This is a genomic window from Corynebacterium sp. ED61, assembly GCF_015233855.1.
Classification (GTDB): Bacteria; Actinomycetota; Actinomycetes; order Mycobacteriales; family Mycobacteriaceae; genus Corynebacterium; species Corynebacterium dentalis.
In genome coordinates this window covers 1-115343 of the sequence record NZ_JADGIT010000004.1, presented here as the reverse complement: position 1 = coordinate 115343, position 115343 = coordinate 1, and the positions used below count along the sequence as shown (strand labels likewise).

Genomic DNA, 115343 nt, shown 5'->3' with positions numbered 1-115343 from the left:
ATCATGAGGTGAGTGTATTCCCCGCATGAAGCATCGTCCTAACTTACCGGTGCGGGGGCAAGCGATCCGGTAGCTAGAACAGGCCGGTGGGGTTCTCGTCGTAGGACCACAGCAGGTTCTTGGTCTGCTGGTAGTGATCCAGCATCATCAGGTGAGTCTCGCGACCCAGACCGGACTTCTTGTAACCTCCGAAGGCCGCGTGAGCTGGGTAGGAGTGGTAGTTGTTCACCCACACGCGACCGGACTGGATAGCGCGTCCGGCCTTGTACGCGGTGGTGCCGTTGCGGGACCATACTCCGGCGCCGAGGCCGTACTCGGTGTCATTGGCAATGCGGATGGCATCGTCGAAGTCCTTGAAGGTGGTCACTGCCAGCACTGGGCCGAAGATCTCCTCCTGGAAGCAGCGCATGTCATTGTTGCCCTTGAGGATGGTGGGCTTGACGTAGAAGCCGTCCTCGCGGCCGGTGATGGTGTTGACATCTCCACCCAGCAGCACCTCGGCGCCCTCTTCGGGGCCGGATTGCAGGTAGCCGGTGATCTTGTCCATCTGCTCTTGGCTCGCCTGGGCGCCCATCTGGGTGTCGGTATCCAGCGGGTTGCCGATGGTGATGTTCTTGACGCGCTCCACGGCCAGCGCCAGGAACTCGTCGGCGATGTCTTCTTGCACCAGCGCGCGGGACGGGCACGTGCACACCTCGCCCTGGTTCAGCGCGAACATGGCCAGGCCCTCCACACACTTTTCGCGGAAAGAGTCATCCTTATCCATCACATCGCTGAAGAACACGGATGGAGACTTGCCGCCCAGCTCCAGGGTCACGGGGATGAGCTTGTCCGCCACGGCCTTGTTGATGGTCTTGCCCACCTCGGTGGAACCGGTGAAAGCGATCTTATCGATGCGATCAGAGCTGGTCAGAGCCACTCCGGCTTCTTCGCCTAAGCCGTTGACGATGTTGAGCACGCCAGCGGGGAGTACGTCTTCGATGAGCTCGGCGACCATGAGGATGGAAGCGGGAGTTTGCTCTGCGGGCTTGAGCACCACGGCGTTACCGGCCGCTAGCGCCGGTGCCAGCTTCCATGCGGCCATGAGGATCGGGAAGTTCCACGGGATGATCTGCCCCACCACGCCCAGCGGCTCGTTGAAGTGGTACGCGATCAGATCTTCGCTGATCTGCGAGGTGCGATCCTCCTGCGCGCGCAGTGCACCCGCGTAGTAGCGGAAGTGATCCACGGCCAACGGCAGGTCGGCAGCGAGCGTCTCGCGCACGGCCTTGCCGTTATCCCACGTCTCCGCCACCGCGAGCGCCTCGAGGTTTTCTTCCAGCCGATCCGCGATCTTCAGCAGCGCGTTGGAGCGATCCTGCACGGAGGTCTTGCCCCATGCATCCTTTGCCTTGTGCGCGGCCTCGATGGCCTTGTCCACGTCTACCTGCTTGGAACGCGGCACCTCGCAGAACTTCTTTCCGCTGACTGGAGAGACATTGTCCAAGTACTCGCCATCCTCCGGCGACACCCATTGACCGCCTATGAAGTTTTCATAGCGGTCCTTGAAGGACACGATGGAGCCTTGCGTTCCGGGATCTGAATAGACAGTCATGGGGTACCTCCTGCGGGGTAAGGGAAGGTGCTTTTGCACACCAAAGTGGTAGCACCACCGTACTGTCTGCAGCGGTGTTGTTTTCTTCCTTTTCGACGCCAACCTCCTGGCGATAAAAATATGTGTTTAGCTGTACATATATCTGCCCTCGCGAAAATAAAAGAAACCGCTGGTACGGGCTTTTCTCCGGCCGCGAAGGGTTCCTGTGAGCGGGGGTGCACGGAGCTCGAATGCTTCGCGACCGGTGGGGGTTAGACTCGGGCATGGCGTCGGAAAGAAAGAACGGCGCATGCTCTCAAGGACGGTGTACTCGTGGCCAGGAAGATCCACAAAACTAACGCCATGCGGCAGCTAGACCGCGCCACAGTGTCATACTCGATGTCTCGCTACGAGACCGGCGGCGGGATCGATGCGCTGCACGTCGCGGAATCGTTGGGAGTGGCACCGGAGGTTATCTTCAAGACGTTGGTGGTGGAGAGCTCGGAGAAACAGCACTTCGTGGCGGTAATCGGGGCGGATCAACAGCTGGATCTCAAGAAAGTGGCTGCACACTTTGCTGTGAAGAATGTGAAGATGTTCGATTGGAAGCAGCTCAAGCAGCTGACGGGATATGTGCGCGGCGGATGCTCGCCGGTGGGAATGAAGCGGGCGTTGCCCACCGTTATCGATTCTTCCGCAATGGAATTGCCGGAAATCTATGTGTCCGCTGGGGAAATCGGCACGCAGATCATCATTGCGCCGAGCGATCTCGCTGCGGTCACAGGCGCGAAATATGCGGACGTGCACCATGTTGTTTGCTGAGTTGCCGCGGGATGACTCGCAGGTCGCCGAGGGCGTGGTCCACTTGCCGAACTGGCTAGCTGTGGAACAACAACGGGCTGTCGTGGACGAGTTTCGGGAGACTGCCCGGCAGGTAGCTGGGACCCCACTGGCGATGCGTAAGCCACAGCTGCGCTCCGGGCAGATGTCTGTTCACATGCTGCACCTGGGCAGGTTTTGGCAGACCAACCCATACCGCTACGTGGATTCCGTGGACGGCCACCCGGTGCCACCGCTGCCGCCGCACTTGAAGAACATGGCCGTACGCGCGCTCCGCGATGCCGCCGCACTGGATCCAGCCCTGACGCCGTGGGTGGAAACATATCGGCCGGATATGGCGCTGATCAACTACTACCCGCCCGGCGCGAGCATGGGCATGCACCAGGACGCCAACGAAGATTCCCCCGCGCCGATCGTGTCCATCTCCATCGGCGACGAAGCAACCTTCCGGATTGGCGGGGTGGACAACAAAAATAAGCCGTGGAATGACGTGGCGCTTCTCTCTGGAGACATCATCGTCTTCGGAGGGCCTAAGCGCCTCGCATTCCACGGAGTTCCCACGGTGCGTGACAACACGCTGCCCGCGGGATGCGGGCTGACGGAGGGTCGGATTAACGTGACCTTCCGCCAACTTCACTAGCTACTCTTCCTCGGAACCACCGAGGGAGTAGATGTCCAGCTCGTCGAGGGACGCATCGCCCTCTGCCTCGCCGGTGCCTGGTGTGTAATCCACCCGCACCTTGTCGCCATCGCGGATCTCTCCTGCGAGCAACAGCTTGGCCAGCTTGTCGCCGATGGCCTTTTGGATCAGACGGCGCAGCGGACGAGCACCGTAGGCAGGATCGTAGCCGTGCTCGGCGAGCCACTTCTTGGCCTCCTCGGAAACCTCCAGCTCCAAGCGGCGGGCAGCCAAGCGTTCGGCCAAGCCGCGCACCTGGATGCTGACGATGTCCTCCAGCTGCTCCTTAGACAACGGCTCGAAGATGAGCACGTCATCCAGACGGTTGATGAACTCCGGCTTGAACGCGGCCTTCACTGCGTTCATGACCTGCTCATCGGTTCCACCTGCGCCCAAGTTGGACGTGAGGATCAGGATGGTGTTGCGGAAGTCCACGGTTCGTCCCTGGCCGTCGGTCAGGCGACCTTCGTCGAGGACCTGCAGCAGCACGTCGAACACATCTGGGTGGGCCTTTTCCACCTCGTCGAACAGCACGACGGTGTACGGACGACGACGCACAGCCTCGGTCAACTGACCGCCAGCGTCGTAACCAACGTATCCCGGAGGTGCTCCCACCAGGCGAGCAACGGAGTGCTTCTCGCCATACTCGGACATATCGATGCGCACCATGGCGGTTTCATCGTCGAACAGGAAGTCTGCCAGCGCCTTGGCCAGCTCGGTCTTGCCCACGCCCGTGGGGCCCAGGAACAGGAACGAGCCAGTAGGCCGGTTCGGATCTGCCACACCTGCGCGAGCACGGCGAACCGCATCCGAGACAGCCGTGATCGGCTTGGACTGTCCCACCACGCGGCCGGACAGCACCAGTTCCATGTTGAGCAGCTTCTCGGTCTCGCCCTGCAGCATTTTGCCTGCAGGAACGCCGGTCCACGCGCTGACCACATCAGCGATGGTGTCTGGCGTGACCTCCTCGGTCAGCATCATCTCGCCCTGATTCTTGGCCACGGCTTCTTCGGCTTCGCCGAGTTTCTTTTCGACGTCAGGAATCCGTCCGTAACGCAGTTCTGCAACCTTGGCGAAGTTGCCTTCCCGCTCCGCGATTTCCGACTCGCGGCGCAGTTCATCCAACTCCTCCTTGTACGCGCGGAGGCTATCGATGCTGCCCTTTTCGTTTTCCCAGCGGGCGGTGAGCGCGGAGAGCTTCTCCTTCTCATCGGCCAACTCGGAGCGCAAGCGCACCAGGCGATCCTTCGAGGCAGCGTCCAGCTCTTGGGACAGTGCCATCTCTTCGATCTCCATGCGGCGCACGATGCGCTCCACGCTGTCGATCTCCTCTGGGCGAGAGTCGATCTCCATGCGCAGACGGGAGGCGGCCTCGTCGACGAGGTCGATGGCCTTATCCGGCAGGAAGCGGCTGGTGATGTAGCGATCCGACAAGGTGGAGGCGGCGACCAGCGCGGAGTCCTGAATGCGGACGCCGTGGTGCACCTCGTAGCGCTCCTTGAGTCCGCGCAGGATGCCCACCGTGTCCTCCACGGTTGGCTCGCCCACGTAGACCTGCTGGAAGCGACGCTCCAGTGCGGCATCCTTTTCGATGTACTTGCGGTACTCGTCCAAGGTGGTGGCACCGACCAAGCGCAGCTCACCTCGGGCCAGCAGCGGCTTGATCATGTTGCCTGCGTCCATGGCGGAATCGCCACCGGCGCCTGCGCCCACAATGGTATGCAGCTCATCGATGAAGGTGATGACCTGCCCTTCGGCCTCCTTGATCTCGTCGAGGACAGCCTTGAGGCGCTGCTCAAACTCGCCTCGATACTTCGCGCCGGCCAGCATGGAACCCAAATCCAGAGAAATGAGCTTCTTGCCACGCAAGGACTCAGGCACGTCGCCAGCCACGATGCGGCGGGCAAGCCCCTCCACGATGGCCGTCTTTCCGACGCCAGGCTCGCCGATAAGAACTGGGTTGTTCTTGGTACGGCGGGACAGTACCTGCACCACGCGACGGATTTCCTGATCACGGCCGATGACCGGATCAATCTTTCCCTCACGTGCGCGGGCGGTTAGATCCTGCGAGTACTTCTCGAGAGCCTGGAACTGGCCCTCGGGCTCTTCCGTGGTGACCTTGCGATTACCACGTACGGACTCGAAAGCTCCGCGCACGGCCTCATACGTTGCACCGGCCTGGTGCATCAGCTTGGCGGCATCAGAATCGCCCTTGGCAATGCCCGCGAGCAGAACCTCGGTGGACACGTACGTATCGCCGAGCTCGCTGGCCAGCTCCTGGCTCGCGGTCAGCGCGTTGAGCGCATCCCGGTTGAACTGCGGGTTAGCCATATCCGAACCGGTGGCTTGTGGGTAACTAGCAGTAAGATCTCGCGCCTTGCTCAGCAGCTGCGGGACGTTAACCCCGGCGGCTTCCAAGACAGGCTGAGAAATAGAATCCTCTTGCTCCAGCAGGGCTACCAGCAGGTGTGCTGGCCGGATGTCCGGGTTGCCCTTGGCGGAAGCATCTTGCAGTGCGGCCTGGAGGGCAGCCTGCGTATTAGTGGTTGGAGTGAAGCTGTTCATGGTGTGTTCTCCCTCCTGACAGCTCGTGTGTTTTGTGGTGTTGTTCGGTCTTGATTGTGTCTACCCAAACAATACTTGAGTACATCTCACTCAACCACAATATTGTTGAGTCTATTCCGCTCAACTTGAGTATTTATTATGATCTAGGTCACATCTGCGGAAAGGTGGTCGCGTACCGTGGAATACATGTTGTCTCGTCGTCTCTACCGCACACTTTCCCTAGCAATCCCCGCCGTCGCGCTGCTCACCGTGACCGCATGTGGCAGCTCAGAGACTGTCCCCACCAGCACTGAGACTTCCGTAGCCACCTCGACAGCGACCGAGACCGCCACCAGCACCGCAACGAACACTCCGACCAGCGACACCACCTCGGCATCCCCAACCTCAGAGGCCCCAGAATCAGAGTCGCCAGAATCAGAATCACCACTAGGCACCCCGAAACTCGCCACCGCCCGCAGCATGCCGGTGTCCTCCCCCGACGACCCGGCATCACTGACAGTCACCAACATTCGTGTGGCCGAACATTCTGGCTTCGATCGCCTCGTCTTTGACCTCGAGGGCACAGGCAAGCCCGGCTGGCTCGTACGCTACGTTGGCCAGCCCCTCCAACAAGCCTCCGGCCATCGCGTCAACGTGGACGGCCAGTCCTACCTGGAGGTCAATGTGGAAGGGGTTACCTACAACCTTTCAAACACAGGTCCGCAAGATCTACCTGCGGGCGTGCAGAATTCCACCATGCGCCGAGCAGCGGGCATCAATCAGGTCTATTACGCAGGCGCTTTCGAAGCCCGTGGCCAGTATTTTGCCGGTCTCAACCATCCCGCAACTGCCTTTTCAGTGACCTACCTGGAAGCTCCCAAGAGATTGGTCATAGACATCACGCACAACCAATAAAGCATGTGCCACAATACGTATTATGTCTCTGTCTGCCGCCTTTGATGCTGCTCGCGCCCACCGCGCTGAGATCATTTTCGGCACCCTGACTGCCCTGATGAGCAGCAGGATCACCCCGTCACCCGTCGATCTGCCCCGCCGCGCAGGCTCCCCCGACCCAGCGCAAGCCACGCACTTCGGGCAGACCATTCCCCAAGACACCGGCTTTTTCATCCGCCTACTCAGCTTCCTCGAAGAGGGCGTGGATGCGCGTGCGGAGTTCAATCACGCCGCCGCCACGTTGTTGTTTACCTTGGGTTCTTCTTTCCGACGCCACGGCTTCCGCTCCGAGCACTACGAACCACTCTCCACTGCCATCGGCGAGACGATCGACCGTTACGTTCGCCCCGGCGATACTGACAACAAAGTCAGCCCAGCCGGGGTGAAGACACTCAAGGATGTGGCGTATCTGGGGTGCAGCATCATGGCCCAGGGGTGCGCAGAAGCCGAAGAACGGGAAGCTTCGGCAGGGCCCTCTGACCTCATCAATCCCGTCACCGCCCAAGGCAAGATCGTGGACATCGAGCATCGCAATTCCTCCGTGTCGGTCGTGCGCATGCACCTTAGCACTCCCCTTGCCTATGCCGCGGGCGAGCCGCTTCTGGTCCGCACTCCCTGCACCCCGCTGCTATGGCGCCCCCTATATTCCGCGATGCCTAGCAACCCAGACGGCATGCTGGAACTACACGTGGTTAAAGACGCTGAAGGCACCGACGCGGGCACACGGGGATTCCTGGAGGCTGCGGCGAGCATGGCGTCGGTCGGAGACGAATGGGTGATCTCCGCACAACCGACCGATGCCCACGGCGCGCCACTGGGACTCCACAATGACGATCCCACCTGGCACGAGCACGCAGACAAGGACCTAATCATCATCGCGGAAGACGGCGGGCTCGCACCCGCCCGGGCGATGGTGCTGCAACAAGTTTTCGGCAATGGCCTGGGATTTGTGCCTGGCAAGGATTCCACGGCCCCCACGCCCGGCGCGAAACCACGCCGCACCCACCTGGTATGGGGCGCGCACAACCCGGGCCAGCTCTACGAACTCCAAGGTCTACTGGGGCTGGCGCGCGCCTTCGACTGGCTGCGTTTCACTCCCGTGGTGCAGCAATTCGAAGTGCCTGCGGGGACCAACCCCTCTGAGGCCACCGGGCTTCCCCGCGAGGAACGGCAGCACTACACACGCAATTCCCTGCTCACGGAGGGCACGGCACTCGAGGTCACGCTAGAAAGCTCCAAGTACTTGCCCGATCATCAATTCATCGTGGCGGGATCGCAGCAAATGGTGCGCCACGCGATCGAGCAACTAAACACAAAGGCCGGGGTGCCAGAAGAACAGATCCTCGGCATCCCGACCGATTGGGACTACTTGAGCTAGCTAGCGCTCGTCGCCCACGGCCACCACGATGTCCTCGAGCTGGCGCTCGCGCAGGTGACCAGCCAAAACAGGCAAGCTCTTGCGCACCTTGTCTACGTAGTTCGGATCGATATCCACCGTCAACACCTGCGCGGCATAGCCGGTCTCCGCCAGCTTGGCTCCATCTGGGCCGATCACTACGGAGTGACCAATGCCGGTAGGGCCATCTGCGCGGCCGTAGCGATCCGGGGTTCCTGGGCGCGCCTGACTAGCGGCCACGAGGTAGCTGGTGGAATCCAGCGCGCGGGCAGCGGTGAGAGTGCGCCACTGATCAAGCTTGCCAGGACCGTCCGCCCAGCTGGTTGGAACCACGATGACCTTGGCATCCGCGTTGGCCAAGTCAATGAAGTGGTTAGGGAAGCGAATATCGTAGCAGGTCGCAAGACCCACGGTCACGCCTGCGACTTCACAGGTGATGCGGCGAGTGCCGGGCTTGACGGTGTCCGATTCTGAGTATCCGAAGGCATCGTAGGTGTGGATCTTGTCATAGGAGGTCACCAGGTCTGGCCCCGCAACCAAGAGCGTGTTATACACACGGCGGATCTTGTTTGCTTGGCCTGCGCCCTCCGGCAGCTCTTCGACAATGTCCCCCGAAGGATGGCGGTACACCGTATCGGCAGGGGTGAACATGCCCACAACAGCAGTGATGTTGTGCTTGCGCGCGGTATCCACCACGGCGGTAGCGAAAGGCCCATCGAGAGGCTGCGCGATCTGATCCAAGCGGCCGTTATCGAAGGGGAACATCGCCGCCTCCGGGAAAACCACCAGGTCAGCACGGTTCGCCGCAGCCGCCGCAATGTATTTGCGGATCAGCGCGAGGTTAGTTTCAACGTCCGGCTGGGCGATCATCTGAATCACTGCAATTCGCATGAGCACCAGCCTAGCGCCGATTTCAAGGGGATGTTCGACTACCTGTGAATAACTGGGTTCTTCCACAGGTGCGTGATGGAAGCGTGGCCGAGTTGTCCCGGGCTGTCTTTAGTCTGATCCCGGATCGGTATTAGAGATGGTGTTTGAGATTGGTGGCGGAACATTCGCCATCAGGGGGTCAGGGTTATGGCATGGGAAAGTGCCCTCGCGGGCTTGGGACAGATGTGGCTGCTGCCCACGGCAGTGGAGCAGCGGGCCGGGGAGATTAAGGAGGCTGCTTCTGTGGCACGGCAGGCAGCCGAGGAAATTGGGAAAGCTCCTCGATGGACCTTGCCGGGCGAGATGATGATGACGGCGGTCAACCAAGCCTGCGAGGCTTTTACACGCGCCGGTTCCGCCCATGCCACGATGACGAACGCAACGGCAGAACAAATCGGAAAGTACGTCAGCAGCGTGCGGGCGCAGGAAACGTCTGCCTCTCAGTCCATGGCCATGGGGCTGTGCCGATGAATGTCACCGTGTACTCCATCGAGGGCGCCCAAACTAGAGATGCAGCGCATACCGCCGACGTTGCCGCCCGCTCCGGGAAGGTGCTCAGCCAACAGGCTGGGGATGCCAGAGAGCAAGCCGAGTGGTCAGCGAACGAACAGTGGATAGGACCAGCGGCCGATGCCGCCACCCATCGGCTGGATGCCTCGCTGAACCAACTGGACGTCTTGGGAGTCTCTGCGCAGTCCGTCAGCATCGTGGCCGGTGCATATATCCAGATACTTCAGCTGGCACAAGGCGTCGTCAGCGCGGCGCTATCCACAGCCCGTGCGGTATTCATGCCGGTCACGCCTGCGGGACACGTCAGCGCGCACGCCCTCGCGTGGATCCCGGGACTGGGTATGAGTGCCCAGGCCATGGCAGAAACTTTGACCAGAATTCTCACCAGCGCCGTGGCACTGGTTCGCGCGCTGGACTCCGGTTCGGGTGGTGCGGTGAGCGCCTTGGCGTCGGTAACAAACACCATGCCAGTGACGCGCAAGCTTCCTCCGGTACCCGCGGGAACCACCGCGGCGATGTCTAGGGAAGCAGCTGACTCGCCACAGGTCACACGGCTGGAAACCGCCACGGGGCCGGTATTTGTGGTGGGCGATGTGGACGCGGCGGAATCCATCACCACGTTTGTCTCCGGCGTGGGGTCCAGTAGCGAGGGCGCGATGCACAATACCTCACAATGGGCGATACAGGAGGTAGAGCGAGCTCGCGCCGAGGGGAAAAACATTGCAGTGGTGGCATGGCACGGGTATCGCGCTCCGGAGAACCTCGTGGGGGCAATCGGCAGCTCGGCGGCCCACAAGGCTGCACCGGACTTACGAGCGTTTCAGCGAGGGTTGCGGGAGAGAAACCCGGAAGCGAAGTTGAATGTGGTGGGCTACAGCTACGGCTCGGTGGTCGTGGGCACGGCTGCCACGCAGGACGGGCCAGGTTTAGAGGCAGATGACGTAACGTTCGTGGGCAGCCCTGGCGTGGGGGCGCATTCTGCCGACGATCTGCGCCTGAACTCTGAGGAGCCGAATTCTGCAGGACCAGCGCACGTGGAGAGCCACCACGTTCCGGGAGACCTGATCCAGCTGGCCACCGGTCCAGAATTTGGGGCCCACGGCCCGGATCCTTCGTCGCCGGGCTTTGGCACAGAAGGAGCACCGGGGTGGTCCGAGTACCAGTGGAAGCGGCTCATGGATCTCTACATTCTGGGGCGCGGGGATACGGACACGCACAGTTCTTATTTGTGGGATCCCGCGCTGGATCTGACCAGCGGCAGGCAGTGATTAGTCGGCAAGACGACGTGTTGTGGCGCGATGATTCAACAAATCGGATTCCATTGACTATGGTTCTTTTGGTGAAGACTTCAAATAATGGGTCTAACCCAACTAATGGCGTTGCAGTTCCCGCATCCAGTAAGCCCTCGCCAGGTACCGCCGAAACCTTGGTCGTCGACGATCCTCGCACCGTGCGCATGGGCACCCTGGTGAGCCTCATCGTGGGCTCCTGCGTGGGCGCGGGCATCTTCGCGCTCCCCCAAAACGTCGCGTCCGTGGCCTCGCCCGGCGCGGCGATGATCGGCTGGGCCATCACCGGCGTGGGCATGCTGTGCATCGCGTTTGTATTCCAAGCACTCGCCACCCGCAAGCCCCACTTGGATTCCGGCGTGTACGCCTATGTACGCGCTGGGCTGGGAGATTTCATTGGCTTCGCCTCCGCCTGGGGCTACTGGCTGGGCACTATCATCGCGCAGGTGGGCTACGCCACGCTGTTCTTCAGCTCGTTGGGATTCTTTCTTCCCATCTTTGACGGCTCTCGCCCGCTCGTGCAGGCCTTTGCCGCCTCACTGCTGACCTGGGTGATTTTCACTGTGCTCTCCCGCGGCGTGCGCCAGGCCGCGATCCTCAACGTGGTAGCCACGGTCGCCAAGATCTTGCCGATCATCGCCTTCTTGGTCTTGGTGGCTTTCGTGGGCTTCAACCCCGAGGTATTCACCGCAGATTTCTGGGGTCATGCTGCCACCTTCGGCGAGAACCAAGACCAGTCCGCAACGCTGATGGACCAGGTCAAGGGCATGATGCTGTTCACCGTGTGGGCCTTCATCGGCGTGGAGGGAGCCTCCACGTACTCCAAGCGCGCTCGTCACCGTAAGGACATCTCCATCGCCACTTTCATCGGCTTTGTGGTGGTCTTTGTCCTGCTGATGGCGGTCAGCTTCTTGAGCTTCGGTGTGGTTTCCCGCGAGGAGCTCGCAGCCATGGGAGACAACTCCATGGGATCCGTTCTTCAGGCTGCCGTGGGCGATTGGGGCGCCGGACTGATCAGCATCGGCCTGTGCATCTCCGTGCTGGGTGCCTACGTGTCCTGGCAGATGCTTTGTGCCGAGCCCATCACCTTGATGGCTCAGGACGGACTGCTGCCCAAGATCATCGGAAAGACCAATGCCTTGGGCGCCCCCGTAGTCTCTCAGCTGTGCTCCGCCGTGGTGATCCAGGCGTTCATCGTGGTGTTCTACCTCAACGAGTCCACGTACACCACGATGGTGCAGTTGGCCACCTCGCTCTACCTGCTCCCCTACGTATTCTCGGCGCTCTACCTGCTATTCCTCTCCACGCGCGGAGAAGGCATCGCACACCCGGACGCGGGTCGAAAGTTCGATCTCTCCGGCCCGAAGGTCAGCTCGTCCACCAACACCATCCACTTGGTGCTGGGACTGGTCGCATTCCTGTACTCACTGTGGCTGCTGTACGCCGCAGAGCTGAAGTTCGTCCTGCTGGGCACACTCTTGGTGCTGCCAGGCTTGATCATCTACGTGATCACCCGCATGCGCGCGGGCGGACGCATCTTCAACCTCTTCGAGTGGATCATCGCCGCGCTGATCACCGCCTGCGCGTTCTACACGCTCTACGGCATCCTGACGGGCTCCGTTTCGCTATAGGCAGGCCGCAGCCAGCGGGAACTCTAATCCCGCTTGCGCCGCCGCGGCTCCCACATCACCACGGCCGTGGAGCGTGGCACGTGGACGATTTCTCCCCGGTTTCTTCCCGACGCCGAGCTCTCCGCCCGCATCTGCTGCTGCGCCTTTGCCAGCTTCTTGCGTAGCTGCGCGGCCTCGTGCTCCAACTCGGAAATGCGATTTTGCTGCTCGATTATGGTGCGGATACCCGCGAGGTTGACACCTTCCTCGTGCGAAAGCCGTTGGATCTCCTGCAAGTCCTCGATGTCCTTACGAGAGTAACGGCGCCCGCCGCCTTGGGTGCGCTGCGGAGAGACCAGCCCCATCCGGTCATACGTGCGCAAGGTTTGTGCGTGCATACCCGTGATCTCCGCCGCAACGGAGATCACGAAGACCTCGTGCGTGCCTTTGCGGGCTGCATTCTCGCCTTGTTTATCGGAATTCTGGGAATTGCTGTTCATGATGGATCACCTGTCACTTACCTTCCCAGTTTTCCCGCGGATCAAAGCCGCTGCGCTTTTCCTCTTCTGAGTACTTGCGCAGTGCGCTCATCGCGCCTTCGTCGAGGTCCGTGGGCACCTCCACCTTGACGGTCACCAGCAAATCGCCGCTGGCGCCGTTGCGCTTATTCACGCCGCGTCCCCGGACCCGCAGGGTGGTGCCATCAGCGGTGCCTTGCGGGATGCGCACGCGAACTCGGGAGTCCAGCGTCGGCACCGTCACGGCTCCACCGAGGACCAGCTCGGAGAAACTGACCGGCACGGTCAACTTGAGGTCGTCGCCGCTGCGAGTGAAGACCTTGTCCTTCTTCACGTGCACCGTGACCAGCAGATCGCCCGCTGGCTTTCCGCGCTGACCAGCGGCACCTTGCCCGGCCAGCCGCACCTTTTGACCGTCCACAACGCCCGCGGGCACGCGGACGGTGATGGTGCGCGGACGGGTCTGACGGCCTTCGCCGCGGCAGTCTGGGCACGGTTCCTTGATGATGGTTCCTTGCCCGGCGCAGGCCTCGCAGGGGCGCGAGAATCCGAAGGATCCGCGGTTCTCGCTGACCATTCCGCTGCCGTGGCACTGCCCACACGTTTGTGGCGAGGTGCCTTCCTTGGCGCCCGAGCCGTGGCAGGTGGCGCACGGGGCGGGGCTGGTCAGGCGGATGGGGATGGTCACGCCCTTGGTGGCCTCGCGGAACTCCAAGATGATCTCGGTTTCCACATCCGAGCCGCGATCCCGCACGGTGCTGTGCGTGGCGCCGCGTCCTGCAGACGCGCCCGCTCCAGCGCCTGCGCCGCCGAACATGCCACCGAAGACATCGCCGAGGCCGCCGCCTCCGAAAATGTCGGACATGTCGTACTCGGCACCACCAAACGAGCTGCCGAATCCGGCGCCGGAGCCGCCGAAACCGCCCATGTCGCCCATTCCGGAGCTCCTGCGTGTGCCGGCTCCGCTCATGCCGAAGCCGCCAGAGGCTATGAGCCGCTTGAACTCGTCGTATTCCTTGCGCTTTTCTTTGTCTCCTACCACGGAATACGCTTCCGAGGCGGTCTTAAACCGTGCTTCTGCTGCTGCGTCGCCTGGCTTCTTATCTGGATGATCCTCCCGTGCAATCTTGCGATACGCCTTCTTGATTTCTTCGGCGCTCGCACTGGAGGACACACCCAGGTCGCGGTAGTAGTCCTTATCTACCCACTCCTGTTGTGACATCCTCATTCTCCTTCATAGAATTTGCTGCGGTTTGCGTGCGTTTAGTGGCTGTTCTGCCCAAGTGTTTGCCGTAAAGGCCTTACACGCACTCACTCAATATTCTTGAGTCTACCCCGCTTAACTTTTTTGATCTACTCAACCTAACGCGGCGCTCTACTTATTCATTCCCCAATTCTCCACCTCCTTTTCCCACAGCCTCTCTCATGGCTTTCCCAGCATGTCTTTAGGGCGGTGAGGGCAATGCCTGTCCTGCGGTTCGTTAGGGTGGAGGTATGAGTGCCCGCAGGAACAACTGGTTCAAACGTCTCTTTGGCGATTCCGCCTCAGATTCCTCCAGCGCACGGCCGCAGGGAAGTTCGGATGATTCTTTTTCGACGCCAACCCCGTCCCCTTCCAGCTCTTCCCCCGAGTCTCCGGAGGAGCCAACCCCCACTGAGGCGGAGGTTGAGCCAGTTCCAGCTCGCGCCAGCACGCCTGTGAACGTCAATTCCAGCCCGTACCTGACGGTGTTTGACCCCTCGACGCTGGAAGATGCGGATTTCTACCGTCGCATGCGTGTGACTTTGCAGCCGCTGGAGATCGCCGAAGCATCTGGCGGAACCGCAGACTTCGGGCCCCACGCGCCGGTGCGTCCGTTTAGCGCCGATACGCTGATCCGCCTCACGTTGGACATGCCGCGCGACGGTGCAGAACCCACACCGCCCCAGCCACGGCAGGCAGCAACGGGGCGCGACCGCAAGGTGAGCATGCACGCCACGTTCCCGCTGAACGAACAGACCATGGCGGATCGCGGCCCCGTCGAGGATCTGTACCGTATGGGCTACCGGAACCTGTGGCAGGAGCTCATCGATTCTGACCTGCATTTCAACGAGATCTCGCCGGGCCCTAAGGAAAAGGTATGGGCTTTTGAGGGCACCTCGCCATATATCGGCAGCGCCCCTATCTTCTTGGAGGAGCTGATTGAGAAGTTCCTCCCGCAGATCGATATGGATTCCGGCGTGCTGTTTACCATGCCTTCGACCGGCCAAATGCTGGTGCGTGACGTCACCGCAGGTATGGAACTATTCCACACCATCGGTCTGCTGGCCACGGCGTCCGCGGACGAATACTTCAAGTCCCCGGACAAGATCAGCCCTCGCCTGCACCTGTGGCACGAGGGTCAGATTGAGACAATTTCCGATATCAAGATGCCGGAGCCCGGCGAGCAGCAAACGGAAATTCAGATCAAGCCCACGGCGTATCTGATGACGCAGATGAATGAGGGGCCTGACGCGCCGGAGGATTGGATGAAGGGCTTTGGCAGCCCCTCGGACGATCCTGATGATCCGGATGATCCGGACGACAATGGCCCAGACGGCCCCACTCCCCCGCCGGTGGCGTAAACGCGCTCCATTCCTACACAACAAAGGGCTCCTGCCAGCACATTGCCGGCAGGAGCCCTTCCTGATCTAAACAGCTATTTACTGCTGATCGGTGATGATCACCAGCGCGGTGCGTAGCACCCGGTCACCCAGGCGGTAGCCCTTGCGCAAGACGGTGCCCAGCACCTTGACCTCGCCGGAAGACGTGTCCTGCACGGCCTCGTGGAGATCAGGGTTGAACTCGTCACCTTCATCGCCGAAGGCCTCGACCTTCAGACCACCAAGCACAGCCTGAAGCTTGTCGTAGGTGGACTTCAGCGGGCCGGTCAGATCTCCGTGAGATTCTGCCAACTGAAGATCGTCCATCAGAGGCAGCAGCTTGTCTGCCACATCTGCGCGGGCGTTATCCGCTACTGCCACGCGATCGCGCTCTACGCGGCGGCGGTAGTTGGCATACTCAGCAGTCACGCGCTTGAGGTCATCAGTGGTTTCCTCCACCTGCTTGCGCAGGCGGTCTTCCTCATCCATTTCCTCAGCGAGTTCCTGCTCGTCAGCAACGGCATCCGCAAAAGCGTCTTCTTCAGCGCCTTCCTCTCCAGAGAGAATGTCCTGAACCTCTTGGTCCACGGCATCAACGTCGGCAGGTTCCGGGTTTACGTCGTTGGCTTCCATCGCATCCAAGGTTTCCTCATCCGTGGCGGATGGGTCGCCTGGATTGTCAGTCCAGTCAGTCTCAGCCATTACTTCTTGTCATCCTCCTCATCGACAACCTCTGCGTCGACTACGTTAGGGTCCTCGTTTGCCGCACCCTCAGTGTCGCCTGCAGCGGCACCTTCAGCATCTGCTGCAGCTTCCTGCTCGTAGAGGGCCTTGCCGATCTCCTGAGACTCAGCGGAGAGCTTCTCCACTGCATCCTTAATGGCCTCGATGTCATCGCCCTTCAGGGCTTCGTCAACAGCCTTGGCAGCATCCTCGACCTTGTTCTTCTGCTCCTCGGAGATCTTGTCCTCGTTGTCAGTGACGAACTTGCGGGTCTGGTAAGCCATGGTCTCTGCAGAGTTGCGGACTTCTTGCTCCTCGCGGCGCTTCTTGTCCTCGTCTGCATGAGCCTCGGCATCCTTAACCATGCGGTCGATCTCTTCCTGAGACAGTCCGGAGCCATCCTGAATGCGGATGGTGTTCTCCTTGCCCGTTCCCTTGTCCTTGGCGGACACGGAGACGATGCCGTTGGCGTCGATATCGAAGGTGACCTCGATCTGTGGAACTCCGCGTGGGGCTGGAGCGATGTCGCCCAGCTCGAAGGATCCCAGCAGCTTGTTGTGAGCAGCCATCTCGCGCTCACCTTGGAAGACCTGGATCTGCACGGAAGGCTGGTTGTCCTCAGCCGTGGTGAAGGTCTCCGAACGCTTGGTTGGGATGGTGGTGTTGCGTTCGATGAGCTTGGTCATCACGCCGCCCTTGGTCTCAATGCCCAGGGACAGAGGGGTGACGTCCAGCAGCAGCACGTCTTTGACCTCGCCACGCAGCACGCCGGCCTGCAGAGCGGCACCCACGGCAACAACTTCGTCTGGGTTAACGCCCTTGTTTGGCTCCTTGCCGCCGGTCAGGTCCTTGACCATCTCGGAAACTGCAGCCATACGGGTAGAACCGCCCACCAGCACAACGTGGTCGATGTCCTTGACATCTACCTCGGCATCCTTGAGAACCTTCTCGAAAGGAACCTTGGTGCGCTCCAGCAGATCCTCTGTGATGCGCTGGAACTCGGTGCGGGTCAGGGTCTCGTCCAAGAACAGTGGGTTCTTGTCTGCGTCCACCGTGATGTACGGCAGGTTGATGCTTGCCTGCTGGGAGGAAGACAGCTCGATCTTTGCCTTCTCAGCAGCCTCGCGCAGACGCTGCAGAGCCATCTTGTCCTTGGTCAGGTCGATGCCATTGGCGCTCTTGAACTTCTCTACGAGCCAGTCGACGATGCGCTGATCCCAGTCATCGCCACCCAGCTTGTTATCACCAGCGGTAGCGCGAACCTCTACCACGCCGTCGCCGATCTCCAGCAGGGAGACGTCAAAGGTACCGCCACCGAGGTCGAAGACCAGGATGGTCTGCTCCTTATCGCCCTTTTCCAGGCCGTAAGCCAGTGCAGCCGCAGTGGGCTCGTTGACGATGCGCAGCACGTTCAGTCCTGCGATCTGTCCAGCTTCCTTGGTTGCCTGACGCTCAGCGTCGTTGAAGTATGCAGGAACGGTAATCACCGCATCGGTGACGTCCTCGCCCAAGTAAGACTCAGCGTCACGCTTGAGCTTCATCAGCGTGCGAGCGGAGATTTCCTGTGGGGTGTAATCCTTATCGTCGACGTTCTGCGTCCAGTCAGTGCCCATGTGGCGCTTGACGGAGCGGATGGTGCGATCGACGTTGGTGACCGCCTGGTTCTTGGCGGACTGTCCGACGAGAACTTCACCATTCTTAGCGAATGCGACCACGGAAGGGGTGGTGCGTGCTCCCTCGGAGTTGGCGATAACGGTTGCCTCGCCACCTTCCAATACGGAAACCACAGAGTTGGTGGTTCCCAAGTCAATGCCTACTGCGCGTCCCATTTCTTTGTCCTCCTATGTAAGTGAACGGTGTATTTTATTTGAGCCTTTAGTGCCTCAGACTCAAGTACTGACATCCAGTATCCGCAAAATTTTCTTTGCGTCAAACTAACTTGAGTCCGTCCAGCTCAACTAGCTGACATCCTATACAACTCACGGCCACCCAAAGTTGTTCCCGATTCACTCAACTTTTTCCAAAAATTTTTCCCAACCCCTTCCCACCTGCAGCGATATCCTCCAAGAGTTTTCAATTAACCTAGGACCATGAGCTTTTTGGATCGGTTCGCCTCTCTGTTCTCCACAGATTCCTCCGAACCACAGACCACCCTCCCCGCCGAGCCACCCCACGCGCTCCGGCAGCACTTCGCCGTGTCTTCCCGCGAAGTCAACGGCTTCGAGGTCTATTCAGTGGCCCCCATGAAATTCGCGGAAACCAGCGCCACGGACATCACCCACTACGATCCACACGCTGATTCCCTCGGCGAACTCCCCGCCGCGGATGCTGCCACCCAAGCCGTGCTGTACTTAATCCCCGGCGGCTTTGCCCAGCCAATCAAGGCACGGAACTGGGATTTCATCGCCCAGATGGCCGAGGCCGGGCTTCGCGTAGAGATCCCCTTGTACGGCCTCATCCCGGATTACAACTGCACTCACGGCTTAGATCTCATCTTTGCCGTCTACGCCCAATTGGTCGAAGATCACGGTCCAGAAAATATCTCCCTCATCGCTGATTCCGCCGGTGGCAGCCTCGCCCTCGGCACGTTTATTGCAGATTCCAGCCTTCCCGCGCCCCGGCAATTCATACTCAACGCACCGTGGGTGGACTTGGATTTGAGCAACCCTGGCGTCGAAAAATATAAGGACGCTGACCCCATCCTCGATCCCACCCAACTACGACCTCAAGGCAACTTGTGGGCCCAGGGCCTCGTGCACGCGGGCATCACGGACCCAGGTCACGCCACCGCGCATCCCACCGTCTCCCCGCTCAACCTCCCGGTGGAAAGGTGGCAGGAAGTCCTGGCCGGCGCAACGGTGGACGTGTGGTGCGGGGACAGGGATCTTTCTTTTCCCGACGCCACCGCGCTCACCGACCGCCTCAACGAAGCCGGAATCTCTGCCACCTTGCATCCCCAAGCGGGTGGAGTGCACATGTTCCACCTCACAAAATCACGCGAGGCCAAAGCAGCGCGCAAGGAGATGATTGCGCTTGTGACCAGCCAAAAATAGATAGTTTCGCAGTCTGAAACTCCGCACCTTTGGACAGGACGGCCGTCCCCAAACTCAGATTCCACGCCTCCCGTGGACTACCATGAGTTGAATTGGGTAATGCCGATTCTGGCCTGCAGGCCAGAGCATTGCCGCTTAGGAAGCTCGCCGTCGAATATGCGTAAGGGAGACCCGCAGATGTCCGCTGGTAACCCCCAATCTCAACCCGGCGAGGAGAAAAAGACCCTGCCGGAAGAAACAAGGAAGCCTGAAGCCACCGTGAGTACCTCCGGTTCAGAAACCGCCACTGAAGAGCAAGAATCTTCCCGTTTTGACCGGTTTATGGACAAAGCCCAAAGCATCATGCCTATCTGGGCATGGGTGGTCTGCGTGGGCATCATCATGGCGATTCTGCTGTCCATCCTGGCCTTCTTCATGATGAAGACCCTGGACGTGGGCCGGGACTCCTTCACCGGAGGAGACACCACGCTGTCTCCTCCGCACCCGGCCGCGACAACGACCGGCAAATGGGACGATGCCCCAGAGATTGGCGGCGGTGACGGCACTGCCGGTTCGGTCTACACGGAGTACTACGTGCCCCCGGCGCCGGCTGAGCCGTCCACCGAGGAGCCCCAAACTTCCGAGCCGAAGCCTTCCAGCTCCAAGCCAAAACCGTCGGATTCCCCCAAGCCTGAGCCCTCTGCCCCGAACGCACCTACTACCTCGGCACCTCCTGCCCCATCCGCTAATCCCAGCCCCTCACCGGAGCCCACGCCCACCTCTGGCGGCGACGCAGGAACCGGAAACGGTGGCGGCAACGACACAGGTAATGCCGGTGGCAACGGTTAGTTGTTCCGTCTCATAATTCGGAAAATCCCTCCCAAGGGTTAGATTCCGCCTCGACCAACTGGCACAATGGGAAGAATGAGTAAACCCCTTCGACCCAGCGAACTGCGCACGCTTGATCAATCGACCAAGCTGCAAAACGTTCTGTACGAAATCCGCGGACCGGTTAATTCCGAGGCGGAACGTATGGAGGCGGATGGCCACCGCATCCTCAAGCTCAACACTGGCAACCCTGCCGTGTTCGGTTTTGAGGCGCCGGATGTGATCATGCGCGACATGATTGCGGCGCTGCCTACAGCGCAGGGTTACTCCACATCGAAGGGCATCATCAGCGCACGTCGCGCGGTATTTTCGCGCTATGAGGTCATCCCAGATTTCCCCACGTTTGACGTGGAAGATGTCTACTTGGGCAACGGCGTATCCGAGCTGATCACGATGACCACCCAGGCGCTGCTCAATGACGGCGACGAAGTGCTCATCCCCTCCCCCGACTACCCACTGTGGACCGCTGCGACATCCCTGGCTGGCGGCAAGCCCGTGCACTACTTGTGCGACGAGGAAGATGATTGGAACCCGTCCATCGAGGACATCCGGGCGAAGGTCACCGAGCGCACCAAGGCAATCGTGGTCATCAACCCGAATAATCCCACGGGCGCGGTCTACTCCCGCGAAGTGTTGCAGAAGATTGTGGACGTGGCTCGGGAGCATTCTTTGTTGATCCTGGCCGACGAGATTTACGACAAGATTTTGTATGACGACGCCAAGCACATCAACATCGCCAGCCTCTGCCCAGATCTTCTGTGCATCACCTATAACGGCTTGTCCAAGGCGTATCGCGTAGCAGGCTACCGTGCTGGATGGATGGTTATCACCGGCCCGAAGCACCACGCGGAGGGTCTGATCGAGGGCATTACCTTGCTGGCCAGCACCCGACTGTGCCCGAATGTTCCGGCACAGCATGCCATCCAGGTGGCGATCTCCGGCCGGCAATCGATTGATGACCTGGTGCTGCCGGGCGGTCGCCTGCTGGAGCAGCGCAACGCCGCGTGGGAGAAGCTCAACGAGATCGACGGTGTGAGCTGCGTGAAGCCTATGGGCGCGCTGTATGCATTCCCGAAGCTGGACCCGAACGTGCATGAGATTCACGACGATGAGAAGTTCATGTTCGATCTCTTGCGTGCAGAAAAAATTCAGATGGTGCAGGGTACCGGATTCAACTGGCCGACCCCGGATCACTTCCGTGTGGTGACCCTACCGTGGGCTCGTGATCTGGAGCGCGCTATCGAGCGTTTGGGCAACTTTTTGTCCAGCTACAAGCAGTAATGCTCGGTCACGAAACATGCCTTTACTAAGGGCAGGTTTCGCAAAACGCACCCGCTCGAGGGTAGACCTCGGGCGGGTTTTGTGTTATTCACCACTATTTGCAGATTGTCGCATAATTTGTGCATTCTTCGCCGAGCTGCAGACGCAGCAGCGAGCACGTTCCCCGGTGATTTCCAGCTGCCACAGCGCTGGAATGACGAAGGCGTTCCCGTCACACACCCGGTGACCACGTTTCGCCGACAGACCACCGAGACCAGCGCAAAGGTCAAGGGAGAAGGCGAGCTGGCGAAGTACCTAACCCAGCAGTACGGGTTCTCCTACGTCTACGAGGTGTACTGGAAGCTCAACCAGGTGGACGGCCACTATGAGTTGCCTGCGCACTAGCAGGGCAAGTTGGCGTGGGGATTCACCATGCTGGATAGCAACAACCAGAATGTTAAGTGCAGCGAGGATCACTCATGGCAGCCAGAGGGCCGGCCGTACACCTCCTCCGTCCCGGAGGCGAAGTACTCCGAGCTGCGCATGAACGATGCACCTGCGTGGTAGGTCACTGAAGTACTAAGCAACGAAGCAGTCCAGCGAGTTTCTCGCTGGACTGCTTCGTTTTTCGTATGCCCTAGCGACACCGTTGGGCTAATTCAATTAACCGCGACCCAGAGCGCGGAACTCCCAACCTGCGGACTTCCATGCCTCGGTATTCAGGCAGTTGCGTCCGTCGATCACGATGGGCTTTCCGTGCACTGGCTCGCCCGCCACGAGGGTACGAGCCCATTCCGGATCCAGCTCCTGGAATTCCTTCCATTCGGTGGCAACCAGTACGATCTCCGCGCCGCGCAGCGCTTCCTCGATGGATTCTGCGTAGTTCAGCGTGGGGAACAAGCGCTGTGCGTTGGTCATAGCTTCTGGGTCGAAGACCGTCACCGCGGCACCACTGAGAGACAGGGATCCGGCCACATTCAGGGCAGGTGAATCGCGGACGTCGTCGCTATTGGGCTTGAAGGCTGCGCCCAGCACGGTGACGTTTCGACCCAACAGGGAGCCGCCCAGTTCCTGGCGTGCTAGTTCGACCATCTTCTCGCGACGCCGCATGTTGATGGCATCTACTTCGCGCAGGAAGGACATTGCTTGGTCTGCGCCCAGCTCGCCGGCGCGCGCCATGAAAGCGCGGATGTCCTTGGGCAAGCAACCTCCGCCGAAGCCCAGGCCAGCGCCGAGGAACTTGCGACCGATGCGTTCATCTAGGCCAATGGCATCTGCCAGCGCCGTGACGTCCGCACCCACGGTCTCGCAGACTTCGCTGACCGCGTTGATGAAACTGATCTTGGTGGCCAGGAAGGCATTCGCGGAGACCTTGACCAGCTCCGCCGTGGGAAGGTCGACGACAAGGAAAGGGGTGTCCTGCTGCAGAGCGTCCGCGTATACCTCGCGGGCTAGTGCTTCCGCGTTGCCGCCTTCATGAAGTCCCAGGACGATACGGTCTGGGCGCAGAGTGTCTTTGACTGCGTGACCTTCACGCAGAAACTCTGGGTTCCAGGCCACCTCGATAGAAGCGCCATCGTTGGTATTTTCGTCTGCCAAGGACTGCAGCTGTGCTGCGGTTCCTACGGGAACGGTGGACTTTCCCAACACGAGGTGCTCGCCCTCGATCAGCGGCGCCAAGGATTCCACCACAGCGCGGACGTACGTGGTATCCGCGGCATAAGAGCCCTTCTTCTGGGGAGTGCCCACGCCGATGAAGTGCACGTTGGCGAACTGCGCGGCTTCCTCGTAATCCGTGGTGAACCCCAATCGCCCGCTATCTAGGTTTCGCTGCAGCAGCTCTGGAAGGCCGGGTTCGAAGAACGGAACTTTGCCTTCCGTGAGGGACTTGATCTTTGCCTCATCCACGTCCACACCTAGCACGTCGTGCCCCAATTCCGCCATGCAGGCGGCGTGGGTAGCGCCCAGGTATCCCGTGCCAAACACAGTCATACGCATAGGTGTTGATGCTACCGAGCGCAAGTGAATTAACGGTGAAACGAAGGTAAATGATTAGTCATTACTTTGCCTAGCCCACAGGGCCGCTAAGCAAAACCTATTCTCGGCCTAGTTTTCGGCGCTCACTTCATTGTTTTTCAACCAATCCCGTGCGATACGCAAAGAGTTCGCCTTCTCTGGGCCGGAATTGCGCAAGTTCATCTGCTTGAGCTCTTCCGTGGTGAGCTTGTCCTGCACCTTCTGTAAGGTCTCACGCATCTGCTCCGTCATGCTGTCCTCGCGGGACAGCGGCACCACATTCTGCGGGAGAATCAACAGCTTCGGATCCTGCAGCTCCACCAGTTCCACCTCCCGGCCGTTTGGCCCGAGCACCGGCGTGGTGGTGTAAATATCGGCGGTATCCACGGACTTCTCCAACAAAGCCTGGACGGTCAGCGGGCCTCCGCCATCGCTGATAGGCACCAACTGCATGCTCTCCGCTGGAACCCCATACACGGAGGCCAGTCCCGGTGGACCATAGCTGCGGGTCTCGATTTCGGGCGATCCACCGATTTTCAGTGATCCACCATTGCCCGCCACCAGTTTGCGGAGATCTCCCAAGGTTTGTAGGCCATATTGCTCCGCAACTTCTGGCAGCACGCGATAGCTGTCCTTACTCTCGCCGGGTGCCACTGGACCGCTGCTCAGGCCTGCGGGAAGCACCTCGTTCAAAGCGGAGACGGCCTGTTCAGTGTCTGTGCCTGGACCCAGATCCACCTGCGGCGCTCCCGGGGATTCTGCGTAGTACTGCGCCACGTTGCCCACGTATTCCGGAACGATATCGATCTCACCGTTTTCCAAAGCTGCCAGGTAGGCATCGCGCGCACCAATCCCAGGAACCAGTTCTGCGTGGATCCCCTGCTTTTCCAACGCTTGCACGTAGATCTGAGCGATAATTTCGCTTTCCGGGAAATTTGCTGCGCCCACGCGCACTGTGTCCCCGCTGCGCGCTCCACCAAAGACGGTTCCCCCGGCCACAATGGCCACCACCAGGACTGCGCTCAGCACGGCCACCAACAACGGGAGTCCGCGCCGGTCTCCCTGAGCTTCCCCGACACGCGTCGACGACTGCTCCGGCGGATGCGGTGGCAGCATGCGCATCGCCTCCAAAATGATGACCAGCACGATGACCCACACCACGCCCACCAGCATCATGTGGGTATCGCGCTGAGCCAGTCCATCGATCAAATACCTGCCCAAGCCACCCGCACCGATATAGGCGCATAGCGTGGCAGTGGCCACAACCTGGGCTGCTGCGCTGCGAATACCATCGAGAATTTGTGGGAGAGCCAGCGGAATCTCCACCGAGCGGAGAGTCTGCATTTCCGAATGTCCGGTGGCTCGCGCGCCATCAATGACGCTTGGCTTGATCTGCTGCACGCCTGCATAGGAGCCAGCCAGGATCGGAGGAATGGCCAAGATCAGCAGCACGATCATAGATGGCAGCCACGCCCGATCCACCGCCCCGCCCGGCAAGAACAACGCTAGGACAGTCAGCAGACCCAGCGAAGGGATTGCGCGCAATCCGCCGGACATGGCCACGGCAACTGCACGGCCTCGCCCGGTATGCCCGATGAACAGCCCCAACGGCACCGCGATGAGGATCGCCGGAACGAGGCCCAGAAGTGAGAGCCACACGTGCTCCCATATTCGTTGGCCCACGGTGGCATTAAAGAAATCGCTAAGCATGACCGGCCTCCCGCAGAACTCGTTGCCACGGCATCAAAATGTGCCCTAAAACAACCAGAATCGCGTCCATGAGCAGCGCCACCACCACGATCGCCAGCGTTCCCACTATGATTTGCTCCGGGTAACTGCGTAGGAACCCCTGAGTGATCAGATCGCCGAGGCTACTGACACCCACCAGCGCTCCAACGCTGACCATGCTGATGGTGGACGCACTGACCACTCGCATGCCCGCCAGAATGCCTGGCCCTGCCAGCGGCAGCTCGACGTTCCAAATCCGTTGTCCCTCTGAGTAGCCAAGCGCACTCGATGCGCCTACGGCCGCCGATTGTGTTGCCGACGCCGCCGTGAACGATTCCGCGACCACGCGAGTCTGCAGCGCCATCCCGTAGAGAAACAGCGCGCTGATGACGTTGAATGGGCTGAGAATCGGAGAGTCAAAGATCATCGGCAGCAGCAGAAACAGCGCCAAGGAAGGAATGGCGTAGAGGATGCTGGTCAAGCCGATGATGATCGCGCCGCCGTCGAGAAATTTCCGCGACGTATTCTGCGCCGAGAGGCGATAGGCGGCCCAGCCCAACGGCAAGGAAACAAAGAAGGTCAACACGATTGGTGGCAAGGCAAGCCACAGGTGGCTCACCCCCAAATCCAGCACCGTATCCCAATTGGTGGTCAGCCAATTCATGAGCGTTCCAATGGCCCAATAACCGCACCAAACTGATCAACCACCACGTCTTGGCCGTTGACGGTCATGACTCGGTAGGTGGAATCGTCGATGCCAATGAAGCTGCGGACGAAGTCATTGGCTGGCTTGGTGGCGATATCTTCCGGAGGTCCCTGCTGCGCGATGTGCGCGCCTTCCTGTAGCAGCACCACATTGTCTCCCAGGGTGAAGGCCTCGCGGACGTCGTGGGTAACCAGGATGACCGTCTTGTGCAGGCGTTCCTGCAACTCAAGCATCAACTCTTGAAGTTCGCGGCGAACAATCGGGTCCACGGCACCGAAGGGCTCATCCATCAGCAGGATGTTGGGATCGCTTGCCAGCGCTCGAGCCACGCCTGCTCTCTGCTGCTGGCCACCCGACAACTCGTGCGGATAGCGGGCCAGCTGCTCCTCGGTGAGTCCCACCTGGGCTGCAGTGTCCCGTGCGCGCTTTTCTGCTTCCGCCTTGGATACGCCGTTGAGGCGCAGCACCGTGCCGATATTGAATCCCACGGTGCGATGTGGCAGCAGACCCGCATCCTGCAATACGTAGCCGATTGAGCGGCGCAGCTGGATCGGTGGTCGATCCGAGACATCTTCATCATCGATGAGCACCATGCCGCTGGTCGGTTGCACCATCCGGTTCACGCAGCGAATGAGTGTGGTCTTGCCACAGCCCGAACTACCGAGGAAGACGGTGGTCTGACCGGTGGGCACTTCAAGACTGAACTGATCCACCGCGCGGCCACTGGCGCCGGGGAATTGAACGCTGACGTTCTGAAAGGTGATCACAATGAGCCCTCAAGGGGTGAGATGGATGGTCCGTGCGCCAAAAGATTGACTGTTCAAGCCTACCCCGAATGGCTCAAAACGTGCCTAGTTCTGAAAATTTAAGTACGCCTTGGATGCGGTGGGACCGCGCTGCCCTTGGTACTTGGATCCCAATGGGCCGGAGCCATAAGGATTAATTGCCGGACTGGTCGTCTTGAAGATCGCCAGCTGCCCCACCTTCATGCCGGGGTACAGGGCGATCGGCAAGTTTGCCGCGTTAGACAACTCCAGCGTGATGTGGCCGGTAAAGCCCGGATCGATGAAGCCTGCCGTCGAATGAGTGACCAAACCGAGCCGACCCAGCGAGGACTTCCCCTCCAAACGTCCCGCGAGATCATCCGGGATGGAGAAGTGCTCCAGCGTGGAACCCAGAACAAACTCGCCGGGATGAAGAATGAAAGGCTCGTCACCCTCAACTTCCACCAGGGTGGTCAGCTCTTCCTGCGGAAGCTTGGGATCGATGTGCGTGTACCTGGAGTTATTGAACACGCGAAAAAAGCCGTCCAGGCGCACGTCGATGCTTGAAGGCTGGATCATTGATGCATCGAAGGGATCCAATACGAGGCGCTTAGCCTCGATGGCTGCTGTGAGGTCTCGATCAGATAAAAGCACAACCCTAGGATACCGTGCGCACTATTCTGGCTTCCGGACTATGGGGAATTGGTGCGATCCGATGAGCCATGGGCCCACTTTTGCGCAGCGTTGTAAAAATGCTGCACATTTGGGGGGGTAAGGATTCTGTTTTTTAGCGAACTCCCCTCGTGATTTGAATCACCACCGAAGGCCTGCCAGATTTTTACAGTCTCAAGAAGGGCTTTAAGGTTCTGCATTCTGTTAAACAATGCAAGGTTCTTTTTTCGGGTTTAAACCTAAGAATTTGTTAAAACTGCAGCCTTCGATAGATTAAGATTACCTCGGCGAGAATCGGCGTTTTCCCTGCATCTCACACAAAACCTCATCTCACATGTGCTGAATTAAGATTCAGGAAGTGTTAATGAAGTTATTAAGAACTGCGGTATAAATGGAGGTGAACTTTAAGTAACAGCATTCTTGCTTCCTTGTTAGCAGAAACTCAGAGAGCATCTCTGGCCCATCAATGCACAACAATCAATTTTTCTTTTTTGGTGCGATATCTGAAATTTAGCTGTATTGTTCCTGTTGTCAGGATGCGAAGAACCTCCCGGAAAGACTGGTTCTAAATAAGTTTCGCATTCTTCGGCTTTCATTCATCTCACCTGAAAGGTTTACCAAGATGCGTAAGCTCCGTAACTCCGCTCTGGCCATCGCCACCGCCACCACCGTCGCACTTGGCGGAATGACCGTCGCTGGTGCTCAGGACGGCGGCGCCCTGCCAAACGAAGAGTCCAACGTCAACCTCTCCGAGACCGGCTCCTCCGCTGGCTCCCTGGGCGATGCCCTGGAATTCGGCGAAGAAGCTGATCCTCGTGCCATCTTCGGCTCCGACAAGTCCGGATTCGGCGACCAGCCGCTCTGGGCTCAGCTGATGTACGGCGTAGGTGTTGCAGGCGTGGCCGCCTCCATCTTCGGCTTGGTCATTGCTCCAGCAGCCAACTTCATCTACGCCAACTTCCTCGCTAAGTAATAGCTTCAGCGGACCACTTTCCACCACGAATAAGAGAAGGAATATTTTCATGAACAACTTCCGCAAGGCTGCACTGGCTCTGGCCACCGCTTCCGCAATCACCCTGTCCGGCACCGCAGTTGCAGGCGCACAGGAGAACACCGAGACCCCTGACTCCTCCGCTGCGCTGTCCTCCTCCGAGAACACCACCGAGGGCTCCACCAACGAGGATTCCGCTACTGGTTCCTCCAACCTCCTGTGGAAGATCGGTAACATCCTGGGCGCTGACCAGGGCGTGTCCGGCGAGGACATCTTCGGCTCCACCCAGACCGAGAACCAGCCAGCATGGGCTCCCATCTTCAAGTGGGGCACCATCGCTGCTGTCACCGGCACCGTCGTTGGCATCGGCATCGGCATCGCCAACGAGCTGAAGAACCGCGGCATCATCGTTTAAGTTCTTACGCTGACTCACCCGCGGCGCTCGCCGCCCGTGAATCAAAAATCCGCCTCCGATCAACACTGATCGGAGGCAGATTTTCTATGGCACCAGCCGCCAGCACATGCGCGGAAACTACACCCGCGCTACCCGCAGGTCACAATCGGCTGCGGGTCATACACGGTGGTCTGCGTCTCTCGGGACAACTCCTGACCATTCAGATCCCTGATCACGCGCGTATCTGTCGTCGTAAAACCAGGGGCGCCAGAGGACGGCGAACAGTGATCGTCCTTATCCACGGTGCGCTTCTCCGGCTGCGTCGGATTGGTGCGACCACCAGGGATGGATTCCACTTCCACCTGCTTCTTGCCCTTGATCTTCACGGTGACAGAATCGCCACTGACAAAGCTCTCAATCTGCACCGGAACGTCAAAGGGGTTCTTAAACTGCAGGTCGATGGCACCTTCGTACACAGTCGCCTCGCGCCCAGCCGGGTAGCGGCTGATGTAGTAGGAGTGCGGGGTGTGTGCCACGTCGTCCATACCCGCGAAGTAGCTGGCGTTATACAGCGTGGTCGCAAACTGGCTGATGCCACCACCGACGGCCTCGGAAGCGTGACCATCAATGATAATTCCAGACTCCACAAAGCCTTGCGCCGTACCACGCGGGCCGGTGTAACCGTTGAGGCTGAAGGTCTCGCCGGGCAACACGTAGGCGGCGTTGACCATTTCCGCGGTACGGGCAATGTTCACTCCGGAAGGACCGGAGAAGTCACCCGTGGTGAACTCGCCCATCACTTCGTCGAAGGAAGCCTTTTCCGCTTCGTCAGTGGTGAACGTTGCCGCCTTGTCCTCGTAAACCACCTGCCAATTGCGCTTGTCAGTGTTGAGCGCCTTATCGGAAATATCGCCCAGGGTCTCTTCCCACTTGATCTGCACGCCGTCCTGGTGAGGAATCACGCTCAACGATCCGCCGGACTGGCTGAAGCTCGCATTGCGGAATTCCTTTTCTGTGGAACCGAGCTGCTCCTGCAAAACCTGCTGGGCTGCCTCGTTATTCCAGCTCGGCTTGAGGCTTTCGGCCAATTCCGGCTTCTTGTTCTCCGGAACGTCCGGAACAAAAGTCAGGATGCGTCCCATATCGGTGGGCTTGATTTCACCCTTGACTTCGTCGCGACCGAAGAAGGTGATGGGCGCCGAGGTGGCGGGGTTGATCACGTCCCGGATCAGTTCGTCCGTATCTTCTGTGGTGAGCTTGGCCTCTGTGACTTCGGCTTCACCGGTAACAGTGTGGTTGGTGCTCAACCACTCGCTCAAGACCTTTTCCCGCAGCTCCTCTGCTTCGATGGTCTGTCCAGGCTCATCGTCGGTCACGTCTGGTTTGCCCAGATCATTGACGGCCAGTGCCGCGTTCTTCGGATCTCGAGTCAGATCACGGGAGAGACGATCCATCGCACGATTGAAGGGACCATCGGCCACTGCGGAAATGATGCCCACTTCACGCTCTTCGAACAGGCTGCGCACGCGCTCGATAGGATTCAGCGGCTGCCTGCCCGCCTGATCCACGGTCGCACCCCAGTCCACCTGCAGCCCAGACTGCGAAGGCTGGATGGTGCTGGACATATTGCCGGCATTAACGATGACGGGCTCGCGCACCTCATCGCCCAAGTCGATGCGAAGCCGCTGCTCAGCTTGCTCTTCGGTCATGCCGCCAATGGCTACGCCGCCCACGGTGGTTCCGCGGGGCACGCGACCTTCGGACATGATCAGGTCCACGCCATAGGAGACTCCCGCGATGCCCACGATGGCAACCAGGATCCACGCCCAGATTGGCACCCGGCGGCGTTTTGCGCGCCCGTGCTGTGGTCGCTTCCCGACTTTCACGAAAGCCTCCTGCTTCGCAATCAATTCACATTCAATACGTGTCTTTGCGGTCGATAAACCTGCATTTCTCGTGGATAGTTTAACGCTTGTCCACGTGTGCTGGGAATTTGCGTGGCAAAAAACTTGCGTGTGCCCGGCGAATTTTCACCTGTGAATTAACTCAGATGAGCGCGAATAGTTGCCTCGTGCACGTGCTCGGCGCTGATCTTTCCGTCGACGATCGCTTGCCGAACAGCCGCGACGGTATCGTCCACGCTGATCGCCCCCGCCGCGGTGAGCGCCTGATCTGCCCCGGCTTGCAGCGCCACTACCGCAGCCTCGGGTCCTGGATGCGAATCAGTCACGGCCTTCATGCCGGTGAGGTCATCAGTGAAAATTGGCCCATTAAATGCAGCAGCGGCACCTCCGCGCGCACTAGGGGAATATCCTCCCGCACGAAGCAGCTGGTAAACGGCTGGATTGAGAGACGCCGGAGTCTGAGCGCCTTCGGTCCCCTCGCCGTCGATCCCCGGGGTCTGCATGTGCCCCACCATCGCGGCCATGCCCGGCAGTCGCGACAGTTCTGCAAACGGCACCATGTCCGCCGCTTCCATTTCCTCGCGCGGCGGCGCGGTCACGGTCCCCATGTGAGAATCGCCGGTCGCGTGCCCGTGACCTGGGAAGTGCTTCATTACGGGCGTGATGCCTGCGTCCATCAGCCCCTGCGAGTAAGCCGTCGCATAGTCAGCCACCACGGTCGGGTCTGCACTAAATGCGCGGGAACCAATGGCGTTATCCTCAATGTTTTCCCCACCTGCCAGGTCCAGTACCGGCGCAAAGTCCATCGTAAAACCGAGGTCACGGAGCTTCTTGCCGTGTTCAAACATGATGCCGCGCACCTGTTCCGGCGTGTGTTCCTGGGCCATCTTTTGTGCCGACGCCAACTCGCCCGTCACATCACTGAGTCGCTGCACCAAGCCGCCTTCTTCATCCACGGAAATGACGAGCTCTCCCCCGGCCCGCTCTTGCAGGGATGCCAGGGAACGGGCTGGATCGCCGTGTCCGTTGAGCATGGAGAAGTCCGTGCCCGTGCCCAAGAAGAGGTGACGCACGCCCAGATCCACGGCGCGTTCGGCTTGGTCATAGTCGGTCACGCCCACCGCCAGCAGGGAACCGGCCAAGTCCTCTGCGGGTATGGCGCGGATGCAGTCCTCCGCAGTGGCGCGCGCTTGTTCCTTACTATCTGCCATCAATCCGCGGCATTCCGCGAGGGTGGGATTGTCCGAAAAGGGTTTATTTTCTTGGCTCTGCGAGGCTGATGATTCAGAGCTGGATACGGTGACACTGCTCTGCGTGGCCTGGGGCTGCTCGGCGGTGGAGGAACATCCGGCCAATGCCAAGACGGAAAGTACAACTAATTTTCGGCGCATACTACTAACCTAGACATTGTTAACAGACAAGGAGAATCATGACCGAGCACACAGAGTCCTCTCAGTATTCCGAGTCGAATGCCTCCGCAGCGCCAGCTTCTGCCGGTGCACAGGCAACAGGAGGCGAGGTGTGTTTGATCGCGTATGACGGTTCTCAGCAGTCTCGCTCCGCGATTGAATACGCCGCCAAGTTCCTCTCCATGGATCGCGCGTACATCCTCACGGTATGGGAACCGATCCATCGACAGGCAGCCCGAGCTGCGGGAATGAGCGGAATGATGCAGCACGATTGGTCACAGGATGGCAGCCATGAGTCCACCGAGGACGACCCTGCTTATGCGGAGGCGGTGAAGATCTGTAAGGAGGGCGTAGAATTAGCTCGCCAAAATGACTTTGATACTGAACCTTTCTTGGTAGAATCATCCACAGCTATCTGGAGCGCTATTGTCGATGCTGCTGAAGAATTGCAGGTTGACCTTATTGTTTCCGGAACTAGGGCACTTTCTGGCTGGAAATCAATACTTCAGTCAAGTGTCTCGGATAGCATCATCAAACATGCGGGCTGTCCAGTATTGATTGTTCCGCCCGGAGTTGGCGAGGATAGTCAGGAATAATTCAGCCCTCGCTTCACCCGCTTAACGCATCACTTAGGAATAGGAATTCGGACATGGCATTTGAGAACGAGCCACAACAACGCCGCTCAGTTGGCCCAGCGATCGCAGCTGCTGTCGTCGGCGTGATCCTCGGTGGCCTTGCCGCCTTCGGTGCGGGTGCCGCTGCCGATGACACCGAGCTCCCCTCTGCTGAAGAAATCGCAGTGAACAGGGATAACGCTTTCTTGGGCTCCGTCCAATACGGCGGCCGAATTGAAGGCTAGGCGAGTAAAGTTACTCGTTTCACCTCTCAGTCTTGGCTAGTTGCGCTGCTGGCGTGGCTAGCTCTCGCTTTTCTCCAAGCCCCCGGTCTCACCGTTGCTGATACCAAGCACGATCTCACAGCAGACCCGTGGGGCTTTTTAGGGCAAGCACTTTCCCCGTGGACGGATGTTTTCCCCCTCGGGCAGTTACAGAATCAGGCGTATGGGTATTTGTTCCCCCATGGCCTGCTTTTTGCGTTACTTTCTTGGGTTCCCGGGTGGATTGTTCAGCGCCTCTGGTGGGGCCTGTTGCTGTTCATCGCCTTCGCCGGAATCATCAAGCTTCTGGAGTGCGCGGGCATCGGTTCCCGCAGCTCGCGAATCATCGCCGCGATCCTCTACGCGCTATCCCCGCGCATCCTCGCCACGCTAGGAGCCATTAGCTCCGAGGCGTGGGTCATGGCCGTGGCCCCCTGGGTTTTAGTACCCGTGGTCTGCGCGATGCGTTCCACTAACCGGGGATACATCCGCCTCATGGCTCTGGCATCCGCCCTGGCCATCTTGGCCTTGGGAGCCGTCAATGCAGTGGCAACAGCCGTTGTGGTGATCCCCGCTGCTCTGTGGTGGCTCGCTTCCTTTGCCAATCCTGCCGAGCGGAAGACTGCCGCCTACTTCGGCGCGTGGTGGGTTCCCGCGGGCATCGCGGCGAGCTTCTGGTGGGTGGGACCTCTGCTGGTACTGGGCAGCTACTCCCCACCGTTTACGGATTTCATTGAATCCGCAGGACTGACCACCCGCTGGCTGAACCTGCTGGAGGTCCTGCGCGGAACCACCAGTTGGACACCCTTTTTGTCGCCTGAGCGTGAGGGCGGATTCGCTCAGTCCACCGAGTCCGTGTTTATCGTCGGCACCCTGGTGGTGGCGCTCATCGGCCTGTGGGGCTTGAAGCAACGCAGTCTCCCTTACGCCCGCCGCTGGCTGGTGATCTTCTTCCTCGGCGTGCTGGCGATGACGCTTGCCGTGGATCCTTTCTCGCCTCTCAGTAGCGCTTATCGCAACTTCCTGGACGGCGCCGGCGCCCCGCTGCGCAACCTCCATAAATTCGATCCACTAGTGCGCCTCGCCTTGGTGGCAGGCATCGCTCATAGCCTGCGTTCGCTGACCTGGCCAGGGCTGTCCAAGCAACGATGGGCGCAGTGGCGCAATCCAGAGGCAAATCCCACGGTGGTGCGCTGCATAGCCACCAGCTTGCTCATCGCCATCGTGACTGCCACCGCCTGGTCTGGGCGCATCCCGCCCGCCGATGGCTTCAAAGCCGTACCGGAGTACTGGCAGCAGACGGCCTCCTGGCTCAACGAGAACGCCACCGGAGTGGGCGATACCCAGCATCAGATCTCCCGCACCATGATCCTGCCCGAGGCTCGCTTTGCCCGCCAGACCTGGGGAAATACCCGCGATGAGCCGGCCCAGCCCCTGCTGGAAGTCCCCTGGGTAGTGCGCGATTCCGTGCCCCTGGTTCAGCCAGAGGCCATCCGCGCGTTGGACGGTGTACAGCGCGAGCTCGAATCAGGCGCAGAAATCCCCACGCTCGCGGCCACTTTGTGGAACCAAGGCGTGGGGCAGGTGGTCATCCGTACAGACCTCACCAACTCCGCGAACACTCCTGGCGCCACAGCTATCCTGCGCACGTTGCACAACTCCCCCGGCTTCGAGGAAGTCGCAACGTTTGGAGAGGGCGAAGGCGGCGATGGCTCCATGCCCGCCATCCAAATCTTCCGCATCACCCCACCACAGATGGACAGTAACGCCGAGGCAACCTCAGCGACCGCGGGGGACCTGCGAGTCATAGACCGTGACAACGCTGAGGTAGTCGCCGCTGGACCAGAGACCATGCCGCGCCTCGCGGAGGCCGATAGTGCCTTGGGAAGGACGGAAGCACCGAGAACGCGGGTTTTGGCGTCGGACAACACGGAGACCAACGACATTCAAACCGTCACGGACACGCCGGCGCTGCGGGACCACAACTACGGCAACGTCGTGGACGCGGACTCGGAGATCCTGGCCACGGACGATAAATCCAGCCTGCTCAATCCCGTGCGCGACTACCCGGTGGGCGATCTCTACCCCTCCGCCAGCAACGATGGCATCACCCATGTTGAGACCACCGGCGCCATCACGGCGAGCAGCTCAGCGGCTGATCCCACCAACTTCTCCGGCGCGGATACCGCCAGCGGATTGAATGCGGCGGTGGATTCGGACACCTCCACGGCGTGGCGTCCGGCCAACGGCGTGTCCTCGGGACAGTGGATGGAGGTACAGCTTCCCGCGTGGAAGAACCGCCTGCAGGTGGAATTCCAGACCCAAGGTGCCCCGGCGCGCATCCAGGTCACCTCGCTGTATCGCGAGGGTGAGTCCGATCCCCATTCGGAGGCGGATACCGAGGATGCCGTGCGCACCTCCACCACAGTCACCACCACGCCGGATGAGCCGACCGCGGTGAAGATTCCCGTGGGCCAGGCCAATGCGGTGCGCCTGACGATCCTCAGCGCGTTCGGTGACCTAGGAATTTCTGAGGTGACGTTGCGCGACGGGCGTTCCGGCGAGGACATCACACCGCAGCGTCGCATCACCGTCCCGCAGCCGGCCGATGCCAACCCCACGGCCGTCAACCGTTGGGTGTTCGGGCAGGAGATTCCCGAAGGCACGATGCATCGCACCTTCACCGTCCCCGAGCGCGATGCGGGGCTCGGGGTGGGTCAAGACGGCGAGACGCACGTGGTGATTGGCACTCCGAACTGCACGGATGATTCTCGCCCCGTGCCCGCGAAGGTGATCGTCGACGGCGATGAGCACTCGTGTGGGGATACCGTGAGCCTGACCGCTGGCGAGCACTCCGTGAGCACCACGGCCCGGTGGGTTTCTCTCACCGCCGCCGAGCCGCTGCTGGCCGAGGCCGTGCGCAATGCTCCTACGGCCACGCCACTGCCCGTCAGCGGAGGTTCGGGTGCGGGCCCCTCGGGCGGCGACGCGCAAGTCAATGGCGATGAGTACGAGATCGCCGCTGCCCCGCAGGAGCGAATCATCTTCGCCCCGAGCGATGCCAACCCCGGCCGCATCGGCACTCTGGAATCCGCTGATGGCTCCACCGAGCTGCAGCCGATCACCGTTAACGGGTGGCAGCAGGGGTGGATCGTCCCGGCGGGCGCGTCCGGCACATTCTCCATGTCCTTCGCCGCCACCGGCCTCTACCAGGGTTGGTTGGCCGCGGGGCTAGCCCTAGCCGTGCTGTTGGTGGGCGTTGCGGTCTTTTCTTTCCGACGCCACCGCGGGTTGATTCCGCTCATGCGCACCGAACGTGATGCGTTCTACGCAGCGCAACGCGATGAATCCTCCGGCCCGGGCTCTTTCGGCACGATAGTGCGGTGGACACTGCTGGGGAGCTTCGGTCTGGGCACAGTGATCGCCGCGCGCCACCCGTGGGGCACAAGCAGCTACGCCGGTGACTACTGGCTGGTCACAGTAGCTTTTGCGGTGTCCTTGCTGGCGGTCGTTGTGTCCCACTTTCGCCGCTGATCGCGCCACCACGCGTTGATCCACTGGCGCGCGGGCTCCTCCACCACTGCATAGCTCAGCGCGGCCACGGGCACGGTGAGCACAAAAGTGGCCACGAGTACCAGCGCGGTATAGCCCTGGAACAGACCGATGCCCAGCAGTGGAAAGACCAGCGAGAGCATGGACATGTGCCACAAGAAGATGCTGTAGCTCCAACGGCCCAGCGCTTGCATCCAGGAGCTCTCCAGCCAGCGCGATCGCCCTGACAGGGCATACGGCATGATCAGCGCGGCTGCGAAGAGCGTGCCGTACAGCGTTCGGCGTGCAAACTCTGCGGGTTCCGCGTGCGTGAGCCCCTCCGGACCGTCACTAGCCGCCACCGCCAACATTGCTACGGCAAAGGCCCAAAACAGTGGGCGGCACCGGGCGATGAGCGTCTGCGCCCGCGGGGTGATCCGCCCCTCCAGCTCTGCGGACAAGAAGCCCACGGCAAACCACGCAGCAAAGGCCGGCGGCATGATGTGCGGATTCAGAGCTCCCGGGCCAGGTGCCGAAGCGAAAGCCGGGATGAACGCCCACCCATAGGAAATCAGTGCCAGGCCGATGATGCACAGCACGCGGATCCCCCAGGAGCGTCGGCCGAACAGCACCGCGATCAGCGGCAACACCAGATAAAACGCCATTTCCACGGAGAGCGACCACAGGTGAGTCAAGCCGCCCAGCAGACCGCCCTCCACATAGATCTGCACCAAAAAGACATTGGACAGCATCTGCCACCACTCTGGATTTCCCGCCACCGGGAATAGCAGCAAGACCACGCCCACCGTCACCAGATACGCGGGCATGATGCGGCCCACGCGCTTGACGTAGTAACCGAGCACGGTCCGGCGATTGCTGGCGTCGAAGAGATTCCACGAAAAATCAGCACGGTGCCGCCGCCACAACAAAAACCCAGACAGGGCAAAAAACACGGGGACAAAGAAATCCGTGCGCGCCAACATGCGGTTGATCAGGGAACCGGTGTCCGCTCCGGTTTGGAAAGCCACGTGCGTGACAATGATGCCGCAGCAGGCGATGGCGCGAAGACCCTCGAGGGCGGGCAAGAAAGGGGTGGGTTTGGTGTCCATAGTGATCGGGGCAATCCTAACCGAGGTCACACCAGTAACACGCCGATGGAGAAAAAAATTTCTATTATTCCAACTAATTTCATTTCTTTGGCTAAAGTAAGGACAATCGTGAGCTGCCAATCCGCAGCACGAGACCCGAACGTTTAGCAAGGTCAGGAAATTGTATGAAGAAAATTCTCTCCTATGTGTTGATCGTACTGGGTGCTGCAGCGCTAGTACTGGCCATCGCATTGCCCACCTACGTAGTTCCAAAGGGTAGGGTTCTCCCGCTGAACCTGGTGTCCACCACCGGTACCAATGAGGTGGAATCCAACCTGCTGGACTCGGCAGCGCTCGGCCAGAACAAGCCACTGCCTGAGCACGCCAACAAGCCAGAATGCCGCGGCAAGACCCCTCAGTTCAGCTGCTTCATCGGCACGAGCACTCCACTGAAGTCCCAGCGCTTCACCGTGGGTCAGGAGCCTTCCAACAAGGAGGAGGTGACTCTCGAGGTCGGTACTACACTGTTCCGCACGGACCGCGACGAGCCTCGCAACCTGCTGAACGCAACTATCGAGCGCATCACCCTGGATCGCGAAACTCAGATGCCGGTGGACGAACCCGTCTCCACCATCGATATCCAGCCATCCAACGCTGCTCCGGAGCAGGCGGCTGAGCCAAGCGAGGACTTCACCAGCGCCAACGAGCCATTCGTACGCTCCGGCATCCAGTACCAGTTCCCCATGGGCACGGACCGCAAGTCCTACCCATACTTCGACTACCAGGTGCTGCAGGCCAAGGACATCGACTTCGTGGAAGAAGTTGAGCAGGACGGCGAAAAGGTCTACCACTTCCAGCAGACCGTGGAGCCAACCGAGCTGTACCCTAACGTTCGTCAGATGCTGGAAGCAGACGGCGAGCTCTCCGAAGTTGACAAGAACTCTCTGTCCTCCCTCCGCTTGAAGTTCCCTGCTGAGCAGTGGGGTCTGGAGCGCGACGAGATCCACGAAGGTGCTGCCTCCAAGAAGGAAAGCGAGGACGATGAAGATGCTCTGCCAGACGTGGAGATGTCTCGCTTCTACACCGTGAACCGCGACATCTGGGTCCAGCCGGACACCGGCGTGATCGTCAAGGGTAGCGAGGAAATCTGGCAGTTCTACGCGCAGGATCAGGAAGAAGCAGACGAGATCGCTCAACCAGAAAACCGCGAAGAAGAGATCGCTAACCCTGAACGCACCGCTACCTACTTCCCTGGCAAGTGGGATCAGGCATCCATGGATGCACAGATGGCCAAGGCTAAGGACGGCCTGGATCGCATGCAGACCATGGGCACCGTAGTGCCTTGGATCCTGGCGATCGTCGGCATCATCTTCCTGGTGCTCGGCTTCATCCTGCACCGTCGTTCCTAGTAGTTACTGAGCTTCACCGCTTTACTCCGCGAGACCCCGCTCCCACGCACTCTCGAGCTCAAGACCGCCGTGGTCCTGACCTCCATGACAGCTTTCGCTCGTCAGCCAACGTGGTAGCGGGGTCTCGTATTTGTCTGCCCTGCCATTAGGATGAATCCGTGCCTTTGACCTCGCTGCGTTCAGCCCGCGCCACCAAAGCGGTTCTTCCCCTCTGGGTGCTGTTGGTCTCCGCGGCGACACTGTGGCCGTTCTGGCTGGCCTTCGCCACCCCTAGCTCCGGCTACGCATTCATGGTGCGGGACATGATGATCCCGGCGCGCATGCCCCTGAATGACCTCAACGAGGGCCTCTCCTCCAGCGCTCCCCGCGCCATCCCGCAGGACACCCTCCTGTCCGTATTCCTGCCGCCGCTGTCCACGGTGTGGATTGTGGCCGCCATGGTGTTGTTCTGCGCCATGGCGGGCATGGTCTACACCGCATGGTGGGTCCGCCGCACGGTGGGCGCGAGCCTGCCGGTGCAGATGGTCGCCTCCCTATTGCTAGTGTGGAATCCCTTCACGATCGAGCGCATGCTCCAAGGCCAGTGGAGCATCGTGGTGGCCATGTGGCTACTGCCCGCCATTGCCTACACCAGCACGTTTAAGCAGCGCGGCCCCATGCTGTTCTTCTTAGGCATCGCGGCGTTTACCCCCACCGGATGGATGTTGGGCGGGGTCATCGCGCTGGCGTGCGCCCGCAGCTGGTTGGTCGCGGGCGCGCAGTTGTTCCTCGCTGCGCCCTGGTTGTTAGTCACTGTGTTTAATGGGTCCGACGTCAGTGCCGATTCCTCCTCCGCTGCAGCCTTTGCCGCGCGTGCGGAATCCGGAGTGGGCACGTTGGGTGCGCTGATGGGGTTGGGGGGGATATGGAACTCGGAGGCGGTCCCGGATTCCCGGACTGGCTGGTCCGCGGCCATTGGGGTGTTGCTGTGTGCGCTTATGGTGATGGGCGCATGGGGCGCGCGGGAGATTATTCGGAGGCATAGTGGAGTGCTGGTGGTGGCGGCGTTGGCGATTGTTGTGCCGTTTCTCCTGTCCACGTCCGCCGGGGTCTCAGTGATGGGACTGCTGATGGACAGCGTGCCGGGAGCTGGACTGTTGCGGGATTCCCAGAAGTTCGTGGCATTGGCCGTCCCGGGGATGACGCTACTGCTGGCACGCGCGGTGCAAGTGATCGCCGGGTGGCTGAATTCAGGGCGCTGGCTGGTTTCCTCCGCCACGGGCATACTCATTGTGCTCACCGTGCCTGCCTTGCCTGCGGAGATGTCCCCGCTGAAAGCTCAGCGCCTGGCCCCGGAGTGGACACAGATCGTCAACGCAGTATCCCAACCCACGCACTCCTCCACCCTTTTACTGCCGCCGGGCAACTACCGCGTGCAGGATGGACGACCCGTCGTGGACCCCGCCCTCAAGCTGCTCCCAGGCAACCCCATCGATCCAGGTTTCCTTATCGTCGACGACAAACTCGTGGACGGCGACCCTACAGCCATCGCCCTGCTGCAGGACACGATGAACGGCGAGGATCACCTCGCGGAAAACAGCGTGGGTTGGGTCCTCGTGGACCGCGATTCCATCGCAAACGGCACGGACACCAGCGCAATGGATCAGCTGTTGGCTCAGCACCAGGTGGTGGTGAAGTCAGACCGCTACGAGCTCTACCACATCGCGGATGCCACGCCCCACGCCCACGAAAACTCTTCCCTGCCGATCTTCCTCGGCGTGGGACTTTACTGGTTTATTTTTGGCCTCGGCCTGTGCTTGAGCGTGTGGCAGATTGTGCTGTGGCGTCGAAAAGAATTCGCTCCCACGCCTGACCAGTAGCCTCCCAGCTAAACTGCGCGGCTCGTTCCTGCGCTGCTCGGCCCATCTCCACGCGCTGTTCCGGATGATCCATCATCCACTCCACCGCGTTGATGAAACCGCCCTCGCTGCCGGCCAGCAATCCAGTGGTTCCATCCACTACGGAATCCCGCAGGCCAGCTGACGAGCGATATCCCACTGTCGGCACCGCATGCTGCGCGGCCTCCACCACAGCCAGGCCCCAGCCTTCCTTGCGGGAGGGCATCACGTGCAGGTCAGCGTGCTCCAAGATCCGGTGCTTCATCTCCTCGGACACGTGTCCATGGAAGCGAACCAAGCCCTCCATGCCCAGCTCGCGGGCGTATTCGCGCAGATTCTTTGCCCACCAGCCATCGCCGATAATGTCCAAGCGGATGTTCGGGTGACGGTTGCGCAAACCCGCCACAGCGTTCATGGCGTGCTCCAGCTGCTTGTGTGGCACCAGGCGGGACAGGGTCACGAGGTGGACGGTGTCCTTGTTGGCGTCGGGCAAAAAAGGAACATGGGGAACGGGATCCACTCCGTTGCGCACAATATCCAACTGGCCAGCAGGAACGCCCAGTTCAACGAGTTCGTCGGCGGACGGCGCGCTCACCGTGACCCAGCGGGACGCGCGGTGTACCCACGGGGAGATTCGCGACTCGATGAACCAGCCCAAGCGGGACAGGAATGGCCCAGCCACAGACCACTGCTCGCGGTGGCAATGATGGGTCAGCACCACCGTGGGCGCGGCCGCGAAGATCGAGGCGAAAAACGGCACCCCGTTCTGCGTGTCCACCACCACATCTGCATCGCGGAAATCCTTCAGCGGGCCGATGCCGAAACGCGCGCCGAGCAGTGCCAGCCAGGCGCGAGGGTACACCGTCAGGTTGCCGCCACCGCGGGAAAACAGCACGGTGGGGCCATTGGGCTGGCCCTTCATCTCCCACCGCTGCGCCCCCGGGTACATCGCGGTACGAAAGACCACTTCATGGCCCTGATCAGCCAGGTACTGCGCCACGCGCTCGAGGTACGTCTCGCTGCCTCCACCCTCGGGATGATCGGTGTCTCGCCAGCAAAGAAGTACTACTTTCATGATGTGTAGTACCTTACCGCTAAACCGACGTTGCGCTGGAGGATTGCCCACAATGAGAAAAAACTTGCCGGAATGGTTGACCCCCACGGCACTGCGCACCTGGAGAAAGCGCGCCACCCTCACGCGCGCGCTGGGCTTGCTGGGCGCCTTCCGCTTCGAGCAGACAGCCCCGGGCAAGTTCTACGGACTGCTGGCGCGCGACACAGTCGAGCTGATCTCCGCACTGTGGCAAGGTGCCGATCCCGCTGGTCATGCCACCCTGCGGGGAACCAGGATCCTCGACGTGGGCGGTGGACCGGGGTACTTCGGGGTGGCATTTTCCGACGCCGGGGCGGAATACATCACCTGCGAACCCGACGTGGGAGAAATGTCTGCCGCGGGTATCCAACTGCAATCCTCCGTCCGGGGGTCCGGCCTGGATCTGCCTTTTCGATCCAACTCCTTCGACGTCACCTATAGCTCCAATGTGTCCGAGCATGTGCCGGACCCGTGGCGCATGGCGGACGAGATGCTGCGGGTGACCAAGCCCGGCGGCGTAATGATTTACAGCTACACCGTGTGGCTGGGCCCATTCGGCGGCCACGAGACTGGGTTGTGGCAGCACTACGTGGGCGGTGAATTTGCGGCTCGGCGCTATAAGAAGAAGCACGGAAAGGAGCCGAAGAACCGGTGGGGCGAGAGCCTGTTCGACGTGGGCTGCGGCGAGGGGCTGCGCTACGCGGAGGACGTCACGGCCGGGAAGCGGGCTGCGGCCGACGATGTGGAACTACTGGCCGCGTTCCCGCGCTATCACCCGTGGTGGGCGTGGTGGATGGTTCACGTTCCGGGGTTGCGGGAGTTTGCTGTTTCTAACTTGGTTCTAGTGTTCCGCAAGAACTAGTGCGCGTTACCGTGGGCACCCGACGCCCGAAGGTGACACGTGGGGGTACGTAATCTGATTAAGATACAACTATTTTCAGCATTGTTCGGTACAGTGATCCATGACACAAGGATGCCCGTGCAAGGGTGTGAGACACGCTGAGATGCCCGAAGTGGCGTCAATAAGAAACGTCAATACACAAAGACGGACCTCAACCACCCAAACACAGGCTCCCAACCTCCGACGATTGGAACCTAAGGAACGTCATGACCAGTAACACTGGCGCCCCAGAGGCCTTCATCTACGACGCAGTGCGCACCCCACGTGGCAAGGGCAAGCCAGGCGGCTCCCTCCACACGGTAAAGCCAGTCGACCTGCTCAGTGGACTGATCGAAGCGCTCATCGAGCGCAACCCAGGCATTGATCCCACCCGCATCAGCGATATCATCGCTGGCTGTGTAACCCCCGTCGGCGACCAGGGCATGGATATCGCCCGCACCGCCGCCCTCAACGCTGGCCTTCCGTACTCGGCCACCGGCCTGCAGATCAACCGCTACTGTGCATCCGGTCTGACCGCCGTGAACCTAGCGGCGCAGAAAATCCGCTCCGGTTGGGATGACATGGTCTTCGCCGGCGGCGTGGAGTCCATGTCCCGCGTGCCAATGGGATCTGACGGTGGCGCACTGGCACTCGACCCAGCTTCCAACTTCTACAACGATTTCATCCCGCAGGGCATCTCCGCAGACATCATCGCCACGCTGGATGGCAAGACCCGCGATGACCTGGACGCCTACGCCGCACGTTCCCACGAGCGCGCCGCTCAGGCATGGCAGGAAGGTCGCTTCGACCGCACCGTGGTTCCCGTAAAGGACATCAACGGTGTGACCCTGCTGGACCGCGACGAGACCGTCCGCCCTGGCACCACAGTCGAATCCCTGTCCGGCCTACGCCCCGCCTTCGCCGCCATCGGCGAGCAGGGTGGCTTCGACGCAGTCGGCCAGACCAAGTACCCACAGATCGAGCAGATCAACCACCTGCACCACGCTGGTAACTCCTCCGGCATCGTCGACGGCGCAGCCCTGCTGGCCATCGGCTCCGAAAAGGCTGGCCAGGACTTCGGCCTCGAGCCTCGCGCTCGCGTGGTCTCCGTTGCCACCTACGGCGTGGAACCCACCATTATGCTCACCGCTCCAGCCCCAGCCTCTCGCGCCGCACTGGCCAAGGCCGGACTGAAGCCAGAAGACATCGATGTCTGGGAGATCAACGAGGCATTCTCCTCCGTGGTTCTGCGCGCACAGCGCGAGCTGAACATCCCCGACGAGAAGCTGAACATCTCCGGCGGCGCCATCGCCATGGGCCACCCACTGGGCGCTACCGGCGCGATCATCACCGGCACCGCCGTGGATGAGCTGCACCGCACCGGCGGCCGCTACGCCCTGATCACCCTCTGCGTCGCAGCCGGCATGGGCGTGGCTACCATCATCGAGCGCGTCTAAGCGCACACTCCCCTTTTCTTTCGAGACAAGCACGAAACATCACAGGAGAAACAATGAGCGAGAACATGTTCAAGTGGGAGATTGACGGAGACGGCATCCTCACCCTGACCATGGATGACCCCAACCAGCCGGTCAACACGATGAACCAGACGTTCTTCCAGGACTTCCCGGAAATCGTGGACAAGGCCAAGGCTGGAGTGGAGTCCGGAGAGATCAAGGGCATCATCCTGACCTCTGCCAAGTCCACCTTCTTTGCTGGCGGCGACATCAAGAACATGATCAAGTCCACCCCAGCGGACGCCGAAGAGCTCACCAAGCAGCTCAATGAAAGCAAGGCCACCATGCGCGCGCTGGAGACCATCGGCGTGCCTGTCGTGGCAGCGATCAACGGCGCTGCCCTGGGCGGCGGCCTGGAGATCGCCCTGGCGACCCACCACCGCATCGCCTCCGATGCCAGGGGCATCAAGATCGGCCTGCCAGAGGTCACCCTCGGCCTGCTACCAGGTGGCGGCGGCGTGACCCGCGTGGTTCGCATGCTCGGCCTGCAGGAAGCCCTGATGAAGGTCCTTACCACCGGCCGCCAGTTCGGTGCTGCCGATGCGCAGAAGACCGGTCTTATCGACGACGTGGTCTCCGCAGACGGGCTGCTGGATGCAGCCAAGAAGTGGATCCAGGAAAACCCAGAAGCTGCACAGCCATGGGACGTCAAGGGATACAAGATCCCCGGCGGTACCCCTACCACTCCAGCGCTGGCAGCCATTCTGCCCAGCTTCCCAGCCACCATCACCAAGCAGATCAAGGGCGCTCCCATGCCAGCGCCAAAGGCCATCCTCAAGGCTGCTGTGGAAGGTGCCCAGCTGAAGAACATCGAGGAAGCCACCGCGGTGGAGACTCGTTACTTCGTGGACCTGGTCACCGGCTCCACCTCCAAGAACATGATGCAGGCATTCTTCTTTGACCTGCAGTACTGCAACGGTGGAGGCTCCCGTCCGAAGGACGTGGAAAAGAAGCAGTTCAAGAAGCTGGGCATGGTGGGCGCCGGCATGATGGGCGCTGCCATTGCTTATGTGGCGGCAAAGTCCGGCATGGAGGTTGTCCTCAAGGACATCAAGCAGGAAGCTGCTGACAAGGGCAAGGATTACTCCGTCAAGCTGGAGGAAAAGGCCTTGTCCCGTGGCAAGACCACCGAAGAGAAGTCCAAGGCTCTGCTGGATCGCATCAAGCCTTCCACCGACTACTCTGACCTGTCCGATTGCGACATCGTCATCGAGGCTGTCTTCGAGAACACCGAGCTCAAGCACAAGGTCTGGGCGGAGATCGAGGCTGCTGTTCCTAGCGATTGCGTGCTGGGCTCCAACACCTCCACCCTGCCGATCACCGAGCTGGCCGAGGGCGTTTCCCGCCCGAAGGAGTTCATCGGTATCCACTTCTTCTCCCCTGTGGACAAGATGCCTCTGGTGGAGATCATCCGCGGCGAGCAGACCAACGATGAGACCCTGGCAGCTGCTTTGGACTTCACTAAGCAGATCCGCAAGACCCCGATTGTGGTCAACGATTCCCGCGGTTTCTACACCTCCCGCGTGATTGGCTTCTTCCTCAACGAGGCTATGCGCATGCTGGCCGAGGGTGTGGATCCTGCCGTGATCGAGGCTGCTGGCCGCCAGGCTGGCTACCCTGCTCCTCCACTGCAGCTGCAGGACGAGCTGAACCTGAAGCTGGCCCGCAAGATCGGTGCGGAGACCAAGGCTGCTCAGGAAGCTGCTGGCGAGACCGTCGACGATGGTGGAGTGACCGCGATCGTGGACAAGATGCTGGACGAGTACGACCGCCCAGGCAAGCTCGAGGGCAAGGGCTTCTACGAGTACAACGAGGACGGCCGCCGTGCGGGTCTGTGGCGCGGCCTGTGGGACAAGTTGGGTGCGGGTTCCGTTTCCGTTCCCGACGCCGAGACTGCCGTATCCGGCACCGGCCTAGAGACCGCACACGGCGACGGCCCAGCGCTGATCGACCTGATCGAGCGCATGCTGTTCTCCGAGGCTCTGGAAACCCAGAAGGTTGTCGACGAAGGCGTTCTGATGTCCGATGCGGATGCCAACATCGGCTCCATCATGGGCATTGGTTTCCCAGCGTGGACCGGCGGTACCCGCCAGTACATCAAGAACTACGACCGCCCTGCCGAGGCTGCGCTGCCTGAGGGCAAGGTTGCAGTGGCCGATGGTGGCGATTACCCAACCACCGGCATCGAGGGCTTCGTGGCTCGCGCCGAGGAGCTGGCAGCCAAGTACGGCGAGCGCTTCAACCCTCCTGCTTCCCTGAAGAACTAGGTCCCGCACACTCTCTTCTCCTCTTAACCAGAGGATACGGGGGTGGCAGGCCACTCTCAGGAACCAGAATTCCCCACCAGCACGTCTGAATATTTTCAGATTGTTGCCGGTGGGGTTTTCTCAGCTTTCAGGGGTGAATTCTCAGTAACGCTCGGAGAGAAATGCGCCCTGAACAGTACTTATGACCCATCTATGATCACACCACGCAAGCCTCACAAGGGCATGTCCCGCATGGCATCCGCCATGATCTTGGCAACCTCACTCGGCCTCAGCACCTTCGGAACCGCTGCCGCGCAGACGGACACTCCGGCCGACAACCCAACCCAGGCAGATTCTTCAGCTTCGTCCGGATCCCTGTCCGGCTCCGCAGCAGACGGCTCGGCCGAAGGATCCATCGGATCGCTGGATGGCACGAGGGCGGCGTCGAAGGTCATGAACGATCCCACCTGCCACCCCGCACCAGAACACCCACGTCCCGTGGTGTTCCTCCACGGCACCATCGAAAACATCGGAGCTTTAGTGGCTCTAGCTAAGCAGCTCAAGGCGGAAGGCTATTGCACCTGGGGCGAGACCTGCGGCAAGGGCGGAGGCAGTGCCCAGGGCATGGTGCCGTTCCTTGGTGAAGTGACGGACATCAACGCTAGCGCCGAGGGCGAATCGGAGTTCAGCCAGCAGGTGCTGGACACCACCGGCGCTGACCAAGTGGGAGCTGGAGCGCCCATCTGGCGAGACCACCCCATCCCCCGGCACTGTCTGCCACTAACCGCACAACTTCCGCACAGATCCCCCGCTCGGACCCTCTGGTTACTTTTCGAAAAGCATGTTGCCCTAATATGGGGGCTACTGCCGTGAACGCGAATTAAGTAGACAGAGGGTTTTAAGTTTGTTCGACAATATCGTCAACTGGGTTGTAAATCTGATGGAGTTGCTCGGAGCCCCGGGAGTGGGCCTAGCCATCCTCCTGGAGACGGTGTTTCCTCCCATCCCCTCTGAGCTAGTCCTACCGCTGGCCGGCTTCACCTCAACCCAAGGTGATCTCAATGCCATTGCAGCCTTTATTTGGGCCACCGTTGGTTCGGTTGTCGGCGCTTTGATCCTCTACTGGCTGGGCGCGGCCGTGGGTGCCCGCAGGTTTCGAGCCATCGCGGAAAAAATGCCCCTCACCGAGGGCGAGGATGTGGACAAGGCGATCCGCTGGTTCGACAAATTCGGTTCTTTTTCCGTATTCACCGGACGTCTGATCCCCGGCGTACGCAGTTTAATTTCCATTCCCGCGGGTGTGGATCGGATGCCGATGGGCAAGTTCCTACTGTGGACCACAGCGGGTTCCGCGCTATGGAACGCACTGCTGATTTGGTTGGGCGTGAGCCTGGGCGCCAACTGGCACCAGGTCACGGATTTCATGGATCAGTATTCCACTGTGATTTATGTGGTTCTGATTCTTATCATCGTGGTCGCCGTGTTCTTCTTGGTTCGCCGTTCTTATAAACGACGTCACGAGTCCCCCGAACAGCGCGCAGAGCGCGAGCAACGCGCCCGCGAAACCTACGAGGCGTACGCCAAGATGGAACGTAAGCACCAGAAGAACCAGACTGAAGAAGGCTAGGGCCTTAAACCACTAGCCCTTCTTCACCGAGATAGTCCAGCCAGCATCCCCCGTGGCCTCGAAGTTCGTGACTTCATGACCATCTACAGCGGCCCATCGAGGGATGGCATCTGTGGCCTGGGTGCAATCGAAATCAATGACCAGCTCCTCGCCGGAGTCCAAATGCTTCATCGCATCCTTGGCCTCGATCAGCGGAAATGGGCACACCGCGCCGAGCGTATCGAGGGCGTAGCGACCCGGTTCGATAACACGTAGACCGGAGGCGAGTGTGGCGTCGGACGAAGAAGAATCAACAGTAACCACAGGACGCTGCGCGGTAAGAACACCGGAACCACCGTCGAGGATGCCCTGCGGAGCGCGGGAGAAATCAACCGTGACCTTGCTGCTTCCATGTGGATCGGCATCATCAAGCTCAGGCTCAGAGCCCGCCACCGCAAACTCTGCTGGCTTGAGCCACAACTTGGCACCCAGCCACACACCAACAGCAATGAATGCGAGCGCGACCCAGCCCTGGTAGCCAAACAGCGAAGTTTGCACCATTCCGTTGCCCACGGTGCAGCCACCGGCCAGGGAAGCGCCCACACCCATCATCAAACCGCCGAAGACGGAGCGCACGGACTGAGTGGCATCCGGCACGCGCACGCGGAACTCGCCGGAAACCCTTGCTGCCACGAAGGAGCCCGCCAGCAGGCCGAGCACCAACAACGTGCCCCAATTCAAGCGCTCGCTGTCACCGGAGACGAGGAAGCGCAATGTATCCGAGGTAGGAGTGGTGATGCCCAAGCCACTGTCACGACCAGTGGCGGCGGACAACGGCCAGGCGATAACGCCCAGCAGGCCCACGATCAGCGCGGTGGAGTAGAAGTGCCACGGCTTTTCGGCCAACAGGTGTGCAAGACCCTGCTTCTTCGGCGCGAGCTGGGCCATTTGTGGACGAGCCTTTTCCTGCTTGAGGAAGTACGCGGTCAAGCCTGCGACCAGCGCCGCAAATGGGATGGCGAGCCACCACACCGAAATGCCCAGGCTTGCTTGCACCGAGGTCGCCTCAAAACTCCAAGACTTCATTGCGTCGGAGAATCCGGTGAGCACTCCGGACTTCATAGCTGCTGCGGACACGCCGTACATGAACAGGGCGATCCAGCTACCCACCAAGCCTTCACCGGAGCGGTACCACGTACCCGATGCGCAACCGCCCGCCAGGATGATGCCCATGCCAAAAATCACACCGCCGATCACCACGGCCAGCGGCGCAAACGTATCTGCTTGCGCATCGATGACACCGGCACTACTCAGAACCGCCAAGCCCACCGCATGCACGGCGATGACGATGAGCAGGGCATTGAAGCCACGCCAAGTTTTTTGGGTAAAGATGTCTCGGATCATGCCGGTGACGCAGAAGCGTCCACGCTGCATGACGAAGCCTAGGACTGCGCCGAGCGCAAGGCCGGTGAGAAGCATGGGGAGTCCTTCGTGGATGTTTCGGGGGTCTCTTTCCTGCAGACTCTTATCAACGTCGCAGGAGTGCCACCCTATTCCAGACATACCGATCTGTCTAGTTCCTGCCCGCAGGTACCCACCGCCACGCCAACTGCCCACACACAGCACAAAGCCGGTGCGGATCACCCGAAGGCGATCCACACCGACTTGAGAAAGAAAACCAGCTGTTACTGAGTTACTTCCGCAATGCGCTTCTTCAGAGCCTCGAACTCATCCCACACCTCGGATGGAACCTTTGGACCCATGAACTTCAGCCACTCTTCGTTATCCGCGAGGTCACGCTCCCACTCTTCTGGGTTCACGGACAGAGCCTCGCGAATGTCCTCTTCGGTCTCAGTGAGGCCGTCGGTGTCCAGATCCTCGAAGCGGGCGGTGTTGCCCACCACGGTCTCGTTGGCATCCACCTTGCCCTCGATGCGGTCGATGACCCACTTGAGCACGCGAGAGTTCTCGCCGAATCCTGGCCACAGGAAGCGGCCGTCTTCGCCACGGCGGAACCAGTTGACCAAGAAGACCTCCGGCATTTTGTCGCCGCCCTTTTTGCCCATGTTGATCCAGTGCTGCAGGTAATCGCCCACGTTGTAACCGATGAACGGCAGCATGGCCATTGGATCGTGGCGCAGGGAGCCCACAGCAGCTTCAGCAGCTGCAGCGGTCTGACCGGAAGCCAGGGTGGCACCGATGAAGGTGGCGTGGTTCCAGTCGCGAGCCTGGGTCACCAGTGGCACGGTGTCCGGACGGCGTCCGCCGAACAGGATCGCATCCACAGGAACACCCTTGGGATCGTTGAACTCTTCCGCTGCGGTTGGGCACTGCGCGATAGGCACGCAGTAGCGGGAGTTCGGGTGCGCAGCATTCTCGCCGGAATCCGGGGTCCACTCGTTGCCCAACCAGTCGATGAGGTGATCTGGGCGGTTCTCCAGGCCTTCCCACCACACGCTGCCTTCGTCGGTCTCGCCGACGTTGGTGTACAGGGTGTTTCCTGGCTCCACGGTCTTCATTGCAACCGGGTTGGAGGAGTAGTTGGTGCCTGGAGCCACGCCGAAGAAACCGTTTTCTGGATTCACGGCGTACAGGCGGCCGTCCTCGCCGAAGCGCAGCCACGCGATGTCATCGCCCACAACCTCGGCGGTCCAACCCTCAATGGTGGGCTGGATCATCGCGAGGTTGGTCTTGCCACACGCAGAGGGGAAAGCAGCACAGATGTAGTAGGCCTTGCCCTCTGGGGAGACCAGCTTCAGAATGAGCATGTGCTCAGCCATCCATCCCTCGTCACGAGCCATGGCGGAAGCGATACGCAGGGCGTAGCACTTCTTCGCCAGGATGGCGTTACCGCCGTAGCCGGAGCCGTAAGACCAAATCTCGCGATCCTCAGGGAAGTGAGTGATGTACTTGGTCTCGTTGCATGGCCAAGGAACGTCCTGCTCGCCCTCGTCCAGAGGTGCGCCCACGGAGTGCCAGCCCTTGACGTAGCCGCCGTTTTCGCCGATCTTGTCCAGGGCTTCCTTGCCCATGCGGGTCATGATGCGCATGGACATCACCACGTATGGGGAATCGGTGATCTCCACGCCCAGCTTGGGATCCTCATCGGTGATGGGTCCCATGCAGAAAGGCACGACGTACATGGTGCGGCCACGCATAGAACCGGCGAAGTGCTCACGCATTTCTTCACGCATCTTCTCTGGCTCTACCCAGTTGTTGGTAGGGCCAGCATCTTCTTCATTCTTGGAGCAGATGAAGGTGCGGGATTCCACGCGCGCCACGTCGGCTGGGTTCGAACGACCGAGGTAAGAGTTTGGCTGCTTTTCTTCGTTCAGCTTCACCAAGGTGCCGCCTTCGACTAGCTCCTCCGCGAGCCGGTTCCACTCTTCGTCAGAACCGTCACAGAAACGCACAGCGTCCGGTTGGAAAAGCTCAACGCTCTTCTCGATCCACTCCAGCATTTCCTTGTGGTTGGTTGGCGCTTCGCCCACGAGCCCACGGATGGTCATTGAATCTCTCCCTCGGGTTGGATGCTGCTTCTCACACCCAGATTATCTATATAAGGCGCACAAGAAATAACTTTGCGAGCCTATACACTGTGGCATTCCCTAACAGCCTAGCCCCATTCCCCCCGTTCAACACATATCCACCTCTCCTCGTGCCATGTTTCGGCACGAGTCGTGGCATTTTCGGGGGGATTTGCTAGCGCGTGTTGGGCGGGATCGTTCCACCGCCATGCGGACCACTGCCCGTCAAAAGTCACATGTGAGACGTAGTCAATGCGCCCGTCACCGTCGGTATCCGCGAGAATGCTCATGCCCTCTTCATCGGTAAAGGTGGCGGATTCCTCGTCTTCCATCGCGGGCACGCGGTAGTCCGTGCCGTGCACGTCCATGACGAGCCCGTGCTCACCCCCGGGCTGTCCGGAGTGCGGTTCGAGGGGAAGTTGCGGGGCCAAGGGGTTGGCGTCGAAATCAAAGAACATCACCGACCACCCACTGCATCGGCCACGCGAGGAATCTGCACGCGAGCGAGCACGTCCGAAGTCAGGGCATTCCACGCCTCCTTGAGCGCGACCGCTCGCTGCGCCGCCCGCGCCTTGCGCTCCGCAGCCTGCACCATCCACACGCGAGCCACCGCGCCGAACAGCGCCAGAACCACGCCAGCCAACACACCCCACAGCGGTTGCCCCAGCGCACGCCCGATGGCAAAGCCCAACGCCAGTCCACCAATCAGGCCCGCTACCAGCGCAATGATCTGCTGCACGCGCGCCTCCCGGCCTGCATCCAACTCGCGCGATTCCGGCTCCGTGAACGTGGGGCACGCAACTCCCTGCCGCAGCAGCGCCACCCGCAGATGTTGCGTGTAGGTGCGGTGAGCAGCGGCGGAATCGGTGAGCTGTGGGTCTTGAATGATTTCTGACGCCACCCTGTTCATCTCCAACTTCACCGCCACGCGCACCCGCTCTGACCTCTCCAGGTCCGCCCGGCGCGCATCGGCCTGCCAGCGCTGAGAATTCAAGACGATGGTGTCCACGGCTTCCTGCACGTCCGCGACGGTGGCGCAGTGGTACACGCCTGGCTGCTCCTGCCAGGCCCGTCCCTCCGGCTCCGCGGAGCGAGAGCGCGGCGGCCGGTAGAGCATCACCGCGCCCATGGCCTGGGACACGGCATCCACCACCTTTTGGTCCTCCGGGGTCCACGCCCCCACCACGGCAACTACCCCGTTTAAATCGTCCTGCGGACCAGCCCCGACCACGGCTCGGCACCGCGTCAGTTGGCTGGCCACGGCATGCACCGTGCGTTGATCCGGCCCAATGACCGCAATCTTCTTCATGTGATCCCCTAATAGTCCCCGTAATCTGCAACAATGTACGGGATGAATGAACCCGAAAACTCCCCAGAAGTACACGCATCGGATATGCAGTCTGCCGATAGCGCGGGCGCACTCCCCCATGGTCGCCCTCCGCAGACTGAGTTTAACGATGGTCGCGACTATCCGCGACTGGGCAGCTTCAGCTTCCGCCGGGGCACGCTAACGGATAACCAAGAGGCCATGTGGGAAGAGAACTGGCCACAGCGTGGCAAAGTGCTCTCCGATGAGGTCATTGACCTGGACGAATGGTTCGGACGGCAGGCCCCTGGCGGCACCATCGTGGAGGTCGGATCTGGTACGGGCACGTCCACTGCGGCGATGGCGCCGCTAGAAACGGACACCAATATCGTGGCCGTGGAGATCTATCGTCCGGGCCTGGCCAAGCTGCTGGGCGCGGCCGTGCGCGAAGGCATTGACAACATTCGCCTGGTTCGCGGCGATGGCGTGGAAGTGCTGCATCGCATGTTCGAGCCGAACTCGCTGGCGGGAGTGCGGGTGTTCTTCCCGGATCCGTGGCCTAAGGCTCGTCACCACAAGCGGCGCATCATCCAGACGGGCACGCTGCACCTGATCGCGGAGCGTTTGCGCCCGGGTGGCATCTTGCACGTGGCCACGGATCACGCGGACTACGCGGAGTGGATCGACGAGCTCGTCGAGGTTGAGCCACAGCTGGAGTATCTGGGATGGCCGGAGGATCAATCCGATATTCCCGTACTCACGGATCGCCAGATCATCACCAAGTTTGAGGGCAAGGGCTTGGAGAAGGATCACGTCATCAAGGAGTACCTGTGGCGGAAGCGATGAATGACCACGATTCCGAGTTTTCCCACCGTCTCGGCTCCTCCACGCAGCAGGATCCGTGCCTGCTGCTGGTGTGGGACGCGCCCAACATGGACATGGGTTTGGGTTCGATTCTAGGCAATCGCCCCACCTCCTCTTTCCGCCCGCGTTTCGATGCGGTGGGGCGTTGGCTGATCGATCTGGCCCAAGACATGGAGGAGGAGTTCGGCAGCCCGGTCATCCCTGAGGCCACGGTGTTCACCAACGTGGTTCCGGGTAATGCCGATGTGATCCGTCCATGGGTGGATGCCCTGCGCAACGTGGGTTTTGCGGTGTTTGCCAAACCCAAGGTGGAGGAAGAAACGGACGTTGATGAGGATATGGTGGCCCATATTCGTCGACGCCAAGCCGAAGGCGTTCTGGACGGTGTGATCGTTGCCAGCGCGGACGGCCGAAACTTCAAGGAACTGCTGGACCAACTGGCAGACGACATACCGGTGACGGTAATTGGTTTCCAAGAACACACCACTTGGGCTGTAGATTCTTCAGTCATAGACTTTGTGGATCTGGAGGAGATCGAGGGAGTCTTCCGAGAACCTCTACCTCGCGTGAACCTTGAGTCGCTGCCAGAAGCCGGTGCGTGGTTGCAACCATTCCGTTCGTTGCTGACCCTGCTGGACTAAAAAATTGCCTGGCTGCGTGCCCTCGTGACCGCGCACCCGCAAATATGACGTGATTGACCTCTATTCATAAGGAGACCCAACGGATGTTCAGCACTTGGGGCGATATCGCATACCGATTCCGCCGAGTCATCCCGCTGGTGATCATCGCAGCCATCGTGGCGCTCTTCGCTATCTTCGGCACCCAGTTGGGCGATCGGATGAGCCAAGAGGGTTGGGACGATCCTCACTCCCAGTCCACGCGGGCTGCGGCGGTGGAGGAAGAGGTCTTTGGCCGCGATGATTCCGGCGACGTCATTCTGTTGGTGCGCAGCGAGCAGCCTGGCGGAGCGGTCACGGACGAGGTTAAGCGCTCCGTCACGGAGCAGCTGGACGCAGTGCAACAAAAGCATGCAGAGAATCTGGGTCCCATCACCAGCTTCTTCGATAACGGTCCGCGGCAGCTAGCTAACGAAGATGGCACGGCGGCGTTTGCGTCGATCGCGATGGCAGGAACGGGAGAGGACGTCCTCACCAACTTTCGGGCGGTAGAGGATGACCTGCGCAACATTTCTGTCGACGGTGTGAGCGTTGAAGTGGCGGGTGCGACTGCCGTCTCTGATGCCCTCGACGAGGGAATGTCGAAGGATATTAAGCGCGCCGAACTGGTGGCTCTACCTGCGGTGGGTGTGCTGTTGCTGCTGGTGTTTGGCGGTGTGATTGCCGCCGGCATGCCGCTGCTGGTGGGCATCTTGTCCATCATGGGCTCGGCGGGTGTGCTGGCTATTTTGGCCGAGTACACGCAGATCAACGTGTTCGCCCAATCCGTGGTCACGCTGCTGGGCTTGGGTCTGGCGATCGACTACGGCCTGTTCATGGTCTCTCGTTTCCGCGAGGAGATGGCCGAGGGCAATGACGTGCGGGTGGCCGTGCGCAACACCACGGCCACGGCGGGCAAGACGGTGGTGTTCAGTGCGCTAATGGTGGCGGTTGCGCTGTCCGGCCTGCTGATTTTCCCGCAGGCGTTCCTCAAATCCGTGGCCTTCGGCGCAATGTCTGCGGTCGGCTTGGCCGCGATTCTGTCTGTTGCTGTGCTGCCCAGCATCTTCGCGATGCTCGGATCCAACATTGACCGGTGGGCTATCAAGAAGCAGACGCGCAAGCGTTCTGAGGTGGTCAGTGGCGTGTGGGGCAAGATCCCGAGCTTCGCCATGCGCCACTCCAAGCTGGTGACGTTCTTCTTGGTGGCGGGCCTGCTGGCTCTGTCCATTCCGCTGTCCGGCATCAAGCTGGGTGGCCTCAACGAGACCTACCTGCCTCCCGCTAATGACACGCGCGTGGCGCAGGCGAACTTCGACGAGAACTTCCCTACCTTCCGCACCGATCCTGTGAAGCTGGTCATCGAAGGCGAGCCTGCGTTGGTCAGCCAGGTCTACCAGCAGGCCAATCAGGTGGAGGGCCTGGCTGCGCCATTCCAGGTGACCCAGGCGACCAAGGACAACGTCACGGTGTTGTCTGCATCCATCGCCGACCGCGATGACTACAGCGAGATCGTGGATTACCTGCATGATCTGAAGGTCGATGGCGCCAACGTGATGGTCGCGGGCACCCCAGCCCTCGAGGTGGAGTCCATCAACGCGCTGTTCGAGAAGCTGCCGTGGATGCTGCTGTACATCGTGCTGGTCAGCTTCGTTCTCATGGCGATGATCTTCGGTTCCCTGATCATTCCTGCCAAAGCCGTGATCATGAATGTCTTGGGCACGGGTGCCACGTTAGGCATGCTCACGTTGTTGTTTGTCGACGGCATGGGCGCCGACTTCTTTGGCTACACCGCAGGCCCACTGATGAGTCCCGTACTCGTGTTGATTGTTGCCATCGTGTTTGGCCTATCCACGGACTACGAGGTGTTCCTGGTTTCCCGCATGGTGGAGGCCCGGGCCCGCGGGGCCACAACAGATCAGGCCATTCGCTTTGGTACTGCCACCACTGGTTCCATAATCACCGCTGCGGCGCTGATCATGATCGTAGTGTGTGGTGCGTTCGGGTTCTCCAGCATCGTGATGATGAAGTACATTGCCTTCGGCATGGTGATCGCGCTGATCCTGGATGCCACGGTCATCCGCATGTTGTTGGTACCAGCGGTGATGCACATGCTGCGCGAGGACAACTGGTGGGCACCTGGTTGGGTCAAGAAGCTCTCCGAGAAGGTGGGGCACAACGAGCAGCTGGCTTCCTCCGAGTCTCGACTGACCGTGGCTGAGCTGGCAGCAACGCGGCAGCAGCGGGCCCTGACCGCTGGCCGCCGTGATGGCGGCGTGGTGGAGCACACTCGCAACGTGCCTTTTTCTGAACTGATGAAGCGGATGAACGACGAAGGCGGCGCCCGGTAGTGAATTGGCAGACAGTGCGGAAGGTAGTCAAGACAAAGCGCTTTCAAGCGTGCTTCGTCTTGATTGTCCTGGCCGCCCTCGTCTTTTTTGGTCGCGATCACCTGCACTTCATCGGCGATGGTTGGCGGGAACTGCAGGATGCGGACTTCCGGTGGGTGCTGGCCGCAATTGTGCTGGTGGGACTATCCATGATGGCTCAGGCCGAAGTCATGGTGGTACTGCTGCGAACGGCGGGAGTCAACGTCAAGCGGCGAGCTGTCAACGTTTTGTGCCTGGCCGCTAACGCGTGGAGCTCCTCGTTCCCCGGTGGTCCCGCGCTGAGCGCTGCGATGATCTTCCGCGAGCAGATGAAGTGGGGCGCCACCCCGGTTATCGCCAGTTGGTACATGATCTTGTCCGGTGCTCTGGCCGGTGCCGGCATGGCCGTGCTGGCCTTGGGCAGCCTGTTTTTCCTAGGGCGCACTGTCGAACCCGTCAACCTCACTCTCTCGTTGGTGGGACTACTGGCGCTGGCTTTCGCCACCAACTGGGTGGCCAAACACCCTCAACGTGTCGAGGAATGGCTGGTAGCGCGGGCGCGCGCATTCAACCGCTGGCGCAACCAACCGGAGGATCGTTTCACTCCGGCCATTGAGAGCTTTTCTGATCAGCTCTCCGCCGTGGAGTTGCCGCTGAACAAGCTAACGTCCGCCATTTTCTATTCCATGATGAATTGGGCGCTGGAGATCGCTTGCCTGCTGGCCTGCATCATGGCCATCGGTGGCGAGCCACCCATCGCGGGCGTGGTGCTGAGCTTCTTTGCGTCGAAACTCGTCGGCCAGGCACAGATCACACCCGGCGGGCTGGGCCCAGTAGACGTCGCGCTGACGACCACATTGGTGGGCCTGGCGGCGATGACTTCCGTGCACGCTTTTGCGGCGGTGCTGGTCTACCGCATGCTGAATTTCTTCGGCCTCACCCTGGTGGGGTGGCTGGTGTACTTCGGCGCGAAGCTGGCCAAGCCGGTGTTGGATACGGAACCGCTGCATTCGGCCGAGGCGAAGGATTCGAGCACAGCTTAACCCGCGTCCTACAATGAGGTCATGACTACCCCCGCCAGCACGGAACCAGCTCGCAGCAAGACAGTCCTGACGGCTTTTCTCGCAGATCTCATCGCCATCGCCGCCTTTGGGCTGTTCGCTCGCGTGGCTCACCAGAGTGCGGATATGCCACTCAACGTGCTGGGCTGGCTGAACACAACCTGGCCGTTCTGGCTGGGCGTGCTGGCCGCATGGGTACTGCTGTGGTGGGGAATGATGGGCAGCCGTTCTGGCCACGAGCTGTCCACGGCGCTGCCGGTGTGGGTCGGCGCAGTCGTGGTGGGACTGAGCGTGTGGACTTTGCGAAACGGAAGCCTCCCCCACTGGTCTTTTGTGATCGTGGCCTGCGTAATGAGCGCTCTTCTGCTGTGGGGATGGCGACTTGTGGCGCGCTTGTTCAGGGCGCGGGCGGGGCGCTCCTGACGTCGGGAAAAAATCTTTACCCGAGGCGAAAGTTCCCCTTAAGTTACTATTTCTCCATTTTTCGTTTACCCAACCTACATATTGAATCCAAAGTCAGTTCTTACTGATCCCATAGGCTCTACCTCGTTCAAGTTGACTACTTACCGCACCGCAATCGACGGTGCTCCTGTGACGAGGAGATTTCCATGGGTCTTAAGGGCCGTAATTTGCTGACCAAGCTGGACTTCCGTTCCAGCCGTTCCCACCGCACCTGCCTGTACAAGTGTGGTGATGCCTGCAGCAAGCCAGTTCCGAACACGTCGAAAAACACCTACTTCGGCGATCTGATGGACCGTGAGTTCACCCGCCGTAGCGCGTTGCGCACCGGTGGCGCCGCTGTGGTCACCGTGGGTGGTGCGTCCTTCATCGCCGCATGTTCGGATGGCAATGGGCTCGACGCCAACTCCTCCGATGCCTCCGCGACCTCCAGCTCCGCTGCAGATGTCCCTACCCCACAGGGCCTTAACTTCGAGATGGTTGCACCCAATACCGAGGACGCAGTGACCGTTCCCAACGGTTACTCCCAGAAGGTCGTCATCCGCTGGGGCGACAAGGTGGTAGACGGCGCGGGCGAATGGTCCGTGGACAACCAGAACGTGGAAGATGCCAAGCGCCAGTACGGCTTCAACAATGACTTCGCCGCCCTGCTGCCAATCGAGGGCCAGGACAACCGCTTCCTGCTGGTCTCCAACCACGAGTACACCACCCCACAGCAGATGTTCCGCGACTACGATGTGGACAACCCCACCGAAGAGCAGGTCATGATCGAGATGGCCAACCACGGCCTGTCTGTCGTGGAAGTTGAGGGCAACGACAAGGACGGCAGCCTCAAGCCGGTCATGGGCAAGTACAACCGCCGTATCCACGGCCACACCCCGTTCGAACTGCGCGGACCAATCGTGGGCCATGAACTGGTCAAGACCACCAAGGATCCCGAGGGCAAGATGGTGGAGGGCACCTTCAACAACTGCTCCGGTGGCGTGACCCCATGGGGAACCATCCTGTCCGGTGAGGAAAACGTGGACCAGTACTTCGCCGGAGGCGAGGAGGTCAAGGACGAAAAGACCCGCGACCGCCTCAAGCGCTACGGCATCGAGGACCCAGAGTCCCAGCGCAAGTGGGAGCGCTTCGAGGATCGCTGGGACGTTCGCAAGGAGCCAAACGAGCCCAACCGCTTCAACTACGTGGTGGAGATCAACCCCTGGGATCCAGAGTCCACCCCGGTGAAGCACACCGCGCTGGGCCGCTTCAAGCACGAGGGCTCCAACATCCACGTCACTGGCGACGGTTCCGTGATTGCGTACTCCGGCGATGACTCCCGCTTCGAGTACCTCTACAAGTTCGTCTCTTCCCGCAAGATGCGCTCCGGCAATACGGACGCTGACCGCGCAGAGAACATGAAGATCCTGGACGAAGGCACCCTGTACGTGGCGACCTTCAACGGCAACTCCGATGACTTCTCCGAGTCCGGCAAGCTGCCAGAAGACGGCGCTTATGATGGCGACGGCGAGTGGAAGAAGCTGGTCACCGTAAAGGCTGACGGCTCCGCTGAGTCTCACATCGATGGAATGTCTGCTGAAGAGGTCATCATCTACACCCGCCTGGCGGGCGATGAGGCCGGCGCCACCAAGATGGACCGCCCAGAAGACGTTGAGCCGCACCCAACCACCGGCAAGGTCTACGCAGCACTGACCAACAACAAGTACCGCGGCGCCAACCGCGAAGGCAAGGACGATGCGCCTATCGCCGAGTGGGCTCCTATCCAGGAGAACAAGAACGGCGTGGTGCTGGAGCTGGATGACGATCACACCGGCGAGAAGTTCACCTGGAACCTGCTGCTGGTCTGTGGCGATCCAGAGGCAGCCGAGACCTACTTCGGTGGCTTTGATAAGTCTAAGGTCTCCCCGATCTCCTGCCCGGACAACCTCACTTTCGATTCCTTCGGCAACCTGTGGGTGTCCACCGACGGAAACGCCCTGGAATCCAACGACGGCCTGTTCGCCGTGGCCCTCGAGGGCGATGCCCGCGGCCTGACCAAGCAGTTCCTCACCGTTCCTGCCGGTGCAGAGACCTGCGGCCCGCTGGTCTTCGAAAAGCGCGTCCTGGTCAACGTCCAGCACCCGGGTGAAGACGACGAAGCAACCGTGGAAAACACCTCTTCCCACTGGCCAGATGGTGGCGATTCCCTCGCTCGCCCTGCCACCGTGGTGGCATGGAAGGATGACATGGGCACCATCGGCGCCTAGTTATTCCGCTGGCCCCCGGTGGATGGTCCGGTGAATTCTCTGGGGGTCACTCCGAGGGATGAGTAGAGCTCTCTAGACCTCTGCCCTCTCGGACACAAAGTCTCGAAACGCCTCGGCTGCTAGCGCAGCTGAGGTTTTCGCTTTCCACACCATCCCCAATTCCCGCTCCCGCTTTTCTCGCAGCGGAATCAGGTGCATTCCTGGGGTCACGATGTTCGGATCACCCAGCGGAAGCAAGGCCACGCCCAGCCCGGCAGAAACGAGCCCCGCTAAGGTGGTCAGCTCCATAGATTCGAACACCAGGTGGGGGCGGAACCCGGCGCGCGCAGTGAGCTCATCCAGCAACATGCGAGTGCCATAGCCCGGCAGCATTGCCACAAAGTCTTCGTCTGCGGCCTCGCTCAAGTTGATGCTTTCGCGATCCGCCCACATGTGCTGCGCCGGAACGGCAAGCGCGAGCCGCTGTGTGGCGAGCTGCTTCCACCCCAGCTCCCCTGATTCCACGAACGCCGTGGGCTTGGGCCCCACCAGCGCCACGTCAGCCTCTCCTGCTAAGACGTGGTCGATGAGAGTCTGTGCCGCACCTTGGACCAACTGGAATGTCACATGAGGGTGATCTTCCCGGTAGGAGCGCACCAAATCCGGCACCAGCCACGTTCCCAACGAGTGCATGAAATCCAGGCGCACGGTTCCACGCTCTGGGTCCATCAGCCGATGGACTTCCTCCACTCCGCGTTGCCACACTCCGGTGGCCTCGGTCGCACTTTTGGCTAGCGTTTTGCCGCACTCGTTGATCGATAGGTGCCTGCCGTGCCGATCAAACAACGGCGCTCCCACTTCGCTTTCCAGTGCCGCGAGCCTTCGGGAGAGTGCAGACTGGCTCACGCCCAGCTTGACGGAGGAATCGACCATGTTTTGGGTCTCCGCCAAGTCGAGGAACCACCTCAGTTCTTTCATGGGCAATATTATTGCAGAGATCGGGACATGTAGACACGATCGTTGCATTTATAGAAACTATCGCCGTCCTTCACAATGGAACGTATGACTTCGCACTCAGCGCAAGAGACTTCCCCAGACTTCTCGCCCGCCGATGGCTTGACCCCGGAGGATCCAGGTTATCGTCGGGCGATGGTTGGTGCGCTGTGTGCCGGGCTGGCCTCATACAACGCCTTATATGCGACGCAAGCAGTACTGCCGAATTTGACCGAGTCCTTTGGCATCAACCCCACCCTTGCAGCACTAACGGTCAGCGCCACCACCGGTGCATTGGCCGTCGCCGTGATTCCCACCAGCATCATCAGCGAGCGCTTCGGTAGGCGCCGGGTCATTCAAATTTCTGTGCTGGTGGCCACGCTGATTTCTCTGCTGTTGGCATTCCTGCCATCGATAGGCTCACTCATCGCTGTTCGTGCGGTTCAAGGCTTGGCGATCGCAGGCGTGCCTGCAGTGGCCATGGCCTATTTGTCTGAGGAAATCAGTTCGAAGCACCTGTCCAAAGTGATGGGCTTCTATATCGCGGGCAATACACTGGGCGGGCTCATCGGCCGCCTCATTCCAGGAACCGCGCTGGAGTTTTTCGAATGGCGCGGAGCAGTATTCACGGGCGCTATATTCGCTTTCCTCACCGCGATCCTGACGGCCGTCGTGCTACCAGCTCAACGCAGCTTTCATCCGAAGCAGATCACCTTCTCGCATGAGCTTTCCGCCCTAGGCGGGCATTTGCGCAACCACTCGTTGCTCAAGCTCTTTCTTCTGCCCTTTCTGATGATGGGCGCATTCGTCTCGCTCTACAACTTCCTGGGGTTTCGCCTGATCAGTGAATTCGGGCTTCCCGCATCGCTGGCCGCCTTCGTTTTCATCATGTACTTGTCCGGCACGTGGTCATCTGCGCGTGCTGGAACTTACATCGAGAAGTTCGGCCGAGGCGCGGTGCTCACATGGTCCCTACTCATCGCCATCGCGGGACTGGCGCTGCTGCTTGCGCCGTGGCTGTGGGCCACGCTAGTAGGCACGCTGCTGTTTACTGCATCGTTTTTCGCGGCGCACTCCACTGCCAGTTCGTGGGTGGGGCTGGCAGCTACTTCCGATCGAGCGGAAGCCTCGAGCATGTACATTCTCAGTTACTACTTGGGCTCGTCCCTCATCGGCTGGGTATCCGGATTCTTTTTCCACCACGGATGGCCTGCATTGATTACATGGCTCTGCGCGCTCTTTGCGATCGCTTTTGTTGTCTCACTGACCCTCGGCGGACCGGGCTCAGTACGCGCACGCTTCGCCCGCCGATAATTAGAATAGGGTCTAGCCCACTGGCAATTCGCGCGGCATAACCTTTCCGGTCGGGTTGCGCGGCAGACGAACCATGAAGACCACGTCACGAGGAACCGCAGGCTCCAAGAGATTCTCTCGGACCCACTGCTGAATGGACTCTTCCGTCAGCGCTTCCCCTTCTGGAGAATCGTCGCGGACTACCCAAAGCTTGATGCGCTGGAAGGTGTCGTCGTCATCAACACCCTTGGCGTAGAGGTCACGGATACCCGGCATGGAAAACAGAACCTCTTCCACGCTGCGAGGATAAACGTTCTCGCCGCCAACGATGATCATGTCATCGGCGCGGCCTAGAACGTAGAGGCGGCCTTCCTCGTCCAGGTAGCCGCGGTCTCCCACCTCGAGGAGGCCACGCTGCTCCACCATCTTGTCCCGATCGTTGGTGTAGTTACGCATGCTCATAATACCGCGACAGTAGATGCGGCCGGGCTGATTAGGCCCCAGGCTCTTGCCATTTTCATCCAAGATGCGCAGGCGCACGCCCGCCACAGGCTTGCCCACTGTGGCGGGGTTATTCACCATATCGTTCGCATCGGCAATGGTGGCCACCGAGTTTTCCGTGGAGCCGTAGAAGTTTCGCACCACAGGACCGAATTCCTCGACCAGGCCGGTGACCAGATCCTCGTGCATCACGTTGCCGGAGGACACGATGAACTCCAGCGGCTGGACTTCGTAGTTACCCTCTTGGGCGACCTTGAGCTGCTCCTTGATGAAGATCGGAGAGGTGATGATGGCCTGGCACTTGTAGTTTTGCAGGTCTTCCATGGCCTGTACTGGGTCGAACTTGCGACGGAAAATCACCGTGCAGCGGTGCGCAATCAAGATGTTGACGTTGGCCCAACCCCAGCTGTGGAACAACGAGGCGGTCTGCTGCACAGTCAGATTCGCCTTCCATCCGATGCGCGGGATGATGGAGATGAGCGGGATCGGCACTAGGGGCTCACGATGGCGTACGCCCTTCGGCGTGCCCGAGGTGCCAGAGCTCATGATCACGATGCTGCCCTGGTGCGGGCGGAACGGAAGCTTTTCTTCCTTCTTGCTTGGAGCAGTATCGATCAGCTGCTGAAAGCTCTTCCACTGCGGGTTGGCGCCCTGCGGATTCTGCAGGTCTTCAGCGTGTGCGATGAAGACCTCACACTCATTCCATTCCGCGGGCAGATGCTGGCCAAATTCCTCATCCACGAAGACTGCATCCAGATGGTGCTCGCGGATCAATTCCTGCAGCTGAGAAGGCGAACTCGCCACATTCAGCAAGTAGATGGACGCCCCCGAGTAGGCCTTGGCGGCCAGGACCATTGGGATGACGCGAGAGTTGCGGGCCATCACGCCCACACGACCTTTTTTGCCAATACCCTTAGACTGAAATACACGTGCCAAAGCTTGCGCGTCATCGCGAAGCCCGCGGTAGGTGATCTCACCCATGTCATCGATAATCGCCGTGCGGTTTGGCTCCGCATAGGCCGCGTACCAGACCTGGCGACCGCAAGTGAAGCCATACTTCGCGATGCCACCCCCCAGCACAATCTTCCCCCACAGACCCGTGCCCTGCACCACTACGCCGGAGCGCAGCACTCCCCAGATTCCGGTAGAGACTGTCGCGACGTCCAGTGCTAGACCTTCGGCTGTATACACCGCCTTCTTAGCGCGGTTGAGGACAGACGAGATACTGGGAATTCCAATAGCCACAAATTTTTCCTTGTTCAAACGTCGAACGAACTACTATGCATATAACGTTTTTGCCCAGAAAAGTGTTACTGCCAAGAAGCACACCGTCCTGGCGGATTTCAGACCTGGCTACATCGGCATGATGGTGTGCTTCTTCTCCGGCTCCAGCAAGTTCTTGTTGCGCAGCTGGCGCATGGACTGCCGCAAGCGCAGGCGGGTCTCGGACGGCTCGATCACCGCGTCGATGTAACCACGCTCTGCAGCCACGTATGGGCTGGTCATGTTGGCATTGTAGAAGTCCATGAACATCTTTTTGGCCATGGGGCGCTGCTCTTCGGGCATGGCCGCCAGCTGCTTGCCCTGCATCATCACCACGGCAGCCTCCGCGCCCATCACGGCGATCTGCGCGGTTGGCCACGCCAGATTCACATCGGCGCCGAGATTCTTGGAACCCATCACCGCATAACCGCCACCGAAGGCCTTGCGCACCACCACAGTCACCTTCGGCACGGAGGCCTCCACCATGGCAAAGCCCAGCTTCGCGCCACGGTGAATCAATCCCGCCTTCTCCTGCTCCACGCCAGGCAGGTAGCCCGGGGTGTCCACCACGAAGACCAGCGGAATGTTGTACGCGTTGCAGATACGAATGAATCGCGCAGACTTGTCCGCGGCGTCTGCGTCGAGACATCCGGCAAGCACCATCGGCTGGTTGGCCACCACGCCCACGGCCTGCCCATCCACGCGAGCGAATCCCGTGAACACGTTCTGTCCGTACTCGTCCTGGACTTCCAGCACGTTTTCGTCATCGAAGATACGCGTGAGGACTTCCATCATGTCGTATCCCGCGTTCGGATCATCGGGGATCACGCTGGAGAGCTCTTCGTCGCGCTCGGTAGGGTCATCGGAGGGCGCCCAGAACTTTGGTGTCTCGTCGTAAACGCTCATCGGCAGGAACTCCATGAGGTCCTTGACGTAGTTGAACGCCTCTTCCTCGCTGGGTGCCACGTAGGAAATGTTGCCGTTGCGGGCCTGCGCGTGAGCGCCACCGAGCTCTTCGTGGGAGACCTTCTCGCCAGTCACGGACTCAATCACGGCGGGGCCCGTGACGAACATCTGCGTGCGTTTATCCACTGCTACCAGGAAGTCCGTGGTCACGGGCGCGTACACCGCACCACCGGCAGACGGGCCCAGCAGAATGGAAATCTGGGGGCTCTGGCCGGACAGGGGCAGCTGACGTCGGGCGATTTCGGAGTACATCGCCAGGGACGTCACTGCGTCCTGAATACGCGCGCCACCGGAATCATTGATGCCAATCATGGGGCAGCCGATGCGCTGGGCCATGTCCATGATCTCCACGACCTTCTTGCCGAAGGTCTCGCCCACCGAACCGCCGTAGACAGTCTTATCGTGCGCATAAATGGCCACGGTCCGGCCGTTGATCTGGCCGTATCCGGTCACCACGCCGTCGCCGTAGGGCGCGTTCGGGTCTCCCGGGGTACGCCCCAGCGCGCCAATTTCGATGAAGGTGCCCTCGTCTAGCAGCGCGTCGATGCGCTGGCGCGGCGTGGTCAGGCCAGCTTCGTCGCGCTTGGCCTTCGCATTCTCCGAGCCGGGGTCTTGGGCCTTTTCGAGGCGTCGACCCAGCTCTTCGAGCTTTTCCGCCGTCGTTGCTGTGGTGTCAGTCACGGTGCTTGGGGCTTCCTTCTCGTCGGTCTTGTCTAGGTGCGGGCTGGTGGGCGCACGGACGCGGATGGAATCGGTGTTTTTTCCGACGCCAACTACGTCCTATTCTGCGCGTCTTCCTGCAGGTGCTTACTGATCACCGCACCCACGGTGGCGATCTCTGGTTCATCCACGATAGCGAGGTGATCGCCACGGAGTTGCACGATTTCCAGGTCTGCGACGATCTGTCCCCATCCGCCGTCCGGAGCAACCTCGATATAGGCCGGCTCCAGCTCGATGGCTCCATCGTGCATCCGCTCGGAGCGGAACAGCGTCACGGGAACGTTGACCTCAGACCACTGGGCAAAGCTCAGGGATTCCAGGATGCGATTGTCCACGAAGCTGGCGCGCTGATGTTCGAGCACACCGGCGGGCAGCCCCATCTGCGCCAGGGCTGGGGAGGCCAGCATGTCCTGGAACATTTCCATCATGACGTCTTCGCCCTTTTCGTCGAGCAAGTCATGGGGAACCTCGAGGGGCAGCCCATAGGTGCGCTGCGCAAAGTCCGCGTAGCGATCCCAACGGGCGTGCATTTCCTCGGCGGTATCTTGCGCGGGGTTCTTCGGCTGCACGGTGTCCAGCAGGACGATGCGCTGCACTTCTGCGGTCTTCTCCCCTGCTGCGGCACGCTTCTCCAGCTGCGCGGCGACTTCGTAAGCCAAGGCGCCACCGAAGCTCCATCCACCGAGCACGATGGGTAGGCCACCGGACAGTTCGATGATTTCGTCGAGGTAGGCCTCGGCGCGCTCGGCCAGCGGTCCTTCGAGTCGTTCGACGCCAAACACTGGCATGTTCTCAGCTAGTCGTCTCACCAGCGGCTGGTAGACCACGGAGGATCCACCGGCGGGATGGAACATGAACACCGAGGAGATGCCTGCTTCGTCAGCCTCTGCGGAGCGTCCGCGCAGCACGCGGATATTGCCTTCTACCTCGGCTTCCAACTCCTCGCGGACCTTGTCACTCAGTGGCTCCAGGGTGGTGGCGGACAGAACATCAGCAGCTTCGATTGTGGCGCCGGAGCGCTCGGACAGGCGTGAGGCCAGTGCCTCTGCCTGCTCTTGGCTGATATCTGGCAGCTCGGAGGTGACACCTCCGGCAGCCTTGCCGGTTATCTTTGCCCAGGTAGCGAACACCATGCGCTCGGAGGCATCACGCGGAGCCACTCCGCCCGCGGTGGCGGTGTAATCCGTGGTTTCTTCAGAGGCGTCCGGCGACGTGGAGGACTCGGTAGTCTCAGCGGACTCAGCAGCCGCTGCGTGCGGAGCGCCTTCGAGTTCGGCCTCGGTAGTTACGCCTGTGCCCGCCGAATACCGTTCGTCAACCATCTGCTCCACAATGGCAACCACATCGTCCACGGAACCGTCACGCAGCGCCTGGACCTGCAGCGGAGGAATATCGAAATCGTATTCCACGCGGTTCTTGATGCGCATACCCATCAGGGAGTCCAGACCTAGATCTATCAGCGGCAGTTCGCCGGGCAGATCCTCCACGTCATAGCCCATGGCCTCGCCGACGATCTCCCGCAGGCGATCCGAGACGCTCTGTCCGGAGTCTGGGTTCCATCGCTGCGCATCTGCATCCACTTCCGGCAGACGGTTGGCGTTCGCGCCCTTGTTCGTGGATTCTGCTGCACCGGTGGATACGTTACCCGCAGCGGATCCTGCACCTGTAGCACTAGCTGCACCGGAGACGGCATCGAGGGCGGCGTCGCGCAAAGAGGTAGAGATGAAAGCCTCGCCCAGAAGGGGCATGGCGGAGGACTCGGCGTCGTGAATATTGACGGCCCAACCACCCAAGGACTTGGACACCACAGCGGTCAGCTTCCCCGAGGTCAACAACGGGGAATGCTCCTGGGATGCCACCACCGCGGCGGAGGAATCCAGGTCCGAGGCAATCGCCTCACTCAGCGCCAGCATCGAGGGAACGATGTCCGCAGACACGGAGTACGCGATGGATCCGCCCGGCAGGTTCACGCGAGTACCGGGAAGATCCACGGAGGTACCAGACGAAGGACGTGCATTGGTCCAGTACGCGTTGCTGTTCCACCGCACGCCCGGCACGTCGGCGGACTCGCCGGTGCCCACTAGCGCCTTGAGATCGATGTCCTGACCCTGCACGTAGAGCTCGGCCAGCAGGTTGCTGACGGTATCGGAGACCGGCTCTTTCCGCTTGAGCGCAAACAGCAGCTTGGACTCACCCGCGTTGTGGGCGAACGCGTTGTTCATCAGCGGCATCAGCGCCACGGGGTTGGGAGCGAACTCCACGAAGGTGCGGTAACCGTCGTCAAACTGCTTGCCCGAGGCCTCAGAGAACCACACCGGCTGGCGGGTGCATCGCACGAAGTACTCGGCATCGTGCAGTGTCTCACCCGGCTGATAAACCCGGCCGCGATCGACCGTGGAGTACAGCGGCACGGAAATCGGCTGCGGCTCGATGTCGGAGATCTCGAAGTGCAGTTCGCCCAGGATCGGGTCCAACATCGAGGTGTGACCCGCACCCTTGACGTCCAACAGACGAGCGAACTTGCCCTCGCCCTCGAGGTGCTCCACCAGTTTGCTCACCGGCTCGCGCGGGCCACCGACGGTGGTCATGCCCGGCGCGGCGAACACCGCAGGCTCCACGGCAGAGAACTCTGGGTGGCTCTCGGTGAACTTGGCCAGCTCGTCCGCACCGAATTCCACCACGGCCATCGCGCCCTGCTTGTCCTCTGGCAGCAGCTGCTCGCCCTCACCCATCAGGCGGGAGCGGTGGGAGGCGATGCGCACGGCATCGGACATGCTCAGACCACCCACGGCATAGGCCGCAGCGATCTCGCCCATGGACTGCCCCACCACAGCCGCAGGACGCGCGCCGAGGTGGCGCAGCAGATCCGTCAACGCGATCTGGAGGCAGGTGATACCCACCTGCGCGGATTCCAAGTCAAAGTTCTGCTCGTCATCGAGGATCTTCTCCACGATCGACCAGCCCGATTCCTGCTGGACAACCGCGTCGATATCCTGCAGACGCTGCGCGAACAAAGGCGAGAGCTCGTAGAGGTCCTTGCCCATCTTGCGGTGCTGGGAGCCGAAGCCGGAGTAGACCCACACGGAGCCCAGAGCGTTCGGCGAGTCCGCGGACTTGGTTTGTCCCGTCTGCTTGCCGTCCGCGATGCGCTGCAGTCCGTCGAGTGCTTCGTCCCAGGTCTTCGCCAGGGCCACGCCGCGGGAGCGGCCGTGGTTGCGCCCGGCCAGGGCGCGGGCCACGTCCGCAAGCGCTGGTTGTGGGTTGCTGTTTTTCTTTTCCTCCAGCCACGCCACCAGGTCAGTGGCTGCAGCCCGACGCCGGGACGGCAATAGTCCGCTCACCGGCAACAGGTAGGTGGGCTCCACGCCCGCCGAATCCGCGGTATCCAAACCCACGGGAGCGGTGGCGGTCTCATCCTGATCCTGCGCGTGGGCTTGCCCATTGGCATCAGCATCATCCGGGGCGGCCAGCACCACGTGCGCATTCGTACCACCGAAGCCGAAGCCGGACACACCCGCAACGGCTCGGCCGGAGTACTCCGGCCATTCGCGGCCGTCCTCGACTACTTCCAAGCGGGTGCGGTCGAAATCAATGTACGGATTGGGGCCCGTGTAGTTCAAGGACGGCGGCAGCATGCCCTCGCGCATCGCCATGGCCACCTTGATCACTCCGGCCACGCCCGCAGCGGCTTCCGTATGCCCGAAGTTGGTCTTGGCGGAGCCCAGCAGTGTGGGCGAGGCGGCATCGCGCCCCTCGCCCAGCACGGCGCCGAGTGCGGTGGCCTCGATCGGATCACCGAGAATGGTGCCCGTGCCGTGGGCTTCCACGTAATCCACCAGCGTGGGATCGATTCCCGCATCGTTATACGCTGCGTGCAGAACATCTACCTGGGCATCAGGATTAGGCGCGGTCAGGCCATTGGAACGTCCATCGGAATTGACTGCAGAGCCCTTGATCACTGCCAGGACGTGATCGCCTTGGCGTCGAGCATCCGAAAGACGCTTGAGCACGATCACACCAGCACCATCCGAACGAACGATGCCGTCCGCATCCTCGGAGAAAGCGCGGATGCCACCCGTGGGGCTCAGCACGCCCAATTCAGAGAATGCAACCGTGGCAAAAGGACTGGCCAGCAGGTTCACGCCGCCGGCGATCGCCACGGAAGAATCACCATCGCGCAAAGAACGAACTGCCTGGTGGATGGCCACCAAGGAAGAAGAACACGCCGTGTCCAGCGCCACGGACGGGCCACGGAAATCAAAGGCATATGAGATGCGGTTGGCGATGATGGACGAGGAATTGCCCGTCAGAGAATACGGGTGCGCTTCCTTGGGATCCGCACTGATCAACATGGCGTAATCGTTGTTGGTGGTACCCATGAACACGCCCACGGGAAGGCCGCGCAAGGTGTTCGCAGGAATCCCCGCGTCCTCCAGCGCCTCCCACGTCAGCTGCAGCGTCATACGCTGCTGCGGGTCCATGTTCGCGGCCTCCAACGGCGACAAGCCAAAGAACTCCGCATCGAAAGAAGCGATGTCCTCGATGTAACCGCCGGTCAGGACGGCCTCGTCCATGCGACGAACCATCTCTTCATCGTTGGCATACTCCGACCAACGGCCGGCAGGTAGCTCGCCCACGCCGGACTTGTAACCCACGAACATGTCCCACATCTCGCGTGCACTGTTTGCTCCCGGGTACCGGCCCGCGATGCCCACGATCGCTACGTCGCGATCCTCCGGGCTCAGCTGCGCGCCGGAGTGCGAACGTTGACCAGTAGAGGCAGTGGGACGCTGACGGCCGTTGATCACGAAGTCAGACAGCGCATTGATCGTGTTGAACTCATACGCCACGGTCGCGTCCAGAGACACGCCCATCAGGCGTTCCAGATCACCCGAAAGCACCACGACATCGCGAGAGGAAAGCCCAAACTCCTCCATCGCGCGGTCATCAGTGATCTGATCAGCAGGCAGTCCAGTGGTCTCCGCCACCCAGTTCCGCAGCCATTCGCGCATCTGCTGAACTGTCGTGGGACGTGGAGTCACGCTGCTATCTGCCATGCGGACCAATTCCTTCCTTCGCGGTGATCGCGGGTCGTCGATCTTATTTTTGGGTGTCGGGATCAGAACGCCCCGCTGACGAGGCTCAAAAGATCTCATGATCGCTGGTGTGCGAGCCGTGTCTTTCAGGCCACAGGGAAACTATCGTTTTTTAGCGGTTGCCACGCTACATCGTAGTGCGCAGCGAGACAGCTTTAGTTGAACACACCCTCGTTGTAAGCCTTCGCGGCCACGCGGCGGGCAATCTTGTGTGCCGAGGAGCGGGGAATTTCTCCAACGCCAATGATGCGCACATCAGCTGGCTGCACGCCGTGCTTCTTCGTGACGGCGGCGCGCACGGCATCGATGGCCTGTGCGTCCCCGGACTCGTCGGCCTCCGGATCGCGCTCGGCGATGATCACCAGGCCTTCGACATCGTCGGTGCTGATGGAGAACGCAGCCAGCACGCCCGGCGCGATCTGCTTAGTGGCCTCTTCCGCCGTGGCCTCGATGTCCTGCGGGTAGTGGTTGCGGCCGGCCACGATGATGAGGTCCTTGAGGCGGCCGGTAATGAACACGTTCTCGTCCACAATCACGGCGAGGTCACCGGTGCGCATCCAGTTATCTTCTGGGGCTCCATACGCGCGGGAGTTTTCCGCCAGTCGCTTGCCCTTCGGCAGCTCATTACGGAAGGTCTCCTTGGTTTCCTCTTCGCGGTTCAGGTAGCCAGCAGCCATGTTATCGCCGTGCACCCAGATTTCACCGACGTTGCCATCTTCCAGCTCCTGGCCGGTTTCCGTGTCCACAATGGCCAAAACCTGCGGTGCACACACCTGGCCCACGGACATCAGTGGCACTGCGTTTTCTCCGTCTGCTTCCACGATCTCCGCAGTACCAGCTGCCAGCGCATCGCGGCCCAACCAGCGGGTGACAGGGCGCTCGCCAATGTGCGGAGTGGTCACCAAGAGAGTGGCCTCTGCTAGGCCGTAAGAAGGGCGCATTGCCTCGCGCTTGAGGCCGTAGTTGCCGAACAGTTCCATGAACTTATCCACGGCTGCCTTGGATACGGGCTCGGAGCCGTTGATCACACCGTCTACGCGGCTGAGATCCAGGTCCTTGAGCTCCGCGACATCCTCCGGATTGGCGTAACGTGCTGCCAGCTCCATGGCGAAGTTAGGCACCACGGTGTAAAGGTTTTCCTCATCATTGCGCTTGCTCATCTGGCGCACCCAGCGTGCTGGGTCCTGGATGAAATCGCGAGGGCTCATCAACTCAAACGGAACTCCCAGCAGCACCACGAAGGCCGCCAAGATGATGCCCATGTCATGGTGCAGCGGCAACCACGTGGCCAAGCGCATCGGAGACTGCAGGTTGACAGCAGAGAAGATCTGCAGCACGTTGGTCACGATGGACTTGTGGGTCAGGATCACGCCGGCTGGGGTACGAGTAGATCCGGAGGTGTACTGCAGGAAAGCCTCGTCCGAGGACTTTGGCGCTAAGGACGGATCCGCCATGATCGCCATCATCGGGTTCACCCACTCGTCAGCCAGGGAATCCGGCAGCGCATCCACGGTCAGCACGCGAGGGCGCTCTGCTGCTGGGGTGGACGCGAAGTGCTTGCGCACAGCGGCCGCGGACTGCTTGTTGGTGAGAACCACGGTGGGCTCGGAGGAACCCAGCACCGCGCTCAGGTGGCCGGTGTGGCCCGGCTCGTTCGGATCGTACAGCGGGACTGGCACCATCTTGGCGTACATGGCGCCCAGGAACGCATAGAGGTACTCCGGTGAGTTGTTGGCCAGAATGGCCACGCGGTCCCCCGGCTGCGCCACCTGCTGCAGGCGCACGCACACGGCCTTGATGCGGGTGTTGACCTGCGCACGAGTGATCTCATGGACCTGCCCCTCACGGGACTGGCTGAAGTCCCAGTAGCGAATCAGAGTCTCTTCCGTGACGCCTTCCATCTGCGCCATGGTGTAGAGCATCTCGCACATGCCGGACAGCGTCAGCTGCTCCGGCACGTTGATCTTGCCTTGCTCGTCGAAGAACTGGGACATTGCCGCATTGATATCCATACTGGAACTTCCTGCTAGTAGGTGGGTAAAACGGAGTGCTTGTTAGTGGTGCTTGGGGTGCCAACTCGTGGTGCATCCGGACGAGGGTTTACCCCATCCGAATGCGTTCACGCTTCTAGTTAGTTAGTAGATCACAACTACTGGCCGAGTTCGACCATTCCGGCTAGCCAGCCGTGACGATTCCTCGCGCCCAATCCACAATCCACTGCGGAACCGTCTGCCCCGGAATCACGTTCGGGTTAGAGGCATACAGCGCGTGCGCCGCGTTATCGCCCACCAGCTCGCGGGCTCGCTGCAGCGCATTTCCGAAGTCGCGTGGCGAATCGCAGATCATGTCCCCCGGCGCGCAGAAGTTGTTCACTCGGTCGCTCAGCTCGCCGAAGCCATCCGGGCGCGGGCCGCGCATCGTCGCCCCGGGAACAATCGGCTGGACCAAACCATTGACGATGTTGAGGGAAATCTCCGCACCCACGCCGGTGTTATTGGTGTTGCCAATGAAATTGCCCTTGTCACGCTCGAACCTGCCGTCGGCAATCAAAGCAACACCGGCCACGGAAGACGCAGGAACAGGCCCGCGACCGTTACCGATCTCAGCGGCCATGTCACCGGAGAGCACCGCACCCTGGCTGAAGCCGGAGATGATGAACTTGGTGGCAGGGCACGCCTCGTGGGTCGCGCGCAGCTCGGCGGCCATGCGGTCAAAGCCTTCGCGGCGAGAATCGTCGTAGGACATCTCCTGCATCGCGTTGACATTGCGGAACTCCGCGGTGTACGGCAGCGTCCACACCTTGACCTGGTCGTCCGGCAGCTGCTCCTTCAACGGGTTGGTCACGGAGAGCATCAGCGAGCGCGGGTTGGCCGTGGGATCCATCGGGTCATCCATGGCGCTGGATTCCCAGGTTCCGGGCGCGGAGATGAACTCGTAGGCCGAACATCCGGGTGGGTTTTGCGCCTCGGTTTCTTCCGTGCCGCCGTTGGGCGCACCGGGGATGGGGTTGTTCGGTCCGTTGTTGTTGGAGTTCATCCATTGTCCGACGCCAACAACGATGGCCAGCAAAATGATGATCACAGCGATCACTGTGAGGAGCTTACGCATGATGGGTGATTGTCCTTAGTCCCGGTTGTGGCCGGGGTGAATCGGATGTGATCTAGCTGCAGTACGCGGAGTCTGCGGCATCCACGATGACCTTTTCGATCTCCTGCGGATCCTTGTCTACGATGCCCTGGGTCTGCAGCTGCCCTGCTGCCAGCGCGGTGAAGACGTCTGGGCGGTCTTCTGCCTTAGCCGTGCAGTAGCCGCGGCCTGCGGCGATGAGCTGGTCTTCCACGCCGCCTGGATCGGAGGCACCGTCCACCTTGGAGAGGTCGATGTCATTATTCTTCAGCTCTTCGAGGTACTTCTGGTCCTCTTCGCTGCGGCCCGTGCCTGCGGGGACTTGGTCCACTTCTTCCGCACCGGAGTCATTGGCATCCGGGGCGGAGTTACCCGCTTCGGGAGCTGGAGCAGCGGCGCTGGAGGAGGACTCTGGAGCGTGAGATTCTGGGGAGGCGCTGGAGCTCACGCTGGGCACGCCGGTGTTGGTGGCCTGCTCGGAGTTGTCCACGGTGGAATCATCACCGCAGGCGGCGGTGGCAGCCAGCAGGACAGGGGTGGTCACGGCGACGAGTGCCAGCCGCCAGGAACGGCGCGACCGGGGTGCGGACACCGAGTCATTGCGAGTGGATGGTGCGGTGGACTGTCGGACAGTATTCACGTGCTCTCCCGAGGGATCTTTGGAGGGATTGGAGTAAAAACCAAGCGCCAGCTTCCCTTCGTGAAAAGAAGCTGACGCTCGGGGTCATGCAAGCCTGTCGCGCTTCAGTTCAGGCGCGCCAGCGGTGGTGACTACTAGTTGAGGGTCTTCTGAACCTGGCCGTTGACCTCGCGGATCACGCCGTGCTGGAACTTGACCTCGTTGCCACCGGCAGGGATTGCGGTCTGGTCGGAGATTGGGAAGCCGTACTTGCCCTGCTCCCACTTTTCCTGCGCCCATGCATCGCGGATCTTTCCGTTGTAGATCACGTGCGCGCCGGTAGTAGCGCTCCAGTAGATGGCGCCGCCGGTGAAGTTGGAGAATTTTCCGCCCTGCGCATCGAGCTCGCCGGAGGTTGGCACGCCCAGTGCGGAGTTCAGTCCGCCCAGTTCCATGTACTTCTTGGCGATCTCGCCTTGGACGTAGTTGCCCTTTCCGTCGGTTCCCAGGGCGATGACACCGTTCTGGAACTTCTGCTGCACGCCCTTGCCTTCGATTGGCTGATCCTGGGCGATTGGGTAGCCCAGCTTGCCACCTTCGTAGTCGACCGTCTCCCAGACAGCCATGATGTCCTTGCTGACTGCGTAGGCGCCGGTGTTGGCGTTCCAGTAGATGTTGCCGTTTTCAAACCTCACGTAGTAGCCGTTACGGCCTGGAACCTGAATTTCCTCAGATCGTGGGTAGCCAAGCCAGGAGGTCGGTCCGCCCATCTCGGAGTAACGGGCGCCGATGCGACCCCACAGGTAGTGAGCACCGGTGGCCTGAGACCAGTACGCGCGTCCGCCGCGGAAGTCCTGAATCTTGCCACCACGTGGGCCGTTGTACTCGTTGGAGGTACATGCGCCCAGCTGCGGAACCTTTCTCAGACCAGCGCCAATAGCACCCTTCGCAGAACATTCGGTGCTGCGGTCTTCCTGTGGCACGCCCAAGGCATCGGCGATGCGCGGCCATGCCTGAGTCATCTCGAACTGCCAGTATGGCCAGGAGTGGGTGCCGGATGGACGGAATGCTGCGGTGACGTCCACGTTCTTCTGCTTGGCGTAGCGCAGGAAGGTCTCGGTGGTCATTCGGGACATGACCTCCAGGCCCATGCCGGCGTAGTTGTCAGGCATGCCAGGCAGCGGGCCGGGACGGTCGAATGGTCCAGCGTTGCCGTTTCCGGAGGAGACGTAGACGGACATGTCCTTCAGATTTTCGACGCCAAGCTTTGGATCGTGATCAATCCATCCCTGGGAGCCGTAAGGGCCCCACATCTTCTGGGCATCGTAGCCACCGGCATCCAGGGTGGCTGCACCGATTGCCTGCGGCATGCCGTAGGAGGTGGTGTCTAGGTAGCCGGAGAAGGATCCCACGAAGTCGAACAAGCTTGGGTGGCGCTCGGCGAGGTTCATCGCGGCGGTTCCGCCCATGGACAGGCCAACCACTGCACGCTTGTCAGTGGAGCGCCATCCTTCGCGCAGCACGGCTGGGAGTTCCTGGGTCAGGAAGGTTTCCCACTTGTAGTGCTTGCCCTTGTCTGGCTCCTGCCAGTCGGAGTAGAAAGAGGACTCGCCGCCGACTGGCATGACTACGTTGACGTTCTTGTCTGCGTAGTAAGCGGCGATGTTGGTCTCTAGGGTCCAACCGGACTCGTCATCGCGGGCGCGCAGGCCGTCCAACGCCCATACGGATGGGTAGGTCTTGCTTGGGTTGGAGTACCAGTCGCGAGCCAGGAGGATCTGCACCTTGATTGGCTCGCCAGGCATGGCTGCGGAGTTGATGAAGACGTTTGCCCAGCGGTCGGTGATCCACTCCACGCGGTCCACGGACACGCCCTCTGGCAGGCCGTCGAGAACTTGCTCGGTGACGTCAATTGGGGTGCGGTCTGGGATGGAGTCTGGCTTGAGGTAGTCAGTGTCGAAGCCTGGGCCCAGGTTGCTGCTCAGGCCCTGCGCCTGAGCGGAAGGTAGTACCGGCTGGCCGCCGACTGCTGGAAGCAGTGGCAGGGCCAGTGCTGCGGCGACGGGCAGGGCCAGTGCGGCTACCGGCTTGCGGCGGCCATTACGCATCCCAGCGGTGCGGGTGCGGCGGGAAAGGATCGCGGCAAAGCGCATGTTCGGTCTTCCTTCTGAGCGTCAGTTTTACAAGCGTTAAAACGTGATGAATATATGAAATCGTTACATAATGCGGACGAGTGCGCTGGTTACATCGCGTGAAAAGTGATGCATACAACCACTCACACCCAGCACTAACTAACGATTCGCTGCCACCGGAACAGGTTCCCCGCCTGCTCCGACTACAACTCTCGGCGTGTAACGCTAGCCATTATGGCAAGCAAACGTACTTTTGTTGGCGCAACACACCGGAAACCTCAAGGTTAAGTTTAAGGTTAGTCTAGCAAAGTGCTTAGCGGGGTCAAACATTAGGAACTGTTTCTCACAGTTAGTTAACATCCCCACTCCCTAACCTTCCCACAGCCACGAAAAATGCCGACCGACCATGCGGTCAGTCGGCATTTTCTCAAGGTCTGCAGATCTCTACCCTGAGACCCAGATCCAAAAACTAGGAAGCGCGGAGGGTTCCCTTGATCATTGGGCGAGCCTTGGACAGCTCATCGCTCCAGTAGCTCCAGGAGTGAATACCCACGATAGGGTAGCTCACCACGGGGTTGGCGCCACCAGCGCGGACCGCCAGCTCAAACTTGGCAGTGGAGGTGCGGGACAGCCACTCCAGCAGCACACCGGAGGTCACACCGATAGGGTCAGCCAAGAAGTTCTCTCGGGTGCCGGTGATGCCAGCAGCAGAAGAGATGTACATCGGCATGCCGGCAAATCGGCCGGTTGCTGCCTGAATGGTTGGGTCATTGCGCCAGCGCAGTGGGTCCAGCGGGCCGCCCCACATGTTCCAGATCTGCGCACCCGGGCCGCCGGAATCCAGCATTGCCGCCTGGATGCCCAAGTACATGCCTGGCCAGGTGGGGTTCAGGTAGCCAGACATCGAGGTGACATGCTTGAACTGGTCGCGGTGATATGCAGCCAAGTTCATGGCAGCGGTTCCGCCCATAGACAGACCAACGATGCCGTTGTTGGTGCGAGAGACGCCGAAGTTACGCTGCAGGTATCCCGGCAGTTCGCGGGTCAGGAAGGTCTCCCAACGAGGCTTGCTTGGACCGTTGGTGCCGTTCCACGGACCAATCCAGTCCGCGTAGAACTGTGCCTGTCCGCCCACTGGCATGACCAGGGTCACGTCATCGTTCACGAACTTCTTCGGGGCTCCGCCGTCCCACGTCCACGCGTTCCAGTCATCGCGGGCGCGCAGTCCGTCCAGCAGGTAAAGACCAGCATTGCCGCCACGGGCGGCAGGCTTGATCTGCACCTTAATATTTTGATTCATGGCAGGGGACCACACTTTGCAGTACTGCACAAAGAACTTGTATGCATCCCATGAACAGCCCGGACGCAGCCAACCGCGATTGTCAGCGGAGGCAGCCGGAGCGGACACCACAGCCATTCCCAGAGCAGTCGCTAACGCGAGCAGCAGGGACACCAGCTTCTTGGGTGCTCCAAGCTTCCTAGACGAAGTAGTCATATGATCTTCTCTCTACACATCAATGAACGGCTGATTACGTTACCAAAAAGTTACCTAATCAACCAGCCGCTAAGATAGACATAAGAAACCGCCTCCGGAGAATCCGAAGACGGCGCAGGTCACAACAACAAAAACGACCTCTAAGAAAAGGTCACGCTTTGATTAATTTAGGGCAGGAACCACGTAGACAGCGATGGCGATCGTAGCCAACCATGCCACAGCGAGAATCTGCAGGGTGCGGTCAGACAGTGCGATCTCGTCCGGCGCACCGCCTTCACCACGGTCCACGTCCGCCGCGTAGCGAAGGATCGCCACGGTAAACGGAACCATGGACACCTGGTACCACACGGCCGCTGCCCCATCGACGGTCTGCGAGAGGTCAAAGCCCCACAGCGCGTAACACAGCACCACGGAAGTCGCGGCCAGCGTCCACACGAAGCGCAGGTAGGTCGGCGTATAGCTTTCGAGGGACTTGCGGATTTTGGCACCGGAACGCAGCGAGAGCTTCAGCTCCGCGTAGCGCTTACCCGCCGCCATAAACAGCGAGCCGAACGCTGCGACCAGCAAGAACCACTGGGAAAGCTCAATGTCCGCGGCCACACCGCCGGCCATCGCACGCAGCATGAAACCAGAGCTGACCAGCGCAATATCGATCACCGGCTGATGCTTCCAACCGAAGCAATAACCCAGCTGCAGCGCGATGTACACGCTCACCACGATCGCCAGGCCAGCCCCGGAGCTGGCCAAGAAGCTGCCGCCAATAGCCAGCAGGATGAGCACCACCGCCATCGTGTAGGCCAGCCCCACAGGCAGCACGCCTGCGGCGATCGGGCGGAAACGCTTGGTGGGGTGTGCGCGGTCGGCTTCCACATCACGCGCGTCATTGACCAAGTAGATCGAACTTGCTGCCAGGCAGAAAGCCACGAATGCGATGACCACGTCCAGTACAACGCGCGTGGAGAACAGCGCTTCGCCACCAGCGGCCAAGGGAGCGGCGACCACCAGGACGTTCTTCACCCACTGCTTGGGGCGAAGTGCCTTGATCATGCCGTCCAGCAGATTCTTCGGCGCCTGCGGCCCCTTTGCATCCGTGCCAACGCTCGTGTTTCGGTTGGCTTCCAAGCCAGAGGTGTGAGGCTCGGAGCCCAAAAACGGCTCTGCCTTCGGCTCACTGGTGCTTTCGCTCACCGTTTCTCCTAGTTGTTGAGGTTCGGTTGTTGTGGTTCGTCGTTGTTGACCATCATGCGGCGCGTGGCCTTTGCTGTAGCCCAGCCGATCACACTGCCCACCGCAACGTCCGAGGGGTAGTGTACGCCCAACACCATTCGGGACAGCGCCATGACGGGCACGCCCACGAGCGGAGCGGGGTTTCCGGTGATATCGGAAAGCGAGACCAGTGCCGCGGTAGAGCTAGTGGCATGGGATGAAGGGAAGCTCAGCTTAGAAGGCGTTGCCACACCGATCTGCACGCCACGGGCATGTGGCCGAGGACGGCGCACCACGCGCTTGAGAATCACCGAAGCCGCGTGTGCAGAGAAGGCAGAAACACCCATCGCCAGCCATTCCCGCTTCTTGGCCTGCTGCTTTTCTGTCACCCAGCCCAGTCCACTGAGGGCAAACCAGCCCAAGGCGTGCTCGCCGAAGTGGCTGAGGCCTCGTGCAGCAGGCAGCACGCCGGGCTTGGTGCCCAGTGCTCGCTGCAACTCCATCAGAATGCGGGTCTCCCCCATTGGGTCGCCCTTAACTGCGGGCAGCGCCGCGGCGGCGCGCACTGCCACGGATGGAAGCTGACGGAACTGCTTCGGAACATCGATGTGACTACTCACGGTGTGGGTCTTCTCTCCTCTTTTTGCTCGCGCTGACTTCTAGGCTTCTGGCTCGAAGATCTGCTTCCACGCCTCGCGGCTGGTCAGCTCCGCGTGAGCGGCTTGGTAGCGCTCGCTCATCTCGTCGAAACGATCCATGACCTGTTTCTGCAGCACCGCGGATTCCTTGGCCAAAGCCAGCATCTGTCCGCGATCGCGCTTGCGGAACACCACGCCCTTGCCGTCCGCGGTGGTGACAGTCGCACCGTCAATGCGAGACAAGCTGAACCACCGAGCCTCGATCGGCGGAAGGTTCACCTGTGGCACCTCGTGGTGACGAGCCTCAGCTGGGCGCGTGTTATTCAGCAGACCCTGGGCCAAGGTCTTGACCTTGGACACTGGGTTGACGGGGATGTTCAGCAAACCAGCTGGGCCGCCCGAAGGGGCAGGCAGATCAGAGGCGGAACGGATCACCGTAGCGTCGGAAAAATTCTTGCGCATCGTGTTGATGCGAGGAAGTGCCGTTTCGAGGATGTCGAACAGGTTCTCCGGGCCGGCGAGGAAGTCCTTCATCGCCTCGTTCTGGATGGCCACGGTGGAGTATTCCAAGCACAGCAGGTGCTTGGCGGTGGCCTTCGCCATGGAGATGACCAGGCCACGTGGGTTATCGTGCCCCTGCATGGCGGCCACGATCAGGCGGTTGCGCAGGTGGAAGTACGCCTGCCAATCGATGGCGTCGTCCTTATCGGACCAGGCCATGTGCCAGATCGCGATGCCGGGCCACGAGGCGGTGGGGAATCCGGCGTCCTTGGCGCGCAGGCCAAACTCGCCGTCATCCCACTTGATGAACAGCGGCAAAGGCTGGCCGATCGTATCCGCGACCACGCGCGGGATCATGCACATCCACCAGCCGTTGTAGTCCACGTCAATGCGACGGTGCAGGTCACGGGAGTTCGTCTCGCCGATGACGTTGCCCTTGGAATCGCGCTCTGGGTTGCTGCGTCCACGGTCGCGCAGTGGGTGCTTGTAGAAATCGTGGTCGTAGTGCGTGTGCGGTGCAGCGGTCCACATGAAGGATCCGCGATCGATGACCTCGCCCATGGTGTGCAGGTGGGAACGTTCCTGCAGGTTGAGCATCTGTCCACCGATTAGCATCGGGGACTTCGCGTAGCGGGCGGCGGCCAGGGAGCGCAGCACGGAGTCCGGCTCGATGGCGATGTCATCGTCCATGTAGAGAATGAACGGACTCTTGGTGCCACGGGTTTCGTGGCGTGCCTCGTACATGATGCGCGAGTAGCCGCCGGAGCCACCGAGGTTGCCCTGCTCGACGATGCGCAGACGATCGCCGAAATGCTCCTCCATCGCTGGGAATCCCGGCTGGTCGGCGGGGTGCTGATTGCCTTGGTCCGGCATGATCAATGCCTCGATCACCGCGTCCACTTCCGGGTCGCTGGCCAGCGCCTCGAGTGCGGCGACCGCGTCCGTGGGACGGTTGAAGGTGGGGATGCCCACCGTGACCTGTGGTGCTGCGGCGGGCAGCACGTCACCGGCGGCGTAGGTTGTGGTTTCTCCTGTTTCGACGTCAACAACGGTCGCCTCGGACTTCAGAACCTGGCCTTCGGCCTCCTTGGTGGCGTACCAACCAGCGGAGTGGATGACGGTTTCCGTCTCACAGGTGATGTCGAACCAAATCCATCCGCCATCCTCGAACTGGTCCAGGGGGATGACGAAGGTGGCTTGGCCACGTCCGGACTCGTCTGTTTCCACGATTCCGCCGGTCACAGCGATGCGGGAACCATCGATCTTGGAGCGGTACAGGTCGATGCGAGCATCGCCAGTGAGGTCTACTCGCAGTTCCACCTCGGTCAGCTGCGACCAGCGGCGCCAGTAGCTAGCGGGGAAAGCATTGAAGTACGTCTCGAAGGAGACCTCGATGCCAGCAGGGATGACTGCCTCGGTGCGGGACAGTGCGGTGACTCGGCCGGGTACGGCCTCGTTTTCCACGATGTAAAGCGAACGCACGTCATACGGTTCGCCACGCTTAGGCAAGATGATGCGGCCCAGGCGGGTGGTATCGATCGCAGCGGATGCTTTGTGTGCAGTTCCCAGGGTGGAATCAGACATGTGAGGAGCGCTGACCTTTGCGAGTAGACAATAGAACAGTCTCGATTATCCCCCATGCGCCCCGGGATGGCTTTGTTCGCCACACCCATTGACGCGATCACGCTGGTCGCACGCAGGCGCCCCGATCAATTACTTGTGGGCGGTCTGCGGCCACACAATCTGGGCATCCGGCATGGGTTGCACGCCCTCGTAATCGTCGAGGTCATCAGAGAACTTCAGCGTCCGCGACGTGGTCAAGGAGTACTTGATGTTGTCCCAGAAACGGTGCACGCTCATCGGCTCGCGGTAGACGTGGAACAGCTCCACAAAGTCCTCCGTGTAGAGAATCGACCGGATCTCAGTGACTTCTTCCCCATCGATGTAGCTCGGCAGGAAGGGCACAAACACGCTGGAATCTGCCATCTGCCACTCCAGCGGCAGATACTTATCGTGACCGGGGCGCCCATTTTCAATCTGTGGCATGCGTGCAGCCAACGGATTGGCCAGGCCCATCGGGTCCACCACACGGGTATCCAACGGTGCCATCATTCCCGTCATACCCAGGTTCAAAAAGCTCACGGTCATAGGGTGATACTGCAGGTCTTCAAATCCCTGAACCGGCCCCGGAATCACGGGCTGACCAGCAGGGTTTAAGCCCACGGCGCCCACCGGAATCCAGTCATCTTCTCCGTTCGGCCCCACGCTGCCCACGGACAACAGCACTCCGGAGCACTGCCGGGCCTCAGGGGAGGCGGGATCGCCTTCACGCTGCTCCGCGCACTCCTTGTTCGCCTCGGCATAGCCATTCATCAGGGCCATGTCCATGTAATCGGAGGCGTACAGGGGCGGCTGCTCCGGCGAGGTCTTCGTGGTGTACATCCAATAAGTGCGCTCGTCCACCACATGCAGGTCATTCATGCCCTTAACCCCTGCCGCGGAATACGTCACGGGATGATTGATCGCAAAGATGGCCCACCCGAGGCAGAACAGAAACCCAGCCCCCACCAGCACCGGCTGGATTACCATGCTGGATCCGCGCAGGTCCACCAGAGGCACCACGGATAGTGGCAGCAGGATCGCGAACAGCGGAATGAGCAACATGCGGCCGTGCATGAAGTCCCCACCCACGCGAATCACGTATGTGAAATGGAGCAGCGCGCACACCACCAGAATGGCGATCGCCGTGGCGGGCCGCTGGAGGCTGGGAGGCGAGGCGAGTGTGGCGTCGGAAAAAACAACCTGCTGGGAACGCAGACCGAACCAGACCAATGCGGCGGTGACCAACGCCAACACACCGAACGCCCACCACAGGCCATAAGGATTGACGAAGTTGCCCACGTAATCCCAGCCGCGTCCCCACAGGGCCTCGTTGGCGGATTTCGCTACTGCGGTCTGCGGCACGATCGCGCCGTAGTAACCCATGCGGAAAATCTGATACGCCAACGGAGCAGGCAGCGCTACGGCAAGGATCACCGCGCGTTGCGCCCACGAACGAGCCGCGATGAGGATGATCAGCCCGGTGATTCCGCCATACAAGGCAAGCTCGGGGCGCACCAACCAGCTCACACCAGCCCAGAACGCAAGGCCGTAGATTGCTCGGGGCTTTTGCGCGCTCACCTTCGCGTGCCGGCTCTGAGGCGCTACCCGGTAGCTAGCGGGGGCACCTTCCCGAATCCACAGCGCCAACAGCAACCACAGCACGGACAGCCAGAAAATGGACAGGCCCCACTCCAAGCCGGACGTCGCAAAATCACGAGCGGCGGGGATGGCCAGGTAGACCACCATCCCCAGCGGAACAAAAATCAGACTGCGGGAACGGTAAAGCAAGCCCGTGGCCAGCACCCCAATGAGCACCGCGAGGCCGGTCAGGATCAGGGCCATCCACAGGGAAACCGTCTCCAAGCGCCCGCCGGTCATTTCCGCGAATAGATAAATGGAATACTGCCAGAGCATGGAGGTGTTGGTCTCCACGCGCTCGCCCGCGTTGAACACCGGACCATTGCCCGCCTGCAGGTTGCGGACGGTGCGCAGGACGATCAATCCGTCATCGCTGATCCACCGGCGCTGCCACCCCGCAATCAACGCAATGATCAGCAGAGGCACAGCCCACGCCACCGTGGTGAGTATGGTGAGATTCTTCGGCTGCTTCACCGACCTCGCCCGCGGGGAGGCCATTGGGGAGGAACGGTTTCCCTCAATCACAGTCATTACTTGGCTGGCCTTACTGACACAGGAGCACGGCGCGTGGATCGCGCCCACTCACGAAAAAGAGGAGCCGTGGTGGGGCTCCCCAACAAAACGTAATTGTTTCAGACTACTTACAGATTGCGAGCGAGAACCGCTGCAACGCCGCGGTTGCCTTCGTGAGTCAAGTGAGTGGTGATGTTGTACGGCTTGGAGGAGTTATCGATCACTCCGGCGACCCATCGCTGGTCGCGCGGCGCACATGATCCGTGGCCGCGCGTTGCAGCCTCGAGGTTGAGCCAGTTGCCACCAACGGCGCGCGCAGCCTGGCGCTGCCAATCATGTGCCGCAGCCAGTGCGCTGTTCAGCGGAGGAATCACCATTGGGGGCTGATCCACACCATTCCAGTGCACCCAGCAGGAGTTACCAGCGCGATCGATAATCTCCGGGTAACCCAGCATGGTGATCTTCGCGTTGGGCGCAGCGGCGCGGACACGATCCATCTGGCGACGAACTTCCTTGACGTACTCATCGCGCTGCACGTCGTAGAGGTTCGGAGCCTTCCACGTGTCATTGATGCCAATCTGCACCATGACGTTGCGGGTTCCTGCATTCAGCTTGCCCTGGGACAAGGCCTGGTTGACCTGGGTCACCAGACGCTTCTCGCCGGACAATGGCGCGAAGGCAGCCGCACCGGTGCAGGCGAAGTCCTCCACCTTGATGCCGGTCTGCGCCTGCAGCTCGGAAGCAATGCGCTTGGCGCCGCGAGGGCAACGTCCTTCCGTAGCTACGTTGGGGGTCACCTTGCCGGGGCCCTGCATGACCTCAGCGATGTTGAACGCTGGATTAGCGATCAGGGAATCGCCAAAAAGGACAATGTTGGTGGGAGCAGCCTGAGCAGCCGGGGCGAGTGCCACAAAGCTGCACACCGCCACCAACGCGGCAACGAGCTTGGCGGGCAGGCCAATGCGCTGTGAATGCATGGATAGATCTCCGATCAGAAAACGTCATGTGTGCCGGTGGTCTGCGCACCGGCTCGTTGAGCCACAACGTACCGCAGGCGATGTCCTCTTCACATGCCATGCCGGCTGTGGGCACCGTTTCTTAGATCGATTCAGCGCCGCACAATGTTATGTCTGCAGATCTTCAAATCTTAACCCCAGGACACTGGTTTTCTCGAACGAACCAAAAATCGCCCGCGCACAGCGCAGGCGATCACAAGCGGCAGAGCTTAAAGCAACTCTTCCAACTTGTTATCGAACATGCTCAGCGCGGAGCCAATGGCCATGTGCATGTCCAAGTACTGGTAGGTGCCCAGACGTCCACCGAAGAACACCTTGCTCTGGTTGGTCTCCTGGTCCGCCAACTCGCGATAAGCCAGCAGCTTCTCGCGGTCATCCGGGGTGTTGATCGGGTAGTACGGCTCGTCTTCGTTTTCCGCGAAACGGCTGAACTCCTTCATGATGACCGTCTTGTCCGCGGGGTACTTGTCCTCGCGCTCCGGGTGGAAGTGACGGAACTCGTGGATGCGGGTGTACGGGAACTCGGCATCGTTGTAGTTCATCACCGGGGTGCCCTGGAAATCGCCGGTATCCAGCACTTCCAGGTCAAAGTCCAGTGTGCGCCAGCCCAGGCGGCCTTCGGAGTAGTCGAAGTAACGGTCCAGCGGGCCGGTGTAGACCACGGGCGCGTCCGGGGATTCCGCACGCAGTTCGTCGCGCACCTCAAACCAGTCAGTGTCCAGGCGAACCTCAATGTTTTCGTGCTTGGCCATGTTTTCCAGCCACGCGGTGTAACCCTCGACAGGCAGGCCCTCGTAGGTGTCATTGAAGTAGCGGTTGTTGAAGGTGTAGCGCACGGGCAGGCGGGAAATATTCGACGCCGGCAGTTCCTTCGGATCCGTTTGCCACTGCTTGGCGGTGTAATCGCGGACAAACGCTTCGTAAAGCGGGCGGCCGATCAGGGAGATGCCCTTTTCTTCCAGGTTCTGCGCATCGTCTGGGTTCAGGCCATCGGTCTGCTCCTTGATCAGCTGGCGTGCCTCATCTGGGCTGTAATACTTGCCGAAGAACTGGTTGATCAGGCCCAGTCCCATGGGGAACTGGTAGGCCGTTCCCTTGTGCATCGCGAAGACGCGGTGCTGGTAATCAGTGAAATCGGTGAACTGATTGACGTAGTCCCACACTCGCTTGTTGGAGGTGTGGAACAGGTGGGCGCCGTACTTGTGAACTTCGATACCCGTCTGTGGCTCTGCTTCGGAATAAGCGTTGCCGCCGATGTGGGGGCGCCTTTCCACGATCAGAACGCGCGCCCCCTTCTTGCTTGCCGCTTGCTCTGCCACGGTGAGGCCAAAAAAGCCGCTTCCCACGACGATCAGGTCATACTTGCCGTTTTCGCTCATGCGGACAGACTACCGCCCTCCCGTTGATTCGCACGGTGTCGACACAGCCGCGGTTGCTCTTCAGCGGATGCTGTTCACCACAGTTATGCCCAAGGCAGCTTGTCCACCCACGGCTGCAGGGTCGGCTTCGCCCAGTCCAGCATTCCCCACTGCCACATCACCCAGAAGATGCAGGCGAAAACCACCCAGATTAGCATCACCAGCAGGACAATGCCCAGGATGCGCACGCCGCGGGATTGCCGTTTCCACCATGCCTCGAAACGGTCGTACTGCCGGATCCCCCAGCGCAGCAGCCGGTTGGGCCACTCCAGTTCCAGAGACAGAATGCCGATGCCCACAAAGACGGTGAACCAGCCCGGGCCGGGGAAAGGAATGGTGATCAACCCCACGATCACCACCAGCCAGCCGATGAGCAGCGTGGCAGGGCGCACCGCCCACCCGTACTTGCGCTCTTTCATCCGCGCGTGGTGACGGTGGATCTGATCCACCTTGCGCGTGACTGCCTCGCCCATTTTTGACACGGTGTTGAATCTACTCCCCGAACTCCACTGCTCGGATCATTCCCGCTAGAAACATGCCTGTTAGAACCACCGAGCCAGCACCGCAGCCACACCATCGTCGTTGTTGCTTGCCGTCACCAGATCCGCGGCCGCTTTCACGTCATCGTGCGCATTGCCCATCGCCACGGCGGTGCCAGCCCATCCCAGCATCTCCAGGTCATTGGGCATATCTCCAAACGCGATGGTCTCCGTGGCCTGCACGCCCAGTCGCTCGGCGATCCACTCCAGCGAGGTGCGCTTGGACACGCCCGGCGCGCTGATCTCCACCAGGCCACCGCCCCAGCTAAACGTCGCGTGCACTTCCCGCGGATCCAGCCGCGGTGCCACGGCGTCAAAGAGCTCTTGGGAGCTGACGTTTTCATTGCGTACCAGCAGCTTGACCGCAGGTTGGGCGATGAGGTCTTCGGTGCTGAGCACCTTGTGCTCGTCCGAGAGCCACGCGTGATCGTAGCCCTCGGTCACGCAGAACAGCTCGTCCGCGCGGTCAAAAGCGCTGGTCCCGGCACGTTCCACCGCAAACCCTGCACCGTGCAACGCAGTGCCTTCCGCGCCCGCGGTCAGCCGCTGAATCACCGTGCGCAGCGTGGCGGAATCCAGTTCCATCGCCCGGACAATCTCGTCCTTGGCGCTGTCGTAAACCACCGCGCCGTTAGCGCACACGCACAGAGGCTGCACCGGAAGTTGCTCAATCACGGGCAGCACCCAGCGCGCGGGCCTACCGGTGGCCAGGGTAAACACGGTTCCTTGTTCGGCCATGCGCCCCACCACCTCGCGCATGTGGGGGCTGACTCTTTCTCGCCTGTCCAGCAGCGTGCCGTCCAGGTCAGAGACCACGAACAACGGCGCCGGCACCAGCTCTAACGCTGCATGCAAGGTGCGCAGCTGCCGCCTCATTTGCGCAGTTTCTTGATCCATCGCGTCACAGGCGCCAACACCTTGTTAATGCCCGTGGGCTGAGGTTGTTGTTCTTCTTTTCGACGCCCACTCGCAGCCGCTTCAGCTTCTGCCCGCTGCTTCTTACGATTCTCGTGATCCTGGCGATCCTGGATGGTGGCTTCCTCCAAGGTGGGAGCCGAGCCTCCTAGAACACTGGGCACCCAGAACTCGCCCTCCGGCATGGGGCCGAAGCGCTTGACGTATTCCTCACGGGCTTCTTCCAGCAGGCTCTGCATAGCTGCGCGCAGACGTTCGGTGGTCTCGACGCTGTCGTCGGAAATAGGAACCGACTTGCCAACGACCATCACCAGCTTGGCGTCCTTGGGGAACCAGGTGGGCTTGTGGCCCTTGGTCCAAATGCGCTGGGAACCCCAGATGATCATCGGGATCAGCGGAACCTCAGCTTCTTCAGCGATGACAGCAGCACCTTGGCGCAGTTCCTTGATTTCGAAGGAGCGGGAAATGGTGGCCTCAGGGAAGATGCCCACCAGCTCACCACCGCGCAAGCGGCGAACCGCCTCTTTCACGGACGCTGCGCCATCAGCACGGTCCACAGGAATGTGGCGCATGGCGCTCATCAGCGGGCCGGCCACGGGAGAGTCCCAGATTTCCTTCTTCGCCATGAAGCGCACCAGGCGGCCACCGTTGAAGTGAGCCGGGATGGGACCGTAGACGAAGTCCCAGTAGCCGGTGTGGTTGACGGCGAGAATCGCGCCGCCTTCCCGCGGTACGTTCTCCGGGTTCTTCAAAAAGATCTGCAGCCGCTGGCCGAAGCGCATCCACAGCTTGGCCAGCGGGATGATGGTGCGCCCGTAGATGGGCTCTTTGCTTTCTGGGTGCCCAGAAGACGGGGTGAAGCCCTCGGCGAAATCGAATGTAGCCACGTTGCGATGCTCCCTGGTTGGTGGGCTTATTTCTTGGGGTAAAGAATATCTTTGCCCACAAACGGATGTAGCGCTTCGGGGACCACCACGGATCCGTCTGCCTGCTGGTTGTTCTCCAGAATGGCGACCAACCAGCGGGTAGTGGCCAGCGTGCCGTTAAGGGTAGCCACGGTCTGTGCCTTGCCCGCCTCGTCCCGGTAGCGGGTCTTGAGACGGCGTCCCTGGAACGTGGTGCAGTTCGAAGTGGAGGTCAGCTCGCGGTAGGTGTTCTGGGTAGGCACCCATGCCTCAGTATCGAACTTGCGGGCAGCGGACGAGCCGAGGTCTCCACCTGCCACGTCGATCACGCGATACGGAACCTGTACGGCTTCCAGCATCTCCTTTTCCATCGCCAGCAGCTGCTGGTGCTGTTCGCGAGCCTCTTCGGGCTTGCAGTAAACAAACATTTCCAGCTTGTCGAACTGGTGGACGCGGATGATGCCGCGGGTGTCCTTGCCGTAGGAGCCGGCTTCCCGACGGAAACAGGACGACCATCCCGCGTAGCGCATAGCACCTTCGGAAAGGTCGATGATCTCATCTGAGTGGTAACCGGCTAGGGCAACCTCCGAGGTACCTACGAGGTACAGATCGTCCTGCTCGAGGTGGTAGATCTCGTCTGCGTGCGCGCCCAAGAAGCCGGTTCCGGCCATGATCTCTGGACGTACCAGCACGGGTGGGATCATCAACGTGAACCCTGCCTTGGCTGCCTTCTGCGCAGCCAACTGCAGCATGCCCAGTTGCAGCAGAGCGCCGTCGCCGGTGAGGAAGTAGAAGCGGGCGCCGGAGACCTTGGTGCCGCGCTTCATATCGATCAGACCCAGGGATTCGCCGAGCTCCAGGTGATCCTTGGGCTCGAAGTCGAACTCACGGGGGGTGCCCACGTGCTCGAGGACAACGAAGTCATCCTCGCCGCCGGCGGGAGCGCCGTCCTCCACCACGTTGGACAGCTTCATTTGGAAGTCGTGGACATCCTGCTCGGCGGCGGCCAGCACGGCCTCCAGCTCCTTGACGCGCTCAGCCTTGGCCTTGCCTTCTTCGCGCAGGCGCTGTTTGTCCTCGTCAGAGGCCGTGCGCATCTGCTGGCCCATCTCCTTGCTGAAGGATTTCTGCTCGGAGCGAGCAGCATCAGCAGCGGCAATGGCATCGCGGCGGCGCACGTCTGCCTCGAGTAGTTGATCCACCAGCCCCTCGTCTTCTCCGCGGGTGCGCTGAGAGGCGCGGACCAAGTCAGGGTTGTCACGCAGGAACTTAAGATCGATCATGTCCCATAGCTTAGCTATAGTGGTCGCACTAGACGCACTTACTCCACAGTTGGTGGGGCTGCCCCACTGGGTGTTGAATGAAACATCAAAGTAAGAGTGATTCCCCGACCGGAAGTGGATTCCTGTGAGCATCAGCCAGCCGACATGGAAGCGACGTTCGCGCGCCGCCACCGTTATTCTCGTGTCTGCGCTCTGCGGCGGCGTAGGCGCAGCGGCCTACGGATCGATGGCTCCCGAGGGCTCCACCCCATTGGCCACCACGCCCACCTCTGAACCCGCAGAAGCGGAACTGGCAGCCTTCACCGATGCGGACACGGGTTCGTGCTTGAACTGGCGACCAGGCGAAAATGGCTCCAACTCTGACTTCACCACCGTGGGATGCGCCGAGCAGCACCGCTTTGAGATCAGCGCGCGCGAGGATCTCTCCCAGTACCCCACCAGTGAGTTCGACGAAGACGCTGAGCACCCCAGCCTCGAACGCCAGCAACAATTGACCGAAGAGCTCTGCGTGGGCCCCACCCTCGACTACTTGAACGGCAAGCTGGATCCAGAGGGCCGTTACACGATCTCCCCCATCCTGCCTCCGGCCAGCGCTTGGGCAGAGGGCGACCGCACCATGTTGTGCGGAGTCATGGTGCAGGATGCGCAGGGTCGTTCCACGGAAACCGTCGGCCTGGCTGCAGAATCCGACCAGGCCCGCGCCTTCCCCGCCGATACCTGTGTGCAGGTCATCAACGATTCTCCTGTGGAAGTCCCCTGTAACGAGGATCACTCCTGGCAGGTCACGGATGTTGTCAATCTGGGCGAGGACTTCCCGCAGGACTGGCCAGATATCGGCAAGCAAAACGAGTACCTCAACCAGCGGTGTACCGAGGCAGCTCGCAACTACTTGGGCGGCGATGACGCGCTGTACAACTCCACCTTGACCCCATTCTGGACCACCATCCAATCCCAGTCTTGGGCTGCGGGTTCCCGCACCGTCAACTGTGCGCTGACGTTCGGCCGCCCGGACGGTGGATTCGCCAACCTGAATGGTGACGTACGCCAAGGGTTCACCATCGACGGCAACCCGCCGGCCAAGCAGCCTCCGCGCAACCCGCTGCGCAATAACGCCGCGGCTGCCTCCCCTGCCCCAGCTGCGCCCTAAGCGTCAGTTTTCAAACCCCCGGAGGCAGCCGTGTCCATCGACATTTCCGAAGAAGAGTTCGAAGACTTGGTGGACGAAGGTTTGCGTCGAATTCCGGAACAACTGCTGCACAACGTCAACAACGTGGCCATCATCACGGAGGACTACCACGAATTCGATCCCCACATCTTGGGGCTCTACGAGGGCATCGCGCTGACGGATCGCGATAGCGAATACACCTCCGTACTGCCGGATAAGATCACCATCTTCCGGCTCGCCCTGTGCGAGGCCGTGAACAGCCGGGAAGAACTCATAGAGCAGGTGGCCATCACGGTGATTCACGAGCTCGCGCACCACTTCGGCATCGACGATGCCCGCCTCCACGAACTCGGTTGGGGCTAGCACTCTAGCTTATCCGGCGTGCCTAGGGTTCCCCACTCTGCGATGTTAAAAGCTCCCTCCACTGCGTCAGGTTCGTTCTGCGCTGCCTCCGCGAGCTCGCGAACGTTGTCCGGCACGTCCAGCTCCACGAAGTGCGTGTTCGCCAGGTATCCCGCAAACGCCCACTCCGGATCCAGCCCGCCCAAGTAGCGGGCGATGAAGCGGATGATCGCGCCGTGGCTGACCACCGCCACGTCCGTGCCTTCCGGCAACGCGTTCAGCACGCTCATGATCTGCGCGATGTATGCGCTCAGGATCTCCGCGCCGTTTTTTGCCCCATCTACCGGCACCTCCAGCTCGCCGTGCAGCCAGCGGAATAGCACGCGGTGGTAGGCCTCGTGGGCGTCTTCGTCGTTACGCATCTCGTAGTCGCCGGCGGCGATCTCCGCGATGTCGCTGAGAGTGGAGACCTGCTCGGTGTGACTCAAACCGAAGCCGGCGGAGGTGGCGTCGGAAATAGGAGACAGACCGCTACCCGCAAACCCGGAGGCGAAATCCGATCCCTCCGCCGTGGACGCCAGCGTGCCACCACGAGCCACAAAACTGTCCGCGAGCAGTACCGCGGTCTGTTGTGCGCGCGCCGCCTGGCTGGACATCACCAGCAGCGGCCCGTCCACGCGCTCCGCCAGAATGGATCCCACGTTGGAGGCCTGCTCCCGCCCCAGTTTGGTGAGATCTGCACCCGGCAGCGCGGTGTCCAGCGCGTGAATAGTGTTCGAGGTGGTCTGTCCATGACGCACCAGGTACAACTTGCTCAACGGTTTACCCCTTCGTCTGCTGCTGGGCCGGTGGTTGCGTTTGCTGCTTCAGTTCGGCGACCCAACCCCGGGATTCAGAGTAGTCAGGCGGGAAGGTGCCTGCAGGGGGATGGTGTGCGTCCTGTTCTTTTCCGACGCCAGCGCCTGGCAGTTCCGCGCGTGGCCAAGAGCCGAGAAAGCGCAGGGAACTGGTGCTGCGGTAGAGCCCGGCCAGGGCTTCGGCCATCGCCTCGTCCTCGAGGTGGCCCACTAGTCCGAGGTGGAAATAGTAAGTGCCCATGGCTTCGCGGGTGGGGCGGGAGCTGATGCGGGACATGTCTATGCCGCGCACGGATAGCTCAGCGAGGGCATCCAGCAGGCCGGAGGGCTTATTTTCCAGGGTGAATGCCACGCCGGTGCGGTCATTGCCTGTCTTGGGCGTGACCTGGCCGGGGCGGGAGACCAGTACGAAGCGGGTGTAGGCACCGCGGACGTCTGCCACGGCTTCAGCCAGGGATTCCAGTTGGTGGATCTGCCCGGCGCGAGCGGGTGCCGCTGCGGCATCGGCGCGGCCTTCGGCCACGGCCTGAGCGGCGGCTCCGTTGGAACTGGCGGGAACGAACTGCGCGTTCGGCAGGTGCTGCTGCACCCAGGAGCGGGTTTGCGCCTCGGCCGCAGGGTGGGTGGTGAAGGTCTGAACATCCTCGGTGGTAGCGCCCGGGCGAACCAGGATGGAAAATTCCACGGGCACCAGCACTTCGCGGACGATGATCAGCGGGGAACCCATGGTCAGGGCATCCTCGGTTTGAGCGATGGGGCCGTCGACGGAACTTTCCAGCGCCACGCAGGCGTAGTCCACGCTGTGGTTTCGTACGGCCTCGAGGGCCGCACTCGGAGATTTCACCGCGACGCCTTCTGTGGATCCTGGCAAGTATCCAGCGACGATCATCTGCTGCAGCGCCTGCTCAGTAAAGGTGCCCTGGGGGCCAAGGAAGGCCACGCGAGTGGTCTGGCCCTCAGGGTGAATTCCTGGCTGGGCCCCAGCGGAGGCCGATTCGTGCGGGGTTTCGGTGCCGGGCACCTGTGCTTTGCCGGGAGTCATACTTGTCACTGTACGGGCTGACGTAGGGTAAATGACGATGATTACCTCCGGCTTCTCCACCAGGCTGGCTGGTCTTGCAGCCGAGATGGGCCTCAGCCAGCAACAGCTGGGAGTCACGCGCGTCTACAGTCAGCCACACAGCACGCACGCGGGCCAACCCTTGGCTGGCGAAGAGGTGCTTATCAAGGACCTGCAGCAGGTCGCGGGAGAAGTCACCACCTTCGGCTCGGAGGACCAAGCGCGCACCGCCACTCTGAATGATTCCGCCACGCTCCGCCTGCTCGACCGCGGCGCGACGCTGGTAGGAGCTTCCGCGACCAGCGAATATGGAGTAACGGCATACACGGAGCCGGTCGGTCAGGACTCGCCTGTCAATCCTTTGGGTGCACAGTTCATGCCCGGCGGATCTTCCGGAGGAGCTGCAGTGGCGGTAGCTCGCGGGGTGGTCAACATCGCCCACGCCACGGACGGGGGCGGCTCCATTCGCATTCCCGCCGCGTGTTGTGGCCTTCCTGGCCTCAAGCCTGCGCACAATCCACGTATCGGCGGCTTCACCTCCACGGCCCACGGTTATCTGGCCCGGGATATCGAGACCACCGCGCGGGCTTATGCGCTGGATATCCCAGACCTAAACTCTGCAGTGCACGATGGCCGCGAACCCCTACGCATCGGCTACACGAACACCCCGTTCCACAGCTCCAGCAGCATTGATCCCGCCATAGCGGCGGCCACCGCTGCGGTCACCGCGTTGCTGACTTCCACCGAGGCGGTCACCAGCGTCAGCCAAGCACCGGCGCCGTACTCACCTCGAACCTTTGAACTCTTCCGAGAGGTCCTCACCTCCCGCTGCGCGCAGCTACCTGGTCCCCTTTCTCCGCTGACCCGTTGGCTCAAGGAACAGGGGCAGCAGGTGACAGAGTTGCGTCGAGAACAATTGCACCGCCAACTCAATGCGATCGGCGAGGATGTCCTGGCCACCTGGGCAGACTTCGACATCATCGCCACGCCTATGCTGGCCTGCGCTCCACCAGCGCCGGGAACGTTCTCCGCGCTGCCGCCGCGCCTGAACTTCCTGGCGCAGACTGCCTGGACCCCGTGGGCCACGCTGTGGAACATCACGGGATGGGCCAGCGTGTCCGTACCGTTGGTGGATCCACAATTAGTTCCCGGACGGTGGCCGATCTCTTTGCAGCTGGGGGCTGTCTCGGACCGCGTCTCTGAGGCGGAACTGCTGACCCTCGCGCGCTCCGTATCCACAGTGGCGTCCGCACTGCCGCCCGAGGGTCTGTCCCTCGACGCACCGGGCGATATCGAAGCACTGTCCTACCGTCCACGCCCTAGCGCACACAGCCATGAGCACTAAAAGCTCTTCTGCCCTGCGGTGGGAAATCCTGCTGGTCTTGGCCATCACCTTCGGCATGTCCGGGGTGCGCGCAACCCTGCGCTTGATCGAATCCGTGGCACGCCCCGAGGGGCTCAGCGATCAAGAAGTCACGCTCAACCAGCAGCAATCTACCCTCGCCTGGCTGGATCCAGCGCTCCAACTTACCCAGACTGGCATGCTGTTCGCCTGGGGCGGGCTCGCCATTTTCTTACTGCTGCACCACCTCCCCGTGTCTTTCACGAAATGGCGATTCCGCGCAGCGGACGTCCTGCACGGAGCGGGGCTGGCCGCGCTCATTGGCGTGCCCGGGCTGCTGTTCTACATCACGGCCGTACACCTGGGCCTGTCTAAGCAGGTGGAACCGTCGGGCTTGGAAGACACGGCGTGGCGCTTGCCACTACTCGTGCTCAACTCCTGGGCCAATGGGTTCGCGGAAGAGATCATCGTGGTGGCGTGGCTGGCCACCCGGCTGCGCCAGCTGCGCGTGAGCTGGCCGTGGATCTTCGTGGCCAGCAGCCTATTGCGCGGTAGCTACCACCTGTACCAGGGCTATTCCGCCGGCATAGGCAACATTGTCATGGGCGTGATCTATCTCTGGTACTACAAGCGGACCGGACGCATTTGGCCGCTGGTTATCGCCCACGGATTGATCGACACCGTGGCATTTGTGGGCTACGCGATCACTGGCGGAACGCCAGGCCTGTGAGGGTTTTCCAGCGCAATAGCGCAGAACCGTCCCCAGTCAACCTAGGGATTCAACTGCTAACTCGGCTACCATGTCCCACATGAATCCTCGCCCTGGCGAGCCTTCTGGCTCGGATGACTACGCACTAGACCGAAACGGCAAACCCATCGTGGACCGCTTCGGCAGGCCAGTGCGCAGGCGCTCTCCCCTGCCCAAGGTCGAGGATCTGCCCAAGCCAAAGGAGCAGCCCCGCCCGCCGGAGTATCGACGCAGCTCTGCCTCGCGCGGCGTGCCACGGGACATCCCGCGCACGGATTCGCCCCGGCGCGAGTCAGGCCGCCACCGGCCACCACACACCGAAGTGCCTCGGGCCGCACCTCTGCCGCCTTCAAACGTCGGTTCCCATCGCAGCAGTCTTCGCGACGAGGCCCGTGATTATCCGCGAGACTATGCTCAGCAGCCTCGCGGCTACGAACAGGCTCGCCCGGAGGCCGGATACGAGATCCCCTCACGCCGACAAGAGCGCATGGCTCGGATCGGAAGTCAGGCGTGGGAAGGTCGGCGTCGGAAAGAAAAGGAACCCTTCCCCCGCATCGGCGGACGCGGACCTGCATCGCGACCACCCCGCAGGCGCCGGAAATTCGGCGTCTTCAAGACCCTCGGCGCACTGCTACTCGTGTTGGTGGTGCTGCTGGTGGGCACGGGAATTTGGATCGACACGTCCCTCAACCGCACCGATGCGCTGCAAAAATACGACGGACGCGTGGGCAACACCGCGGGCACCAACTGGCTGCTGGTGGGCAGCGATTCCCGCGCAGGCTTGAGCAACGAGGACGCAGACCGCCTGATGGCAGGCGAACTCGACGAGAGCACCGGGCGCACGGACACCATCATGGTGGTCCACATCCCCACGTTCGGCGGCAAACCCACGATGGTCAGCTTCCCGCGCGATAGCTGGGTCAACATCCCCGGCTACGGAGAAAACAAGATCAACCAGGCGTTCTCCTTGGGCGGCCCCGCGCTGTTGCAGCAAACCATCGAGGAGCGCACCGGCATGCGCATCGACCACTACGCGGAGATCGGCTTCGGTGGCTTCGCGAACGTGGTGGACAGCGTGGGCGGCATCAACATGTGCCTCAACGAACCTCTGCAGGATCCGATGGCGGGCATCGACCTGCAGGCGGGATGCCAGGATATGGACGGCCCCACAGCACTGGGTTACGTCCGCTCCCGCTACGCCTCCGCCAACGGAGACCTAGACAGAGTGGAGCGCCAGCGGCAGTTCCTGTCCGCACTGAGCTCCAAGCTGAGCTCCCCCACAACGATCATCAACCCGTTCCGCTCACTACCCGCGATCGATGCGCTGACCAGCTCTTTGACGGTCAACGATAGCGACCATGTGTGGCACCTCGCGGGCCTAGCGTTCGCGCTGGCGCGCGGGGCGGAACAGGAAACCGTGCCGATCAGCGGCCCGTTGGAAACCTACGCGGGCAGCTCCCTGCAGTGGGATGATGCGGCAGCAGATCAGCTGTTTGAATCCCTGAAGTAGGCCTACCTTTTCGGGTCCCGGGAGCAGGACCCGGCAGGGTAAAACCTCGCTGGTGACAGCGGGTGAAAGCGGGCGCCAGAAAGAGCTAGCGGATCGTCACTTCGCGAGAAATGATGGTCTGCTTGGACTTGTGCTCATCGGCGGACAGTGCCTCAGAGTTGCCCAGGGCTGCGGAGATCTTGGTCTCCAGCGCCTCGAGCCCCGCGGCCCAATCGCTGGCCTCGCGGGTGTTGTCCAGGTCCCAGACCGGCACCAGGATGCCGTGCGTGCGGAACACACCAGCGAACTTGGAACCCTCGCCTAGGTGAAGGTCACCCGCAGCGTGCACGCGAGCCAGGGCATTGATCAGCTCGGATTCAGATTCCGGGCGAACCCAGCGGATGTGTGCCTTCTCGCCTGGGTCGATCCACCATGCAGCACCGGAGATCTTCGCCTCGACGCGAGCAGATGGCAGCACGGAATCATTAGCCTGCTGCAGGGTGGAGGCCACCTGCGGGTTACTCAGGGCTTCCTCGGTCAGCCACCAGTTGAAGTCCTGCGCCACCACGATTTCCGGCTTGGCGGAAGGATCCAGCAGGTCAGTCAGCTGCGGCTGGGTACCGTCTGCGATACCCACGTCCAGGCTCTCGCCCGGCTTGGCGTTGATGGCCCAGTTCAGGGCGAATGCGAGGTCGCGGTTGGGGTTATCGCCCCGGCGCTGGGACTGCAGAGCCACAAATGCCTCGCCGCCGTCTTCCTCGGAACGCACCAGTGCGGACACAGCTCCGGGGAGCACGGTCGCGATGCTGACCTTGCGATCTGCGCCCTTGACGTCTGCGACGAAGTGCGCGGAGGGGACGAACTCCTGGAGGGCGATGAGGTCTGCCTCGGCCGCGAAGTCGCCGTATGGGCGCTCGTCCTTGGCCAGCTGGGCACGCTCAGCGGCGCGAGCCGCCAGCTTTGCTTGGCGTCGGCTCATGCCTTCGGGCAGGTTTTCTTGGTTCTTTTTCTTCTTAGCCACGGCGCCGATTCTAGCCGGTTAACCACCGCGAACGCTCAGGCGCCCTGACCTGGCTGGTCACTTTGCTCCGAGGCGCGTTTCCCACGCGCGTTGCTTCTTCGTCATCGCGCCACATCCGGGCACGGCCGGGGTAGTTCGTCGCCAGCCACGTGACACCCAGCCGTGCTGACCAGCGCACTTCGTCTTCTTTATCGGCGGTCCACACGTAGGTACTCAGGCCGCGCCGCCCGATGATGTCCGGGCGCAGCCGCGCCTTGGCGATGGATAGCCCGTGCGCATTGGCCACTCCCATGGCTTCCATGCCGGGGTGGATCATGCGCTGGTATTCCCGGCGCAACAAAATCCTGTGGATCTCCGGGTTGATCAGCTTGTACCGCACGAGCGATTGCGGACTAAAGGAGATCAGATTGATGTGCGGATCGCGGTCCAGACGCGCCTTCTGCAGTTCTTCGTGCAGGCGATGCTCCACCTGTGCGCCGTAGCGGTTGGGGTGTTTGGTCTCGATGAACATCTCTCGCAGGCCTTCGCCGATGTTCTGCGAGCGCGTGTCCTGGTAGAGCTCCAGCAGCTCAGCCAAGGTGATGACGCGCGCGGGTTCTTCCGGCGTGCCAATGTTCAGCTCACGCATTTCCGCCAGCGTCATGGTGGAGACAATTCCCTGGCCACGCCCCAATTTTTCCACGGTGACGCGTTCCATCGTGCGATCGTGGAAACACACCAAGTGCCCATCGCGGGTGAGGCGGATATCGCATTCCAGCCCGTCAGCGCCCCGTTCCACCGCGAGTTCGTAGGCACCGATGGTGTGTTCCGGCCGTTCTCCGGATGCTCCTCGGTGCGCCACAATTTTCATACAGTCTTTTTTAGTCGCTTTCTGTTGATCTGTGCAGTTGAGAGCGCCAGGTTCGCCTTTTGTTCACCGTCTTTTTACCCGACGCCACACTCCGCCCCCTCTTTCGCGGGGATCCCCCGCGGGGCTTTACAGCCCCGCCTCACGCATGACTGTGCGCAGCACGTCCGCGGAGTGGGCGAACTTTTGAGACTCGTCCTCATCGAGATCCAGCTCCACGACGTGCCGCACTCCCCGGCGGTCAATGACCGCCGGGGTGCCGATGTACACGTCGTCCAGCCCATAGTGGCCTTCCAGCAGCGCGGATACGGGCAGAACCACGTCTTGGTTGTGGGAGATAGCCCGAGTGATGCGCGCTAGTCCCATGCCGATGCCGAAGCTGGTGGAACCCTTGGCCTGGATGATCTCGTAGGCCGCGTCGCGCGTCTGCTCAAAGATATGGTCAGCCTCGCTAGGGGTGGAGGCCTCCATCTGTGCAGCAAGCATCCGCTGCAGCGGCACACCACCGGCACTTCCTGCGGAGAGCACCGGCAGTTCCGTATCGCCGTGCTCGCCGATCACGTACGCGTGCACCGAAGTGGGCGCCAGATCCAGGTAGCGCCCCAGCGCGTAGCGGTAGCGCGCGGTATCCAGAATCGTGCCGGAGCCAATCACCTGGCTCGATGGCAGCCCGGACAACTTCCACGTCGCGTAGCTCAAGATGTCCACGGGATTCGTGGCCACCACGAAAATCCCATTGAAACCCGCATCCATGACCTTGCCCACGATGTCTTCAAAGATGGCGACATTCCGTCCCACCAGGTCCAGCCGAGTTTCGCCCGGCTTCTGGGCTACGCCGGCGCAGTTGACGACAAGCGCGGCGTCGGCACAATCCTCATAAGAACCCACGGAAACATGGACGGAATGACCGGCCCACGGCACCGCATGGTTGAGGTCTTGAACGTGCCCCCACGTCTTACGTTCATTGATATCGATGATGGCCAGGTGATCACACAAACCCTGGTTAACCAGCGCGTAGGCATAAGCCACACCTACGTCCCCCGCGCCGATCAGGACAATTTTGGTTCCTGTTGTCAGGCTCATAACTCTCACACTAGTTCGCGGCGAGACAACCGTCAGCGCAAGTCGCACTCCGCGCAATCCTGCCCTGCGAAGAAAAAATACTTGCGAGGATCACCAAACGTGAGGACACTGGAATATGTAACTAAGAACACACGTGAAGGGAAGTATTCATCATGACTAAGTATGAATTGCCAGAGCTGGATTACGCTTACGACGCTCTCGAGCCACATATCTCCGGCGAAATCATGGAGCTTCACCACACGAAGCACCACCAGAACTACGTCAACGGTGCTAACGCTGCCCTGGACAAGCTGCAGGCTGCACGCGAAAACGGCGAGATCGCCGGCGTGGTAACCGCACTGTCCAAGGACCTGGCTTTCAACCTGGGTGGCCACACCAACCACTCCCTGTTCTGGAAGAACCTGTCCCCTAACGGTGGCGGCGAGCCAACCGGTGAGCTGGCTGAGGCCATCAACCGCGACTTCGGCTCCTTCGAGAAGTTCCAGGAGCACTTCAACGGTGCTGCACTGGGTCTGCAGGGCTCCGGCTGGGCAGTCCTGGGTTACGACCACGTTGCCGACCGTCTGGTCATCGAGCAGATGACTGACCAGCAGGGCAACCTGTCCATTAACCTGACCCCACTGCTGCTGCTGGATATGTGGGAGCACGCTTTCTACCTCCAGTACAAGAACGTGAAGGCTGACTACGTCAAGGCCGTATGGAACGTCTTCAACTGGGACGAAGTTGCAACTCGCTTCGAGGCTGCAAAGAAGTAAGAGAAGACATACCGCTTCTTTACTAAAAGCTCCCCGCAATCTTCGCGATTGCGGGGAGCTTTTCTTTGCCTTCTCTAGGCCGTTTCTATGCCTTCTTACAGCACGCCGGTTTGGCAGGTCACGCCGTTGGGGCCGTGGTTGCAGTAGCCTCCCGGGTTCTTATGCAGGTACTGCTGGTGCTCGTCCTCTGCCAGGTAGTAATTGCCGTCCCCTACTTCGCTGAGCAAGCCCACTTCGGTGGTCAGCTCGCCGAATCCGGCCTCCGCAAAGTTTGCGGACCACGCCTGCAGTGCCGCGCGAACTCGCTCTAGCTGCTCCGGGGAGCTGGCGTACACCGCGGAGCGGTACTGCGTTCCCACGTCATTGCCTTGACGGTCGCCAAGGGTCGGGTCGTGGTTTTCGAACATCACCTTGAGCAGCTCTTCTACGCTGACCTTCTCTGGGTCAAAGACCACCCGCACAGCCTCGGTGTGCCCCGTCCGCCCGGTGCATACTTCCCGGTACGTGGGGTTTTTGGTGAGCCCACCGGCGTAGCCCACGGACGTTCCCAGCACGCCGTCAACGTCCCAGTACATGCGCTCGGCTCCCCAGAAGCAGCCCATGCCCACCACGATCTCGTCTGCCCCAGCGGGGAAGTCTTCCACTCCGCCCAGGGAGGTGCCCAGCACGGGATTTGGTTGTGGGTGCTCGAGGACAGGGTGCCGCCCACCCTTGAGCGCCGTCTCCGCGGTCACACGCTCGGCCTTATACGGCCCAGCGGAATTCAGCGCCGCGATGCGTTCCATGAAGCTTGCCATGATGCGTCCTTTCCTTTTTCTTGGCCGCCGTTCCGATGCAAAGGTGATGCAAAGGTTCAGAGCCCGCGGATTCCCGGGGCCCCGGCGCGCAGCCACGCCCGCACGTGGGAGGTGGCCACGCAGTCATCGGCGTTATACCGCTCGAGTGTACGACGCGCCGCCAACCTGCCTCGGCTATCCAAACTAATGGCCTGCTCAAACAGGTCCACGGCCGCTTTGCCGTCCACGCCTTCCTGGCTGAAGGTGAAGCCTGCCAGCGGTGCCACGGATTTCAGCCCCAACGACCCTGTCCCCGCGAGGGCTTTTTTGACCAGCCGGAATAGGTCGCACCATGCGTCGGACTCAATGAACGAATCCACCTCCGCCTTGCCCGGCATGACCACCACGCGGCCGTCGTCCAACGTGTATTCGCGTCCGCCGAAGCGCTGCGCGTAGGTGCGCAACCAGTAGTTTTCGCCCTGGGCTGCGTATACCCAGACGCGCAGGCGTTGTCCGTGAGCGTCCGCGGATGCCCGTCGTGCCTGCAGCCAGGCCCAGAATTCGGCCACGTGCGCGCCCTCGTCGCCGTGGGTGGAGAAGTCACCGAAGCCGACGTAGGAGGAGCCATCGAATGTGCCCCAGAGGAAGGTGCCGCGCTGCGGATGGGCTTCCATATCCACATCAAGGTCCACCACATCCCGCAGTTCTTCCACCATGGGCGCCTGGCCGTGCGCGGGCATGCGGAACTCGTGTCTACCCCACAGTTCCGTGTCGGTGATCCAGCGTTTCAGCGGTCTGCGGCGTGCCACTTCGCCGTTCATCCACGCTTCCGCCAGTGCGCTCTGCTCACTGTCTCCCTCGGCGGCGAGCTCCGGCAAGGTGTTAATCCCGCGTTCCCGCACGGCTCGGTTGCGGTCGCCTGGCAGCATGAGCGAGACGTCCAGGCTTTCCAGAAGCTGGGCTCGGCAGTGATTGTGGAACTCGCACACGGCGCATTCCCGCACGCGGCTGGGCGCGGTGGGGATGGGCTCAGACAAGGCTGTGAGCAGGCCGGTGCGCAAGGGGGCGCCGGGGAAGAAGTAGCACTGTTCTTGCTGGTTAGCGGCGTGCCCGATCAGCCCTACCTCCGGCGCGGCGAATCCCCATTGCTCGAGGATGACATGCGCCATGGCCAACTGTTGGCCCTCTTTAGCGATGGCGCGGTGCCGGTAGGGCACGGGCACTCCCTGCGAGAGGCTCAGTCCACTCAGTGGCACCGCGAGGCAGTCCGCGCGTTGGGTTTTCTTGGCGGCGCGCGCCACGCCGTGTGCAGAGATCAACACGGGTGCATATGCCAAGCCCGGGTCCGCGCCGAAGCCTGCGTCGCGCCGGACCAGCAGGTCCACGGTCGCGGCCATCGGCCCGTGTTCCAGCGTGGCGCCGACGATCAACCGCGTTCCCGCAGCCATGGCCTCCAGCGTGTCCTCCACGGCGTTGTCTCCGCGCTCAATATCCACTCGCGTGGGGATGAGTTTGTCTCCACGCCGCGGCGCTTTCGGCAGGCTGGCCAGCACTTCTTGTTTCCTCGCCCGGCTGGAGATCCGGTGGCTGAGCCGTTCCACGGTCTGCTCGAGATCGTATGCCGTGCGCATCCGGGTGGGTGCGTTGAGGTCTATTTTCCGACGCAACACTCCCCTATGCCTGCACCCCACCAAGTCTTCTGGGTGCAGCGGTTCCACGGGCACCTCCTCAAGGGATGCGCCTGCGGCGTCCCTTGAGGTCTGGTGAGCGGAGGAAGGTGTGGAAGTCACGATGCTTATACATCTTAGGAGCTGGGTAACTTACGACACATTCTGGGACGGCCGACTACAGTGGATAACTGTTCAATACAATGACGGTCAAGAAGTAAAACGATCACACGATAGCTCGGAGAGACATGGGACTGTTCAGCACACTGCGCAAGCGCCGCCAAGAAAAGAAGGCGGCTATGCGTGCCGCGAAGGTGCGCGCTAAGGCAGAGGCGAAGGCCGATGCCAAGTTGGAGAAGCAGAAGGAAAAGTACCTTCGCAAGACTGCCAAGCAGGTGCGCAAGGCCGATAACAAGGAACTGAAGAACCGCCGTAAGCACGAGGAGAAGATGGCTCAGGCTGCCCTCGAGCAGATCAAGGCCGGCAACTTCAACGGTGGCAATGTGACTCGTTACGTCGGCGCAGCTCGCGTGGCTATTCCGGCGCTTTTGCCTTTGGTCTACCGCGGAATCACCCAGATGCAGGCGTCGAATGAAAAGAGCCGTGCCCAGCACTCGGACGTCCCGGTTTCGGAGATGGCCAAGTACAGCGGCGATGGTGCTGCGCAGAAGGCGCGCATCGCAAAGCTGCGCAAGGAGCTCAAGGATAATTCCGTGCCTGGCGGTTTCGCCAAGGACGCGGAGGACCAGCTGGATCAGCTGGAAAAGGCCGTGGATAGCACGCGCACGATGAATGAGAACCAGACGCGTAACGCACTGAAGGCGGTTACTCGCGAGCTGGATCTGGTGGAGAACCAGCTGCGCATCAAGCGCGGCTAATTGTCCGCTGGGCACCGGCCCTTTTCCCAGTCCCTGTTTGCCCCCTTTTGGGGCTTTGCGGTTAATTCAGACCCGTCAGGGGCTATTTCGCGCTGCACAATGGCCTGCGGCGTGCTGTCATTCTGTTATGACTCATAACATTTCTCGACGACGCGCGCTGCAAACCGGCGCTGCGGCTACCGCAGTTGCTGTCGCTGCGGCCAGCGCTCAATCCATTGCTTCCGCTGGCCCTGCTGAAGAATTCCCTACTGACCACGCCGTATTCCAACACGGCGTGGCTTCTGGCGATCCATACTCGGATAGCGTGCTGCTATGGACTCGCGTGACGTCCCACCCGGAAGATTATGCAGGTCGCAACCGCGGCGTGGATACCACGGTGCGTTGGGAAGTGGCTACGGACGAAGCCTTTGGCAACGTCGTGAGCTCCGGCACCATGCGCGTGACTCCGGATACGGACATGACGGCCAAGCCGGAAGCTGCTGGCCTGCAGCCGTACACCGGTTACTTCTACCGCTTCAGCGTCCAGGATGGCCCGTACAAGGGTCAGATTTCTCCGGTGGGCCGCACCCGTACCGCACCCGCTGCCGGTCAGGACATGTCCGAGCTTCGCTTCGCGCTGTTTAGCTGTTCCAACTGGGAGGCGGGTTTCTTCAACGCCTACCGTGACATGGCTCAGCGCGGCGATGTTGACTACGCACTGTGCGTGGGCGATTACATCTACGAGTACCCAGCTGGCGAATACACCGGCAAGACCGGTCCTCTGCGCAATCACCTGCCAGCCAATGAGATCGTGTCGCTGGCTGATTACCGCGAGCGCTACGCGCAGTACCACACGGATCCAGACCTGCAGGCCGCGCACATCGCCTGCCCGTGGATCGTCACGTGGGATGACCACGAGGTAGCCAATGACACCTGGTCCGGCGGTGCGGAGAACCACCAGCCGGAAGACGGCAACTTCATCGAGCGTCGCAACGCTGCCATTCAGGCTTACTTGGAGTGGCTGCCGATCCGCGCCACTCCATTCAGCGAGGGCGGCCACATCTACCGCAACTTGTCCTTCGGTTCCCTGGCAGAGCTGAACATGTTGGATCTGCGCACGTACCGCAACGAGCAGGTCTCCTTCACCTCGATGGGCAAGACGGACGACACTTCCCGCACCATGATGGGCTCCGAGCAGTTCACATGGCTGGCAGGCAAGCTGCAGTCTTCCCAGGCGCGATGGAATCTGATCGGTAACTCCGTGATGATTACGCCCATTCTGATTCCGCCGCTCAAGCAGCCAGAGGCCGATGCCGTGACCCAGCTACTGGGCCTGCCGGAGCAGGGCATTCCTTATAACTTCGATCAATGGGACGGTTATGCGGCCGAGCGTCGTCGCATCGTGAAGCTGATGCAGGAAAACGATATTCACAATTCGGTATGGCTCACCGGCGATATTCACTCCTCATGGGCGTGCGATATTCCTGTGGAGCCGGGCAGCTACCCCGCTAAGGGTGTCGCCGGCGTGGAAATCGTGACGCCTTCTGTTACTAGCTCGAATATCGACGACATCCTCAAGCTGCCGGAGGATAATCCTCTGTCCCAGACAGTGGAATTCGCCTTTACTAATCTGAACCGCTACGTGAAGTACCTGGATATGGATTCCCATGGCTATGCGGTGGTCCAGGTGACTCCGGACTACGTCCACACGGACTGGATTTTTATGAACCCGGACGGCAAGTTCCACCCTGGCGCTCCCCTGCACTACGCGAAGTCTGCTCGCGCATACCAAGGCCAAGGTGTTCGCATGAGCAACCAGCCGCTGGACGTTAACGCACACTCTGCCCGCTAACCGCGAACGAGCTGCAAACTCAGCACACGCTCGTTGCGGGCGTCCGCACCAGGCGCGGGCGCAGCAGCTGCTCTGCAGTGGGGCTCCAGAACCACAAACTAGGCCTCACCTGCGCATTTACCTTTAGGTGCCTAACCATTCATGGTTAGGCATTTTTTCATATCTGCGCGCGCAAGCTTTGGAACTTACCGAAAGTTACCATTAAAGGAAAAGATTAATTGAATCCAGATTCAACCAAATTATTGAATCACATTTCACTTTGCATCAAAATGCAGATTCATGTGAATTTATATTGGATAAGGCCTATAATTTGCCCAATATTCATTTAGATCAGTAACATGTAATACAACGAGTAGGCCTGACGTTTTTGTTTATCGCCTAGTTTTCCCATTTCACAGACCCTAAGGTTTTCTCATCATGGCACGTCGCGAAGTAACCCAGTTTTTTGATGACTTTGACAACTCTCCCCTCGAAGATAACGAGGTGAATGTCGTAGAGTTTTCTGTCAATGGCATTGATTACGTTATGGAACTTTCTGAAAAGAACCTGCAAAAGTTCCAATCTGCGGTTGACCCTTACATTGCAGTCGCACGTCGCGCGACTCGCTCTTCGTCCAACCGCAAGTCCTCCTCCAACTCTTCCTCCAACCGCAACAAGCGCATCCGCGAGTGGGCGCTGGAGAATAACTTGGACGTCTCCAAGCGTGGACGTATCGCTTCGGACATCATCGAGAAGTTCAACCAGGCTCACAGCTAAGACTTCTCTATTGGCCACTTAGCCATGTCCTGCGCAACACCTCGCCGCTCAGCCGCAGTCCTTTCCCGGGCTGCGGCTACGGCCATTGTGGCGTCGAGCATCTTCACCATCGCTGCCTGCGGCGACCAGCAAGACAGCCCACAGAACCCCGCGGCCAGCCAAGAAACGGATGCCAGCCAGGCAACCACCGCACCATCAGCACCCGGCGCGCGTGGCAGCGAGCTCCCTGTGGACACCAGGCTCGATCTCTCCGGCTCGCGTGACACCACCTGCCCCTATCTGGACGGCGAGTGGGCTCAAGAGGCCACGGGGCAAAAGCTCACAGGCGTGAGCCTCGATCCACGCTTCGATCCCCCAGGCTGCGTGTTCTGGTCCTTCGAGGAGGATCCTCAGGTTCAGGTGAGTGTGCGCACGATGCGCAGCAACGCAGAGGCTGTCGCTGTGGTGGATAGCGCGGCACCCATCGATTCCACGCTCAAGGCACTTAAGCCGGATGGATGGAGCGGCGGCCGTGGCAGCGACGAGGAAACCGATGCCGTCTACGCCGTGTGGAAGGACGAGGTCGCCGTGGTGGTCACCACCGCGCAGCCGCAGTCCGTGAAGGCGCAGCAGATCGCGGAGCGCACCATCGCCAATCTCCAGCTCTAGCGGTCAGCTCCAGCACTAGAACCGGCTAGCGCACTCCCACGTCGGTCCAGGGCATCAGCGGCCCGATCGCCGGGAACGCCACTTCCATCAGCAGGAAGAACAGGCCCACCAGCAGGCCAAGCACAATCACCAGCTTGACCCACGTCGGCCCTGGCAGTGCGCGCCACAATGCTGCATACATCGCTTAAGTCACCTCCGATAATTCCGGCGGAACGTAGCCGCCAGATTTCTTGTCGCTGCGCACCAATACCGCGTGCACGATCATCCGCTCCGCGTTAGAAAACTGCGGGTGGCAGGTGGTCATCGTCAGCATCGGAAGATCTCCGTCCGCCACCTCAGCTCGGTCCTGCCCCGGCACCGGGTTGATCACGTTGATGTCGCCCGGCGTGGTGATACTGCGCCCCTGTACCCCGGCGTACTCTCCGCTGGATATCCGCTGGGCAAGCTCCTGATCCATGCACTCCTGCGCGGCTGCCTGCCTGCTGTCCTGTCCGCTGTCCTGTCCACTGTCCGCAGTCTCGCCGATGGGCAGCACGCGGTAAATGTTCCAGGAGCCGGCGGTTTCCACCACCACGGCGTCGCACGTTTCCAGCAGGCCCAGATCGTTAAACGGCGAACCGCGCCCCACGCGGTGGCCCGCCATCGCGAAGTTGCCGGGCTGGCCGGGGTTCTGCGTGTCGAGGTAGTGACCCGGGCCCTTTTCCAGGTCCGCATCCGAGGTGCCTTTGACCACGGCAAAGTGAAAGTCAGACCCAAACGTGGGAATGAACAGCCGGGCGAAGGCTGCCCCCTCCGGCGGTGCGGTCAGTGGGCGCGGGTTGCGCGAGTCCCACTGCTCTTCCAGCTTCTCCGCCACCTTGTCCTGCTCGCGCCCCGCTTGCACGTCGGTCCACACCACTTCCCAGAACACGAAAAGCAGCGCGAGCACGCCCAGAGTCACCAGGATTTCCCCCACCACGCTGACAGGATCCAGCCGCCGCCGTGCCCTGGCTGCCCGTGTGTCTGTCATGGCGGCCATTATCTCACGAGTTGTCCTTCCATAGCCCTTTTCCTCGCCATCGCCGTCTTTTAATGCAGCGCTTATGAGTGCAGCTGACTAATGTCTCTCCCATGGCTATCGTTGAGTACCCAGTGGCTGCGGTGTTGAAGCTCTGGCACATGTTGTTGGCGAATGTGTTGGGCGTGGACGCGAACACCGCGTGGGTAGGTTCCATCGTGTTGCTGGTGCTCACGATTCGTCTGTTGTTGCTGCCATTGGCTTACCGCCAGTTCCGTTCCTCGCGTATCCTCGCCAACTTGCGCCCGCATCTGGAGGAGATCTCCCGGAGCTTCGAGGGCAAGAATGATCAGGAGAGTCGACGCGAGCTCCGCCATGCCCGGCGCGAATTGCAGCAGGAAAATGACTATCGCGTGCGCGATGGTTGCGTGCCCATGCTCATTCAGATTCCCGTGATCATTGGCCTGTATCGCCTGCTGCTACGCATCGCCCGCCCAGTCGAGGGTTTGAACGCGGCGCATTCTGGTTACGGTCCGTTGAATGCTGAGGATGTGAAGACCTTTCTCGACGCCAGGCTCTTCAACGTCCCCCTTCCCTCCTATGTCAGCATGATGGATTCTCAGCTGCGGGATCTGGGCACCTCCCAGCCGGAAGTGTTGCATGTGGCGCTGCCCTTGATCGCCATGGCGTCGCTGTTTACTACGGCGAACTATCTGTACAGCTACATCCGCAATCGGCGCACTCTGGATTACAGCAAGGCGTCTGCGCGTTTTATCGCCAAGGTGCTGTTGTGGATGGGCCCGATTGTGCTGCTGTTCCCTTGGATCTTCGGCCTCACCGGGCCCGCGCCGGTGGCATTGCTTTTGTACTGGGTGTGCAACAACTTGTGGACGGCTGCGCAGAGCTGGGGTATTCAGGCGCGTCTGAACCGGACGATGCCGTTCACGGAGCAGTTCCGGGAGCACTACCTGGAAAAGAAGTCAGTGCACGTGGAGTCAAAGCATGCCAAGAAGCACGGGAAGCATTCCCACAAGGCGTTGGATGCGCGCCAGCAACGCCCTAGCTAGATGTTGTACATCGCGGGGGCGGTGAGCAGCAGCTGGCGTGCCATGCTGCGCGCGGTTTCTAGGGGAACCACGGTACGGCTCATTTTTGCGCCGGCCAGTCCACCGTCGAGGCAGACCATCAGCTGGTCGGCAAGGGTGCGGGAGGAGTAGCCGAAGCGCTCGTTGAGCAGCTCGGCCATCGTGTTACGGCACCAGTCGCGGTGTTCCATCGCCGCGTTGCGGATACGCTCTTCGGATTCGGTCTCCGGGCGCGGGTATTCGCTGGCGGCGTTTTGGAAGTGGGAGCCGCGGAAGTTGTTGTTCGGCTCGTCCCGGATGCACAGGTCAAAGAAGGCGATGATGCGGGCTTCTGGCTTCTCGCGCTCGCTGGCGATCTCCTCCCACCGCTTGCGCCATTCGGTGTCCAGCTCTTCCAGGTAGGCAACCACCAGGTTGTCCTTGGAGCCGAACAGGGAGTACAGCGAGGCCTTGGCCACATCGGCATCGCGCAGGATGCGGTCGATGCCGATGACACGGATTCCCTCTGTGGTGAAGAGGTTCGTGGCGCTAGCGAGAAGACGCTGACGCGGCCCTGGGCGGTTACGCCTGCGGGAGCTGGTCTTCTTCGGAGCTGTGGCCATAAACCTTTCCTTGCGAGTTGATCGTCGAGTTGATCGTGAAATGTGCGGTCTCGTTAGACCTCTAGACTACTGGGTCTAGAGTCTAGCGCGAAGCACTAACGCGCAAGCGCTCAGCTAGCTCTGTGGACGCACCACCATCATGGGGCATGGTGCATACTGCAACAGCGCCCGGGAGGTGGATCCCAGCAGCATGCCCTTGAATCCGCCACGGCCGTGCGATCCCAGCACCAGCAACTGTGCACCTTCGGCGGCTTCCTTCAAGGAGTGGATAGGACGCTCGCGCTCCACGATCTCCTCGACCTCCACCTCTGGGTACTTCTCCATCAGCGGGGCGAGTTCGCTGGTCAGCAGACGCTCGTGGTCTTCGATGAGCTGATCCATCTGGCTTTGGGCTTCCACCACTCCCACGTAGGAGGTGTGGAACTGAGCATCGGACCAGGCGTGCACGGCGCGCAGTGGAGCCTGGCGTGCCTGGGCTTCGCGGAAAGCGATCTCCATCGCCTTTCGGGAAACCTCGGAGCCGTCCACGCCCACCACGATGGGGCCGTACTTGTTGGCTTCCGTGACGTCGTTGTCCTTACGAACCACCACCACGGGGCACTCGGCGTGCGAGACAACGGCGGCGGACACGGATCCCATCACCAGGCCAGACAGCCCGCCCAGTCCGCGGGAGCCCATGACCAACATGCCGGCGTCTTCGGACAGAGCCAGGAGGAAGTCGATGGGGGATTCCTCGCGGACTTCGTGGGAGACCTCGATGGAGGAATCGAATTCTTCGACGATGCGGCGTGCCTTGTCGATCTTGTCGCCGGCCTCACCCTCGAGCTCGTCGTAGAGCTCCTGGGGAGGCACCATTCCATCGGCGTACATGAACTGCGGCATGGTGTAGGCGGTGACCAGCTTCAATGGCTGTCCGCGCTTCTTTGCGGAGTTAGCGGCCCAGTGGACGGCAGCGTCTGAGGCTTCCGAGCCATCGACTGCCACGACGATTACGTTTCCAGAGTCATTGGTGGACATGAGATTCCTTTCGCTCACACCCGCCCACGGATTTCGCCACAATTGCTCACCTTCCAGCGAGACTGCGCCTTGTTTCCAACCGAAAGCGGGAAACTTTTTAACTATGAAGTTCTTACACTTCCATTATGCGCTTTTTGCCCCTGACTGGCAGAAAATTCTTTGAGACAAATCTCTCGCATAGCAAAAGCACCCCACCGTCTCCGCGAGGAGTGATGAGGTGCTTTTCCGAGCGCGCAGGCCTACTTGCGTGGGCTGGTGTCTGGGAGTGGAACGTCCCAAGCGCCTTCTGCGTTTGCTGGGTAGAAGAACTTGTAGATGGCATTCAGTGCGTTGCCTACGGCCGCGCCAAAGTCAGTGCTGAAGAATTCCGCGATACTATTTAAGATTGCATTCAGATCCATGGCTGGGAGTATACGCGGTGATCAATCCTCTTCCAATACGTTTGGGATTAAATCCAACCCGCGCCCAAGTTCCCCTGAGCAGCACTTCTGCGGTCAGGGCTGAAGATTTCCTCAAGATTCTCATATCTGACCAGCGGCATCGCCACCCTGCAGACGATGATTCCGCCCTCGCCGAGCGCTTTGCCCGCGGCGAAGTTGTGTTGGATTCCGGAGAGGTTTTGCGCCCGGATTCACTGCTTCGCCCCGGCATCTTCGTGAATTTCTACCGCCAACCAGCAGCCGAGCGTCCGGTTCCTGGTGAGTTACGCGTTCTTTTTTCCGACGCCACCCTTCTCGTCATCGACAAACCACCCTTCCTCGCGACTCTCCCCCGCGGGCAGCACATCACAGAGACGGCCTTGGTGAAAGCTCGCGTGGAGTTTGGGATCCCTGAGCTCTCCCCGAGCCATCGGCTGGATCGGCTCACCCGCGGGGTACTCATGTTCACCGTCCGCCCGGAAGTACGGGGCGCTTATCAAACGATGTTTGACCGTCGGGTGCCGCTAAAAACATATGAGGCCATCACTGATGTGCCTGACGATGCCCCGATGAATCCAATTCCTCGGTTCAGCCAGTGGCGTTCGTGGCCAGAGCCCACTCCGGATGATCCTTGGGTGTTGCGGCACCACATGATCAAGATTCGCGGACGGCTATCCACCTATCTTGATGAAGACGTCCCCGCCTCGGAAATGAATGCCTTGACGAAGGTGGTGGGGATGCGAACGGAAGTCCGCGATGGCAGAGAAGTCGCAGTGTGGCAGTTGCAGCCAGGAAGCGGAAAGACTCATCAGCTGCGGGTGGTGATGCGCTGTTTGGGGCTACCGATCCTCAATGATCCGCTGTATGCCGATGTCGATGATTCGGCACTGCTCACTCCGAACGGCACCCTTCCCCGTCCGGTGTTTGTGGAGGACGAGGATTTCACCAAGCCGATGGGATTGATCGCCAAGCGTTTGGACTTCACTGATCCACTCACGGGCGAGGCACACAGCTTCATCAGTCAGTATTAATGACGGTCGTTGCTTGCTGCTCCACGGGCATGGCCTTATGTGTTCGTGCTGTAGCTAATGGGTCTCCTCTTCGCTGAGAACATATCCGCGCAGGTTACGGCTAGTAATCAGCGCGCCTACCGCGAATACCGCGGTCACCAGCACCGTGCAGGCGATGAAACCAGCGTTAAAACTTTCGTGTGCCCGAGCCAGAACTTCTTCTGCTAACTCCTGCGGCAGGTGACTCTCCACCACGGCCAAGCGGGCATCCTGCATTCCTTCGCCCGCTCGCGCTGGGGCTCCTTCGGGAACCACGTAGCTCGCGCTAAACATGAACGTGATCAAGCTTCCCAACAAAGCAACGGCCGAAAGAGAACCGAACTCATAGGAGACTTCTTCCACCGAAGCCGCCATGCCCGCCCGGTGCGGCGGCGCGTTGGAAATCATCAAGATAGATGCCACGGACATCACGGCGCCCAAACCTGTGCCCATGATGAACAAACCAAAGGCCAACACGATATTGCTGTGCACAACTCCGCCTAGGCCCACCACCAGGGAGCCAATCGCGGCGATTCCGAGACCGCCAGCAACCAGCCTGCGGGCGCCGAGAATGTGCAGGCGAGCGCCCGCAATCACACTCGTCAAAGCGGAACCGACAGCAATGGCGGACACCACAAGGCCAGCCTGCAGTGGAGAAAATCCATCGATCAACTGAGTCTTTTGCGACACTATGTACTGCAGACCCACCGTGCCAAACATGGCGAAGCTGGCTCCGATGGCGCCCGCCACAAAAGCAGGCTCCTTGAAAACCTCGAGGGTGAGGAGAGGTTGTTCGAGGCGAGGTTGGCGTCGGACGAAAAGAAATCCACCCACCACAGCGCACACCATCGCCACGGCGATGAGCGGCCAGTTCTGGGGAGAATGCGCCAACTCCTTGATGGTCATCACGGCTCCCACCAAGCAGACCATGGCCATGAGGGAAGAGATGACATCCCAATGCTTATCGGGATTGCGGACGCTGCGCGGGGCCACGAAAGGCAGGGTGATCAGGGCGAAAATCACCATGGGGATGTTGATGAGAAAAACGGAACCCCACCAGAACCACTCGAGTAGTAAACCTCCCACCAACGGGCCCAAGGCGGAAGCCACAACTGAAAGCAAAGCCCACACTCCGATTGCGAAGCTGAGCTCGCGGGACTTGGTAAACGTCAGGCGAATCAGCGAGAGGGTGGAAGGCATCATGGTCGCCGCGCCTATAGCAAGCAGGACTCGAGCGCCGATCAGAAACTCGGGAGCTGGCGAAAATGCGGCGATCACTGAAGCGATACCGAAGATGCACAACCCGACGGTGAACATCAGACGGTGGCCGATCTTGTCCCCGAGCGTGCCGGTACCGAGGAGCAGACCCGCGATGACGACAGGATAGGCGTTGACAATCCATAGCTGCTGGGTGCTAGTCGCGTTCAACTCGCCGACCAAGGTGGGCAACGCCGTGTAAAGGACGGTGTTATCCAACGTGATGAGGAAGACGCCGATACCAACGACAGCCAGCAACAACCACCGGGCAGACGAACGAGCTTCAGACATACTCACAGGCTACTCACTGTATGTCTTCGCACTACGAGGGGGTGAATGGAAGTTCATTGAGGGAGCAAGATTAAGCGAGCATCGTGTACTTCGGCATCGAGACTTGGTTCCTCATTGCATCGCCACCTTCCTTCGCCGAACTATTCACACTGTGGCTAGGCTACGATCGAATGTCACCTCACCAATAAGACAGTCCCGAGCCTACCTCGCACGAATGTGCACAACCATCCCCCGGAAGTGCCACGCCATAAACTGCGACCTGCGGAAATACAAACCCGATGGCAGCTCCGGGGGATCATTGTGCACCCTGCCCGCCCACACTCATGTTCCCGCCATAACAACCGATGTACTTCCAGACAGCGTTGCCACCCTCATCTTGCTTCCGCGGGGTGGCGCTGATGCCGTCACTGTGCCCCGAACCTTCATCACCCGGTAGTCAC

Annotated in this window: 96 protein-coding genes; 44 read left to right on the top strand and 52 right to left on the bottom strand. The window is 60.9% G+C overall.

Going from position 1 to position 115343, the window contains the following annotated elements:
• Positions 1-73: 73 nt before the first annotated feature.
• Entirely contained in the window at positions 74-1594 is a 1521-nt protein-coding gene (locus IM764_RS05940) for an aldehyde dehydrogenase family protein (RefSeq protein WP_194187267.1), read from the bottom strand.
• 312 nt (positions 1595-1906) lie between these two features.
• Between IM764_RS05940 and ybaK the strand changes: the two genes are divergently transcribed.
• Both ybaK and IM764_RS05930 read left to right on the top strand, forming a co-directional pair.
• A complete protein-coding gene (ybaK, locus tag IM764_RS05935) occupies positions 1907-2395 on the top strand; it encodes a Cys-tRNA(Pro) deacylase (RefSeq protein ID WP_370551559.1) in 489 nt (162 codons plus the stop codon).
• The gene (locus tag IM764_RS05930) at positions 2382-3053 is read left to right on the top strand and encodes an alpha-ketoglutarate-dependent dioxygenase AlkB (RefSeq protein ID WP_194187266.1); all 672 of its coding nucleotides are present in this window, start codon (positions 2382-2384) and stop codon (positions 3051-3053) included. The genes ybaK and IM764_RS05930 overlap by 14 nt, the downstream gene beginning before the upstream one ends.
• Here the strand turns inward: IM764_RS05930 and clpB are convergent, their stop codons facing one another.
• Entirely contained in the window at positions 3054-5657 is a 2604-nt protein-coding gene (clpB, locus tag IM764_RS05925) for an ATP-dependent chaperone ClpB (RefSeq protein WP_228073436.1), read from the bottom strand.
• Between the two features lie 186 nt (positions 5658-5843).
• Between clpB and IM764_RS05920 the strand changes: the two genes are divergently transcribed.
• On the top strand, positions 5844-6551 hold the full coding sequence (locus IM764_RS05920) for a hypothetical protein (RefSeq protein ID WP_194187265.1): 708 nt from the start codon (positions 5844-5846) through the stop codon (positions 6549-6551).
• Positions 6552-6573: 22 nt separating this feature from the next.
• Positions 6574-7968: a hypothetical protein gene (locus IM764_RS05915; protein ID WP_194187264.1), complete on the top strand. Its 1395-nt coding sequence runs from the start codon at positions 6574-6576 to the stop codon at positions 7966-7968.
• Here the strand turns inward: IM764_RS05915 and IM764_RS05910 are convergent, their stop codons facing one another.
• Positions 7969-8877, bottom strand: a complete 909-nt coding sequence (locus IM764_RS05910) for a carbon-nitrogen hydrolase family protein (RefSeq protein ID WP_099298296.1) — start codon at positions 8875-8877, stop codon at positions 7969-7971.
• Positions 8878-9063: 186 nt separating this feature from the next.
• On the opposite strand from IM764_RS05910, the gene IM764_RS05905 reads away from it, so the two are divergent.
• Genes IM764_RS05905 through IM764_RS05895 form a run of 3 tightly spaced genes read left to right on the top strand, consistent with a single transcriptional unit; the run spans position 9064 to position 12346 of the window.
• Positions 9064-9387, top strand: coding sequence for a hypothetical protein (locus IM764_RS05905; RefSeq protein WP_194187263.1), 324 nt, complete (start codon positions 9064-9066; stop codon positions 9385-9387).
• Entirely contained in the window at positions 9384-10694 is a 1311-nt protein-coding gene (locus IM764_RS05900; protein WP_194187262.1) for an alpha/beta hydrolase, read from the top strand. Before IM764_RS05905 ends, IM764_RS05900 begins: the two co-directional genes overlap by 4 nt.
• A gap of 59 nt (positions 10695-10753) precedes the next feature.
• Positions 10754-12346 (top strand): amino acid permease, encoded by a 1593-nt coding sequence (locus IM764_RS05895; protein ID WP_194187367.1) that lies wholly within the window; start codon positions 10754-10756, stop codon positions 12344-12346.
• A gap of 23 nt (positions 12347-12369) precedes the next feature.
• On the opposite strand, the gene IM764_RS05890 is transcribed toward IM764_RS05895, so the two are convergent.
• Complete coding sequence (locus tag IM764_RS05890; protein ID WP_099298198.1) at positions 12370-12825, bottom strand: heat shock protein transcriptional repressor HspR; 456 nt, start codon at positions 12823-12825, stop codon at positions 12370-12372.
• Between the two features lie 13 nt (positions 12826-12838).
• Positions 12839-14065 (bottom strand): molecular chaperone DnaJ, encoded by a 1227-nt coding sequence (dnaJ, locus tag IM764_RS05885; RefSeq protein WP_194187261.1) that lies wholly within the window; start codon positions 14063-14065, stop codon positions 12839-12841.
• Positions 14066-14337: 272 nt separating this feature from the next.
• Here dnaJ and IM764_RS05880 point away from each other — a divergent pair, with 272 nt between their 5' ends.
• On the top strand, positions 14338-15447 hold the full coding sequence (locus IM764_RS05880; protein ID WP_194187260.1) for a hypothetical protein: 1110 nt from the start codon (positions 14338-14340) through the stop codon (positions 15445-15447).
• 78 nt (positions 15448-15525) lie between these two features.
• Here the strand turns inward: IM764_RS05880 and grpE are convergent, their stop codons facing one another.
• Together grpE and dnaK are read right to left on the bottom strand one after the other, a co-directional pair.
• Positions 15526-16167: a nucleotide exchange factor GrpE gene (gene grpE, locus IM764_RS05875; protein ID WP_194187259.1), complete on the bottom strand. Its 642-nt coding sequence runs from the start codon at positions 16165-16167 to the stop codon at positions 15526-15528.
• On the bottom strand, positions 16167-18017 hold the full coding sequence (dnaK, locus tag IM764_RS05870) for a molecular chaperone DnaK (RefSeq protein WP_099298202.1): 1851 nt from the start codon (positions 18015-18017) through the stop codon (positions 16167-16169). The genes grpE and dnaK overlap by 1 nt, the downstream gene beginning before the upstream one ends.
• A gap of 261 nt (positions 18018-18278) precedes the next feature.
• Here dnaK and IM764_RS05865 point away from each other — a divergent pair, with 261 nt between their 5' ends.
• The 5 genes from IM764_RS05865 to IM764_RS10470 all read left to right on the top strand — a co-directional run bounded on the left by IM764_RS05865 (position 18279) and on the right by IM764_RS10470 (position 21935).
• Complete coding sequence (locus IM764_RS05865) at positions 18279-19241, top strand: alpha/beta hydrolase (protein ID WP_194187258.1); 963 nt, start codon at positions 18279-18281, stop codon at positions 19239-19241.
• 156 nt (positions 19242-19397) lie between these two features.
• Entirely contained in the window at positions 19398-20069 is a 672-nt protein-coding gene (locus IM764_RS05860; RefSeq protein WP_099298204.1) for a hypothetical protein, read from the top strand.
• Positions 20070-20135: 66 nt separating this feature from the next.
• Positions 20136-21389 (top strand): pyridoxal phosphate-dependent aminotransferase, encoded by a 1254-nt coding sequence (locus IM764_RS05855; RefSeq protein ID WP_288802107.1) that lies wholly within the window; start codon positions 20136-20138, stop codon positions 21387-21389.
• A 105-nt stretch (positions 21390-21494) separates the two neighbouring features.
• Positions 21495-21773: a hypothetical protein gene (locus tag IM764_RS10365; RefSeq protein WP_228073434.1), complete on the top strand. Its 279-nt coding sequence runs from the start codon at positions 21495-21497 to the stop codon at positions 21771-21773.
• A 27-nt stretch (positions 21774-21800) separates the two neighbouring features.
• Positions 21801-21935, top strand: a complete 135-nt coding sequence (locus IM764_RS10470; protein WP_255510458.1) for a hypothetical protein — start codon at positions 21801-21803, stop codon at positions 21933-21935.
• 96 nt (positions 21936-22031) lie between these two features.
• Here IM764_RS10470 and IM764_RS05845 read toward each other — a convergent pair whose 3' ends face one another.
• The 5 genes from IM764_RS05845 to dcd form a co-directional block, all read right to left on the bottom strand.
• Positions 22032-23366 carry a UDP-glucose/GDP-mannose dehydrogenase family protein gene (locus IM764_RS05845; RefSeq protein ID WP_194187257.1) on the bottom strand — a complete coding sequence of 445 codons (1335 nt, stop codon included), beginning with the start codon at positions 23364-23366 and terminating at the stop codon, positions 22032-22034.
• A gap of 108 nt (positions 23367-23474) precedes the next feature.
• A complete protein-coding gene (locus tag IM764_RS05840; protein ID WP_099298207.1) occupies positions 23475-25094 on the bottom strand; it encodes a glycine betaine ABC transporter substrate-binding protein in 1620 nt (539 codons plus the stop codon).
• Complete coding sequence (locus IM764_RS05835) at positions 25087-25776, bottom strand: ABC transporter permease (protein WP_099298208.1); 690 nt, start codon at positions 25774-25776, stop codon at positions 25087-25089. Before IM764_RS05835 ends, IM764_RS05840 begins: the two co-directional genes overlap by 8 nt.
• Positions 25773-26585, bottom strand: coding sequence for an ABC transporter ATP-binding protein (locus tag IM764_RS05830; RefSeq protein ID WP_194187256.1), 813 nt, complete (start codon positions 26583-26585; stop codon positions 25773-25775). The genes IM764_RS05835 and IM764_RS05830 overlap by 4 nt, the downstream gene beginning before the upstream one ends.
• 84 nt (positions 26586-26669) lie before the next feature.
• Positions 26670-27236: a dCTP deaminase gene (gene dcd, locus IM764_RS05825; RefSeq protein ID WP_194187255.1), complete on the bottom strand. Its 567-nt coding sequence runs from the start codon at positions 27234-27236 to the stop codon at positions 26670-26672.
• Positions 27237-27876: 640 nt separating this feature from the next.
• Here dcd and IM764_RS05820 point away from each other — a divergent pair.
• Both IM764_RS05820 and IM764_RS05815 read left to right on the top strand, forming a co-directional pair.
• The gene (locus tag IM764_RS05820; protein ID WP_099298211.1) at positions 27877-28227 is read left to right on the top strand and encodes a hypothetical protein; all 351 of its coding nucleotides are present in this window, start codon (positions 27877-27879) and stop codon (positions 28225-28227) included.
• A gap of 49 nt (positions 28228-28276) precedes the next feature.
• A complete protein-coding gene (locus IM764_RS05815) occupies positions 28277-28660 on the top strand; it encodes a hypothetical protein (protein WP_099298212.1) in 384 nt (127 codons plus the stop codon).
• Positions 28661-28788: 128 nt separating this feature from the next.
• Here the strand turns inward: IM764_RS05815 and IM764_RS05810 are convergent, their stop codons facing one another.
• Together IM764_RS05810 and IM764_RS05805 are read right to left on the bottom strand one after the other, a co-directional pair.
• A complete protein-coding gene (locus IM764_RS05810) occupies positions 28789-30405 on the bottom strand; it encodes a VanW family protein (protein WP_228073470.1) in 1617 nt (538 codons plus the stop codon).
• A 275-nt stretch (positions 30406-30680) separates the two neighbouring features.
• Positions 30681-31934, bottom strand: coding sequence for a glycoside hydrolase family 3 N-terminal domain-containing protein (locus IM764_RS05805; protein WP_194187254.1), 1254 nt, complete (start codon positions 31932-31934; stop codon positions 30681-30683).
• Positions 31935-31972: 38 nt separating this feature from the next.
• Between IM764_RS05805 and IM764_RS05800 the strand changes: the two genes are divergently transcribed.
• The 3 genes from IM764_RS05800 to IM764_RS05790 are packed head-to-tail and all read left to right on the top strand — an operon-like array spanning position 31973 to position 36363.
• Positions 31973-32548, top strand: coding sequence for a universal stress protein (locus IM764_RS05800; protein WP_194187253.1), 576 nt, complete (start codon positions 31973-31975; stop codon positions 32546-32548).
• A 53-nt stretch (positions 32549-32601) separates the two neighbouring features.
• Positions 32602-32811 (top strand): DUF2613 domain-containing protein, encoded by a 210-nt coding sequence (locus IM764_RS05795; protein WP_099298215.1) that lies wholly within the window; start codon positions 32602-32604, stop codon positions 32809-32811.
• A 45-nt stretch (positions 32812-32856) separates the two neighbouring features.
• A complete protein-coding gene (locus IM764_RS05790; RefSeq protein WP_194187364.1) occupies positions 32857-36363 on the top strand; it encodes a DUF3367 domain-containing protein in 3507 nt (1168 codons plus the stop codon).
• Here the strand turns inward: IM764_RS05790 and IM764_RS05785 are convergent.
• Positions 36294-37469, bottom strand: a complete 1176-nt coding sequence (locus IM764_RS05785; RefSeq protein WP_099298217.1) for an acyltransferase — start codon at positions 37467-37469, stop codon at positions 36294-36296. The two genes, IM764_RS05790 and IM764_RS05785, sit on opposite strands and share 70 nt — an antisense overlap.
• A gap of 164 nt (positions 37470-37633) precedes the next feature.
• On the opposite strand from IM764_RS05785, the gene IM764_RS05780 reads away from it, so the two are divergent.
• Positions 37634-38857, top strand: a complete 1224-nt coding sequence (locus IM764_RS05780) for a DUF3068 domain-containing protein (RefSeq protein WP_099298218.1) — start codon at positions 37634-37636, stop codon at positions 38855-38857.
• 158 nt (positions 38858-39015) lie between these two features.
• The gene (locus IM764_RS05775) at positions 39016-40716 is read left to right on the top strand and encodes a hypothetical protein (RefSeq protein ID WP_194187252.1); all 1701 of its coding nucleotides are present in this window, start codon (positions 39016-39018) and stop codon (positions 40714-40716) included.
• Here the strand turns inward: IM764_RS05775 and IM764_RS05770 are convergent.
• Positions 40631-41809, bottom strand: coding sequence for a glycosyltransferase family 4 protein (locus tag IM764_RS05770; protein ID WP_194187251.1), 1179 nt, complete (start codon positions 41807-41809; stop codon positions 40631-40633). The genes IM764_RS05775 and IM764_RS05770 overlap by 86 nt on opposite strands.
• A gap of 52 nt (positions 41810-41861) precedes the next feature.
• Here IM764_RS05770 and IM764_RS05765 point away from each other — a divergent pair, with 52 nt between their 5' ends.
• From IM764_RS05765 to IM764_RS05745, 5 genes are all read left to right on the top strand, one after another.
• Positions 41862-42689, top strand: coding sequence for a class I SAM-dependent methyltransferase (locus IM764_RS05765; RefSeq protein ID WP_194187250.1), 828 nt, complete (start codon positions 41862-41864; stop codon positions 42687-42689).
• Between the two features lie 245 nt (positions 42690-42934).
• Positions 42935-44164 carry an acetyl-CoA C-acetyltransferase gene (locus IM764_RS05760; RefSeq protein WP_194187249.1) on the top strand — a complete coding sequence of 410 codons (1230 nt, stop codon included), beginning with the start codon at positions 42935-42937 and terminating at the stop codon, positions 44162-44164.
• Positions 44165-44217: 53 nt separating this feature from the next.
• Entirely contained in the window at positions 44218-46488 is a 2271-nt protein-coding gene (locus tag IM764_RS05755) for a 3-hydroxyacyl-CoA dehydrogenase NAD-binding domain-containing protein (RefSeq protein WP_194187248.1), read from the top strand.
• A 192-nt stretch (positions 46489-46680) separates the two neighbouring features.
• The gene (locus tag IM764_RS05750; protein ID WP_194187247.1) at positions 46681-47340 is read left to right on the top strand and encodes a triacylglycerol lipase; all 660 of its coding nucleotides are present in this window, start codon (positions 46681-46683) and stop codon (positions 47338-47340) included.
• A gap of 31 nt (positions 47341-47371) precedes the next feature.
• Entirely contained in the window at positions 47372-48094 is a 723-nt protein-coding gene (locus tag IM764_RS05745; RefSeq protein ID WP_370551558.1) for a DedA family protein, read from the top strand.
• A gap of 12 nt (positions 48095-48106) precedes the next feature.
• Here IM764_RS05745 and IM764_RS05740 read toward each other — a convergent pair whose 3' ends face one another.
• The 4 genes from IM764_RS05740 to IM764_RS05725 all read right to left on the bottom strand — a co-directional run bounded on the left by IM764_RS05740 (position 48107) and on the right by IM764_RS05725 (position 52909).
• Entirely contained in the window at positions 48107-49552 is a 1446-nt protein-coding gene (locus tag IM764_RS05740) for a YeeE/YedE thiosulfate transporter family protein (protein WP_194187246.1), read from the bottom strand.
• 206 nt (positions 49553-49758) lie between these two features.
• Positions 49759-51582, bottom strand: coding sequence for a phosphoenolpyruvate carboxykinase (GTP) (locus IM764_RS05735; RefSeq protein ID WP_194187245.1), 1824 nt, complete (start codon positions 51580-51582; stop codon positions 49759-49761).
• A gap of 107 nt (positions 51583-51689) precedes the next feature.
• Positions 51690-52058, bottom strand: coding sequence for a DUF6802 family protein (locus IM764_RS05730; RefSeq protein ID WP_099298227.1), 369 nt, complete (start codon positions 52056-52058; stop codon positions 51690-51692).
• Positions 52058-52909, bottom strand: coding sequence for an AtpZ/AtpI family protein (locus IM764_RS05725; protein WP_194187244.1), 852 nt, complete (start codon positions 52907-52909; stop codon positions 52058-52060). Before IM764_RS05725 ends, IM764_RS05730 begins: the two co-directional genes overlap by 1 nt.
• A 33-nt stretch (positions 52910-52942) precedes the next feature.
• Between IM764_RS05725 and trmB the strand changes: the two genes are divergently transcribed.
• From trmB to IM764_RS05695, 6 genes are all read left to right on the top strand, one after another.
• Positions 52943-53752 carry a tRNA (guanosine(46)-N7)-methyltransferase TrmB gene (trmB, locus tag IM764_RS05720; RefSeq protein ID WP_194187243.1) on the top strand — a complete coding sequence of 270 codons (810 nt, stop codon included), beginning with the start codon at positions 52943-52945 and terminating at the stop codon, positions 53750-53752.
• Positions 53749-54411 (top strand): NYN domain-containing protein, encoded by a 663-nt coding sequence (locus IM764_RS05715; RefSeq protein ID WP_194187362.1) that lies wholly within the window; start codon positions 53749-53751, stop codon positions 54409-54411. The genes trmB and IM764_RS05715 overlap by 4 nt, the downstream gene beginning before the upstream one ends.
• An 83-nt stretch (positions 54412-54494) precedes the next feature.
• Complete coding sequence (locus IM764_RS05710; RefSeq protein ID WP_194187242.1) at positions 54495-56777, top strand: MMPL family transporter; 2283 nt, start codon at positions 54495-54497, stop codon at positions 56775-56777.
• Entirely contained in the window at positions 56777-57838 is a 1062-nt protein-coding gene (locus IM764_RS05705; RefSeq protein ID WP_370551557.1) for a YbhN family protein, read from the top strand. The genes IM764_RS05710 and IM764_RS05705 overlap by 1 nt, the downstream gene beginning before the upstream one ends.
• 21 nt (positions 57839-57859) lie before the next feature.
• Positions 57860-58279 carry a DUF3054 domain-containing protein gene (locus IM764_RS05700; RefSeq protein WP_194187241.1) on the top strand — a complete coding sequence of 140 codons (420 nt, stop codon included), beginning with the start codon at positions 57860-57862 and terminating at the stop codon, positions 58277-58279.
• A gap of 185 nt (positions 58280-58464) precedes the next feature.
• Positions 58465-60564, top strand: a complete 2100-nt coding sequence (locus IM764_RS05695) for a PhoX family phosphatase (RefSeq protein WP_194187240.1) — start codon at positions 58465-58467, stop codon at positions 60562-60564.
• Between the two features lie 72 nt (positions 60565-60636).
• On the opposite strand, the gene IM764_RS05690 is transcribed toward IM764_RS05695, so the two are convergent.
• Complete coding sequence (locus tag IM764_RS05690) at positions 60637-61521, bottom strand: LysR family transcriptional regulator (protein ID WP_194187239.1); 885 nt, start codon at positions 61519-61521, stop codon at positions 60637-60639.
• Between the two features lie 84 nt (positions 61522-61605).
• Between IM764_RS05690 and IM764_RS05685 the strand changes: the two genes are divergently transcribed.
• Complete coding sequence (locus IM764_RS05685) at positions 61606-62850, top strand: MFS transporter (protein WP_194187238.1); 1245 nt, start codon at positions 61606-61608, stop codon at positions 62848-62850.
• 12 nt (positions 62851-62862) lie between these two features.
• On the opposite strand, the gene IM764_RS05680 is transcribed toward IM764_RS05685, so the two are convergent.
• From IM764_RS05680 to serS, 18 genes are all read right to left on the bottom strand, one after another.
• Positions 62863-64575 (bottom strand): AMP-binding protein, encoded by a 1713-nt coding sequence (locus IM764_RS05680; RefSeq protein ID WP_370551556.1) that lies wholly within the window; start codon positions 64573-64575, stop codon positions 62863-62865.
• A 108-nt stretch (positions 64576-64683) separates the two neighbouring features.
• Positions 64684-66240, bottom strand: a complete 1557-nt coding sequence (locus IM764_RS05675) for an acyl-CoA carboxylase subunit beta (protein ID WP_099298235.1) — start codon at positions 66238-66240, stop codon at positions 64684-64686.
• A 92-nt stretch (positions 66241-66332) separates the two neighbouring features.
• A complete protein-coding gene (pks13, locus tag IM764_RS05670; protein WP_194187237.1) occupies positions 66333-71336 on the bottom strand; it encodes a polyketide synthase Pks13 in 5004 nt (1667 codons plus the stop codon).
• Positions 71337-71530: 194 nt separating this feature from the next.
• On the bottom strand, positions 71531-73387 hold the full coding sequence (locus IM764_RS05665) for a FadD32-like long-chain-fatty-acid--AMP ligase (protein ID WP_194187236.1): 1857 nt from the start codon (positions 73385-73387) through the stop codon (positions 71531-71533).
• Between the two features lie 163 nt (positions 73388-73550).
• Positions 73551-74483 (bottom strand): cutinase family protein, encoded by a 933-nt coding sequence (locus tag IM764_RS05660; RefSeq protein ID WP_194187235.1) that lies wholly within the window; start codon positions 74481-74483, stop codon positions 73551-73553.
• 52 nt (positions 74484-74535) lie between these two features.
• Positions 74536-75141 (bottom strand): DUF732 domain-containing protein, encoded by a 606-nt coding sequence (locus IM764_RS05655; protein WP_194187234.1) that lies wholly within the window; start codon positions 75139-75141, stop codon positions 74536-74538.
• A 134-nt stretch (positions 75142-75275) separates the two neighbouring features.
• Positions 75276-77273 carry an alpha/beta hydrolase-fold protein gene (locus IM764_RS05650; RefSeq protein ID WP_194187233.1) on the bottom strand — a complete coding sequence of 666 codons (1998 nt, stop codon included), beginning with the start codon at positions 77271-77273 and terminating at the stop codon, positions 75276-75278.
• A 448-nt stretch (positions 77274-77721) separates the two neighbouring features.
• On the bottom strand, positions 77722-78747 hold the full coding sequence (locus IM764_RS05645; protein ID WP_194187232.1) for an alpha/beta hydrolase family protein: 1026 nt from the start codon (positions 78745-78747) through the stop codon (positions 77722-77724).
• 162 nt (positions 78748-78909) lie between these two features.
• Positions 78910-79935, bottom strand: a complete 1026-nt coding sequence (locus IM764_RS05640) for a decaprenyl-phosphate phosphoribosyltransferase (protein WP_194187231.1) — start codon at positions 79933-79935, stop codon at positions 78910-78912.
• Positions 79936-79943: 8 nt separating this feature from the next.
• Complete coding sequence (locus IM764_RS05635) at positions 79944-80477, bottom strand: phosphatase PAP2 family protein (RefSeq protein ID WP_194187359.1); 534 nt, start codon at positions 80475-80477, stop codon at positions 79944-79946.
• A gap of 135 nt (positions 80478-80612) precedes the next feature.
• Positions 80613-82676, bottom strand: coding sequence for a glycosyltransferase (locus IM764_RS05630; RefSeq protein ID WP_194187230.1), 2064 nt, complete (start codon positions 82674-82676; stop codon positions 80613-80615).
• Positions 82677-82805: 129 nt separating this feature from the next.
• Positions 82806-84863, bottom strand: a complete 2058-nt coding sequence (locus IM764_RS05625) for a hypothetical protein (protein WP_194187229.1) — start codon at positions 84861-84863, stop codon at positions 82806-82808.
• Between the two features lie 110 nt (positions 84864-84973).
• The gene (locus tag IM764_RS05620; RefSeq protein ID WP_194187228.1) at positions 84974-85822 is read right to left on the bottom strand and encodes a GDSL-type esterase/lipase family protein; all 849 of its coding nucleotides are present in this window, start codon (positions 85820-85822) and stop codon (positions 84974-84976) included.
• Positions 85823-86070: 248 nt separating this feature from the next.
• Positions 86071-87240 (bottom strand): UDP-galactopyranose mutase, encoded by a 1170-nt coding sequence (glf, locus tag IM764_RS05615; protein WP_194187227.1) that lies wholly within the window; start codon positions 87238-87240, stop codon positions 86071-86073.
• 83 nt (positions 87241-87323) lie between these two features.
• Complete coding sequence (locus IM764_RS05610) at positions 87324-87752, bottom strand: TIGR02611 family protein (protein WP_228073460.1); 429 nt, start codon at positions 87750-87752, stop codon at positions 87324-87326.
• A 69-nt stretch (positions 87753-87821) separates the two neighbouring features.
• Positions 87822-88694, bottom strand: a complete 873-nt coding sequence (locus tag IM764_RS05605) for an HAD family hydrolase (RefSeq protein WP_099298249.1) — start codon at positions 88692-88694, stop codon at positions 87822-87824.
• On the bottom strand, positions 88691-89620 hold the full coding sequence (locus IM764_RS05600; RefSeq protein WP_370551555.1) for a lysophospholipid acyltransferase family protein: 930 nt from the start codon (positions 89618-89620) through the stop codon (positions 88691-88693). The genes IM764_RS05605 and IM764_RS05600 overlap by 4 nt, the downstream gene beginning before the upstream one ends.
• A gap of 26 nt (positions 89621-89646) precedes the next feature.
• Positions 89647-90921, bottom strand: coding sequence for a serine--tRNA ligase (gene serS / locus IM764_RS05595; protein ID WP_099298250.1), 1275 nt, complete (start codon positions 90919-90921; stop codon positions 89647-89649).
• A gap of 124 nt (positions 90922-91045) precedes the next feature.
• Here serS and IM764_RS05590 point away from each other — a divergent pair, with 124 nt between their 5' ends.
• The gene (locus IM764_RS05590; protein WP_234990802.1) at positions 91046-92068 is read left to right on the top strand and encodes a septum formation family protein; all 1023 of its coding nucleotides are present in this window, start codon (positions 91046-91048) and stop codon (positions 92066-92068) included.
• Between the two features lie 30 nt (positions 92069-92098).
• Positions 92099-92449: a metallopeptidase family protein gene (locus IM764_RS05585; protein ID WP_099298251.1), complete on the top strand. Its 351-nt coding sequence runs from the start codon at positions 92099-92101 to the stop codon at positions 92447-92449.
• Here the strand turns inward: IM764_RS05585 and IM764_RS05580 are convergent.
• Complete coding sequence (locus tag IM764_RS05580; RefSeq protein ID WP_194187225.1) at positions 92446-93246, bottom strand: histidine phosphatase family protein; 801 nt, start codon at positions 93244-93246, stop codon at positions 92446-92448. The genes IM764_RS05585 and IM764_RS05580 overlap by 4 nt on opposite strands.
• 4 nt (positions 93247-93250) lie before the next feature.
• Positions 93251-94327: a prephenate dehydratase gene (pheA, locus tag IM764_RS05575; protein ID WP_194187224.1), complete on the bottom strand. Its 1077-nt coding sequence runs from the start codon at positions 94325-94327 to the stop codon at positions 93251-93253.
• A 31-nt stretch (positions 94328-94358) separates the two neighbouring features.
• Between pheA and IM764_RS05570 the strand changes: the two genes are divergently transcribed.
• The 3 genes from IM764_RS05570 to IM764_RS05560 all read left to right on the top strand — a co-directional run bounded on the left by IM764_RS05570 (position 94359) and on the right by IM764_RS05560 (position 97945).
• The gene (locus IM764_RS05570) at positions 94359-95690 is read left to right on the top strand and encodes an amidase family protein (protein WP_194187223.1); all 1332 of its coding nucleotides are present in this window, start codon (positions 94359-94361) and stop codon (positions 95688-95690) included.
• Positions 95680-96417 (top strand): CPBP family intramembrane glutamic endopeptidase, encoded by a 738-nt coding sequence (locus IM764_RS05565; RefSeq protein WP_194187222.1) that lies wholly within the window; start codon positions 95680-95682, stop codon positions 96415-96417. Before IM764_RS05570 ends, IM764_RS05565 begins: the two co-directional genes overlap by 11 nt.
• Positions 96418-96496: 79 nt before the next feature.
• On the top strand, positions 96497-97945 hold the full coding sequence (locus IM764_RS05560) for an LCP family protein (RefSeq protein WP_370551554.1): 1449 nt from the start codon (positions 96497-96499) through the stop codon (positions 97943-97945).
• Between the two features lie 85 nt (positions 97946-98030).
• Here the strand turns inward: IM764_RS05560 and IM764_RS05555 are convergent, their stop codons facing one another.
• The 3 genes from IM764_RS05555 to IM764_RS05545 form a co-directional block, all read right to left on the bottom strand.
• On the bottom strand, positions 98031-98945 hold the full coding sequence (locus IM764_RS05555; protein WP_194187220.1) for a DUF5926 family protein: 915 nt from the start codon (positions 98943-98945) through the stop codon (positions 98031-98033).
• Between the two features lie 10 nt (positions 98946-98955).
• A complete protein-coding gene (locus IM764_RS05550) occupies positions 98956-99795 on the bottom strand; it encodes a glycerophosphodiester phosphodiesterase family protein (protein WP_194187219.1) in 840 nt (279 codons plus the stop codon).
• A 126-nt stretch (positions 99796-99921) separates the two neighbouring features.
• Entirely contained in the window at positions 99922-100875 is a 954-nt protein-coding gene (locus IM764_RS05545; protein WP_194187218.1) for an L-lactate dehydrogenase, read from the bottom strand.
• A 152-nt stretch (positions 100876-101027) separates the two neighbouring features.
• Here IM764_RS05545 and IM764_RS05540 point away from each other — a divergent pair, with 152 nt between their 5' ends.
• Positions 101028-101630 (top strand): superoxide dismutase, encoded by a 603-nt coding sequence (locus IM764_RS05540; protein WP_099298260.1) that lies wholly within the window; start codon positions 101028-101030, stop codon positions 101628-101630.
• Between the two features lie 95 nt (positions 101631-101725).
• On the opposite strand, the gene msrA is transcribed toward IM764_RS05540, so the two are convergent.
• Positions 101726-102415 carry a peptide-methionine (S)-S-oxide reductase MsrA gene (gene msrA / locus IM764_RS05535; protein WP_228073454.1) on the bottom strand — a complete coding sequence of 230 codons (690 nt, stop codon included), beginning with the start codon at positions 102413-102415 and terminating at the stop codon, positions 101726-101728.
• 68 nt (positions 102416-102483) lie between these two features.
• Positions 102484-104196, bottom strand: coding sequence for a TM0106 family RecB-like putative nuclease (locus IM764_RS05530; protein WP_370551553.1), 1713 nt, complete (start codon positions 104194-104196; stop codon positions 102484-102486).
• Between the two features lie 125 nt (positions 104197-104321).
• Between IM764_RS05530 and IM764_RS05525 the strand changes: the two genes are divergently transcribed.
• The 4 genes from IM764_RS05525 (at position 104322) to IM764_RS05510 (ending at position 108186) form a co-directional block, all read left to right on the top strand.
• Positions 104322-104951, top strand: coding sequence for a DUF6474 family protein (locus tag IM764_RS05525; protein WP_194187216.1), 630 nt, complete (start codon positions 104322-104324; stop codon positions 104949-104951).
• Between the two features lie 127 nt (positions 104952-105078).
• The gene (locus tag IM764_RS05520) at positions 105079-106782 is read left to right on the top strand and encodes an alkaline phosphatase (protein ID WP_194187215.1); all 1704 of its coding nucleotides are present in this window, start codon (positions 105079-105081) and stop codon (positions 106780-106782) included.
• Positions 106783-107199: 417 nt separating this feature from the next.
• Positions 107200-107538, top strand: a complete 339-nt coding sequence (locus IM764_RS05515; RefSeq protein ID WP_194187214.1) for an Lsr2 family protein — start codon at positions 107200-107202, stop codon at positions 107536-107538.
• Positions 107539-107562: 24 nt separating this feature from the next.
• Positions 107563-108186, top strand: coding sequence for a DUF2020 domain-containing protein (locus tag IM764_RS05510; RefSeq protein ID WP_194187213.1), 624 nt, complete (start codon positions 107563-107565; stop codon positions 108184-108186).
• 25 nt (positions 108187-108211) lie between these two features.
• On the opposite strand, the gene IM764_RS05505 is transcribed toward IM764_RS05510, so the two are convergent.
• Both IM764_RS05505 and IM764_RS05500 read right to left on the bottom strand, forming a co-directional pair.
• Complete coding sequence (locus IM764_RS05505) at positions 108212-108367, bottom strand: hypothetical protein (protein ID WP_194187212.1); 156 nt, start codon at positions 108365-108367, stop codon at positions 108212-108214.
• A 3-nt stretch (positions 108368-108370) separates the two neighbouring features.
• Entirely contained in the window at positions 108371-109195 is an 825-nt protein-coding gene (locus tag IM764_RS05500) for a class E sortase (RefSeq protein WP_228073429.1), read from the bottom strand.
• Positions 109196-109296: 101 nt separating this feature from the next.
• Here IM764_RS05500 and yidC point away from each other — a divergent pair, with 101 nt between their 5' ends.
• Positions 109297-110250, top strand: a complete 954-nt coding sequence (gene yidC, locus IM764_RS05495) for a membrane protein insertase YidC (protein WP_194187210.1) — start codon at positions 109297-109299, stop codon at positions 110248-110250.
• Here the strand turns inward: yidC and IM764_RS05490 are convergent.
• From IM764_RS05490 to IM764_RS05480, 3 genes are all read right to left on the bottom strand, one after another.
• Complete coding sequence (locus IM764_RS05490; RefSeq protein ID WP_194187209.1) at positions 110247-110870, bottom strand: TetR/AcrR family transcriptional regulator; 624 nt, start codon at positions 110868-110870, stop codon at positions 110247-110249. The two genes, yidC and IM764_RS05490, sit on opposite strands and share 4 nt — an antisense overlap.
• 114 nt (positions 110871-110984) lie before the next feature.
• Entirely contained in the window at positions 110985-111887 is a 903-nt protein-coding gene (locus IM764_RS05485) for a universal stress protein (protein ID WP_194187208.1), read from the bottom strand.
• A gap of 239 nt (positions 111888-112126) precedes the next feature.
• Complete coding sequence (locus tag IM764_RS05480; protein ID WP_194187207.1) at positions 112127-112288, bottom strand: hypothetical protein; 162 nt, start codon at positions 112286-112288, stop codon at positions 112127-112129.
• Between the two features lie 41 nt (positions 112289-112329).
• Between IM764_RS05480 and IM764_RS05475 the strand changes: the two genes are divergently transcribed.
• The gene (locus IM764_RS05475; protein WP_228073427.1) at positions 112330-113337 is read left to right on the top strand and encodes a pseudouridine synthase; all 1008 of its coding nucleotides are present in this window, start codon (positions 112330-112332) and stop codon (positions 113335-113337) included.
• Positions 113338-113391: 54 nt separating this feature from the next.
• Here the strand turns inward: IM764_RS05475 and IM764_RS05470 are convergent, their stop codons facing one another.
• Positions 113392-114903, bottom strand: coding sequence for an MFS transporter (locus tag IM764_RS05470; protein WP_194187205.1), 1512 nt, complete (start codon positions 114901-114903; stop codon positions 113392-113394).
• Positions 114904-115343: the final 440 nt, after the last annotated feature.

What these genes read in the sequence shown, in the direction of transcription:
- IM764_RS05940 (WP_194187267.1), bottom strand. Translation starts at nt 1,594, where the DNA reads ATGACTGTCTATTCAGATCCCGGAACGCAAGGCTCCATCGTGTCCTTC.
- IM764_RS05930 (WP_194187266.1), top strand. Translation starts at nt 2,382, where the DNA reads ATGTTGTTTGCTGAGTTGCCGCGGGATGACTCGCAGGTCGCCGAGGGC.
- clpB (WP_228073436.1), bottom strand. Translation starts at nt 5,657, where the DNA reads ATGAACAGCTTCACTCCAACCACTAATACGCAGGCTGCCCTCCAGGCC.
- IM764_RS05920 (WP_194187265.1), top strand. Translation starts at nt 5,844, where the DNA reads ATGTTGTCTCGTCGTCTCTACCGCACACTTTCCCTAGCAATCCCCGCC.
- IM764_RS05915 (WP_194187264.1), top strand. Translation starts at nt 6,574, where the DNA reads ATGTCTCTGTCTGCCGCCTTTGATGCTGCTCGCGCCCACCGCGCTGAG.
- IM764_RS05910 (WP_099298296.1), bottom strand. Translation starts at nt 8,877, where the DNA reads ATGCGAATTGCAGTGATTCAGATGATCGCCCAGCCGGACGTTGAAACT.
- IM764_RS05905 (WP_194187263.1), top strand. Translation starts at nt 9,064, where the DNA reads ATGGCATGGGAAAGTGCCCTCGCGGGCTTGGGACAGATGTGGCTGCTG.
- IM764_RS05900 (WP_194187262.1), top strand. Translation starts at nt 9,384, where the DNA reads ATGAATGTCACCGTGTACTCCATCGAGGGCGCCCAAACTAGAGATGCA.
- IM764_RS05895 (WP_194187367.1), top strand. Translation starts at nt 10,754, where the DNA reads ATGGTTCTTTTGGTGAAGACTTCAAATAATGGGTCTAACCCAACTAAT.
- IM764_RS05890 (WP_099298198.1), bottom strand. Translation starts at nt 12,825, where the DNA reads ATGAACAGCAATTCCCAGAATTCCGATAAACAAGGCGAGAATGCAGCC.
- dnaJ (WP_194187261.1), bottom strand. Translation starts at nt 14,065, where the DNA reads ATGTCACAACAGGAGTGGGTAGATAAGGACTACTACCGCGACCTGGGT.
- IM764_RS05880 (WP_194187260.1), top strand. Translation starts at nt 14,338, where the DNA reads ATGAGTGCCCGCAGGAACAACTGGTTCAAACGTCTCTTTGGCGATTCC.
- grpE (WP_194187259.1), bottom strand. Translation starts at nt 16,167, where the DNA reads ATGGCTGAGACTGACTGGACTGACAATCCAGGCGACCCATCCGCCACG.
- dnaK (WP_099298202.1), bottom strand. Translation starts at nt 18,017, where the DNA reads ATGGGACGCGCAGTAGGCATTGACTTGGGAACCACCAACTCTGTGGTT.
- IM764_RS05865 (WP_194187258.1), top strand. Translation starts at nt 18,279, where the DNA reads ATGAGCTTTTTGGATCGGTTCGCCTCTCTGTTCTCCACAGATTCCTCC.
- IM764_RS05860 (WP_099298204.1), top strand. Translation starts at nt 19,398, where the DNA reads ATGCGTAAGGGAGACCCGCAGATGTCCGCTGGTAACCCCCAATCTCAA.
- IM764_RS05855 (WP_288802107.1), top strand. Translation starts at nt 20,136, where the DNA reads ATGGGAAGAATGAGTAAACCCCTTCGACCCAGCGAACTGCGCACGCTT.
- IM764_RS10470 (WP_255510458.1), top strand. Translation starts at nt 21,801, where the DNA reads ATGCTGGATAGCAACAACCAGAATGTTAAGTGCAGCGAGGATCACTCA.
- IM764_RS05845 (WP_194187257.1), bottom strand. Translation starts at nt 23,366, where the DNA reads ATGCGTATGACTGTGTTTGGCACGGGATACCTGGGCGCTACCCACGCC.
- IM764_RS05840 (WP_099298207.1), bottom strand. Translation starts at nt 25,094, where the DNA reads ATGCTTAGCGATTTCTTTAATGCCACCGTGGGCCAACGAATATGGGAG.
- IM764_RS05835 (WP_099298208.1), bottom strand. Translation starts at nt 25,776, where the DNA reads ATGAATTGGCTGACCACCAATTGGGATACGGTGCTGGATTTGGGGGTG.
- IM764_RS05820 (WP_099298211.1), top strand. Translation starts at nt 27,877, where the DNA reads ATGCGTAAGCTCCGTAACTCCGCTCTGGCCATCGCCACCGCCACCACC.
- IM764_RS05815 (WP_099298212.1), top strand. Translation starts at nt 28,277, where the DNA reads ATGAACAACTTCCGCAAGGCTGCACTGGCTCTGGCCACCGCTTCCGCA.
- IM764_RS05810 (WP_228073470.1), bottom strand. Translation starts at nt 30,405, where the DNA reads ATGTCCGAAGGTCGCGTGCCCCGCGGAACCACCGTGGGCGGCGTAGCC.
- IM764_RS05805 (WP_194187254.1), bottom strand. Translation starts at nt 31,934, where the DNA reads ATGCGCCGAAAATTAGTTGTACTTTCCGTCTTGGCATTGGCCGGATGT.
- IM764_RS05800 (WP_194187253.1), top strand. Translation starts at nt 31,973, where the DNA reads ATGACCGAGCACACAGAGTCCTCTCAGTATTCCGAGTCGAATGCCTCC.
- IM764_RS05795 (WP_099298215.1), top strand. Translation starts at nt 32,602, where the DNA reads ATGGCATTTGAGAACGAGCCACAACAACGCCGCTCAGTTGGCCCAGCG.
- IM764_RS05785 (WP_099298217.1), bottom strand. Translation starts at nt 37,469, where the DNA reads ATGGACACCAAACCCACCCCTTTCTTGCCCGCCCTCGAGGGTCTTCGC.
- IM764_RS05780 (WP_099298218.1), top strand. Translation starts at nt 37,634, where the DNA reads ATGAAGAAAATTCTCTCCTATGTGTTGATCGTACTGGGTGCTGCAGCG.
- IM764_RS05770 (WP_194187251.1), bottom strand. Translation starts at nt 41,809, where the DNA reads ATGAAAGTAGTACTTCTTTGCTGGCGAGACACCGATCATCCCGAGGGT.
- IM764_RS05765 (WP_194187250.1), top strand. Translation starts at nt 41,862, where the DNA reads ATGAGAAAAAACTTGCCGGAATGGTTGACCCCCACGGCACTGCGCACC.
- IM764_RS05760 (WP_194187249.1), top strand. Translation starts at nt 42,935, where the DNA reads ATGACCAGTAACACTGGCGCCCCAGAGGCCTTCATCTACGACGCAGTG.
- IM764_RS05755 (WP_194187248.1), top strand. Translation starts at nt 44,218, where the DNA reads ATGAGCGAGAACATGTTCAAGTGGGAGATTGACGGAGACGGCATCCTC.
- IM764_RS05750 (WP_194187247.1), top strand. Translation starts at nt 46,681, where the DNA reads ATGATCACACCACGCAAGCCTCACAAGGGCATGTCCCGCATGGCATCC.
- IM764_RS05740 (WP_194187246.1), bottom strand. Translation starts at nt 49,552, where the DNA reads ATGCTTCTCACCGGCCTTGCGCTCGGCGCAGTCCTAGGCTTCGTCATG.
- IM764_RS05735 (WP_194187245.1), bottom strand. Translation starts at nt 51,582, where the DNA reads ATGACCATCCGTGGGCTCGTGGGCGAAGCGCCAACCAACCACAAGGAA.
- IM764_RS05730 (WP_099298227.1), bottom strand. Translation starts at nt 52,058, where the DNA reads ATGTTCTTTGATTTCGACGCCAACCCCTTGGCCCCGCAACTTCCCCTC.
- IM764_RS05725 (WP_194187244.1), bottom strand. Translation starts at nt 52,909, where the DNA reads ATGAAGAAGATTGCGGTCATTGGGCCGGATCAACGCACGGTGCATGCC.
- trmB (WP_194187243.1), top strand. Translation starts at nt 52,943, where the DNA reads ATGTACGGGATGAATGAACCCGAAAACTCCCCAGAAGTACACGCATCG.
- IM764_RS05715 (WP_194187362.1), top strand. Translation starts at nt 53,749, where the DNA reads ATGAATGACCACGATTCCGAGTTTTCCCACCGTCTCGGCTCCTCCACG.
- IM764_RS05710 (WP_194187242.1), top strand. Translation starts at nt 54,495, where the DNA reads ATGTTCAGCACTTGGGGCGATATCGCATACCGATTCCGCCGAGTCATC.
- IM764_RS05700 (WP_194187241.1), top strand. Translation starts at nt 57,860, where the DNA reads ATGACTACCCCCGCCAGCACGGAACCAGCTCGCAGCAAGACAGTCCTG.
- IM764_RS05695 (WP_194187240.1), top strand. Translation starts at nt 58,465, where the DNA reads ATGGGTCTTAAGGGCCGTAATTTGCTGACCAAGCTGGACTTCCGTTCC.
- IM764_RS05690 (WP_194187239.1), bottom strand. Translation starts at nt 61,521, where the DNA reads ATGAAAGAACTGAGGTGGTTCCTCGACTTGGCGGAGACCCAAAACATG.
- IM764_RS05685 (WP_194187238.1), top strand. Translation starts at nt 61,606, where the DNA reads ATGACTTCGCACTCAGCGCAAGAGACTTCCCCAGACTTCTCGCCCGCC.
- pks13 (WP_194187237.1), bottom strand. Translation starts at nt 71,336, where the DNA reads ATGGCAGATAGCAGCGTGACTCCACGTCCCACGACAGTTCAGCAGATG.
- IM764_RS05665 (WP_194187236.1), bottom strand. Translation starts at nt 73,387, where the DNA reads ATGGATATCAATGCGGCAATGTCCCAGTTCTTCGACGAGCAAGGCAAG.
- IM764_RS05660 (WP_194187235.1), bottom strand. Translation starts at nt 74,483, where the DNA reads ATGCGTAAGCTCCTCACAGTGATCGCTGTGATCATCATTTTGCTGGCC.
- IM764_RS05650 (WP_194187233.1), bottom strand. Translation starts at nt 77,273, where the DNA reads ATGCGCTTTGCCGCGATCCTTTCCCGCCGCACCCGCACCGCTGGGATG.
- IM764_RS05645 (WP_194187232.1), bottom strand. Translation starts at nt 78,747, where the DNA reads ATGACTACTTCGTCTAGGAAGCTTGGAGCACCCAAGAAGCTGGTGTCC.
- IM764_RS05635 (WP_194187359.1), bottom strand. Translation starts at nt 80,477, where the DNA reads ATGGGGGAGACCCGCATTCTGATGGAGTTGCAGCGAGCACTGGGCACC.
- IM764_RS05630 (WP_194187230.1), bottom strand. Translation starts at nt 82,676, where the DNA reads ATGTCTGATTCCACCCTGGGAACTGCACACAAAGCATCCGCTGCGATC.
- IM764_RS05625 (WP_194187229.1), bottom strand. Translation starts at nt 84,863, where the DNA reads ATGACTGTGATTGAGGGAAACCGTTCCTCCCCAATGGCCTCCCCGCGG.
- IM764_RS05620 (WP_194187228.1), bottom strand. Translation starts at nt 85,822, where the DNA reads ATGCATTCACAGCGCATTGGCCTGCCCGCCAAGCTCGTTGCCGCGTTG.
- glf (WP_194187227.1), bottom strand. Translation starts at nt 87,240, where the DNA reads ATGAGCGAAAACGGCAAGTATGACCTGATCGTCGTGGGAAGCGGCTTT.
- IM764_RS05610 (WP_228073460.1), bottom strand. Translation starts at nt 87,752, where the DNA reads ATGGGCGAGGCAGTCACGCGCAAGGTGGATCAGATCCACCGTCACCAC.
- IM764_RS05605 (WP_099298249.1), bottom strand. Translation starts at nt 88,694, where the DNA reads ATGAGGCGGCAGCTGCGCACCTTGCATGCAGCGTTAGAGCTGGTGCCG.
- serS (WP_099298250.1), bottom strand. Translation starts at nt 90,921, where the DNA reads ATGATCGATCTTAAGTTCCTGCGTGACAACCCTGACTTGGTCCGCGCC.
- pheA (WP_194187224.1), bottom strand. Translation starts at nt 94,327, where the DNA reads ATGACTCCCGGCAAAGCACAGGTGCCCGGCACCGAAACCCCGCACGAA.
- IM764_RS05570 (WP_194187223.1), top strand. Translation starts at nt 94,359, where the DNA reads ATGACGATGATTACCTCCGGCTTCTCCACCAGGCTGGCTGGTCTTGCA.
- IM764_RS05565 (WP_194187222.1), top strand. Translation starts at nt 95,680, where the DNA reads ATGAGCACTAAAAGCTCTTCTGCCCTGCGGTGGGAAATCCTGCTGGTC.
- IM764_RS05560 (WP_370551554.1), top strand. Translation starts at nt 96,497, where the DNA reads ATGAATCCTCGCCCTGGCGAGCCTTCTGGCTCGGATGACTACGCACTA.
- IM764_RS05550 (WP_194187219.1), bottom strand. Translation starts at nt 99,795, where the DNA reads ATGAAAATTGTGGCGCACCGAGGAGCATCCGGAGAACGGCCGGAACAC.
- IM764_RS05545 (WP_194187218.1), bottom strand. Translation starts at nt 100,875, where the DNA reads ATGAGCCTGACAACAGGAACCAAAATTGTCCTGATCGGCGCGGGGGAC.
- IM764_RS05540 (WP_099298260.1), top strand. Translation starts at nt 101,028, where the DNA reads ATGACTAAGTATGAATTGCCAGAGCTGGATTACGCTTACGACGCTCTC.
- msrA (WP_228073454.1), bottom strand. Translation starts at nt 102,415, where the DNA reads ATGGAACGCATCGCGGCGCTGAATTCCGCTGGGCCGTATAAGGCCGAG.
- IM764_RS05525 (WP_194187216.1), top strand. Translation starts at nt 104,322, where the DNA reads ATGGGACTGTTCAGCACACTGCGCAAGCGCCGCCAAGAAAAGAAGGCG.
- IM764_RS05520 (WP_194187215.1), top strand. Translation starts at nt 105,079, where the DNA reads ATGACTCATAACATTTCTCGACGACGCGCGCTGCAAACCGGCGCTGCG.
- IM764_RS05515 (WP_194187214.1), top strand. Translation starts at nt 107,200, where the DNA reads ATGGCACGTCGCGAAGTAACCCAGTTTTTTGATGACTTTGACAACTCT.
- IM764_RS05510 (WP_194187213.1), top strand. Translation starts at nt 107,563, where the DNA reads ATGTCCTGCGCAACACCTCGCCGCTCAGCCGCAGTCCTTTCCCGGGCT.
- IM764_RS05505 (WP_194187212.1), bottom strand. Translation starts at nt 108,367, where the DNA reads ATGTATGCAGCATTGTGGCGCGCACTGCCAGGGCCGACGTGGGTCAAG.
- IM764_RS05500 (WP_228073429.1), bottom strand. Translation starts at nt 109,195, where the DNA reads ATGACAGACACACGGGCAGCCAGGGCACGGCGGCGGCTGGATCCTGTC.
- yidC (WP_194187210.1), top strand. Translation starts at nt 109,297, where the DNA reads ATGGCTATCGTTGAGTACCCAGTGGCTGCGGTGTTGAAGCTCTGGCAC.
- IM764_RS05490 (WP_194187209.1), bottom strand. Translation starts at nt 110,870, where the DNA reads ATGGCCACAGCTCCGAAGAAGACCAGCTCCCGCAGGCGTAACCGCCCA.
- IM764_RS05485 (WP_194187208.1), bottom strand. Translation starts at nt 111,887, where the DNA reads ATGTCCACCAATGACTCTGGAAACGTAATCGTCGTGGCAGTCGATGGC.
- IM764_RS05480 (WP_194187207.1), bottom strand. Translation starts at nt 112,288, where the DNA reads ATGGATCTGAATGCAATCTTAAATAGTATCGCGGAATTCTTCAGCACT.
- IM764_RS05470 (WP_194187205.1), bottom strand. Translation starts at nt 114,903, where the DNA reads ATGTCTGAAGCTCGTTCGTCTGCCCGGTGGTTGTTGCTGGCTGTCGTT.